This is a genomic window from Rhodococcus xishaensis (assembly GCF_004011825.1).
GTDB lineage: Bacteria > Actinomycetota > Actinomycetes > Mycobacteriales > Mycobacteriaceae > Prescottella > Prescottella xishaensis.
Map to the genome: position 1 here is coordinate 57672 of NZ_RKLO01000004.1, position 115343 is coordinate 173014.

The 115343-nt window shown below is 66.3% G+C and carries 110 protein-coding genes and 1 tRNA gene (2 of these 111 cut by a window edge); 45 read left to right on the forward strand and 66 right to left on the reverse strand.

Annotation, left to right across the window (positions count from 1 at the left end; all coding sequences use genetic code 11):
• Window positions 1–1286, forward strand: the 3' portion of a protein-coding gene (locus EGT50_RS10355; RefSeq protein WP_127954059.1) for an MFS transporter. The gene continues 202 nt to the left of window position 1, outside the view; the window shows 1286 of its 1488 coding nt (coding positions 203–1488); its start codon lies off the left edge, out of view; it ends in the stop codon at window positions 1284–1286.
• 32 nt (window positions 1287–1318) lie between these two features.
• Here EGT50_RS10355 and EGT50_RS10360 read toward each other — a convergent pair whose 3' ends face one another.
• Window positions 1319–2014 (reverse strand): type 1 glutamine amidotransferase domain-containing protein, encoded by a 696-nt coding sequence (locus EGT50_RS10360; RefSeq protein WP_127954062.1) that lies wholly within the window; start codon window positions 2012–2014, stop codon window positions 1319–1321.
• Between the two features lie 306 nt (window positions 2015–2320).
• On the opposite strand from EGT50_RS10360, the gene ilvD reads away from it, so the two are divergent.
• On the forward strand, window positions 2321–4027 hold the full coding sequence (gene ilvD, locus EGT50_RS10365) for a dihydroxy-acid dehydratase (RefSeq protein ID WP_127954065.1): 1707 nt from the start codon (window positions 2321–2323) through the stop codon (window positions 4025–4027).
• 34 nt (window positions 4028–4061) lie between these two features.
• On the opposite strand, the gene EGT50_RS10370 is transcribed toward ilvD, so the two are convergent.
• The 4 genes from EGT50_RS10370 to EGT50_RS10385 form a co-directional block, all read right to left on the reverse strand.
• A complete protein-coding gene (locus EGT50_RS10370) occupies window positions 4062–4718 on the reverse strand; it encodes a chymotrypsin family serine protease (RefSeq protein WP_127954069.1) in 657 nt (218 codons plus the stop codon).
• A gap of 186 nt (window positions 4719–4904) precedes the next feature.
• The gene (locus tag EGT50_RS10375; protein ID WP_127954072.1) at window positions 4905–5690 is read right to left on the reverse strand and encodes a translation initiation factor; all 786 of its coding nucleotides are present in this window, start codon (window positions 5688–5690) and stop codon (window positions 4905–4907) included.
• 161 nt (window positions 5691–5851) lie between these two features.
• Window positions 5852–6613 (reverse strand): SDR family NAD(P)-dependent oxidoreductase, encoded by a 762-nt coding sequence (locus EGT50_RS10380; RefSeq protein ID WP_127954075.1) that lies wholly within the window; start codon window positions 6611–6613, stop codon window positions 5852–5854.
• A gap of 138 nt (window positions 6614–6751) precedes the next feature.
• Complete coding sequence (locus EGT50_RS10385; RefSeq protein WP_127954078.1) at window positions 6752–7669, reverse strand: mechanosensitive ion channel family protein; 918 nt, start codon at window positions 7667–7669, stop codon at window positions 6752–6754.
• A gap of 242 nt (window positions 7670–7911) precedes the next feature.
• On the opposite strand from EGT50_RS10385, the gene EGT50_RS10390 reads away from it, so the two are divergent.
• Window positions 7912–8268, forward strand: coding sequence for a hypothetical protein (locus EGT50_RS10390; protein WP_127954080.1), 357 nt, complete (start codon window positions 7912–7914; stop codon window positions 8266–8268).
• Between the two features lie 110 nt (window positions 8269–8378).
• On the opposite strand, the gene EGT50_RS10395 is transcribed toward EGT50_RS10390, so the two are convergent.
• The 3 genes from EGT50_RS10395 to lpqS form a co-directional block, all read right to left on the reverse strand.
• On the reverse strand, window positions 8379–9689 hold the full coding sequence (locus EGT50_RS10395) for an MFS transporter (RefSeq protein ID WP_127954083.1): 1311 nt from the start codon (window positions 9687–9689) through the stop codon (window positions 8379–8381).
• The gene (locus tag EGT50_RS10400) at window positions 9686–10798 is read right to left on the reverse strand and encodes a PLP-dependent cysteine synthase family protein (RefSeq protein ID WP_127954086.1); all 1113 of its coding nucleotides are present in this window, start codon (window positions 10796–10798) and stop codon (window positions 9686–9688) included. Before EGT50_RS10400 ends, EGT50_RS10395 begins: the two co-directional genes overlap by 4 nt.
• Before the next feature lie 104 nt (window positions 10799–10902).
• The gene (gene lpqS, locus EGT50_RS10405) at window positions 10903–11322 is read right to left on the reverse strand and encodes a putative copper homeostasis (lipo)protein LpqS (protein WP_235870686.1); all 420 of its coding nucleotides are present in this window, start codon (window positions 11320–11322) and stop codon (window positions 10903–10905) included.
• Window positions 11323–11392: 70 nt separating this feature from the next.
• Here lpqS and EGT50_RS10410 point away from each other — a divergent pair, with 70 nt between their 5' ends.
• The gene (locus tag EGT50_RS10410) at window positions 11393–12193 is read left to right on the forward strand and encodes a helix-turn-helix domain-containing protein (RefSeq protein ID WP_235870687.1); all 801 of its coding nucleotides are present in this window, start codon (window positions 11393–11395) and stop codon (window positions 12191–12193) included.
• On the opposite strand, the gene EGT50_RS10415 is transcribed toward EGT50_RS10410, so the two are convergent.
• The 4 genes from EGT50_RS10415 to EGT50_RS10430 all read right to left on the reverse strand — a co-directional run bounded on the left by EGT50_RS10415 (window position 12130) and on the right by EGT50_RS10430 (window position 15783).
• Complete coding sequence (locus EGT50_RS10415) at window positions 12130–12519, reverse strand: VOC family protein (protein ID WP_127954089.1); 390 nt, start codon at window positions 12517–12519, stop codon at window positions 12130–12132. The genes EGT50_RS10410 and EGT50_RS10415 overlap by 64 nt on opposite strands.
• Window positions 12520–12605: 86 nt before the next feature.
• On the reverse strand, window positions 12606–13814 hold the full coding sequence (locus EGT50_RS10420; RefSeq protein WP_127954092.1) for a lipid-transfer protein: 1209 nt from the start codon (window positions 13812–13814) through the stop codon (window positions 12606–12608).
• Window positions 13815–13963: 149 nt separating this feature from the next.
• Window positions 13964–14800 (reverse strand): DUF72 domain-containing protein, encoded by an 837-nt coding sequence (locus EGT50_RS10425; protein WP_127954095.1) that lies wholly within the window; start codon window positions 14798–14800, stop codon window positions 13964–13966.
• 77 nt (window positions 14801–14877) lie between these two features.
• Window positions 14878–15783: a VOC family protein gene (locus EGT50_RS10430; RefSeq protein ID WP_127954099.1), complete on the reverse strand. Its 906-nt coding sequence runs from the start codon at window positions 15781–15783 to the stop codon at window positions 14878–14880.
• 746 nt (window positions 15784–16529) lie between these two features.
• Here EGT50_RS10430 and EGT50_RS10435 point away from each other — a divergent pair.
• Together EGT50_RS10435 and EGT50_RS10440 are read left to right on the forward strand one after the other, a co-directional pair.
• Complete coding sequence (locus EGT50_RS10435; RefSeq protein WP_127954102.1) at window positions 16530–16982, forward strand: Hsp20/alpha crystallin family protein; 453 nt, start codon at window positions 16530–16532, stop codon at window positions 16980–16982.
• A 106-nt stretch (window positions 16983–17088) separates the two neighbouring features.
• Window positions 17089–17520 carry a CBS domain-containing protein gene (locus tag EGT50_RS10440; protein WP_127954105.1) on the forward strand — a complete coding sequence of 144 codons (432 nt, stop codon included), beginning with the start codon at window positions 17089–17091 and terminating at the stop codon, window positions 17518–17520.
• 108 nt (window positions 17521–17628) lie between these two features.
• On the opposite strand, the gene EGT50_RS10445 is transcribed toward EGT50_RS10440, so the two are convergent.
• Window positions 17629–18801 (reverse strand): acyl-CoA dehydrogenase family protein, encoded by a 1173-nt coding sequence (locus EGT50_RS10445; protein WP_127954108.1) that lies wholly within the window; start codon window positions 18799–18801, stop codon window positions 17629–17631.
• Window positions 18802–19156: 355 nt separating this feature from the next.
• Between EGT50_RS10445 and EGT50_RS10450 the strand changes: the two genes are divergently transcribed.
• The 3 genes from EGT50_RS10450 to EGT50_RS10460 all read left to right on the forward strand — a co-directional run bounded on the left by EGT50_RS10450 (window position 19157) and on the right by EGT50_RS10460 (window position 22217).
• Window positions 19157–20710, forward strand: coding sequence for a GMC oxidoreductase (locus tag EGT50_RS10450; RefSeq protein WP_456238950.1), 1554 nt, complete (start codon window positions 19157–19159; stop codon window positions 20708–20710).
• Between the two features lie 206 nt (window positions 20711–20916).
• Window positions 20917–21696 (forward strand): VOC family protein, encoded by a 780-nt coding sequence (locus tag EGT50_RS10455; protein ID WP_127954114.1) that lies wholly within the window; start codon window positions 20917–20919, stop codon window positions 21694–21696.
• Between the two features lie 59 nt (window positions 21697–21755).
• Entirely contained in the window at window positions 21756–22217 is a 462-nt protein-coding gene (locus EGT50_RS10460; protein WP_127954117.1) for an SRPBCC family protein, read from the forward strand.
• A gap of 35 nt (window positions 22218–22252) precedes the next feature.
• Here the strand turns inward: EGT50_RS10460 and EGT50_RS10465 are convergent, their stop codons facing one another.
• Entirely contained in the window at window positions 22253–22780 is a 528-nt protein-coding gene (locus tag EGT50_RS10465; RefSeq protein WP_127954120.1) for a ribonuclease H family protein, read from the reverse strand.
• Window positions 22781–22843: 63 nt separating this feature from the next.
• Here EGT50_RS10465 and EGT50_RS10470 point away from each other — a divergent pair, with 63 nt between their 5' ends.
• A complete protein-coding gene (locus EGT50_RS10470) occupies window positions 22844–23776 on the forward strand; it encodes a DNA-3-methyladenine glycosylase family protein (protein WP_127954123.1) in 933 nt (310 codons plus the stop codon).
• A 5-nt stretch (window positions 23777–23781) separates the two neighbouring features.
• Here EGT50_RS10470 and fabG read toward each other — a convergent pair whose 3' ends face one another.
• Complete coding sequence (gene fabG / locus EGT50_RS10475; protein WP_127954126.1) at window positions 23782–24543, reverse strand: 3-oxoacyl-ACP reductase FabG; 762 nt, start codon at window positions 24541–24543, stop codon at window positions 23782–23784.
• A gap of 66 nt (window positions 24544–24609) precedes the next feature.
• Window positions 24610–25077, reverse strand: coding sequence for a hypothetical protein (locus EGT50_RS10480; RefSeq protein WP_127954129.1), 468 nt, complete (start codon window positions 25075–25077; stop codon window positions 24610–24612).
• A 393-nt stretch (window positions 25078–25470) separates the two neighbouring features.
• Between EGT50_RS10480 and EGT50_RS10485 the strand changes: the two genes are divergently transcribed.
• On the forward strand, window positions 25471–26082 hold the full coding sequence (locus tag EGT50_RS10485; RefSeq protein ID WP_127954131.1) for a TetR/AcrR family transcriptional regulator: 612 nt from the start codon (window positions 25471–25473) through the stop codon (window positions 26080–26082).
• A 17-nt stretch (window positions 26083–26099) separates the two neighbouring features.
• Here the strand turns inward: EGT50_RS10485 and fahA are convergent, their stop codons facing one another.
• The 4 genes from fahA to EGT50_RS10505 form a co-directional block, all read right to left on the reverse strand.
• Window positions 26100–27344 carry a fumarylacetoacetase gene (gene fahA, locus EGT50_RS10490; RefSeq protein WP_127954877.1) on the reverse strand — a complete coding sequence of 415 codons (1245 nt, stop codon included), beginning with the start codon at window positions 27342–27344 and terminating at the stop codon, window positions 26100–26102.
• Window positions 27341–28540, reverse strand: a complete 1200-nt coding sequence (locus EGT50_RS10495; RefSeq protein ID WP_127954134.1) for a homogentisate 1,2-dioxygenase — start codon at window positions 28538–28540, stop codon at window positions 27341–27343. Before EGT50_RS10495 ends, fahA begins: the two co-directional genes overlap by 4 nt.
• A gap of 179 nt (window positions 28541–28719) precedes the next feature.
• The gene (locus EGT50_RS10500) at window positions 28720–29295 is read right to left on the reverse strand and encodes a MarR family winged helix-turn-helix transcriptional regulator (RefSeq protein WP_127954137.1); all 576 of its coding nucleotides are present in this window, start codon (window positions 29293–29295) and stop codon (window positions 28720–28722) included.
• Between the two features lie 82 nt (window positions 29296–29377).
• Complete coding sequence (locus EGT50_RS10505; RefSeq protein WP_127954140.1) at window positions 29378–30691, reverse strand: hemolysin family protein; 1314 nt, start codon at window positions 30689–30691, stop codon at window positions 29378–29380.
• A gap of 205 nt (window positions 30692–30896) precedes the next feature.
• Here EGT50_RS10505 and EGT50_RS10510 point away from each other — a divergent pair, with 205 nt between their 5' ends.
• Together EGT50_RS10510 and EGT50_RS10515 are read left to right on the forward strand one after the other, a co-directional pair.
• On the forward strand, window positions 30897–33137 hold the full coding sequence (locus EGT50_RS10510) for an MMPL family transporter (RefSeq protein WP_127954143.1): 2241 nt from the start codon (window positions 30897–30899) through the stop codon (window positions 33135–33137).
• Window positions 33138–33411: 274 nt separating this feature from the next.
• A complete protein-coding gene (locus EGT50_RS10515; RefSeq protein WP_127954146.1) occupies window positions 33412–34863 on the forward strand; it encodes a catalase in 1452 nt (483 codons plus the stop codon).
• Window positions 34864–34933: 70 nt separating this feature from the next.
• On the opposite strand, the gene EGT50_RS10520 is transcribed toward EGT50_RS10515, so the two are convergent.
• Genes EGT50_RS10520 through EGT50_RS10550 form a run of 7 tightly spaced genes read right to left on the reverse strand, consistent with a single transcriptional unit; the run spans window position 34934 to window position 39360 of the window.
• Entirely contained in the window at window positions 34934–35617 is a 684-nt protein-coding gene (locus EGT50_RS10520) for an alpha-ketoglutarate-dependent dioxygenase AlkB family protein (RefSeq protein ID WP_235870688.1), read from the reverse strand.
• Entirely contained in the window at window positions 35607–36320 is a 714-nt protein-coding gene (locus EGT50_RS10525; RefSeq protein ID WP_127954148.1) for a 2OG-Fe(II) oxygenase, read from the reverse strand. Before EGT50_RS10525 ends, EGT50_RS10520 begins: the two co-directional genes overlap by 11 nt.
• Window positions 36317–36904, reverse strand: coding sequence for a methylated-DNA--[protein]-cysteine S-methyltransferase (locus EGT50_RS10530; protein WP_127954152.1), 588 nt, complete (start codon window positions 36902–36904; stop codon window positions 36317–36319). Before EGT50_RS10530 ends, EGT50_RS10525 begins: the two co-directional genes overlap by 4 nt.
• A complete protein-coding gene (locus tag EGT50_RS10535; protein WP_235870689.1) occupies window positions 36901–37407 on the reverse strand; it encodes an RNA polymerase sigma factor in 507 nt (168 codons plus the stop codon). The genes EGT50_RS10530 and EGT50_RS10535 overlap by 4 nt, the downstream gene beginning before the upstream one ends.
• Window positions 37408–37459: 52 nt before the next feature.
• Entirely contained in the window at window positions 37460–37963 is a 504-nt protein-coding gene (locus EGT50_RS10540) for a methylated-DNA--[protein]-cysteine S-methyltransferase (protein WP_127954881.1), read from the reverse strand.
• Between the two features lie 45 nt (window positions 37964–38008).
• Entirely contained in the window at window positions 38009–38491 is a 483-nt protein-coding gene (locus tag EGT50_RS10545) for an Lrp/AsnC family transcriptional regulator (protein ID WP_127954158.1), read from the reverse strand.
• A 17-nt stretch (window positions 38492–38508) separates the two neighbouring features.
• On the reverse strand, window positions 38509–39360 hold the full coding sequence (locus EGT50_RS10550; protein WP_127954161.1) for a universal stress protein: 852 nt from the start codon (window positions 39358–39360) through the stop codon (window positions 38509–38511).
• 246 nt (window positions 39361–39606) lie between these two features.
• Here EGT50_RS10550 and hppD point away from each other — a divergent pair, with 246 nt between their 5' ends.
• Window positions 39607–40782 (forward strand): 4-hydroxyphenylpyruvate dioxygenase, encoded by a 1176-nt coding sequence (gene hppD, locus EGT50_RS10555; RefSeq protein ID WP_127954164.1) that lies wholly within the window; start codon window positions 39607–39609, stop codon window positions 40780–40782.
• A gap of 19 nt (window positions 40783–40801) precedes the next feature.
• Here the strand turns inward: hppD and EGT50_RS10560 are convergent, their stop codons facing one another.
• Entirely contained in the window at window positions 40802–41614 is an 813-nt protein-coding gene (locus EGT50_RS10560) for a mycofactocin-coupled SDR family oxidoreductase (RefSeq protein WP_127954168.1), read from the reverse strand.
• A 61-nt stretch (window positions 41615–41675) separates the two neighbouring features.
• Here EGT50_RS10560 and EGT50_RS10565 point away from each other — a divergent pair.
• Window positions 41676–41752: transfer RNA gene (locus EGT50_RS10565), tRNA-Met, on the forward strand.
• A 119-nt stretch (window positions 41753–41871) separates the two neighbouring features.
• Here EGT50_RS10565 and EGT50_RS10570 read toward each other — a convergent pair.
• Entirely contained in the window at window positions 41872–42507 is a 636-nt protein-coding gene (locus tag EGT50_RS10570; RefSeq protein WP_127954171.1) for a hypothetical protein, read from the reverse strand.
• A gap of 178 nt (window positions 42508–42685) precedes the next feature.
• Between EGT50_RS10570 and EGT50_RS10575 the strand changes: the two genes are divergently transcribed.
• The 3 genes from EGT50_RS10575 (at window position 42686) to EGT50_RS10585 (ending at window position 44579) form a co-directional block, all read left to right on the forward strand.
• Window positions 42686–43159: a DUF309 domain-containing protein gene (locus tag EGT50_RS10575; RefSeq protein ID WP_127954174.1), complete on the forward strand. Its 474-nt coding sequence runs from the start codon at window positions 42686–42688 to the stop codon at window positions 43157–43159.
• A 17-nt stretch (window positions 43160–43176) separates the two neighbouring features.
• A complete protein-coding gene (locus tag EGT50_RS10580) occupies window positions 43177–43821 on the forward strand; it encodes an LON peptidase substrate-binding domain-containing protein (protein ID WP_127954883.1) in 645 nt (214 codons plus the stop codon).
• A gap of 326 nt (window positions 43822–44147) precedes the next feature.
• Window positions 44148–44579: a hypothetical protein gene (locus tag EGT50_RS10585; RefSeq protein ID WP_127954177.1), complete on the forward strand. Its 432-nt coding sequence runs from the start codon at window positions 44148–44150 to the stop codon at window positions 44577–44579.
• Window positions 44580–44711: 132 nt separating this feature from the next.
• Here the strand turns inward: EGT50_RS10585 and EGT50_RS10590 are convergent, their stop codons facing one another.
• The 3 genes from EGT50_RS10590 to EGT50_RS10600 all read right to left on the reverse strand — a co-directional run bounded on the left by EGT50_RS10590 (window position 44712) and on the right by EGT50_RS10600 (window position 48247).
• Window positions 44712–45686: an alpha/beta hydrolase fold domain-containing protein gene (locus EGT50_RS10590; RefSeq protein ID WP_127954179.1), complete on the reverse strand. Its 975-nt coding sequence runs from the start codon at window positions 45684–45686 to the stop codon at window positions 44712–44714.
• Window positions 45687–45793: 107 nt separating this feature from the next.
• Window positions 45794–46939 carry an alkaline phosphatase family protein gene (locus EGT50_RS10595; RefSeq protein ID WP_408014637.1) on the reverse strand — a complete coding sequence of 382 codons (1146 nt, stop codon included), beginning with the start codon at window positions 46937–46939 and terminating at the stop codon, window positions 45794–45796.
• Between the two features lie 108 nt (window positions 46940–47047).
• Window positions 47048–48247, reverse strand: a complete 1200-nt coding sequence (locus tag EGT50_RS10600; protein WP_235870690.1) for a cytochrome P450 — start codon at window positions 48245–48247, stop codon at window positions 47048–47050.
• A gap of 125 nt (window positions 48248–48372) precedes the next feature.
• Here EGT50_RS10600 and EGT50_RS10605 point away from each other — a divergent pair, with 125 nt between their 5' ends.
• The 3 genes from EGT50_RS10605 to EGT50_RS10615 all read left to right on the forward strand — a co-directional run bounded on the left by EGT50_RS10605 (window position 48373) and on the right by EGT50_RS10615 (window position 50771).
• A complete protein-coding gene (locus EGT50_RS10605) occupies window positions 48373–49380 on the forward strand; it encodes an NAD(P)H-dependent glycerol-3-phosphate dehydrogenase (RefSeq protein WP_127954185.1) in 1008 nt (335 codons plus the stop codon).
• A gap of 232 nt (window positions 49381–49612) precedes the next feature.
• Window positions 49613–50020 carry an alpha-isopropylmalate synthase regulatory domain-containing protein gene (locus EGT50_RS10610; RefSeq protein ID WP_235870691.1) on the forward strand — a complete coding sequence of 136 codons (408 nt, stop codon included), beginning with the start codon at window positions 49613–49615 and terminating at the stop codon, window positions 50018–50020.
• 94 nt (window positions 50021–50114) lie between these two features.
• Window positions 50115–50771, forward strand: coding sequence for a lipocalin family protein (locus EGT50_RS10615; RefSeq protein ID WP_408014632.1), 657 nt, complete (start codon window positions 50115–50117; stop codon window positions 50769–50771).
• A gap of 3 nt (window positions 50772–50774) precedes the next feature.
• On the opposite strand, the gene EGT50_RS10620 is transcribed toward EGT50_RS10615, so the two are convergent.
• Complete coding sequence (locus tag EGT50_RS10620) at window positions 50775–52256, reverse strand: SDR family oxidoreductase (protein WP_127954191.1); 1482 nt, start codon at window positions 52254–52256, stop codon at window positions 50775–50777.
• Window positions 52257–52280: 24 nt separating this feature from the next.
• On the opposite strand from EGT50_RS10620, the gene EGT50_RS10625 reads away from it, so the two are divergent.
• Window positions 52281–52934: an alpha/beta hydrolase family protein gene (locus EGT50_RS10625; RefSeq protein ID WP_127954194.1), complete on the forward strand. Its 654-nt coding sequence runs from the start codon at window positions 52281–52283 to the stop codon at window positions 52932–52934.
• Here EGT50_RS10625 and EGT50_RS10630 read toward each other — a convergent pair.
• The gene (locus EGT50_RS10630; RefSeq protein WP_127954197.1) at window positions 52924–54396 is read right to left on the reverse strand and encodes a DUF4185 domain-containing protein; all 1473 of its coding nucleotides are present in this window, start codon (window positions 54394–54396) and stop codon (window positions 52924–52926) included. The genes EGT50_RS10625 and EGT50_RS10630 overlap by 11 nt on opposite strands.
• Window positions 54397–54781: 385 nt before the next feature.
• Here EGT50_RS10630 and EGT50_RS10635 point away from each other — a divergent pair, with 385 nt between their 5' ends.
• A complete protein-coding gene (locus tag EGT50_RS10635) occupies window positions 54782–55900 on the forward strand; it encodes a baeRF11 domain-containing protein (protein WP_127954200.1) in 1119 nt (372 codons plus the stop codon).
• Between the two features lie 30 nt (window positions 55901–55930).
• On the opposite strand, the gene EGT50_RS10640 is transcribed toward EGT50_RS10635, so the two are convergent.
• Window positions 55931–56896 (reverse strand): NADP-dependent oxidoreductase, encoded by a 966-nt coding sequence (locus EGT50_RS10640; RefSeq protein ID WP_127954203.1) that lies wholly within the window; start codon window positions 56894–56896, stop codon window positions 55931–55933.
• A gap of 209 nt (window positions 56897–57105) precedes the next feature.
• Here EGT50_RS10640 and EGT50_RS10645 point away from each other — a divergent pair, with 209 nt between their 5' ends.
• Window positions 57106–57957, forward strand: a complete 852-nt coding sequence (locus EGT50_RS10645) for an alpha/beta hydrolase (RefSeq protein ID WP_127954206.1) — start codon at window positions 57106–57108, stop codon at window positions 57955–57957.
• Window positions 57958–57986: 29 nt separating this feature from the next.
• Here the strand turns inward: EGT50_RS10645 and EGT50_RS10650 are convergent, their stop codons facing one another.
• The gene (locus tag EGT50_RS10650; RefSeq protein WP_127954209.1) at window positions 57987–58388 is read right to left on the reverse strand and encodes a hypothetical protein; all 402 of its coding nucleotides are present in this window, start codon (window positions 58386–58388) and stop codon (window positions 57987–57989) included.
• 124 nt (window positions 58389–58512) lie between these two features.
• Here EGT50_RS10650 and EGT50_RS10655 point away from each other — a divergent pair, with 124 nt between their 5' ends.
• Complete coding sequence (locus EGT50_RS10655) at window positions 58513–60126, forward strand: MFS transporter (protein ID WP_127954212.1); 1614 nt, start codon at window positions 58513–58515, stop codon at window positions 60124–60126.
• 22 nt (window positions 60127–60148) lie between these two features.
• Here EGT50_RS10655 and EGT50_RS10660 read toward each other — a convergent pair whose 3' ends face one another.
• From EGT50_RS10660 to EGT50_RS10670, 3 genes are all read right to left on the reverse strand, one after another.
• On the reverse strand, window positions 60149–60475 hold the full coding sequence (locus EGT50_RS10660) for a branched-chain amino acid transporter permease (protein ID WP_127947620.1): 327 nt from the start codon (window positions 60473–60475) through the stop codon (window positions 60149–60151).
• Complete coding sequence (locus EGT50_RS10665; protein WP_127954216.1) at window positions 60468–61205, reverse strand: AzlC family ABC transporter permease; 738 nt, start codon at window positions 61203–61205, stop codon at window positions 60468–60470. Before EGT50_RS10665 ends, EGT50_RS10660 begins: the two co-directional genes overlap by 8 nt.
• Window positions 61206–61460: 255 nt before the next feature.
• Window positions 61461–62435, reverse strand: coding sequence for a beta-propeller fold lactonase family protein (locus tag EGT50_RS10670; RefSeq protein WP_127954219.1), 975 nt, complete (start codon window positions 62433–62435; stop codon window positions 61461–61463).
• Between the two features lie 521 nt (window positions 62436–62956).
• On the opposite strand from EGT50_RS10670, the gene EGT50_RS17045 reads away from it, so the two are divergent.
• Window positions 62957–63130 carry a hypothetical protein gene (locus EGT50_RS17045; protein WP_164873389.1) on the forward strand — a complete coding sequence of 58 codons (174 nt, stop codon included), beginning with the start codon at window positions 62957–62959 and terminating at the stop codon, window positions 63128–63130.
• Here the strand turns inward: EGT50_RS17045 and EGT50_RS10675 are convergent.
• A complete protein-coding gene (locus EGT50_RS10675) occupies window positions 63115–63795 on the reverse strand; it encodes a class I SAM-dependent methyltransferase (RefSeq protein WP_235870692.1) in 681 nt (226 codons plus the stop codon). The genes EGT50_RS17045 and EGT50_RS10675 overlap by 16 nt on opposite strands.
• A gap of 78 nt (window positions 63796–63873) precedes the next feature.
• Between EGT50_RS10675 and EGT50_RS10680 the strand changes: the two genes are divergently transcribed.
• The 3 genes from EGT50_RS10680 to EGT50_RS10690 are packed head-to-tail and all read left to right on the forward strand — an operon-like array spanning window position 63874 to window position 66178.
• The gene (locus tag EGT50_RS10680; RefSeq protein WP_127954226.1) at window positions 63874–64431 is read left to right on the forward strand and encodes an RNA polymerase sigma factor; all 558 of its coding nucleotides are present in this window, start codon (window positions 63874–63876) and stop codon (window positions 64429–64431) included.
• Window positions 64428–64706, forward strand: a complete 279-nt coding sequence (locus tag EGT50_RS10685) for an anti-sigma factor family protein (protein WP_127954230.1) — start codon at window positions 64428–64430, stop codon at window positions 64704–64706. The genes EGT50_RS10680 and EGT50_RS10685 overlap by 4 nt, the downstream gene beginning before the upstream one ends.
• Complete coding sequence (locus EGT50_RS10690) at window positions 64703–66178, forward strand: dihydrolipoyl dehydrogenase family protein (protein WP_235870693.1); 1476 nt, start codon at window positions 64703–64705, stop codon at window positions 66176–66178. Before EGT50_RS10685 ends, EGT50_RS10690 begins: the two co-directional genes overlap by 4 nt.
• A 91-nt stretch (window positions 66179–66269) precedes the next feature.
• On the opposite strand, the gene EGT50_RS17245 is transcribed toward EGT50_RS10690, so the two are convergent.
• The 10 genes from EGT50_RS17245 to EGT50_RS10740 form a co-directional block, all read right to left on the reverse strand.
• Window positions 66270–66803 carry a YncE family protein gene (locus EGT50_RS17245; RefSeq protein WP_235870694.1) on the reverse strand — a complete coding sequence of 178 codons (534 nt, stop codon included), beginning with the start codon at window positions 66801–66803 and terminating at the stop codon, window positions 66270–66272.
• A gap of 58 nt (window positions 66804–66861) precedes the next feature.
• Entirely contained in the window at window positions 66862–67998 is a 1137-nt protein-coding gene (locus tag EGT50_RS10700) for a YVTN family beta-propeller repeat protein (RefSeq protein ID WP_235870695.1), read from the reverse strand.
• 217 nt (window positions 67999–68215) lie between these two features.
• Window positions 68216–69307, reverse strand: a complete 1092-nt coding sequence (locus EGT50_RS10705) for a beta-propeller fold lactonase family protein (protein WP_127954233.1) — start codon at window positions 69305–69307, stop codon at window positions 68216–68218.
• A 2973-nt stretch (window positions 69308–72280) separates the two neighbouring features.
• Window positions 72281–73429, reverse strand: coding sequence for a YncE family protein (locus EGT50_RS10710; protein WP_235870696.1), 1149 nt, complete (start codon window positions 73427–73429; stop codon window positions 72281–72283).
• A 286-nt stretch (window positions 73430–73715) separates the two neighbouring features.
• Window positions 73716–74870, reverse strand: a complete 1155-nt coding sequence (locus EGT50_RS10715; protein ID WP_235870697.1) for a beta-propeller fold lactonase family protein — start codon at window positions 74868–74870, stop codon at window positions 73716–73718.
• A 222-nt stretch (window positions 74871–75092) separates the two neighbouring features.
• Window positions 75093–76241: a beta-propeller fold lactonase family protein gene (locus EGT50_RS10720; protein ID WP_235870698.1), complete on the reverse strand. Its 1149-nt coding sequence runs from the start codon at window positions 76239–76241 to the stop codon at window positions 75093–75095.
• Between the two features lie 213 nt (window positions 76242–76454).
• The gene (locus EGT50_RS10725; RefSeq protein WP_235870699.1) at window positions 76455–77549 is read right to left on the reverse strand and encodes a YVTN family beta-propeller repeat protein; all 1095 of its coding nucleotides are present in this window, start codon (window positions 77547–77549) and stop codon (window positions 76455–76457) included.
• Between the two features lie 272 nt (window positions 77550–77821).
• A complete protein-coding gene (locus EGT50_RS10730; RefSeq protein WP_268960678.1) occupies window positions 77822–78991 on the reverse strand; it encodes a YncE family protein in 1170 nt (389 codons plus the stop codon).
• Window positions 78992–79202: 211 nt separating this feature from the next.
• On the reverse strand, window positions 79203–79832 hold the full coding sequence (locus EGT50_RS10735) for a CDP-alcohol phosphatidyltransferase family protein (RefSeq protein ID WP_127954237.1): 630 nt from the start codon (window positions 79830–79832) through the stop codon (window positions 79203–79205).
• 22 nt (window positions 79833–79854) lie between these two features.
• A complete protein-coding gene (locus EGT50_RS10740) occupies window positions 79855–80559 on the reverse strand; it encodes a TVP38/TMEM64 family protein (protein ID WP_235870700.1) in 705 nt (234 codons plus the stop codon).
• A gap of 238 nt (window positions 80560–80797) precedes the next feature.
• Here EGT50_RS10740 and EGT50_RS10745 point away from each other — a divergent pair, with 238 nt between their 5' ends.
• From EGT50_RS10745 to EGT50_RS10760, 4 genes are read left to right on the forward strand one after another with little or no spacing between them, the layout of a single operon-like run.
• Complete coding sequence (locus EGT50_RS10745; protein ID WP_127954240.1) at window positions 80798–82021, forward strand: ABC transporter substrate-binding protein; 1224 nt, start codon at window positions 80798–80800, stop codon at window positions 82019–82021.
• A gap of 21 nt (window positions 82022–82042) precedes the next feature.
• Entirely contained in the window at window positions 82043–82912 is an 870-nt protein-coding gene (locus EGT50_RS10750) for an ABC transporter permease (protein ID WP_127954244.1), read from the forward strand.
• On the forward strand, window positions 82903–83694 hold the full coding sequence (locus tag EGT50_RS10755) for an ABC transporter permease (protein ID WP_127954247.1): 792 nt from the start codon (window positions 82903–82905) through the stop codon (window positions 83692–83694). Before EGT50_RS10750 ends, EGT50_RS10755 begins: the two co-directional genes overlap by 10 nt.
• Entirely contained in the window at window positions 83691–84734 is a 1044-nt protein-coding gene (locus EGT50_RS10760) for an ABC transporter ATP-binding protein (protein ID WP_127954250.1), read from the forward strand. Before EGT50_RS10755 ends, EGT50_RS10760 begins: the two co-directional genes overlap by 4 nt.
• A 91-nt stretch (window positions 84735–84825) precedes the next feature.
• Here EGT50_RS10760 and EGT50_RS10765 read toward each other — a convergent pair whose 3' ends face one another.
• Window positions 84826–85197: an SgcJ/EcaC family oxidoreductase gene (locus EGT50_RS10765; protein WP_127954253.1), complete on the reverse strand. Its 372-nt coding sequence runs from the start codon at window positions 85195–85197 to the stop codon at window positions 84826–84828.
• Complete coding sequence (locus EGT50_RS10770; protein ID WP_127954256.1) at window positions 85194–86090, reverse strand: helix-turn-helix domain-containing protein; 897 nt, start codon at window positions 86088–86090, stop codon at window positions 85194–85196. The genes EGT50_RS10765 and EGT50_RS10770 overlap by 4 nt, the downstream gene beginning before the upstream one ends.
• An 85-nt stretch (window positions 86091–86175) precedes the next feature.
• Between EGT50_RS10770 and EGT50_RS10775 the strand changes: the two genes are divergently transcribed.
• The 7 genes from EGT50_RS10775 (at window position 86176) to EGT50_RS10805 (ending at window position 92993) form a co-directional block, all read left to right on the forward strand.
• The gene (locus EGT50_RS10775) at window positions 86176–87387 is read left to right on the forward strand and encodes a cytochrome P450 (RefSeq protein WP_127954259.1); all 1212 of its coding nucleotides are present in this window, start codon (window positions 86176–86178) and stop codon (window positions 87385–87387) included.
• Window positions 87388–87523: 136 nt separating this feature from the next.
• Window positions 87524–88711 carry a phosphotransferase family protein gene (locus tag EGT50_RS10780; RefSeq protein WP_127954262.1) on the forward strand — a complete coding sequence of 396 codons (1188 nt, stop codon included), beginning with the start codon at window positions 87524–87526 and terminating at the stop codon, window positions 88709–88711.
• Window positions 88711–89871, forward strand: a complete 1161-nt coding sequence (locus EGT50_RS10785; protein WP_127954265.1) for a hypothetical protein — start codon at window positions 88711–88713, stop codon at window positions 89869–89871. The genes EGT50_RS10780 and EGT50_RS10785 overlap by 1 nt, the downstream gene beginning before the upstream one ends.
• Before the next feature lie 148 nt (window positions 89872–90019).
• A complete protein-coding gene (locus EGT50_RS10790) occupies window positions 90020–90418 on the forward strand; it encodes a VOC family protein (RefSeq protein ID WP_127954268.1) in 399 nt (132 codons plus the stop codon).
• Window positions 90419–90521: 103 nt separating this feature from the next.
• Window positions 90522–91256, forward strand: coding sequence for a polyprenol monophosphomannose synthase (locus tag EGT50_RS10795; protein ID WP_127954272.1), 735 nt, complete (start codon window positions 90522–90524; stop codon window positions 91254–91256).
• A 3-nt stretch (window positions 91257–91259) separates the two neighbouring features.
• The gene (locus EGT50_RS10800; protein WP_127954275.1) at window positions 91260–92420 is read left to right on the forward strand and encodes a threonine synthase; all 1161 of its coding nucleotides are present in this window, start codon (window positions 91260–91262) and stop codon (window positions 92418–92420) included.
• Window positions 92421–92585: 165 nt separating this feature from the next.
• Window positions 92586–92993, forward strand: coding sequence for a hypothetical protein (locus tag EGT50_RS10805; RefSeq protein ID WP_127954277.1), 408 nt, complete (start codon window positions 92586–92588; stop codon window positions 92991–92993).
• 47 nt (window positions 92994–93040) lie between these two features.
• Here the strand turns inward: EGT50_RS10805 and EGT50_RS10810 are convergent, their stop codons facing one another.
• Both EGT50_RS10810 and EGT50_RS10815 read right to left on the reverse strand, forming a co-directional pair.
• The gene (locus EGT50_RS10810; RefSeq protein WP_127954280.1) at window positions 93041–94663 is read right to left on the reverse strand and encodes a long-chain fatty acid--CoA ligase; all 1623 of its coding nucleotides are present in this window, start codon (window positions 94661–94663) and stop codon (window positions 93041–93043) included.
• Window positions 94664–94780: 117 nt separating this feature from the next.
• Window positions 94781–95956, reverse strand: coding sequence for an amidohydrolase family protein (locus EGT50_RS10815; protein WP_235870701.1), 1176 nt, complete (start codon window positions 95954–95956; stop codon window positions 94781–94783).
• Window positions 95957–96001: 45 nt separating this feature from the next.
• Here EGT50_RS10815 and EGT50_RS10820 point away from each other — a divergent pair, with 45 nt between their 5' ends.
• Window positions 96002–97375 (forward strand): type I glutamate--ammonia ligase, encoded by a 1374-nt coding sequence (locus EGT50_RS10820; RefSeq protein WP_127954286.1) that lies wholly within the window; start codon window positions 96002–96004, stop codon window positions 97373–97375.
• 33 nt (window positions 97376–97408) lie between these two features.
• Here the strand turns inward: EGT50_RS10820 and EGT50_RS10825 are convergent, their stop codons facing one another.
• Both EGT50_RS10825 and EGT50_RS10830 read right to left on the reverse strand, forming a co-directional pair.
• Window positions 97409–98005, reverse strand: coding sequence for a CHAP domain-containing protein (locus EGT50_RS10825; RefSeq protein ID WP_127954289.1), 597 nt, complete (start codon window positions 98003–98005; stop codon window positions 97409–97411).
• 132 nt (window positions 98006–98137) lie between these two features.
• A complete protein-coding gene (locus tag EGT50_RS10830; RefSeq protein ID WP_127954292.1) occupies window positions 98138–98494 on the reverse strand; it encodes an Rv2640c family ArsR-like transcriptional regulator in 357 nt (118 codons plus the stop codon).
• 93 nt (window positions 98495–98587) lie between these two features.
• Here EGT50_RS10830 and EGT50_RS10835 point away from each other — a divergent pair, with 93 nt between their 5' ends.
• On the forward strand, window positions 98588–99067 hold the full coding sequence (locus EGT50_RS10835; RefSeq protein WP_127954295.1) for an ArsI/CadI family heavy metal resistance metalloenzyme: 480 nt from the start codon (window positions 98588–98590) through the stop codon (window positions 99065–99067).
• 17 nt (window positions 99068–99084) lie between these two features.
• On the opposite strand, the gene EGT50_RS10840 is transcribed toward EGT50_RS10835, so the two are convergent.
• The 7 genes from EGT50_RS10840 to pepN form a co-directional block, all read right to left on the reverse strand.
• Window positions 99085–99501 carry an arsenate reductase ArsC gene (locus tag EGT50_RS10840; RefSeq protein ID WP_127954298.1) on the reverse strand — a complete coding sequence of 139 codons (417 nt, stop codon included), beginning with the start codon at window positions 99499–99501 and terminating at the stop codon, window positions 99085–99087.
• 45 nt (window positions 99502–99546) lie between these two features.
• Window positions 99547–100632: an ACR3 family arsenite efflux transporter gene (arsB, locus tag EGT50_RS10845; RefSeq protein ID WP_127954301.1), complete on the reverse strand. Its 1086-nt coding sequence runs from the start codon at window positions 100630–100632 to the stop codon at window positions 99547–99549.
• Window positions 100629–101015 (reverse strand): ArsR/SmtB family transcription factor, encoded by a 387-nt coding sequence (locus EGT50_RS10850; protein ID WP_127954303.1) that lies wholly within the window; start codon window positions 101013–101015, stop codon window positions 100629–100631. Before EGT50_RS10850 ends, arsB begins: the two co-directional genes overlap by 4 nt.
• 82 nt (window positions 101016–101097) lie before the next feature.
• Window positions 101098–102387 (reverse strand): alkaline phosphatase family protein, encoded by a 1290-nt coding sequence (locus tag EGT50_RS10855; protein WP_127954306.1) that lies wholly within the window; start codon window positions 102385–102387, stop codon window positions 101098–101100.
• Window positions 102384–104033 carry an alkaline phosphatase D family protein gene (locus tag EGT50_RS10860; RefSeq protein ID WP_235870723.1) on the reverse strand — a complete coding sequence of 550 codons (1650 nt, stop codon included), beginning with the start codon at window positions 104031–104033 and terminating at the stop codon, window positions 102384–102386. The genes EGT50_RS10855 and EGT50_RS10860 overlap by 4 nt, the downstream gene beginning before the upstream one ends.
• Before the next feature lie 147 nt (window positions 104034–104180).
• Window positions 104181–104942, reverse strand: coding sequence for an ABC transporter permease (locus tag EGT50_RS10865; RefSeq protein WP_127954311.1), 762 nt, complete (start codon window positions 104940–104942; stop codon window positions 104181–104183).
• Window positions 104943–105419: 477 nt separating this feature from the next.
• Window positions 105420–107903: an aminopeptidase N gene (gene pepN / locus EGT50_RS10870; RefSeq protein WP_127954315.1), complete on the reverse strand. Its 2484-nt coding sequence runs from the start codon at window positions 107901–107903 to the stop codon at window positions 105420–105422.
• Between the two features lie 69 nt (window positions 107904–107972).
• On the opposite strand from pepN, the gene EGT50_RS10875 reads away from it, so the two are divergent.
• Entirely contained in the window at window positions 107973–108413 is a 441-nt protein-coding gene (locus EGT50_RS10875) for an SRPBCC family protein (RefSeq protein ID WP_127954318.1), read from the forward strand.
• A 49-nt stretch (window positions 108414–108462) separates the two neighbouring features.
• Here the strand turns inward: EGT50_RS10875 and EGT50_RS10880 are convergent, their stop codons facing one another.
• The gene (locus EGT50_RS10880; RefSeq protein ID WP_127954321.1) at window positions 108463–109332 is read right to left on the reverse strand and encodes a 3-hydroxyacyl-CoA dehydrogenase family protein; all 870 of its coding nucleotides are present in this window, start codon (window positions 109330–109332) and stop codon (window positions 108463–108465) included.
• Window positions 109329–110066 (reverse strand): enoyl-CoA hydratase/isomerase family protein, encoded by a 738-nt coding sequence (locus EGT50_RS10885; protein WP_127954325.1) that lies wholly within the window; start codon window positions 110064–110066, stop codon window positions 109329–109331. Before EGT50_RS10885 ends, EGT50_RS10880 begins: the two co-directional genes overlap by 4 nt.
• A gap of 189 nt (window positions 110067–110255) precedes the next feature.
• On the opposite strand from EGT50_RS10885, the gene EGT50_RS10890 reads away from it, so the two are divergent.
• Both EGT50_RS10890 and EGT50_RS10895 read left to right on the forward strand, forming a co-directional pair.
• Window positions 110256–111800 (forward strand): flavin-containing monooxygenase, encoded by a 1545-nt coding sequence (locus tag EGT50_RS10890; RefSeq protein WP_127954328.1) that lies wholly within the window; start codon window positions 110256–110258, stop codon window positions 111798–111800.
• 66 nt (window positions 111801–111866) lie between these two features.
• The gene (locus tag EGT50_RS10895; protein WP_127954903.1) at window positions 111867–114200 is read left to right on the forward strand and encodes a heavy metal translocating P-type ATPase; all 2334 of its coding nucleotides are present in this window, start codon (window positions 111867–111869) and stop codon (window positions 114198–114200) included.
• A 102-nt stretch (window positions 114201–114302) separates the two neighbouring features.
• Here the strand turns inward: EGT50_RS10895 and EGT50_RS10900 are convergent, their stop codons facing one another.
• Window positions 114303–115343, reverse strand: partial view of an MFS transporter gene (locus EGT50_RS10900; RefSeq protein WP_127954905.1) — the 3' portion only. The gene runs 168 nt beyond the window's last position; 1041 of the gene's 1209 nt are visible here — the last part of the coding sequence; its start codon lies beyond the right edge, outside the window; the stop codon is at window positions 114303–114305.

Genomic DNA, 115343 nt, shown 5'->3' on the forward strand with positions numbered 1-115343 from the left:
TCCTCGGCGGTGCGCTCGGTGACCGGTTGGGCCGACGACGCGTATTCGTCTGGGGAACGGTGTGGTTCGCGATCGCGTCCGCCTTGTGCGCATTCGCACCGACCGTGAACGTCCTCATCGCCGCGCGCGTGTTGCAGGGCGTCGGTGCAGCCCTGCTCACACCCGGGAGCCTCGCGATCATCTCCGCGTCGTTCGACGAAGACGATCGGGGTGCGGCCATCGGGCTGTGGTCCGGTCTCGGCGGAGTTGCGGCGGCCGTTGGACCCATGCTTGGTGGTTGGCTCGTGGACTTCGCGGGGTGGCGCTCGGTGTTCTTCATCAACCTGCCACTCGCTGTCGCGGTCGTGTGGGTGGCGGCCCGGCACGTGCCCGAGACGCGCGATCCACACCCGCCGGAGCGACTCGATATTCCCGGGTCAGCGCTCGCCGCTGTTGGCCTGGGTGCACTCACCTACGGGCTGATCGAGAAGGTCACGTGGACGGCGATCGCCGGTGCCGTGCTGATGCTTGCGTTCGTGCTGGTCGAGCGGAGATCTCCGTATGCCCTGGTACCGAGTTCGCTTTTCGCGTCACGGGTCTTCGTCGCGGCAAACCTCGTCACCCTCGCCGTGTACGCAGCCCTTGGCGGTGTGTTCTTCCTGCTCATGCTGCAGCTACAGATCGTGTCCGGCTACTCTCCGCTCGCCGCGGGGATGTCGTCGCTGCCGATCACGATCTTGATGCTGCTGCTGTCGTCGCGAGCAGGACGGTGGGCCCAAGTCCACGGACCGCTTGTACCGATGTCCGTCGGGCCACTCTTGGCTGCCGCCGGTCTGCTGCTCATGCTGCGGATCGGCCCCGACGCTCCCTACCTGACGGAGGTCCTGCCTGCCGTTCTGGTATTCGGGCTCGGACTCTCCACGCTCGTCGCGCCCCTGACGGTTGCCGTGCTCGGGTCGGTGTCCACCGACCAGGCCGGCATCGCGTCCGGCGTCAACAACGCCGTGGCCCGGACGAGCCAGTTGCTCGCCGTGGCCGCGCTGCCGGCACTGGCCGGAATCGGGACGGGCGCGCTCGCGGACCCCACCTCGTTCGCATCCGGTTTCCGGATCGCGATGGGCATCTGTGCGGGACTGCTCGTGGCCGGCGCGGCGATCTCCCTCGTCATGATTCCCCGGACCGCGAAGCCCCGGCCCGGGGAACCCCAACCCGAGAAGGCGCTGGAGGAAACGCTCGGTGAGACCGTCGCGTGCAAACCGCGCTGCGACGTCACCGCGCCCGCCGTGCAGCCGCCTCCACAGCGGTGACAGCCACCTCCGGAGTGATGACGAACTAGCGTCTACAGGTCGGCGACAATGCGTTCGGCCAGCGGCCGCGACGACGCCGGATTCTGGCCGGTGTACAGCTTGCGGTCTACGACCACGTGCGGAGCCCAGGCAGCAGCCGCATCGAAGGCCGCCCCCTGCTCACGCAAACGGTCTTCGAGAAGCCAAGCGGCCTTGTCGGCGAGACCGGCCTGCGTCTCTTCCTCGTTCGTGAACCCGGTGAGCTCGTAGCCGTCGAAGATCCAAGAACCGTCGGCCTTCTTGGCCGGCAAGAGTGCGGCGGACGCGTGACAGACGGCGGAGATCACTTTCCCCGCGGTGTAGAACTCGACGAGCAGTTCACCGAACGACTCGGAGACCGCCAGATCCTCCATCGGACCGTGGCCGCCGGGCACGAAAACCAAGTCGAAGTCCTTGACGTCGGCGTCCTCGAGGACCGCGGGGGAATCGAGACCCGGCTTCAGCCGGGCGAGGTACTCCCTCAACTCCTCGGCACGCTCCTCACTCCCATTCACTTCCGCTGCCAGACTCGTCTGATCGACCACCGGCGCCTTGCCTCCAGGAGTCGTGATCACCACGTCATACCCCGCCTCCTCGAATACACGGTGGGATTCGACGAGCTCCTCCGCCCAGTACCCGGTCGGATGGGCCGTTCCGTCGGCCAACGTCCAGTGGTCGGCTGCGGTGACAACGAACAACACTCGCGTCATGGAAGATCCTTAAATTCGGCAATGCAGACTCGTGGTGCAACGCAAGAGAGCCAACGGTATTCCCACGGCGCGGTGCGCCATATCGGCCCAGCGCGGTGCGCCATATCGGCCCAGCGCGGTGCGCCAGATCAGCCCGGCCAAGCTACCTGGCAGGACCCGGCTGGTGCCTCCCGATCAGGGAACAGCACAACCATGCAGAGCGCGCTGAGCGCATCAGTTGACAATCCACACTCCCCCTGACCCCCGCGCAGTGGTTACATGGACCACGGCACCCATCCGTGACCGTCAATCGTTGGGAGCATCGCTGTGACCACCGCGCAGGACAAACCGGACATCAAGCCCCGCAGCCGAGACGTCACCGACGGGCTCGAGAAAACCGCCGCCCGCGGCATGCTGCGGGCGGTCGGCATGAGCGACGACGACTGGGACAAGCCGCAGATCGGAATCGGCTCGTCGTGGAACGAGATCACCCCGTGCAATCTGTCGCTGGACCGACTCGCGGAGGCATGCAAGGACGGGGTCTTCGCGGCGGGCGGCTATCCGCTCGAGTTCGGCACCATCTCGGTGTCCGACGGGATATCGATGGGCCACGAGGGCATGCACTTCTCGCTGGTGTCCAGGGAGGTCATCGCCGACAGCGTCGAGACGGTCATGCAGGCCGAACGCCTCGACGGATCGATCCTGCTCGCCGGCTGCGACAAGTCACTGCCGGGCATGCTCATGGCGGCCGCTCGCCTGAACCTCGCCAACGTGTTCCTCTACGCCGGATCAATCCTGCCGGGCATCGCGAAACTGTCCGACGGCACCGAGAAGGAAGTCACGATCATCGACGCGTTCGAGGCCGTCGGAGCCTGCTCGCGGGGGCTCATGAGCCGCGAGGACGTCGATGCGATCGAGCGCGCCATCTGCCCAGGTGAGGGTGCGTGCGGCGGCATGTACACCGCGAACACCATGGCGTGCGCCGCCGAGGCACTTGGCATGTCCCTGCCCGGCAGCGCCGCTCCCCCCGCCACCGACCGACGCCGCGACGCATTCGCCCGACGCAGCGGCGAGGCCGTCGTGGAGTTGCTCAGGCGGGGCATCACCACCGCCGATATCCTCACCAAGGAAGCGTTCGACAACGCGATCGCCGTCGTCATGGCGTTCGGTGGTTCCACCAACGCGGTACTGCACCTGCTCGCGATCGCCCGTGAGGCGGGGGTCCCGCTCTCGCTCGACGACTTCTCGCGCATCGGCGCCCGCGTCCCCCATCTGGCGGACGTCAAACCGTTCGGCCAACACGTCATGATCGACGTCGATCGGATCGGTGGCGTACCGGTGATCATGAGGGCACTGTTGGACGCCGGCCTGCTGCACGGCGATTGCCTCACTGTCACCGGGCGGACCCTCGCCGAGAACCTCGCCGACATCGCGCCACCAGACCCGGACGGCAAGGTGCTACGCGCGCTCTCATCACCGATCCACCCGACCGGCGGCATCACGATTCTGAAGGGATCCCTGGCGCCGGAAGGCGCGGTCGTGAAATCCGCCGGCTTCGATTCGTCCGTGTTCGAGGGCACGGCGAGGGTCTTCGATCGTGAACGAGCCGCCATGGACGCGCTCGAGGACGGCACGATCACCGCCGGTGACGTCGTCGTGATCCGCTACGAGGGTCCCAAGGGCGGTCCGGGCATGCGCGAGATGCTGGCGATCACTGCCGCCATCAAGGGCGCCGGCCTCGGCAAGGACGTGCTGCTACTCACCGACGGCCGGTTCTCCGGCGGTACCACCGGCCTGTGTGTGGGGCACGTGGCGCCGGAGGCGGTGGACGCCGGACCGATCGCGTTCGTTCGCGACGGCGACAGGATCCGCCTCGACGTCGCGAACGGCGTCCTCGACCTCCTCGTCGACGAGAAAGAACTCGCCTCCCGCGGCAGCAATTGGGAGCCCTTGCCTCCCCGCTACACCCGCGGTGTGCTGGCCAAGTACACCAAACTCGTAGGGTCCGCGTCCGACGGTGCCGTGTGCGGATGAACCTGCACACGGCACCGTCGGAGCGTCGATCAGGTCAGATCGGCGTGAAGCCTGCCCCCACTCCACCAGCTGCATCGAGGTCGTTGAGAATCGGGAGAATGTTCGTCCCCAACTCAGGTCCGAAGCACGCGATGGCCAGGTAGGCGTTCACCATCGCAACCAGCGTGTCGCCGACGACGACCGGCGATCCCGAGTCGCCCTCGACCACGCACATCTGAGTCCAGGTCTCCTGGGTTTGCAGCAGATCGCCATAGACGACGCCACATGTGTAGCCGGTGGTGCGGCCCTGCTTGCAAGCGACCGTCGGGAACTGGGCAGGCGACCCGATGCGGTCGATGGTGACCCGTCCGATGGTGTCGACCGGAGCGACCTTCGACTGGTCGAACTCGATGACCCCGTAATCGTAGTCGGAATTGGACACCACGAACTCGCCGACGACACCGGCGCCAGGATCGGACTCGGACATCACCGGCCACCCGACCTCGCCGCAGTGCCCGGCCGTAATGCCGACGAGCCTGCCGGCGTTGTCATGTCCAATCGTGGTGAGTGTGCACTCGAACTTTTCGTCGATCACGATCCCGGATCCGCCGCCCATTGGGGTCTTGGGCGGTGCAGCGGTCGCAGTGCCGATCCCGACAGTGGCGACAATCAGCGCCAAAATTGCGGAGATCAAGGAAAGTCGCTTGAGCATGTCGCCCCTCCCGGTTGGCGATGCGAATGTGCCGTTCGGTCGATCACCGCCACATGCCTGCTGTCACCTTTGCCTGCACGCCCTCGACGCCAACAGCGTCGAGTAGGCGGGACACTCTATCCGCAACTTTCCCACCGGACGGTCAGTCGCTGGGCGCCCTTGATCCGATCGTCACCGAATCGCCTACTAGGACGTCGCTCCGAGCGCCTCGAGCGCCCGGCGCGCCTCGTCGAGTTCCTTCGACAACGTCGCAATTCGCTGCTCCGCAGCCTCTCGGGCCGCCGAGATGACCGATTGGACTGCCTCGATAACAGTCGGCTCCCCGAGTTCGCGAACGGCCCGGTCGACCGCTTCCGCGGTAACGGGAACGCCCTTGCCCGGCCGCTTCGCGCCGTTTACGACGGTGACCGTCCAATCGTTGTCAGATCCCGCGTGGATGGTGACGCTCACTCCGTTCGGTGCTTTCTTCCCGCGCCGCGAGTTCGGCGTCGCCGTCGAGATCGCAGCTTGCGTCGACGCGGCAGGCTTCGGCGGAGACTTCGGAGCCGAGGTGGACGCGGCAGGCTTCGATGGAGACTTCGGAGCCGAGGTGGACGCGGCAGGCTTCGATGGAGACTTCGGAGCCGAGGTTGGCGCCGACGCCCCGGCGTCCGGCCCAGGTGTGGGCTTGCGTTGCGCCGCTGGGCGTGCGGCGGACTTGGGCGACGCGACCGGCTCCGGGGCTATGCGGGTCATGCGCAATTCCTCGGCCTCGAAGGGCAGTTCGTCATTGACTCCCTTGGGGCGGATGACGACCGTCTTCCCTTCGACCGAAACGACCTTGGCCGAGCATCCGGCCTCGATACCGAGGCTGGGGGTGGCCTCACGCAGATAAACGGTGGCGCGCTTGCCTTCAGCCACGGCCGCGGCCAGCGTCTCGAGGTTCTCCGCGGTTAGGTGTTCCGGCGTCCCGGAACGGCTGCGGGGCGGCATGATGGTGTTCCTCCTGATACCTACCGAAAATTCTGATACCTACCGAAAGTTCAAGCATCGGACACTCTTCCACAGTCCTCCGACAGCCGTTGCGGGGCTGGTGTCGACGTCTCGTCACCACCACTCGCCGGCGGGCAGTCCCGTGATGCGACGGCGGGCCGTCACCCCCAGCGGGACTGCCCGCCGTCAAGCGGAATCGTCGCGCCGGTGAGGTACCCGGCGTCGTCGCCGACGAGGAAGAGGACGGCGCGCCCGATGTCGGACTCTGCGTCACCGATGCGACGCAGGGGTATACCGGCCCGGAACTCCTCGGCCTCCTCCGGGAACTTGTTGATCCACCATTCGAGGGCCGGCGACAAGGCATGCGGGGCGATGGCATTGACGCGGATCCCGTCGACGCCCCATTCGCAGGCGGCGGCTCGCGTCAATGCCCGCATGCTCTCCTTGGTCGCGGCGTACGCGCCGTAGTTGCTCGCGTCCCAGCGCACCGCGGCCGAGGTCACCAGGTTGATGATCGATCCGCCGCCACGCTCCTTCATCGTGGGGTAACACGCGCGCATCAGACGCAGCGTCGCGAGGGGGCCGGTAGCGAACCCACGCTCGAAGTCCTCGTCCTTGACCGACAGCAACGGGCCCGGGCCAATGTCGTTGGCATTGTTGACGAGAATGTCGATACCGCCGAAGTGCTCGAGGGTGCGTTCGACCGCTGCGGTGATGTCGTCGGCGTTGCTCACGTCGCACCGGATTGCTGTCGCCCTGCCGCCGTATGACTCGATCTGTTCAACCGTCTTGACGAGCTTGGACTCGGTGCGGCCGACGACAGCTATCTCGACGCCCTCCTTGGCCAGCGCGTGCGCGATGCCCTGACCGATACCCTGTCCAGCGCCCGTGATCAGCGCGATCTTGCCGTCGAGCTTGCCCATGTGTGTACGCCCTCAAAGTCTCGTGAACTGGGAAGATGTGGTGAAAGACCTCTATTCTCAACCAAGCATTTGCTTGACGAAGCACTTTGGGGAAATTCGACGCGGCAACTCCTGAGTCGACCATCACGGCCGTTGCGGTCAGTCCTGCAAGCTCGCCTGTAGAGAGGACAGCAACGCAAACGGGGCCGCGATGTCGTGCTCGTCGAACGCGGTGAGCACCGCCTGGGTGATATGCCGTCGGACAGCCCACTGGCGGCCTGGCTTGACCCGGACGGTAAGTCTCAGCATCACCGCTTCCGCCGTCACACCGTTGACGCCCAGCATCTCCGGCGGTTCGAGCACCGAATCGGCGATCGCGTCGTCCTCGGCTGCGGCGAGTGCAGCGGTGAGCGCGATTTCGGTCGCATTCGGGACGGAGGCGCTGTGCGCGATCGGCACGTCGATCACCGCGACAGCATGGCCCTGGCTCATGTTGCCTACCCGTGCGATCTCGCCGTTCCGGCAGTACCACAAGGTTCCACTCAGATCGCGGATCGTCGTGACACGCAGCCCGACGGTCTCGACCGTGCCGACCGCGTCACCGACGTCGACGATGTCGCCCACCCCGTACTGATCCTCGAGGAGCATGAACATGCCGGTCAGGAAGTCTCGCACCAGATTCTGCGCGCCGAAACCGAGAGCCACCCCCACGACACCAGCGGACGCAACGAGCGGTGCGACATTGACGTCGAAGACGGTGAGAATCTGCAGCACGCCCCAGGCGAGCGTGACTATCGAGATGCCCGACTTCAGCACCGACCCGATGGTCCGAGCTCGCTGGGACCGCCGCTGCCCGATGACGGTGTCTCGAGCGCCTGCAGGGATCCGTTCCTTGAACGGGCGGAGCAGCCGAGGCTCTCGGTCGGGTACATCCCGCGTGGCACGATCGATAACGCGGTGGAGCACGAAACGCAGCACCAAGGCAAGCACGGCGTAGACCGCGACTTGGATGGGTCGCTCGATCAACCACATTCGTGTGGTGTCAGTCCATTCAAGTGCAGCCGTTTCGTACGTCATCCCCGTCAACCCTACGGAAGGATTCCGTCGCCGCAACGCGGCGTAGGCCGCCGCGGGCGGCTGTGAGGGAAGACTCACTCCCCCCGATGAAGATCCATCCGCGTTGACACCTGCGGATACCTCCGGGGCTAACACGAAGGTGAATGTGTCCCGTTTTGCCCACCGAGGTCGCCGTTGTCGTATTTCATACTTCTGAGGTCCGTAATTGATACTTTCCACGTCCACAGAGGGGAGCCCGAACGATGGCAGTGGAGAACAACTCGATGACCCGCCGATCGCGGATGCGGCCGGCGGTTGCGGCAGCCGCTGTGGCCGCGGGAGCGGCGGCAATGATGGCAGTCGCTCCAGCCACAGCGACAGCGTCGTCGTCCGCGGAGCCCAGCCTCCCGGTCCTCGACTCGCCCTTCCCCCTCCCTGACATCGTGGCCACGCTCATCGAACTGTTCGATTTCCCCGTCATGGATCCTGGCGCCACGGGAAGCCTGGGCAGCGCGGGCGGTGTGGGCAGCGTGGGCAGCGTGATCATCACACCCGGCAGCTCCGGGGGCGGCAGCGCGGGCAGCAACTACGGCAGCGTGGTCGACGGCCCGGAGAGCTGATCACCCGGGCATTCGAGCACGGAACCAGAGGGGCCCTTCCCGCGATCGCGGGAAGGGCCCCTCCCTCTGTCGAATCGGTCCAGCCGAGTGGGCGGCCGGTCGGTCGGCTTCTACCGAGGACGTGACGCCACCGCGTCGCCAGCGGCTGTGACCTCTTCCGCGTCCTGATTGTCGAGAGCCCCGTCCGGGTTCGGGCGCAGCCCTCCGGACCGCTCGAGGAAGAACAGAACGGTCACGCAGGCGACGCCGACACCGGCAAGGGCCACCCAGATCAGAGACCCCAGCTGAGCACCGCTGAGGAACCCGAAGACCGCACCTGTGCCGAGGTTGCCGAGCAAGATCCCGATCCCGACGATGGTGTTGTAGAACCCGTAGTGGGTGGCCACCAACCGACCCCCTGACAGAGCTACGACGGTGTCCATCTCGAACGGGAACACCGCCGCCGTGCCGACGGCGAGCAAGGCCGCGGTCAGGATCAGGGCACCCGCGGCGGCTGGACCGCCGGCCGGCCCCGGAACCAGGATCAGCGGCACGAACGCCGCCGCCATGATCATCATGCCGATCACCAGGGACCGCCCCGACCCCCAGCGGCGGGAGAACCAGGCGGTGATTCGCAACTGGCCGACGATTGCCACGATGCCGGAGACCACGAACAGCGAGGTCACCAGCGCCGTGTCCGAGCGGCCGTCGCCGACCACCACCGCTGCCTGCAGTGGCAACGCCAGATAGACCTGGAAGGTCAACACGTAGGACCCGATCATCGCAACCGCAAAGAGCACGAAGGACCGGTTCTTTGCCACCACCCGCCAGTCGTCGAGCACCGAGGACTTCTCGGTGACCGGTTCAGCCCGGTGGGCCGGCAGCGCCCAGATTTGCACCACGGTCAAGACACCGAAGACCGCGGCCGCCGCCAACGCGGTGATCCGGAAGTCGAGGACGGTCAGTGCGAGGCCGATCAGCGGTCCGAGCAGAATCCCGGCCTGGTAGAAGACGTTGAAAACAGCGAACGCTTCCACCCTGCGCGGACCAGCGTCAGCGGCGAGGTAGGCGCGCACCGCAGGGTTGAACAGGGCGCCGGCGAATCCGGTGGCCGCCGACGCGATCAGGATCGCGGGCAACGACTCGACCGCGGCGAGAAGCGCGAACCCGCCTACCCGCAGCACGCAGCCGGCGACGATGAGCGGCTTGTACCCGAGCCGGTCGGCGAGGGTGCCGCCCACCAGGAACATGCCCTGCTGGGAGAAGTTGCGCACTCCGAGCACCAACCCGACCGCCCACGCAGCGAGCCCGAGTGGGCCCGCCAGGTATCCGGCCAGATAGGGCATCAGCATGTAGAAGCCGACGTTGATGGAGAACTGGTTCACCATCAGTACTTGGGCGGGCCGGTCGAAGCTCCGGAACTGAGCGACGAGGTTGGTCATGCAGCGGCCTCGGTGGGGTTGATGACGTTGGCGCACCGAGTCCAGGACTGGACGACCTGTTCGGCCGGGTGGTCGATGGTGGCCGGCTCGGTGGGCGGGTCGTCATCGAGCAGGCCATGCTCGGCGCAGTAGTCGTCGTTGTAGACGGTGTCGAAGTAGCGCTGGGGGCCGTCTGGGAAGATGGCCGCGACCCGGGTCTCCGGTGCGCTTGTACGGGCGATCCACCCGGCCGTGAGCGCCACCGCCCCCACACTCCAGCCCCCACTGGCGTAGTGGGTGGACGCCAGGGTGCGGCAAGACCAAACCGCCTCGTGGGGAGCCACCCAATGCACCTCGTCGAAGGCGGCGTAATCGATGTTGTCGGGGTAGATGCTCGAGCCCAGCCCGCGCATGAGGCGGTTGCGAGAGGGTTGCCCGAAGATCGTCGACCCGACGGTGTCCACCCCGACCAGCTTCAGATCCGGGCAGAACTGCCGCAGCTTCCTCGCCACGCCTGCGGAGTGTCCTCCGGTGCCCACGGAGCAGACCAGCACGTCGACCCGGCCGAGTTGGGCGATGAGTTCGACAGCAAGCGAGTGGTAGGCGTCGACGTTGTCGGGGTTGGTGTATTGATCCGGGCACCACGATCCCGGATGGGTGTCCAAGAGTTCGGCGACTTTGTCGCGCCGGGCCTGTTGCCAGCCGCCGGTGGGGTGCGGGTCGGTGACCAGTTCCACGTTGGCGCCGTAGGCGGACAGCATCCGGTGCAGGATCGGTTCGAGTCCCGGGTCGGTGACGAGGGTGACCGGGTGGTGGTGGACGACCCCAGCCAGCGCCAGGCCCAGACCCAGCGTGCCGCTGGTGGATTCGATGATCATGGCGCCGGGGGCGAGGTCTCCGCGGGCCTTGGCCTGTTCGACCATGTGCAGGGCGGGGCGGTCCTTCATGCCGCCGGGATTGGCGCCTTCGAGTTTCGCCCAGAAGCCGCGACCGGCGTCGGCGAAGGGTTGATCGATCCACAGGACCGGGGTGTTGCCGACCATGGTGCTCGGTTGGGGACAGCGGTTCGCGGTCGTCAGCAGGTGGGCGGGGGAGGGCGGAACCAGTGTGGTGGAAAGGGAATTGCTCATGGGAATGATCTCTGTATCCGACTGCATCAGTTGCAGTGCATGGGTGAAATGGGCAGCACGGTCAGGCCCTGCGGAGAAGTTCTCCCCGGGCCTCCGGCTGCCGATCAGCACCTGTTGATACAGAGGTCGTTCAAGATGGTCCGGCCGGGCCGGGCGGGCGACGGTGGGCCACGCGGGGCCAGGGGTGTCCAGGCGGTGAGCACAAACACGACGGCCGCAGCGAGCGCGACCGCGCCGACTAAGGCGAGGGTCAGCGTCCGCAGCTGATTGTCCGAGCGAGGCATGGCCACGACCGTGAGAGCCTCGTGCGAGAGGGGAGCCGAGCCGTCGTCGATGTGCGCGTGCCCAGGTGCTACTTCCTGGGCGAGCAGCGCGGACGAGGACGAGGCGACGTGATCGTTGTCACCGGCGTAGTCATCGCCGAAGAAGATTCCACACTGGGCGATCGTGTGAGCTAGCAGATAGAGAGCAGCGGCGACAGCGACGACCATCCGCATACCCGCGGGGCGTATCGCAAGTGCCATTTCCGCGACTGTAGCAGCGCCGGCGGCCAGGTCCCGGGGTGTGTGACCGACGCAATCAGATAACACGTTTGTGGTTTACAAGCAGTCGGATCAGGTGTCGCTCGCGTGTCAGCTCGTCAGCCCCGCGTGCTCCAATTTGGCGGTGTACAACGAGTACCCGTCATCGGTGGTCCCCGGGGCCACCGTCTGGCACAGCGCGCGGACGAGCTTCGGTGAGGTTCTTCCCGACGGTTGCATGGACCTCGTGTGGCGCGACGGCGACGTCATGGTCGCCGGACCCGACACCCGCCCGTTCACGGTCACCGCGTCGTCTGCTCCCCAGGTCGGGCTGCGGTTCCCGCCCGGTCTGCTGCCCCATCTGCTGGGTCTCCCGGCGGCGCACTTGCGCAATCTCCGGGTTCCGCTCGCCGACGTCATCGGCGGACGCGAGGCAGCGCGCGTCGTCGGCCTGGACCAGGCCGACGTTGCAGACGCCTTCGAGACGTTCGGCCGATCTCGACTGACCGCGATGGGGCCTCCGGACCCGGTCGTGGGGGCAGCGGCGCACCTTCTCCGGACAGGGTCGGTGGTCGCGGACGTCGCCATCGCCACGAGACTGTCCGTGCGCTCCCTGCACCGGCTGTCGACCCGCAGTTTCGGTTACGGGCCCAAGACCCTCGCCGGGATCCTGCGCCTGCAGCGGGCGCAGGATCTCGCGTCGCGCGGCGTCGCGTCTGCCGTCGTAGCCGCCGAGTGCGGCTACGCCGACCAGGCTCATCTCATCCGTGAGTCCCGCCGCATCACGGGCCGCCCATTCGGCGCGTTGCGTCAAGCCGGCAGCGACGCGAACAGATCCACACCGTTGCCGTCCGGATCGGCGACCGTCGCGTAGCGCTGCCCCCACGGGGCGTCGAACGGCTCGACCCTGCCGTGCCCGGCCTGGGCGAGCCGCGCCCACACTTCGTTCACCTGATCGGGACTGCCGCACTCGAACGCGAGCGAGACGCGGGAGTCACCGGTCGGCGCGGTGTACGGGCCGCCGAACGATTCCACCACCGCAACGGTGTCCCACATCAGGTGCATACCGCCGGCGACCACTTCGACGTGCGGCTGTGTCTCGGCGTCGGCAGGGATGCCGAGGCCGAGCAAGCGATAGAACCGCAGGGACGCGGCGAGATCCGTCGTGACGAGGCCGATCGCCTTCAGCTGAGGAGTCATGTCGCCGATACTATGGAGCCGGTGGACGGCCCCTATTGGATCTTTCGGACAGTTGGATCTCGACGAGCTTCCTGTGCGACGGGCCGTTACGACCCCTTGGAAATGGTCCCGGCCCGATACAGCGTGACGACACACGCGCCACCGAGGCCGAGGTTGTGCTGCAGACCCACGCGGGCGCCGTCGACCTGGCGGGCGTCGGCCTCACCTCGCAGCTGCCACGTCAGCTCGGCGCATTGCGCCAGGCCCGTTGCCCCGAGTGGATGACCCTTCGAGATCAGGCCGCCCGACGGGTTCACCACGACCCTGCCGCCGTAGGTGGTGGCACCCGACTCGGCGAGCTTGCCGCCCTCGCCAGGCTCGCATAATCCGAGGCCTTCGTAGGTGATGATCTCGTTGATCGCGAAACAGTCGTGCAGCTCGATCACATCGACGTCGTCGATCGTCAGCCCCGATTCGGTGAAGACCTGGTTGGCGGCTGCACGCGTCATAGGGGCACCGACCACGTCGACCATCGACCTGTCGGCGAACGCCTTCGCGGTGTCGGTGGTGAGGGCCTGCGCGACGATCTCGACGGCCTGGGCCTCGAGCCCGTGCTCCCGCACGAACCGCTCGCTGACGACGACCGCGGCACCCGCCCCGTCCGAGGTGGGCGAGCACTGCGATCGAGTGAGCGGCGGGTGGATCATCTTGTCGTCCAACACCTGCTGCAGCGTGTACTCGTCGCGGAACTGCGCATAGGGGTTGTTCACCGAGTGCCTGTGGTTCTTGACCGCGACGGAAGCGATCTGCGCGGTGGTGGTGCCGTAACGCTCCATGTGTTCGAGAGCTGCGTTCCCGAACAGTTGCGCCGTCATGGGGCCACGACCCCACTCGTACTTCGCGGTCATCACCTTCAGGTGGTCGTCGAGGGTGGTGACCTTCGGTAACTCCCCGGTGCCGGCGAGCGCGGTCTTGGTCATCTTCTCGAATCCCACCGCGAGCGCGACATCGACGACGCCGGCCTGCACCCACTCACGAGCCAGCATCAGCGCCGAAGAACCGGTGGCACAGTTGTTGTTGACGTTGACGATGGGGATCCCGGTCAGACCGATCTCGTACAGTGCGCGTTGCCCGGCCGCCGACGGCTGGAAGACGTAGCCGACCGCCGCGCGCTGCACCCGCGCGTACGAGATCCCGGCATCGACGAGCGCCGAGCCCACCGCCTCGGTCACCATGTCCGGGTACTCCCAGTCCCGAGACTCGATCTTCTCGAACTTGGTCATGCCCACGCCGATGACGAACGTGCGATTGCTCATGCGTCGAACTCACTTTCGGGACTCAGGCGCGGCGGACTAAAGGATCCGCTCGCCGGCGAAGTCGAACAACCCAGATGTTGAACAACCCATTGGTCGTACCACCTGTGGTCGCCACACATTGCGGATTCAAGAAGTTCACCGCATCAAGTTCACCGCATCGAACGGCGGTCCTCGCCGAGTCGGTGCAGGAGCGCCATGGCGTCGAACGGTGCCCGCCCCTTCATGTCGTTGTCGAAGTAGACGAAGACGTCCTGCCCTTCGGTGGACCATCCCCGGACCCGCGCGGCCCAGTCGTCGAGCGCCGCGTCGGTGTAGCCGCTCGCATACAGTTCGGCGTCGCCGTGCAGCCGCGCGTAGCGGAAGTCCGTCGTCTGCTCGTCGATGCGCGGGTAGCGCCCCGCTGTGTCGGCGAGGACAAGGGCGACACCGTGATTGCGGGCGATCGACATGGTCTCGGGAACCGCGAAGCTCGCGTGCCGCACCTCCAGCGCGTGCCGGATCGGACGTTCGGCGTCGGTGACGGCGAGAACCCGGTCGTCGGGAAGCTTGTCGTCGCGACGCGCGGCGAGGGCGCACGCGGCCGCCGTCGTTTCCGGCAGCAGATCCAGGAACTCATCCAGACGCTCGGCGTCGAAGTGCATGTTCGGCGGCAGCTGCCACAGGATCGGGCCGAGCTTGCCGCGCAACGCCAGCACCCCCGACGCGAAGAAGTTCGCAAGTGGCGTCTCGACGTCCAGGAGCCTGCGTACATGGGTGATGTAGCGTCCGCCCTTCACGGCGAACACGAAGTCGTCGGGGGTCTCGTCACGCCACTTCGCGTAGCTCGATGGCTTCTGCAGCGCGTAGAACGACCCGTTGATCTCGATCGACGTCACGTGCTCGGCGGCGTACCGCAGCTCCTCGCGGTGGACGAGTCCCTCCGGGAAGAAGTCGCCGCGCCACCCCGGATACGTCCACCCGGAGATGCCCACACGGACGTCCGCCATGCGCCGGAGTGTAGCCCCGGTCAGTGGCAGGTAAGGCCCGGTTTCCTGGGCCCGGGGCACATGTCGTCTTCCGACGATCAGTCCTTCGGGACGAATGCCTCCAACGGCTCCGATGCAGACCAGTCGTGGCCCCAGTAGCTGTCAGCGGTGATTTCCTCGGCCGTGTAGTAGGTCTCGTCGACCAACATGCCGTCGGTACCGAACTCGAGATCCCAGCCTCCTGGAGCGCGCACGTAGAACGACACCATCTTGTCGTTCGTGTGGCGTCCGAGGGTCGAGGAGATCGTGAAGCCGAGCTTGGTGACACGGTCGAGCGCCTGACCGACGGTGTCGAGGGTGTCGACCTCCGTCATCAGATGGATCAAGCCGGGCTGCTCGGTCGGCGGCGCCGGACACAGCGCAAGGCTGTGGTGACGCCGGTTGACGCCGAGGAAGCGGACGCGCGAGACCCCGTCCGGCAACCGCAAGGCACCCCGGGGCATGAAGCCGAGCACCTCGGTGTAGAAGGAGTAAGACTCCGCGAACTTCGCGGTCGGCAGCACGAGGTGACCGAGGCCCTGCTCGGCGGTGACCCAGCGGCCGCCGTACGGCGTGACGAGCGGGCTGTGGTCGAGAACGGCGCCGGAGAAGACCTCGAGGCGGGTGCCCACCGGATCGTCGAACGCGATGACCTTCTCGGCCCCGCGGTAGTCGGCCCCCTCCACGGACAACTCGTCGACCGTGATACCGGCGCCCTCGACGGCCTCGCGAACGCGGCGTAGAGCGAACTCGTCCCGCACCTCCCAGCCGACCGCCACTGCCCTGTCCGAATCGCCCGGCAGGACGATGAGGCGGGCAGGCCGCTCGTCGATTCGCAGATAGAGCCCGTCCGGATCGGGTCCCGAACCGATCGCCATGCCCAGGCCGTCGACGACGAGCTCACGCCAGCGAGCCACGTGCCGACTCTGAATCCTGAGGTATCCGAGGCCCCGGATCTCCGTCATGTCTTCAATCCTCCCCTGCGCGGGCGATGCCGTGGGGTGGAACGAGTATCGCGTCTTCGGAAGTGATCAGCGGAGGGACTGAGACAGCAGGTCGCCGCGACGACAGGGAGTGGGGCAACAGCGCATTGCCTTTCGGACGGCGGGCCCCGAAGAGACTCGGTGTCACGCAGTAGGGACTCGGTGTCACACAGAAGGGACTCGGTGTCACACAATGGAGTTCGTAGCTACCGAACAACATTCTTGGGGCCGGCTTCTCGGTTCCGACTGTGGCCGAAGCGTGATCCGATAGGTGTGCAGCCGTGGTGTGGGCAGACATTCGACTACACCACCGACCCGAGTCTGGCTCTCAACCGTGATGTACGAAATAGGCTATGCCTCAGCATGACTCGTTGATTACGTCATGGATAGCGATCAATCCGAAGCCCACCACCCCACGGGGAACCGTGATGTTGTGTCGTTGACACCCCACGCACGGTGAGTAGCATTGGCAATTGCGAATTCCACCCACTCCGATACCAAGTTTCGCGTGATCGGAGCCTGTTTGCGGCCTCGCTGACCGCGGGGACGATAGGTAGTGGGTGCCGCATGACGGGCAAGCTCTGCGGTGTCGCCAAGCTCGGCGGTGTCGCCTCTTGCGCTGTCCGCCCTCCCATGACGCGGGATCGCCGAATCGATGCGCAGCTCGCGGTAGGCCAGGGGAGGCGAGGAATCGAGACCTATTCTCCCTCGAAAGGAGATCGACAGACATGAGTGTTCACTCACCGCACCGACCGACGCAGGCTCTCATGCCGAATTGGCCGATGATGCCCGACTGGTCAGACCTGGTGGCCCGGTTCGAATCGATGCCGCCCTGGACATCGGTGGAAGGGCACATGATTCGCGTCGAGGAACATCTCGATGCCGACCGCTACACCGTCCGGGCGGAACTGCCAGGAGTGGATCCAGCCAAGGACGTGGACATCAGTGTCCGGGAAGGCCAGTTGACGATCAAGGCCGAGCGTGCGGAGAAGAAGGAAGAGGGCACGCGATCGGAATTCCGGTACGGGAACTTCTACCGCTCGATGTTGCTGCCGACGGGGGCGGACGAGGACGCCATCGACGCCACCTATGGCGACGGGATCTTGACGGTCTCGATCCCACTCGCCGCGTCGAGCTCCCAGGAAAGGCACGTCGAGGTCAAGAAGATGAGCCGAAAGTAGGTGCCGCAAGTCGAATAGCCAGCGTCGATATCAGTCCGCATGCGCTACCGCCGGGACCCGAATGCTCGGCGAACCGCACAACCCGCTCACATACAAAGGAGAGACCATGGCTACCGCTAGGGACATCATGCACACCGGCGCAACCTGCGTGGGCGAGCACGAAACTCTGACTACTGCCGCGCAGCGCATGCGGGATCTCGACGTCGGTGCGCTCCCGATCTGCGGCGACGACGACCGTCTGCAGGGAATCGTGACCGATCGCGACATCGTCCTCAAATGCATTGCTGTGAATGCAGATCCCGCGGAAGTGACCGTGGGTGATCTCGCGCAGGGCCGGATCTACCACGTCGATGCCGACGCAAAGATCGACGACGTCCTCACAGTGATGCAGGATCATCAGGTCCGTCGTCTACCGGTAATCGACGAGCACCGACTGGTGGGGATGATCAGCGAGGCCGACCTTGCTCGTCACCTCCCCGACCGCACCGTCGGCCGGTTCGTGGAATCGGTCTGCGCACCCGCCGGCCAAGCCCGGTAGGTGACCGTACGAGGCACAGAGGACAGTCAAGCGGTGAGGTAAGGAAGGTGAGAAAAAGAAGTCGACCCCCATCCGCGAGACGCATGGGGGTCGATCACTAGATCATCGCTAGATCATTGCTCGATGGACGCCCTGCGGTTCGCCACCGAGCTGAGTCAGGGCCGAGGACGCGAAGATCGAGCCTGGCACGTGGATGGCGTGCGTCAGGCCGACGTGGGCGTCACGCCAGAACCGCTGCATCGGGAACTTGAGGTGCATGGCACCGCCGCCGGCGCGCGCGAAGACCTCGTCGACGGCGCGCACTGCGCGCCATGCCGCGGAGACCTGGATACGGCGACCGATGGCACGCTCCTCGAAGGAGACCTCCTGGCCCTTCTCCGTTTTGTCCCAGAAACGGTCGACTGTCTCGAGGATCGACACGCGAGACGCATTGATCTCGGCCGCTGCGTCACCGATCGCGTACAGGACATGCGGATCCTGCATGATCGGGATTCCGGTGACCGCGACGCGTTCCTTCTGAGCCGCCATGTAGCAGGCGAGCGCCCCCTCGGAGATTCCGATCAACGAGGACGTGATGCCGAGCGGGAAGATGCACGAGAACGGGAACTTGTACAGAGTCTCGTCGCGGCCGGCGTGACGCCAGCCGTTGCCACTCATCACGATGTCGGCGTCGAGCGTACGGTGCGCGGGCACGAATGCGTCCTTGACGATGAAATCCTTGGAGCCCGTCCCGCGCAGACCCACGACATTCCAACTGTCCTGGTCGATCTCGTAGTCCGAGCGCGGCAACAGCACGTGCATGATCCTGTTGGTGCGGTTGCCGTCCTCGTCGCCGACGGCAGCGCCGATCATGACCCAACCGCAGTGGTCGGTACCGGACGAGAAGGACCACCGGCCGTTGAGGATGTAGCCGCCGTCGACGGGAACTGCAACGCCCATGGGGGCGTACGGTGACGCCATCCACATATCCGGGTTCTCGCCCCAGATCTCCTCCTGCGCCTTGGTGTCGAAGAACGTCAGCTCCCACGGATGGACACCGACGACGCCGGCGACCCAGCCGGTCGCGCCGTCCATCGCCCCGATCCCCATCACGGTCTCGGCGAACTCTCGCGGGTGGCATTCGAGGCCGCCGAACTCCTTCGGCTGCAGCATGCGGATGACCCCGGCGTCGCGCAGGCGCTTGGCACTGCTGTCCGTCAGGCGCATGAGTTTGTCGCCCTCGGCGCCCTCGGCGCGGATCTCGTCCGCGAACTGCGCGATGTTTTCCAGAACCTGACCCATAGTTTCCAGCTTTCTGTGCTCCGACGACCCTGTTTCTGTGCTCCGGCGACGCTGTAGTGCCGCCTGTCCATTCTTGCGGCCCGACCGCCTGCGACTCACGGCATTCGGTGCGGCAACCCAGACCACACCAGCCCTGTCCGAGATGCGCCAATTTTCCGGAACTGACCCGTAGCGACCACCGTCGACGGTATAACCCTGGCCAGCTAGCCGTGGCAGCAACACGCTGCCTCCCATACTGCGACAGGGGAGATCCATGACCAATAGACGGACGAACCGAGGTGGCGCAACTCGGGGAGTTACACACGTATCACGCCGCCGATTCCTCGCGGGAACGGGCCTGACCGCGGGAGCACTCATGCTCTCGTCGATGTCGACCGCGGCCTCCGCATCCCCCCGCCGTGCCCTCTCCGACGGAGACCGGGTCCCGGCCCTTGTGATCGGCAGCGGCTACGGCGGTGCCGTGGCCGCCCTGCGCCTGACGCAGGCCGGTATTCCCACTCAGATCGTCGAGATGGGGCGCAGCTGGGACACACCCGGCTCGGACGGCCAGATCTTCTGCGGGATGCTCAATCCCGACGAGCGCTCGTTCTGGTTGGCCGACAGGACCGATGCGCCGGTCTCCAACTTCATAGGCTTCAACATCAACCGAGACATCGACAGGTACGTCGGCGTCCTCGACTCCGAGCGGTTCTCCGGCATCAGGGTCTACCAGGGCCGCGGCGTGGGCGGCGGCTCCCTTGTGAACGGCGGGATGGCGGTCACCCCGAAGCGCGACTACTTCGAGGAGATCCTGCCGTCGGTCGACCCGAACGCGATGTACAACACGTACTTCCCGCGTGCGAACGCGGGTCTGGGTGTCAACCACATCGACCAGGACTGGTTCGAGTCGACGCCGTGGTACAAGTTCGCGCGTACCGGCCGCACAACTGCTGAAAGATCAGGATTCACAACAACTTTCGTGCCCAACGTGTACGACTTCGAGTACATGAAGAAGGAGGAAGCGGGCGAGGTCCAGGCGTCCGGACTCGGCGGCGAAGTCATCTACGGCAACAACGCCGGCAAGAAGTCACTCGACAAGACCTATCTCGCGCAGGCCGCGGCCACGGGCAAGCTGACGATCACCGCGCTGCACCAGGTCACCGGGGTCGCGCCTGCCTCCGGCGCCGGCTACGACGTGACGATGGAGCAGATCGACGAACGGGGCAACGTCATTGCCACCAAGGTTGTCACCGCGGACCAGGTGTTCTTCGCCGCAGGTAGCGTCGGCACCAGCAAGCTACTCGTCTCGATGAAGGCGCAGGGGCATCTGCCGAACCTGTCGTCGCAGGTCGGCGAGGGCTGGGGCAACAACGGCAACATCATGTTCGGCCGCGCGAACCATATGTGGCACCCCACCGGGTCCAAGCAGGCCACCATCCCCTCGATGGGTATCGACAACTGGTCCGACCCGGCCGCGCCGGTCTTCGCCGAGATCGCTCCCCTGCCCGCCGGCCTGGAAACGTACGTCAGCCTGTACCTGGCCATCACGAAGAATCCCGAACGTGCTCGTTTCCAGTTCGATTCGGGCACCGGCAAGGTCGATCTCTCGTGGGCCGTGTCCCAGAATCAGGTGGGCATCGACATGACCAAGAAGGTCTTCGACAAGATCAACCGGAGGGAGGCCACGATCTACCGGACGGACCTGTTCGGCGTGTACAAGAGGTGGGGCGACGACTTCACGTACCACCCACTGGGTGGCTGCGTGCTGAACGAGGCGACCGACAACTACGGTCGCCTCTCCGAATACCCCGGCCTGTACGTCGTCGACGGATCTCTCGTTCCCGGCAACGTCGGTGTCAACCCATTCGTGACGATCACCGCGCTCGCCGAGCGCAACATGGACCAGATCATCTCCACCGATCTCGCCTAGCCAGGGCCGACTGCCCCCGTTCCCGTCGATACCGGCGTCTGTCGACGGGAACGCGGCCGTCGACGTTCTGCGATAGTCTCAACCCATGCTCGACCGCGTGTCGCAGTGATCTCCCGGACGGGTCCCGTCCGCCCCCTCTCACCACATCGGGCGACGAGCAGTCGAGTCGACTGGGACGAGTCGACGATGAAGGAGAGGTCATCGCAATGTCTGAACGCTCGAGCTATCCAGCGGGGACGCCCAGTTGGGTGGATCTGCAAACCTCGGACCAATTGGGGGCCAAGGACTTCTACGCGGACGTGTTCGGTTGGTCCTACGACGATCTGACGAACCCTGACGGATCGGTGTATTCGATCGCGATGCTGCACGGCGAGCGGGTCGCCGCGATCGCCCCGCTACCTGCCGGTTCCTCACCGGTCGACACTCCGGCCACGTGGAACACCTTCATCACCGTCGACGACGTCGACGCGGCCGCGGCAAGAGTGGCGCCGGCAGGAGGAAAGCTGATCCTCCAGGCGTTCGACATCGGCGACGCCGGGCGGATGGCTTTCCTCGCCGACCCGACGGGTGCCGAAGTGGGCTTGTGGCAGGCCCGCGAACACGTCGGCGCGACGCTCGTCAACGAGACGGGCACCCTGATCTGGAACGAACTCATCACCGACCACCCCGAGACCGCACTCCCCTTCTATCAGGCGGTCGTCGGGTTGGGCTCGGCCCCGATGCCCGGACGGAGCCGCTACACCGTCCTGCAAGTGAACGGCGACGGAGTGGGTGGATGCACCACACCACCACGGCCGGAGGTACCCAACCACTGGCATGTCTACTTCAGCGTCGACGAGACGGACGCCACCGTCGCGAACGTCGTCGATAAGGGTGGAGCGTTGATGGCGGACCCCTACGACCTACCCATGCTGGGCCGGATGGCCGTACTGTCGGATCCTCAGGGGGCGGTGTTCAGCGTGATGCAGTCCGAACCTGCTCCGTGACCCGGGGTGCGGGTTCCGTGAGTTCTTCACCCACCACAGTGAGAAGTTAGGAGTGTGCGATGCCCGATTTCACGATAAATCGTCAGATTCAGGCTCCGGTGGAAAAGGTGTGGAGCGTACTCAACGACTTCGGGAACATCGCCCGATGGAACCCCGGGGTCAAGCGATCCGAGCTGACATCCGACGGGCCGGTGAGTGAGGGATCGACCCGGCACTGCGATCTCGCACCCCTCGGCGGTGTCGAGGAACGGATCGACACGTACGTTCCGAACGAACGTATGACGGTGAATCTCTACGAGACGTTCAAGCTGCCGATCTCCGGCGGTGTAGCCGATTTCAACATCGCGCCGCATGACGGCGGCACGGAGTTGACGCTGCACTACAGCTACACGCCGAACCTGCTGGGCCGTGTGGCGAAGGGTTCCACCGACAAACAGCTCCGCAAGGGCATCGGCGGCATGGCCGACGCCCTCAAGCAGGAGAGCGAAGAACAAGAGAGCGAACGGGACAGCGCCACCTGACCGGCCGGTGCCAGAACTGATCGAACGGCCTTGCTCTAGAAGAGGGTCAAGTCTGGTTCGGGCTCGAGACCTTTCGGGCGGGTCTGCGGCGACGGCGACTCGGAACCACGCCACGGGGCGGCGGGTTCCGGCGCCGCGGCGACGGCCCGTGCGGCTTCACCGGCCAGCTTGTCCGCCATCTCGTTGAAGTAGTTGCCGACGTGGCCGCGCACCCAGCGAAACCGCACCGGACCGGAGCGTTCGGTGATCGCGCGGTCGATGCCCTGTACCAGCTCGAGGTTCTGCACCGCCCCTCCCGACGCGGTCTTCCACCCCCTGCGCTTCCACCCCGGTAGCCACTCGGACGCGCACTTGATGGCGTACTGGGAATCGGACTCGATGAGCAGCGCCTCCGAGCCGGGGTGTGCGATGACCGCCTCGAGCAGCGCCCTCAGTTCCGCGATCTGGTTGGTGCCGGAGATCTCACCGCCGGACATGCTCGGGCCTGCGTGATTGACCCATGCCCACCCGATGGCTCCACCTGGGTTCTTCAGACACGATCCATCGGTGCTCACGGTGATCATGACTTCGGACAATACGTGCCCGCCACGGCCCTTGCCGGGCAGGTCGGGGATAGGCTGCCCGAGATGACCGGTACCGTTCCGACAGTGCAGCTCGAGCTAGTCACGAAGAGTCCAGTGGACCTTTCGACGACCTTGTCGCCGCTACGCCGCGGACGCTTCGACCCGTGTCACCGTCACGAGCCCGACGGAACCATCTGGCGTACTTCGCTGCTGCCCTCGGGGGCAGTCACCTATCGGCTGCGTCAACTCGGCCCCAGCGTCGTCGACGCCCGGGCATGGGGCCCGGGTGCCCAGGAGTTCGACGAGTTCCTGCCCGGCCTGCTCGGCGAGTACGACGCGGACGGTGCCGCGGCCTTCGCGCCCGAACATCCCAAGCTCGTCGATGCCCACCGCCGGTTTCCGAACCTGCGGATAGTGCGCACCGCGCGGGTCATGGAGTCGTTGGTGCCGGCGATCCTCGAACAGCGTGTGCACACGGTCGCCGCACACGCGTCGTGGCGGCGGCTGGTCACGAAGTTCGGCTCGCCCGCGCCGGGACCCGCCCCGGACGGAATGCGTAGCCCCCCGACCGCGGACGTGTGGCGACGCGTCCCGTCGTGGGAGTTCCACCGTGCCAACGTCGACCCAGGGCGGGCCCAGACCGTCGTCGCCAGCGCCCGGGTCGCCGACCGACTCGAGGAGGTCGTCGGCATGGACCGGCAGTCGGCTCATCGCCGGCTGCGCGCGATACCCGGTTTCGGGGCATGGACCGCCGCCGAGGTCGCCCAGCGGGCACTCGGCGACGCCGACGCGCTGTCGGTCGGCGACTTCCACCTCGCCTCGATCGTCGGGTGGACCCTCCTCGGACGGCCCCTCGACGATGCTGCGATGGTCGAGTACCTCGCCGACCTACGCCCGCACCGGTATCGCGCGATCCGTCTGCTCGAGGTGAGCGGACAGGCCCGGAAACCCCGATTCGGGCCCCGAACGCCGCTCGTCGATCATCGCTGGCACTAGCTGCATCAGGCCTTCGGGCCGCCCGCCACGTAGATCACCTGTCCCGAGACGAAGCCGGCACCCTCACTGACCAGGAACGACGCGGTGTGGGCGATGTCCTCGGGGACACCGATCCGGCGAACCGGGGTCTCGGCTGCCGCGGCTGCCTTGAAGTCCTCGAACGAGACCCCGACGCGCTCGGCGGTCGCTGCGGTCATCTCGGTCACGATGAAGCCGGGCGCGATCGCGTTCGCAGTGACCCCGAACGGGCCGAGCTCGAGCGCGAGCGTCTTGGTCAGTCCCTGCATGCCCGCCTTGGCTGCGGAGTAGTTGGTCTGACCGCGGTTTCCGAGCGCAGAGGTGCTGGACAGATTGACGATCCGTCCCCACTTCTGCTCCACCATGTACTTCTGCGTGGCCCGCGAGAGCAAAAAGGCGCCGCGCAGGTGGACGGACATCACCGCGTCCCAATCGTCGACGCTCATCTTGAACAGCAGATTGTCCCTGGTGATCCCGGCGTTGTTGACGAGGACAGTGGGCGCACCCAACTCGTCGACGATCCGAGCGACGGCGGCCTCGACCCCGGCTTCGTCGGACACGTCCGCACCGACCGCGAGCGCACGGCCACCGGCTTCACGGATCGTGTCGACCGTATCGGCGCACGCCGATTCCTCGAGGTCGAGCACCGCGACCCCCAGGCCGTCGGAGGCGAGACGCTTCGCGACCGCCGCGCCGATCCCCCGCGCCGCGCCCGAGACCACAGCCACCCGTTGATTGCCGTCCGTCATTGCCACTCCTCCGCCGTCCGCACCATCCGTTACGCCTACGGCGAGGCTACGCGGGCCCGACCACGATCAGGACAGGGAGACGGACGAGACGGAAGAGACGGGGGAGATCGTGGCGACGATGTGGTCGATCGCGCCGTCCTCCATCTCGAAGGTCTCCTCGATCTCGACGGTCATCAGCGTCATCGAGCCGATCCCCGCGTCGAGCAGGTACGTGGTGTGGACGGTGTCGCCGGACTCGGTCATCTCCAGGTCCCGAACCCCCTGGATCACCCTGTACTGGATGCCGTTGTTCAGATCGTTCGTCAACTGTTCCCCGCTGAATCCCGTCTGGATGCCGGCTTCGATTCGTGTGGCGTCCGGTGTGAATACAACATCGCTTGCGTCGTGGCTGACGAGAGCGTCGATGTACGCCCGGGCCATCGCTTCGTTAGGGGTGTCTGCCGGGTTCGGGGCCGCCGAGGCTGCAGCGGGGACTGCGACGGCCACCGCCGTTGCAGCGAGCAGGGACAGAGTCGACATCTTGGCGATACGCATGCCGCATCGTAACTGAAACGTGTTCTTGTTCGCCTGGATGCCGCCGAACGTCTCGCGCTCTGCAGAGTCCGTGAAATTCAGGTAGGAAGACCGGGTAGACAGAAGTCATCGGATGATGGGACGATTCGAACGTCGCGACCGCCCGAGTCCTGATCGGTGCGACAACAGGGTTTGGTCGTGGCCTTGGCCTCACGAACGCCTGCAGTGGAGGACAGACCACCTCGACTTTTCGACATCTAGAGTGCCGCAAGCCTGATTGCGGCCCGCCCTGCCCCGACGAAACCGACGGTGAGCAGGGTCGGAATCCCCTCCGGAATCTACGCATCACCCCGGCGGTACATCTGCGTCCGGTCATCGACCTCGGGTGATGGGTACGAATGGGAGCTGGAGAAGATGGATAAGCACACGATGCTCGACCGTCGCGAACGGAACAAACTCCAAACCCGCTCACGACTGCTGGCTGTCGCTCGCGGGCTCTTCGCCGCACAAGGGGTCGACGGTACGACCGTCGAGGACATCGCGGACGGGGCCCACGTCTCACGCGCGACGTTCTTCAACTATTTCCCCAGCAAGGACGAGCTGCTCGCAGCCCTGCACACCAACCACATGGACGCGCTGGCGGGCGTGATCGACGACCTTCTCACCCAGGACCTGACGACGCGTGACCGGATCATCCGCCTCTTCGATGACTTCGTCCAGACCGCGAAGGATCTGCCCGGGTACCTGCGCGTGGTGACCGGTGAACAAGTGCGCGACCTCGCCTCGCCGGAGGTCAGCGTCGAGCGCACCGAACACTTCAACGAACAGATTCAGCGCATCCTCGAGCCTGGCATCGAAGGCGGCGAGGTCCGTACCGACTACTCGCCGAAGTTTCTCGCGGAGATGGTCTCTGCGATCTACATTTCGACGATCCGCAGCTGGCGTCAGGACCGGGACTACGACCTCGAAGACGGTTTCGGGAAGGCGGCTCGCTACGCCGCCGAATCCGTGTCGTCTCGAGCCTGATGGCGGACTGGCGAACCTCACGCTCGGCCGTGGCGGCGTCGCTGCACACCCGGCCGATTGCTCTTCGCTTGCCGCGTCTCACCCGCGGCGGGTAAGACGCGGGCGCGGACCTCACCGAAGCCGATGCGTCCGCCGCTCGGGCCGGGGGCGGTCGCCGAGATCGAGATCTCGTCGCCGTCCTCGAGGAAGGTGCGCTGCTCGCCGGCAACGGTGACGGGTTCGGTGCCGTTCCAGGTCAGCTCGATGAATGCGCCCCGCTGGTCCTTCTCGGGGCCGGAGACGGTGCCGGAGCCGATCAGATCGCCGGTGCTCGCCGCCGCACCGTTGACGGTGATGTGTGCGAGCATCTGTGCCGGCGACCAGTACATCTGGCGGTAGGGCGGACGGGAGACGTAGTCGCCGTTCCACTCGACCGCGAGATCGATTTCCAGGCCCCACTTCTCTTCGCCCCGCAGGTAAGGCAGTGGAGTCGGATCCTGTACCGGGGTGTCGATACGCGCTGCCTCGAGTGCTTGCAGCGGAACCACCCACGGGGAGATGGAGGTAGCGAAACTCTTGCCGAGATTCGGGCCCAGTGGAACGTACTCCCAGGCCTGGATATCGCGTGCCGACCAGTCGTTGAGTACCACCGCGCCGAAGCAGTGCTCGGCGAACTGGTCCGGGGTGATCGAGCTACCCATAGGTGAGCCGACACCGACGATGAAGCCTATCTCGGCTTCGATGTCCAAGCGCACCGACGGACCGAACGTGGGGGCGCCGTCGGTCGGTGCCTTGCGCTGACCGCAGGGGCGAACGATGTCGGTGCCCGACACCACGACTGTGCTCGACCGACCGTGGTAGCCGACCGGGAGATGCTTCCAGTTCGGAAACAGCGCAGCCGAGTCCGGGCGAAACAGCTTGCCGAGGTTGGTCGCATGGTTCTCCGACGCGTAGAAGTCGACGTAGTCGGCCACCGCGATCGGCATGTGCATCGTGACGTCGTCGATGGCGAATACTGCCTCGTCGGCGATCTCGCCGGACACTAGTTCGGTGACCTGCGCGCGCACCTCGACCCAACGGTCGCGGCCCTGGGCCATGAACGCGTTGAGCGTCGGATGGGCGAAGAGGGCAGCCGCAGGGTCGCTCAGCGCCTTCGAGAGATCGACGACGCTGCCTCCGACGCGCACACCGACCCGCCGGCCGGTGTCGGCGGTCGAGAACACGCCGTAGGGCAGATTGTCGACGCCGAACAGCGAACCGGCGGGAATCGAGATGACGGTCACGTGCTCGGCCCCCGCCCGGACCACGACCAGGCGTAGGCCTCGTCCTCGCACGAGAGCGCACCCTCACCGAGCTCTAGGGGATGGAACGTGTCGACCATGACTGCGAGCTCGTCGAAGAACTCGACACCTATGCTGCGCTCGTACGCTCCCGGCTGCGAACCGTGCGCGTGACCGCCTGGGTGGACCGAGATCGAGCCGGGGCCGATGCCCGAACCCTTTCGTGCCTCGTAGTCGCCACCGCAGTAGAACAGGATCTCGTCGGAGTCCACGTTCGAGTGGTAGTAGGGCACCGGGATCGCCAGCGGGTGGTAGTCGACCTTGCGAGGCACGAAATTGCAGACGACGAAGTTGTTGCCCTCGAACACCTGGTGTGCCGGCGGCGGCTGGTGCAAGCGGCCCGTGATGGGCTCGAAGTCGTAGATGTTGAACGTGTAGGGGTACAGGCAACCGCCCCAGCCGACGACGTCGAACGGGTGGTTCGGGTACACCATGCGAGTGCCGACGATCCGACCGCCGGCGCGGTGCTTGACCAGCACCTCGACATCGGTGCCCTCGGCGACGAACACCTCGCTGGGGCCGTGCAGGTCCCGCTCGCAGTACGGCGCGTGCTCGAGGAACTGGCCGAAGCGGGACAAATAGCGCTTCGGCGGAGCGATGTGGCCGCTTGCCTCGATTACATACGCGCGCAACGGTTCCGGCCCATGTGGCACCCAACGATGGGTAGCCGACATCGGGAGCAGAACATAGTCACCCTGGTGTGCGCGCAATGCACCGAACACGGTCTCGACGATCGCCTCACCGGACTCGACGTAGACCACCTCGTCACCGACCGCGTTGCGGTACAGCGGCGAGCCCCTCGCGGCGACCACGTACGAGATGCGTACGTCGGCGTTGCCGAGGATCAGCCGGCGACCAGTGACCACGTCCGTCTCGGCCCAGGTCTCCTCGAAGAACAATTTGTGGAGCTCGAGGTGTCGCGGCTTGAGCGGGTAGTTCGGGGTGGTGGTCTGGTCACGCAGTTCCCACACGGTCGAATCGACGATGGCCGACGGGATGTGGCGGTGGTACAGCAGCGAAGAGTCGGACGTGAAACCCTCCTCGCCCATCAACTCCTCGAAGTACAGCTGACCGTTCTCGTCCCGGTGCTGGGTGTGACGCTTCGGCGGGACATCGCCGAGCTGTCGGTAGAACGCCATGACCGGCCCTCCTGACCTGGTCGCGCCCCGGGCTGTGGTCGTCACCGTCGGTGGAACCGCGGCGCGACCGCGGCCTCACAGCCACCGACGCGCTCTCCTATTAGTAAATAGGTTAATTAGTTTCGGCCGATGGGCGCAACCACTCGATGCGAACCACCGGAGAGGGCGAAACGCGGGGGTCAGTTGCGCCCGCGGACGTCGAACTGACTGCGGTTGGTGATCAACTTGTCGAGCAACATCACGAGAATGCGCTGTTCAGGCTCGGTGAGGACGCTCGTCCACGCGTACTCGCGCTCATTGTGTTCTCGGTACGTGTCGGCGATCTCGGCCCGCCCCTTCTCCGTGAGGGACAGCTGAACCGATCGCCCGTCGTGCTCGTCCGGCGTCCGCTCGAGCAGACCAACCGCTTCGAGCGTATTCGTCAGGTTCGATACGGCGGCGCGGCTCATACCGGTGAGCTTGGCCGCGCTCTTCGGTTCGATCGGCCCGGCGAGCCAGGTGACGAACAACAGCCGGAACGCCGACCACGAGAGCCCCCGCGGCCGATGCACCGAGGACTCCAGATCGTAGGTGACGACGTTCGCAGCGCGGTTGAGGGTCAGCAGCACCTGGGTCGCCAGTTGGTGGGTAGATCCGAACTCGGTGCTCAGCCGACGATTCGCCAGGTCGATGAACGACCAGAAGTCGAGCGAGCCGGGCCCGGCCTCCGCCGGCTCCTGCGCCACCGGCGCATCGCGCCTGTCGTCGCCGCTCATCGGCCCACCCTATCGCGGCAGGTGGCAGATGCAGGCCGCGTCGGAGCCTGGACAACCCACCCGAAATTAGTACATTTGTAAACTATATCGGCCAGTGGGCCTGGGGTCGCTCCCCGGGACCGTCTTTCGACAGGTGCAGGGCCGCGATACGGCGTCCGTCCATCTCGCTGACGGTGAGCCGGTGGCCGTCGACGTCGACCACGTCCCCGAGTCGGGGAATCCGTTGCAGGCGGTGCAGCACGTAGCCGGCGATGGTCTCGTACGGCCCGTCGGGAACCGTTGTCCCGGTGTCTTTCTCGAAGTCCTCGACGAGGAGCAACCCGTCGATCTCCTGTTCCTGCCCGTCTTCGTCCACAGCATCGGGTTCGTGCAACGGGGCAAACTCGTCACCGATCTCGCCGACGACCTCCTCGACGATGTCCTCCAGGGTCGCGATGCCGGCCGTCCCGCCGTACTCGTCGACGACGAGGAGAATCTGCGCGCTGTCACGGCGCATCAGTGCCAGCGCCGCCAGTGCTGGTTTGGATCCGGGCAACGCGAGGATCGGCCGACACAGCTCCCCGACGGTGGCGACCCGGGCCGGATCGGCGAGTTGGAGATCACGAACATGGACAAAGCCGACGACATCGTCGCGAGAGGTGCCGACGACCGGGAATCGGCTGTGTCCCATCGCGAGGGTCTCGTCCTGTGCCTTGCGGACCGGGGTGTCCTCGGCGAGGAAGTCCACCTCGGTCCGTGGCCGCATCACCTCGTTCAGAGTCCGCTGGCCGACGTCGAAGACTTCGGCGAGGACGCGACGCTCCTCGTCCTCGATGCCTCGTTGACCGAGGACCAGTTCCCGCAACTCAGCGGGCGTCATCTCCTCCCGCTTGCGGGACGGGTCCACGCCGAGAAGACGAACCAGACCGTTGGTCGAGACCGACAGCAGCCAGATCACCGGACGAACGAGCGTCGCGAAGCGGTCCAGCGACGGCGCCGTCACCAACGCCACCCCGGTGGCGTTCTGAAGAGCAATGCGCTTGGGGACAAGCTCACCGAGTACCAACGACAGATACGAGATCACGAGAGTGGTAGAGACCAGGGCCACTACGTCCGCAGCGCCCACAGACATCCCCCATCCCCGCAACGTCGGGGCGATGCTCGGGGCGAGCGACGCGGCGCCGTACGCCGCCGAGAAGAAGCCGGCGACGGTGACGCCGATCTGGACCGAGGAAAGGAAGCGGTTCGGATTCCGAGCCAGACTGGCCGCTCGCGCACCCCGGCGACTGCGATGCGCGAGGGTGTGGATCTGGCCTTCCCGCAGAGATACGAGGGCGATTTCGGTGGCCGCGAAAACCCCACCGGCCAGGATGAACGCCACGACGAGAACGAAGTCCAGGAGCGTGTCGCCAGTCACGGCCAACACCGCCGATTCATGCGTCGGTGGCGGTTCATGTCCCTTTCACCTCGCTGAACGCAGCTGCGTCCACACCTCGAGACTATCGCGCAGGGCGCGTCCCGTTCGCCGTCACCGGTCGAACCGATCTTCCCACCCGTGCCGTTCTTCCGTGCTGTACTGGTTTGCGTTGGCTGCCGGCCGCGATCGCGTACGAGGAGCACCGATGACACGTGTGCAGTCCACTGGCGGGACCTCGCCGGGCACCGCCGGCTCCAGCCGCCGCGGCTGGCCGGTGTTCACAGCCGTCGCGTTCGCGATCGCGGCGCTGATCTTCGGCGGGCTCGGCGGATCCTTCCAGGGCAAGCTCGCCGAGGTCCAGAAGAACGACAATGCGTCCTACCTGCCCAGTTCCTCGGAATCGACGATCGTTGCGAACGAGAGTGCGAAGTTCCTCGAGGTGGAGACGATTCCCGGTGTGGTGGTGTTCCATCGCGACGGCGGGCTCACGGACGCAGACAAGGACGCGATCGAGCAGGCTCGGATCTCGATGGCATCGATCGAGGGTGTCGACACGGACGGCGTCACCCCCACCCAGTTCTCCTCCGACGACACCACCGCATCTGTGTTCGTGCCGCTGATCGCCGAGGAAAACGGGACCACCGTGGTCGGCCCCGATCTTGTCAGTGTCGAGCAGGAAGTGCTCGATGCCGCGAGGAACGCCGTGGCCACCGACCTCGAGGTGCTTCCGGCCGGGCCCGGCGGTCTGCTGGCCGCGCTCATCGACGCGTTCGAGGGACTCGACAGCACCCTGCTTGTGGTCGCCCTGTCGGTGGTGATCCTGATCCTGCTCGTGGTGTACCGGTCGCCGGTGCTGTGGTTCTTTCCGCTGTTCTCGGCGCTGTTGGCGCTCGGGGTGGCGTCGATGCTGGTCTACTTGCTCGCCGATAACGAAATCCTCACGCTCACCGGGCAGTCCCAGGGCATCATGTTCGTCCTCGTGATCGGCGCCGGAACCGACTATGCGCTGCTGCTGATCTCCCGCTACCGCGAGGAACTGCACTTCTACGAGAATCGGTTCGACGCGATGATCAAAGCCTGGCGGGAGTCCGCGCCCGCCATCACCGCGTCCGCTGCCACCGTGATCCTCGGCCTGCTCTGTCTGAGCTTCTCGGAATTGAATTCGAACAAGAGCATGGGCCCGGTCGCGGCGATCGGAATTGCGTGCACGTACCTCGTGATGATGTCGTTCCTGCCCGTGGCACTGTCGGCGGCCGGCCGCTGGGTGTTCTGGCCACGCAAGCCCAAGGCCAATCATGCGGAAGACAGCGCGACAGACATGGTGACCCACCGCCTGTGGAGCCGGATCGCTGAGGTCGTCGGCCGTCGTGACCGACCCGCGTGGATCGGGGCTACAGCGCTCTTGGCTGTCCTGTTCGCGGTCGGCATCGGCAGCCTGCAAACCGACGGGCTGACCTCGACCGAGTTCTTCACCACCAAGCCAGACGCCGTTCGCGGGCAGGAACTCTACGACGCCAAGTTCGACCGGGGCGCCGGCGCACCCGCCGTGATCACCGCGAACGCGTCGAGCGTGGACGCGGTGATCGAGGCGGCGAGCGGGGTAGAGGGCGTCAACCAGAGTCCGGGATCGGTGTGCGTTCAGGTCGACGAGGCGAAGGTCCGGGCGCTGCTGCAGGGCCTCGGCCCCGGCGCCCCGCAGCAGTTGCCTCCGGGCTGCCCACCGGCCGCGTTGAACGTCGATCCGATCGACGGACGGACGATGATCAACGCAGACCTCGCCGATTCGTACGACTCACCCGAGGCACTGCAAACGGTCCAGCGACTCCGGGACACCCTGCACGCATTGCCCGGCGCAGACGCGCTCGTCGGCGGCACTTCTGCCGCGACCCTCGATGTGCAGATCGCCTCGGTGCACGACCGGAACTTGATCATCCCGATCGTGCTCGTCGTGATCTTCGTGGTGCTGGCGCTGCTGCTGCGCGCCCTGCTGATCCCGGTGATTCTGATCGCGACCGTGGTGCTCAGCTTCGCCGCCGCCCTGGGGGTGAGCGGGCTCTTCTTCACGTACGTGTTCAATTTCCCGGGAGCGGACCAGTCGTTCCCGTTGTACGCGTTCGTGTTCCTCGTCGCGCTGGGAATCGACTACAACATCTTCCTCATGACCCGGGTCCGCGAAGAGACGCAGACCCACGGCACCCGCGCCGGGGTTCTGCGCGGGCTCACGGTGACCGGTGGGGTGATCACGTCCGCGGGCATCGTGCTGGCCGCCACGTTCGGGGTGCTCGGCGTGCTGCCACTGGTGTTCCTCGCCCAAATCGGGTTCGCTGTCGCGTTCGGCGTCCTGCTCGACACGATCGTCGTCCGCAGCGTGCTGGTTCCGGCGCTCTCCCACGACATCGGGAAACCGATCTGGTGGCCGTCGAGACTGGCGCGTGCTCGAGATTGAGGCGCCCGAAAGAAAGCACGGCGGCCGTCATAGCGTCCGGACCCGCCAGATCGGTTGACGGATCAGCGCGGAAGTGGTCGGGTGGTAGGTGATGGATGGCGCGCTCGGTACGCGCCGCATCAAAATGCGGTGACTGCAACAGCGGCACCTTCCGTGGAAGGTTGCGCGCGTCACGTCCCGGGTGAGCACTCCACCGATGATGCCCTGCAGCCCAATAACTTTCGGGGCGTCGTCTCTACTGCACGGACACGTGACTTCGCAGGGAAGGTGTGCGATGTCGAACTACACCACAGACGACTCCGGAATCCCGGTCCCCAGCGACGAGCATTCGCTGACCGCCGGTCCTGACGGGCCGATCCTGCTCCAGGATTACTACCTGATCGAGAAGATGGCCCAGTTCAACCGCGAGCGCGTTCCGGAACGGCAACCACATGCCAAAGGCGGAGGCGCGTTCGGCACCTTCGAGGTGACGAACGACGTGAGCGCCTACACGAAGGCCGACCTGTTCCAGCCCGGCAAGAAGACCGAGATGCTCGCCCGATTCTCCTCCGTCGCGGGTGAACGTGGCAGCCCGGACACGTGGCGCGATCCGCGCGGGTTCGCTCTGAAGTTCTACACCGAGCAGGGCAACTTCGACATGGTCGGCAACAACACCCCGATCTTCTTCGTGCGCGACCCGATGAAGTTCCAGGACTTCATCCGTTCGCAGAAGCGGCGGGCCGACAACAACCTGCGAGACCACGACATGCAGTGGGACTTCTGGACGCTCTCGCCCGAGTCCGCACACCAGGTGACGTGGCTGATGGGTGACCGTGGGATTCCCCGAACCTGGCGCCACATGAACGGCTACTCGAGCCACACCTACATGTGGGTGAACGCGAAGGACGAGCGCTTCTGGGTGAAGTACCACTTCAAGACCGACCAGGGCATCGAGTTCCTCACCCAGGAAGAGGCCGACAGGATCGCCGCCACGGACACCGACTTCCACATGCGGGACCTGTGGCAGGCGATCGAGCGGGGCGAATACCCCACCTGGACGCTGAAGATGCAGATCATGCCGTACGAGGAGGCCAAGACCTACCGATTCAACCCATTCGACCTCACCAAGGTGTGGCCGCACGGGGACTACCCGCTGATCGACGTCGGCACCATGAAGCTCGATCGCAATCCGACCGACTATCACTGCGAGATCGAGCAGGCCGCGTTCGAGCCGAGCAATTCCGTACCCGGCACCGGGCCCAGCCCGGACAAGATGCTGCTCGGCCGGTGGTTCTCCTACCCGGACGCGCATCGCTACCGCATCGGCTCCAATTACAAGGAGCTGCCCGTCAATTCGCCGCACGCGGCACCGCTGGGCTCCTACACCAAGGATGGACGGATGCGACACCACAATGCGGGCGATCCGGTGTATGTGCCGAATTCGAAGGGCGGGCCGCACGCCGATGTCGCGGTGTCCGGCGAGTCCCCCGGCTGGTACACGGACGGCGAGATGGTGCGGCAGGCCTACACGCTCCGCAAGGACGACGACGATTGGGGTCAGGCGGGCACAATGGTCCGCCGGGTGCTCGACGACGCCGCACGCGACCGATTGGTATCCAACATCGTCGGGCATCTGCTCGACGGCGTGACCGAACCGGTGCTGGCTCGGGCATTCGACTACTGGCGCAACGTCGACAAGGATCTGGGCGACCGTATCGAAGAGGGGGTGCGCGCCGGACAGAAGTGACGGTCGAGACCCGCGTCGCGCGAGCGTGCGCGCTGCGCGGCCGCCGCCAGACGGCGCGCGGATCGGTCGCTCAGGGCTGATCCTCGAATCCGGTCACCCGTAGGGTGATGTTCAGTCGCCCCGACGGCAGTCCGCATTCGGGGTTAGCCGTCCGCGGAAACACCTTCGGCACACCGTGGTACGCGAACCGGGACGGTCCCCCGAACACGAACAGATCACCGGAGCACAACTCGACATCGGAGTACGGCCTGCCCCGGGTCTCGGGGTTGCCGAACCGGAACGTGCACTTGTCCCCGATGCTGAGCGACACCACCGGTGCCGCGGAGCGCTCCTCCTGATCTCGGTGCATTCCCATGCGGGCGGCGTCGTCGTAGAAGTTGATCAGCGCCGCGTCGGGTTGGTAGGCATTGCCCGCCTGGAGGTCGTCGTAGGCATCGGCGACGGCACGTTTCCCCAACTGTGCCAACCACTGCGGCACGGGAAGGACCCGGCCTCCGCCGGCGTCGAAGGCGACGCGGCTGTAGCGGTACGGCTGCCAATGCCAGCCCAGGCACACGGTCTTGACCGACATCGAGTGTCCCGTCGGCAACCGAGCGGCTCGCATCGGTACCGGACCGCGGGCCCACTCACGACACGCGGCGACCAGCATGCGCTGCCGGTCCGGATCGAGCCAGTTCGGAACGAGCACCGCGCCGGGGGCGACGGTGCGGCGGGGTCTCGGGATGAGCGCCATCGCCTCCCCGTCACTCGGCATCGTGCAGCACCAACCCGAGCGTGCGGCGCTCACCCGAGCGCACCGTGCTGACGCCGTGCCGCATCGGGGCCGCCGACCACCCCCGCGCCGACTCCACCGGCCGGTCACTGGTGGTGAACACGAACGCATGACCCTGGCGCAGCATCGTCGCCGTGCCGCGGGACTGCATCCGCGCCCGCTGTTCGACGAGAAGGAACTCCCCGCCCTCGTAGTCGGCGGCCGGTTCGTCCAGCCCGATCACCACCTGCAACGGAAACACCAACTCGCCGTACAGGTCCCGGTGCAAGGCGTTCCAGTCGCCGGGTCCGTACCGCAGGAGCAGCGGGGTGGGCCGCAGCTGCCCGGCGCTGTGGCACATCGTCAGCCACTCGTCGAGGGTGTCCGGCCACGGCGCCGGCCGGCCGAGGCGCTCCGCCCATTCCCGAGCGACCGGAACAAGTTTCACGTAGAACATCGACCGCAGCTGCGCGATCGGACCCGGCAACGGGTACTCGAAGTAGCGGTACTGGCCGGAGCCGTAGTGGCGCGGCGCCATGTCGACAGTGGCCCGGAACAGGGTCTCGTGCTCGTAGAGGTCGGCGAGCGCTCGGCACTCGGACGGGTGCAGGATCGGATGAGTGCTCTGCGACCCGCCGACCTCGTCGAGTTCGTCGAGCAGCGAGGTCCAGTCGAGCGACTCGACGCGGTCCTCCAACCCCTTCATACCGCCTCCATGGTCAACAGCGCCCGCTTCGCCTCGGCGCCTCCGGCGTACTGCCCGATGCTGCCGTCGCTGCGAACCACCCGGTGGCACGGAACGAACAACGGCAGCGGGTTGGTGGCACACGCGGTGCCGACGGCCCGGACCGCGCGGGGGCTGCCGACGGCCTCGGCGACCTCCGCGTAGCTCGCCGTCGTCCCGTATGCGATGCCCGGCAGCCGGGTCAGCACCTCACGGCGGAAGCCACGCGAGAGCCGCAGGTCCAGAGGGACTTCGAAGCGGCTGCGCCGCCGGGCGAAGTACTCGTCGAGCTGGCGGGCGGCGTCGTCCAGGCGGGCCGGCGCTTCCAGGATGCGCGGGCTCACCCGTTCGGCAAGCATCTCGAGTACGGCATCGTGGTCCTCCCGCGGATACGCGACCCGGACGAGTCCAACGTCGGTGGCCGCGAGCAGCAACCGTCCGACGGGGGTGTCCGCGACGCGGTACGCGATGTCGAGCAGGCGGTCTCGGTCCGCTGTGGCTGCCAGGCGAGCATGCAAGCGGCTCAGGTCGGACGGACGAACGGTCGGTGTCGGGATCACGCTCATCTGACAGCTCCCTCCTGCGCGAGCGATTCGGATCGCGGCGGGTAGGTGCGCCGAAGCCGGGCTATACCGTCGGCGGCGGCGCGGCGGGCGGCATCGGTGCTGTTGCCGAGGATCCTCGCGATCTCTGCATACGGCAAACCCGCCAGGTGGTGGTAGACGACCGCAGCCCGCTGCGTGAACGGCAGCTCGGCGAGCGCGTCCCACAGTTCGTGGTTCCACTCCCCGGGCAGGTCGCGCCGCGACTCCTGCTCGGGCACGTCGTCCGTCGGGATCGCCGTTCGCTGCCGGACTCGGTGGACATCGACCGCCTTGCGGTGCGCAATGGTCACCAACCACGCCTCGACGTTGGCACCCGGATCGAGGTCGGGGTAGCCGCGCAGGGCCGCCAGGAACGTTTCCGACCAGGCGTCCTCCGAGTCGACGGGACCGAGCAGGGCGCGGCACACCCGCAGCACCACCGGCCCGTGCTCGGTGACGATCTTCTCGAACGGTTTCAGTCCCACTCTTGGTAGACGCTCTGGAGCACCGGAACGTGAGGTTCGGGGCGTGCCCGATTCAGAACAGCCCATCCTGGGTCCCGGGCGGGTATGGATTCTCCAGGTCGAGCAGGTACCGCTTGCGTTCGAGTCCGCCCGCGTACCCGGTCAGGGAACCATCGCTGCCGACGACGCGATGGCAGGGGACGATGATCCCGATGGGGTTGCGCCCGTTCGCCGCGGCGACGGCGCGGATCGCGGCCGGGTGGCCGAGATGCTCGGCGAGCTGCCTGTACGTCCAGCGCGCGCCGTACGGGATGGTTCGCAGCGCCGCCCACACCCGCCGCTGGAACTCGGTCCCGTCCGGCGCGATCGGCACCGTGAACGCGGTTCGCTCGCCGCGGAAGTACTCGGCGAGCTGCGACGTCACGCCATCGAAGCCTGCGTCGACCCGGGCTCCGAAGCGGGTGCTGTCGGGCAGGTGGCGCTGCTGGTCCATGTAGAGCCCGCTCACCGCATCGGCGGTGCGGACCAGGGTCAGCGGCCCGAGAGGCGAGTCGACGACGGTGTGCACTGTCTCCACGTTTTCGAGCTCCACGTTTTCGAGTCTCCCGGCACCCACCGACAGCTAGCTCTCGACGGACTTCGTGAGCAAGGCCTGGGTGCGATACGGCACCACCTGCGAGAGCACGACCACCGAGACGGATCGGGCAACGGTCGACGAGTGGTGCAGATCGATCAAGAGTGCCTGGAGGTCGTCGTGCGACGCGGTGGCCACCCGGCACAGGACATCACCGTCGCCGGTCGTCGCCCATGCCTCGACCACTTCCGGGAACTCCTCGAGTTCCAACGTGAGCTGGTTCAGTGAGCCCTGGGCGATCTCCAGGGTCACGAACGCCTGGACCGGGTATCCCGCTGTCCGTAAATCGATCTCGGGCCCGTAGCCGGTGATGACGCCGGCTTCTTCGAGCCGTCGCAGCCGCGCCTGCGCTGTCGCTCGCGCGACACCGACCCGACGCGACAGCTCGAGCATCCCCATCTTGGGCTCGTCACGCAGGCGCGCGATCAACTCGACGTCGAGCGCGTCGAGTTGGTGCCCACCCCGGTCCACGACTACTCACCCGACCGTCACGGCGCCACGCGGGAACGAGCGACGATGACGGGGCACTCCGCGTGAAACAGCAGTGACTGCACGGTGGAACCGAGCAACGCGCTCTCGAAGCCGCCACGTCCACGGCTGCCGACGACGATCGAGCGGGCGGAGGAGCTGAGCGCAACGAGATGCTTGGTTGGGCCGGCCTCTGCGATTACGGTCTCGACCTCCACGGCGGGGAATTTCGCACCCCATGTCGCGACGAGCCGGTCGATGCGGCCCCGGGCCTCCTCGTCGGCCTCGTGACTGCCACGCCGGCGTCGCGCGTGGACGGCGATCATGTTGGTCTGCCGAATCGACGCCTCCTGCATCGCCGTCCCAACGACGATGTCGGCACTGTCGGTATGGTCCACGCCCGCGATTACCGGGCCCGACGTCCGTGGCACCGGGTGGCCCTCGGCGCCACGAATCACCGCAATCGTGCACTTGGCGTGGTGCGCCAGCGACAACGCTGTCGAGCCGAGGACCATGCGGGTGAAGAATCCGGCGCCGACCGACCCGAGTACCAGCAGGCTCGCCTGCTCCGACAGGTCCACGAATGCCCGGTTCACCCGCCCCCGCAGCAGCTCCCGCTCGACTTCGAGGGAGTCATCCTCGCTGGTGGCGATCTCTCGCGCAGCCTTGAGCTCCTCCCGGCCCAACGCCTCTTCCTCCTCGAGGTCGTCTGCGACGAACGGGAAGTCGTTCTCGGTGTCGATGACGTGTACCAGCTTCAGCGGCACCTTCCGCGCGTGCGCCTCCGCAGCAGCCCACCTCACCGCGTGGAGGGAAGCGTCGGATCCGTCGACCCCCACGACGACCGGCCTGCTCTCGTGCGCTGATGACATCGTCCACTCCGATCGGCTCATGTTGCACGGCCCGGCCCTGCGCCGCCCGCTGGTTACAGACTAGATTCGATCGCTCGTCGGCACGCGCCGTCCACCCGGTTGCAGCAGTACCGCTGCACAAATTGCCCACCGTGACGCCGGTTCCGACCACCCCGGATGATCAATCCGGCCAGCGATTCGGGTCGAGGTTGCGAACACGCCGACACGGGAGTGCGATGGAAACGGATCCGAAACTGGAGGTCTGCCATGACGATCGACCAGTCGCGGGGTCACCTCGACGACGAAGTGCAGCGTCAACTCCTCGGGCTCGTGGAACACGATCCGTCGACCGACCAATTTCCGGTGGTGGGATGGGACGCGATCGTCTGGATTGTCGGCAACGCGACGCAGGCAGCGTCCTACTACCGCACGGTGTACGGGATGGAACTCGAGGCATATTCCGGTCCCGAAACGGGTAATCGGGACCATCGTGCGTTCGTATTGCGCAGCGGTGGAGTCCGGTTCGTCCTCTGCGGCGGCGTCGACAGTGGCAGCCCCCTGCTCGACCACCACCGCCGGCACGGCGACGGGGTGTCCGACATCTCGCTCGAGGTAATTGACGTCGACCGTTGTGTGGCGCACGCCCGCCGCCATGGCGCGACGATCCTCGAAGAACCGCACGATCTGACCGACGAGCACGGAACCGTCCGCATCGCGTCCATCGCGACTTACGGCGACACCCGGCACACCCTCGTCGACCGATCCGACTATGCAGGTCCGTACCTGCCCGGATACGTCTCCCGCACAATGCCGTCCGGAACCGGACCACAAGTGTTTCAGGCACTGGATCACGTCGTCGGCAACGTCGAACTGGGCCGCATGGACGAGTGGGTGGACTTCTACCACCGCGTCATGGGCTTCACCGATCTGGCCGAGTTCGTCGGCTCGGACATCGCCACCGAGTACTCGGCACTCATGAGCAAGGTGGTCTCGAACGGCGACCACCGGATCAAGATTCCACTCAACGAGCCCGCGCGAGGGCGCAAGCGGTCGCAGATCGACGAGTTCCTCGACTTCTACTGCGGGCCAGGATCACAGCACCTGGCACTCGCGACCTCGGACATCCTCACGGCGGTGGACCGCCTCACGGCGGCGGGCGTCGAGTTCCTGCCGACGCCGGCGTCGTACTACGAGGATCCGGAACTACGGGCCCGCATCGGCGAGGTACGGGTACCGATCGCGGACCTCCAGCGTCGCGGCGTCCTCGTCGACCGCGACGAGGACGGCTACCTGCTGCAGATCTTCACCAAACCGATCGGCGATCGTCCGACGGTGTTCTTCGAGCTCATCGAGCGACACGGCTCGCTCGGGTTCGGCAAGGGAAACTTCCAGGCCCTCTTCCTCGCGATCGAGCGGGAACAGGCACGGCGCGGCAACCTGTGACGCGCCGTTCCCGGCATACTCAGATCGCGGTGAGGCCCAGATCCAGCACCATCTGCGAACCGGTGACGGCGCGGGAACGGTCGCTGGCGAGATGGAGCACCGCCTCGGAGACGTCATCGACACTGCACCGGTTCAGCCCGGCGAGCGGCCACCTGTAGCTGTCGGCGTAACGCGGGTACTGAGACAGGATCTCCGCAGCACGCGAACTCCGGCTCATAGGGGTGTCCACCACGCCCGGGTGGATCGAGTTGACGCGAATGCCGTACTCGCCCAATTCGATCGCGGCGGTCTTCGTCAGGCCGGCCAGCCCGTGTTTGGCCGCGGCGTAGCCGGCCGCGCCGGGGCTGGCCTTGATGCCGTGCACCGAGCTGACCACGATGACCGAGCCGCCGCGGCCGCCTGCGATGATCGCGGGAACAGCGGCGGTGAGGGTGCGCCATACACCGTTGAGATTGATGTCGATGGTCGTCGTCCACTCTTCCTCGGGCATCTCCCAAAAGCGGTTCCAAATCGAGACGGCCGCATTGGCGACGACAATGTCGAGTCGGCCGAAGCGTTCCACACCGGCATCGACCGCGGCCTGCAGCGCGGATTGGTCGCGCACGTCGCCGATCGCAGTGATGATCTCGCGTCCCTCGGCGCGCACGAGGCGAGCCGTCTCCTCGAGATCTGCGGGCGTCGGCGCCGGGTATCCGATGTCGTCGAAGACGGGGGCGCAAATGTCGAACGCGATGATGTCGGCGCCCTCCCGGGCGAGGCGCACCGCGTGGTTGCGCCCCTGGCTGCGTGCTGCACCCGTGATGAAGGCGACCCGGTTGTCGAGCAATGCCATATGAATCCGTCCGATCCCGGTGAGGACCACGTCCCGATGTCGTGTAGTCTAAGTGCACCGACGCGGGGTGGAGCAGCTCGGTAGCTCGCTGGGCTCATAACCCAGAGGTCGCAGGTTCAAATCCTGTCCCCGCTACCAAATGTTGGAACCACGGCCCTTTCAAGGGCCGTGGTTCTTTCTTTTTCCATCTGACCAGACTCGGTTCATGACCGTCCACTGCTCCTCAGACGCGGATCTCCCCAGGCAGGGCATCCACGTCACCGCTGTGAGCGCGACTGCTTCCGCAAATCCCGCGCGATAGCTACCAGGGGAGCTGCGACGGCGATCGCTACGACAGCCCACAGGAGTAGCGCATTACGTTTGATCCAGATTCCGGCTGTGGACCATGCATCCATCGCGAAACTTGCCGCCCCCGGATTCGGTGGCCCGGGCTCGCCGTACACAGTCACCGCCGCCTCGCGGGTTCGGTCGTTCGACGATTCCGTTGTTGCCGAACAGCTGTTGACCGACCACCGGGCACCATGAGTCTGGTAGGTGGAGGTGAATACCAGATACTCGGTGCCGACCTCGAAGCTGCGCCCGCAAGCAGGGCCTTGCACGCTGGAGGACACCGTTGTCGTCGTCCCGATGTCACCTTTGAACACCTCGCGGACCTCGAACTCGTAGAAGGCGGTCTGATCGTAGATGCGCTCGGCGGTGGCGGTACCGGTGAACACCGAGGCAGCACGCGAGACGTGCTCGATGATCTGCGGCCCGTCGGGCGCATACGCGCATGAGCAGGCGTACGCCGGGGCGGGCGTGGACAGCGGAAGTACGCCCGCCAGCCCGACCACCGCGAGTATCGAGATCAGCCAGCGCATCATCCCCCCGTTCCAGTCGGCGCCGATCGCCAACTCGAATCGATACTGTCCTACCGTCGGCTCGGCCCCGCGGGCACCTTGTATCTCACCTTGTATCTATCGAGGCGAGCTCCTGTGTGAGGGTCAAGTATCGCGGCAGAAGTATCGGGACCGTACCGGCGGCGCATGTCTCCCGGTTTCCGCGAGACCGCGTCGGGACTACATTTCGTGTATGACCGACCGCGATCGGGACACCCTCGGCAAGCCGCGCAATGCCCGGCCTCGAGATCGCCTGGGCAGGCCACTCGAGTGGGGCGAGGAAGGGTTTCCGACGGTGCCGGACGACCTGGACCTCGACCCCGACGAGGCGATCACCGAGGCGCAGCGCCTGCTCGACCATGAGCTACCGTTCCACGCGCACGAGGTCCTCGAATCCGCCTGGAAGAAGGCGCCGAACGAGGAACGCGGCTTGTGGCAGGGCCTGGCGCAGTTGGCGGTCGGCGTCACCCATCAGATGCGCGGCAACCCCGCCGGCGCGGTGTCGGTACTACGTCAGGGCCGGCACCGGATCGTTCCGTACGAGCTGGATCCGCCGCACGCCCTAGATATCACCGGTCTGGTCGCGTGGGCCGACCACTTGATCATGGAACTGGACCGCGACAACCCGCCGGATGCGGTGCCTGTCCCCCGCCTTCGGATGCCCTGATGACGAACCCTGAGCAGATGACTGTCATGCCGATGTTCCCCCTCGGCTCGACACTGCTGCCCGGGGAACGACTACCGCTGCACGTGTTCGAGCCCCGGTATCAGGCGCTCGTGCGCGACTGCCTGACCGCGACCGGAGGCCCGCTGTTCGGCACCGTCCTCATCGCACGCGGCCACGAGGTCGGTGGCGGCGACGTACGTAACGACATCGGCACCACCGTGCGCATCGTCTCGCACGTCGACATCGGCGACGGACGGTACGCGCTGGACTGCATCGGCGAGGAACGGATCCGGGTGCGGCACTGGCTCGGTGACGATCCGTACCCCCGCGCGGAGGTCGAGGTCTGGCCGGTGAGCCCGGCCGGGCGGGTCTCCGACCGCCAGCTCCAGCAGCTCATCGAGAAGATCACCGGGTTGTACGTTGTGCTCAACCGCATCCGCGAACAGCGGGAAGATCCCCCGCCCGCGCCGCCCAGCCTGCTCGACGTGCTCGAACGACCCGGCGACCATCTGTACGCGATCGCATCGTGGGTCCCGATGGGTGCCGCGGACCGCTACGCGGTGCTGGCGGCAGCGCTGGCGGACGAGCGCTACCAGGCCTTTGCCGACGCGATCGACAACGCCCGAGAGATCGCCGAGTTCCGGCTCTCGGAGCGTCAGTGACGGGTGCGACTCGGTAGCGGGCCCACGGATTCCGCAACGATGAAAGTTGATGCCGCGTTTGAATTGGCTCGACAGAATACGCTCTCGAGATCGAGCCGATGCTTTGCGGAGGAACTGGCGAAGGTCAACGCTCGCAAAGTGACTGCGTCGTAGCCGGATTGTCATTCGTCTCCGTGGATGCGAAAGTGGGCTACCGTGCCGGCACGACAGGGCACTGGTTAGTACCTGGGGGAAATTCGATCGGGCTGTACGACTCTGCGACTAGCCAGCACTAATACCCGCACGCCGCTCGCGTGCAGGGAACACCGGAACGAGAGAGGAATTCCTTGAGCAAGTCAGTTCGCACTGCCCTGGCCGCGGCCCTCGCGGCCCTGGGCGCCGCCCTGTTCGCGGCACCTGCCAACGCCGCACCCGAGGGCATCACCGTCTCGGCAGACGTCCGCGGCAACACCGTCGTGATCACGATCGTCAACGACAGCGACGGAATGGTGGCGTGTGAGTGGTACGCACCGCGGGCCACTGATCCTTTCGACGCCGATGTGGCTGGCCGCTCGGTGTTTGGCCTCCGCTCCGGGGGTGTGAGTAGCACCGCGGCGGTCGTCGGCGACGGGCCTCACCGTGTCGAGTGGAGGTGCATGGACGGCAGAGACTGGATGTGGGGGACGCTCCTAGAGCCCCCAACGGCCGAGCCGATCTTGTTCACCACGCCCAGCTCGACCAATGCGGGGGGATTTGGAAGCTTGAGCTTCGGCAGCTGATCCAGACCGCGAAGGCCTCGTCTGCCGGCGAGGCCTTCGCCCATTCAAGAACGTGTGCCGCCCCTAGGGTGGCGATGGTGGAGCCCGGGAGCGGGTCCCTCGAGGACCCGCTCCCGAGGCCCGACATGGAGTTCAGGCCGAGTGCCGCCCCCGGTACCCGAGAGCGCGCCGGACGAAGTCGAGGCTGAAGGCAATCGTCATCTTGGCCTCGTTCAAGACCGTGCCGAACACCGGGTAGGCGTGGATCTGCCCGCTCCACACGTGGGTTTCGACGGACTGTCCGACATCCTCGAGCTTGCAGGTCATCGCTTCGACGTCGGGGCGCATCAATTCGTACTGCGCGACGCTGAAGAACACCGGCGGGAACAGGCGCGGGTCTGCCTCGATGGGCGAGTCGGCACCGACGATCGGTTCCGGTCCGCCCGCCCACCGGTCCTTCAACGAGTCGACCTTGTCTATCGGCAGGTAGGCATCGCGGCGCATGTAATCGGGGTCGTGCTTCTCGAGCGCCAGGTTGAGCAGCGGCGAGTACCCGATCACCGCGGCTGGTGTCACCATGCCCCGGGACGCGGCGAGTTCGGCGACCTTCATCGCGAGATAGCCGCCGGCGGAGTCACCGGCCAGGATGATCTTCGTCGGGTCCTCGCACTTGCCCAGCAGGTCTTCGTAGGCGGCCATCGCGTCATGGATCGACGTGCCGATGCCTCCAACGGGAAGCTGCCGGTATTCGACGGAGATCACAGGGACCGCGGCCCGCGCGGCCAGCAACGCGCACAGGTTGCGGTGAGTGGCCAAGCCGCAGAACACGAATCCACCACCGTGGAAGTACAGGACGGTCGCGCCTGCGAGGGAGTCCGCGGCCTTGCGGTGGTGGGTGATCAGTTCGCTGGGCACACCGCCGAGCGCCGTCTGCTCGATGGTGACGCCGTTCGGTCTCGGGAGCCGGTCCACGAACCTCTCGAGATGCGCGAGCGTCTCGAGGCCACGGTCCGTCGCCGGCCACACCCTGAACAGTGGTTTGACGAAGATGCGGGCGATCCAGAACACCAACCACGCCCGCCAGCTGACCTTCCAATGCCTGATGATCGTCGTTTCTCGTGTTCGCATCCCGTCCCCAGTCGTCATCCGCTCACGAGGCGGCTCGACCCGCCTTGTTGGCCACCCTAGAGTCCGACGCCCGGCCTCGCAGCCACCGGCACGTCACGCCTGCAATGTCACACCTGCAGAAGCGGAATGAGCACTTCGTCGTCGGTGAGCGCGCCGTGTTGGCCCACGAGCATCGACATCCGCGGCTCGGCCTCGCCGCGAACCACAGCCACTCCATCGCGGGCGACCATCACGACGTCACCGATGCGGCGCAGCGCGGCCGGCGTTGGGTCGGCACCCAGTAGCCCGGACGCCACGACGTCGTCGCGGGTCCCCACCCAGGCCCGCGTCCCGAGCACCTCGCGCCACCGCCGCAGCACATCCTCGGCGCGGCCGGGCTCGGCGTGCACATATCGGCAACGCGCCTCACCGGTGAGTGCCACGACGCCCTCCGACAGTTCAGCCGTCGTGTCGAAGTCGATTCGGTCAGGCGCGCCGACGGAAACCATCCCGTGATCGGCGGTCACGAGCACCCGGACGTCGGGGCCGAGATGGGTCACCAGGTCCTCAACGAGTCGGTCGACGATGGTCAGCTGCGTAAGCCAAGCGTCGCTTCCGGGCCCGTAGACGTGCCCGAGTGTGTCGATCTCACCCAGATAGCTGTAGACAAGCGTCCGATCACCGGCCGACGCGGCGTGCACCGTGGAATGCAGCAGGTCACCGTAGGCGGTGGTGCCGACGAATCGCGCCCCCCGCAGCGTGGCACGGGTGAGCCCGGTGCCCGCGAAGTCCCGCGGCAACACCGTCGTCGCGGCGATGCCGGAGGCCGTCGCTCGCTCGAACGCGGTGGGGAGCGGCTGGATCCGCTCCGGCTCCACCCTGCTCAGCGCGTCCCTGCGATCACCGACGCGCTGCCAACGCAGCCAGTTGAACGCTCCGCCCGCCTCGGCGACATCGGAAACGTAGCCGGTGACGCCGTGCCGGGCCGGCGGCAGACCGGTGCCGAATGACGCGAGCGATGTCGCGGTGGTCGTAGGGAACCCCGCCCGTATCTGACGCGCCTCCACGCTGTTGAGGAAGGGGGCTGCATCGACGTTGCCGCGCAGCAGGTTCCAACCGAGGCCGTCGATCAACAGCACGACCGTGCGATCGGCCTCGGTCAGCTGCAGTTGGTTGGCCTCGCCGGGCACCCCTGATGCGGCGAGCACCGATGGCAGCACGTCGGCGAGCGTGGGCTCGGTGTACACGTCACGCAGCGGAAGGTCATCCGACACTGCTGGCACTCGCAATCGTTGCTCGATGTACTGGCCTCGTACCTGACTGTAGGCGCGATCCGGGCTCGAGTTCGAGGTTTCCCTGTTCGTGCCGGTGAGCAACTCGGATCATCCCGCCACGGGCACCGAGCGGTAGCCGCGAAGCACGAATGTGCCCCTCGATATGGGGTCGCCCGACAGTGCGATCCGGGGGAACCGGTCGAACAGCGCCGACAGCGACTCCGCCAACTCCATCCTCGCCAGCGGTGCCCCGAGGCAGAAGTGCACCCCGACACCGAAGGCAAGGTGCGGGTTGGGGTCACGATCGGCCAGGAATCGGTCGGGGCACTCGAAGACCGCCGGGTCACGGTTGGCCGCCCCCAGCATGGCGGCGACTTTCTCACCGACCTCGATCCGGATGCCACCCAACTTGACCGGCTCGGTTGCCGTGCGCTCGAAGAGCTGGAGTGCGGGGTCGAAACGAAGCATCTCCTCGACCGTCAGGGAGACCGCCGTTGCTGGGACTTGCCCTGCCCCGAGCATCGCGACAAGCCCGTTGCCGAAGGCGTTCACGGACGCCTCATGCCCGGCGTTCAGCAGCAGCACCACCGAGGCGACGATCTCGTCTTCGGTGAGTTCGCTCGTGGTGAGGTCGGAGATCAGGTCCTGCCTGGGGTTACCGCGCCGGTCCGCGGCCAACGCCCGCACGTAGTCCGCGAACTCCTGTGCTGCCAGGACCGCTGCGTCGACGACCGGCGCGTCCGGCGCCGGTTCGTACATGCGCACGATGGCCTGCGACCACGACCGCAGCGAGGACACCATCGACGCCGGGACACCGAGCAGCGCGGCGATGACGAGGACCGGCAGCGGCTCCGCGTACTCACCGACGACGTCGAAACCGTGCGGGTCCACCTCGTCCAACATGGACGCTGCCAGTTCGCTCACCCGCGGTCGCAGCCGCTCGACGTGACCCCGGCCGAATGCCGCCGCAACCGGGCGCCGAAGCCGCGTGTGTGCCGGCGGCTCGTTATCCATCATCCGGTTGCGGTGGAGCAGATTGAACGGCTCGAGGTACGACGCCGGCTCGAAGTCGCGCCACAGTCGGCCGAGTCGCCGGTCACGCTGCACCACCGACGCGCTCGCGTGGTCGAACGTCAACCACATGCCCGACTCCTCGTGCCACGCCACCGGGTGTCGGGCGCGCTCCTGCGAGAAGTACGGGTAGGGGTCAGTGACGACTGCCGGATCGGTGAGGTCAATTGTCGTCGTCGGACGCACCGGATCGAACCTCGGCTCCTGATCGTGAACGGGTCCCCTGACCAGTTTCACGCGGGAAACTTCAACACCGCCACCCAATTCGCACACTCATCCAACGGAATCGGCACCGTGGAGTGGCCCGGAGTGCCAACCTGAATCCATCAGCACAAAAACGTCCGAGTGCGAGGTGATCGCTGATGGCCCGACCAGTCCGCGTCGTGGTGCTCGGCTCCGGATCGTGGGGCACCACAGTGGCCGGACTCGCGGCCCGCAACACGCCCACCCTGCTGTGGGCGCGTCGGCCCGAGACGGCTGACGAGATCAACACCGAGCACCGCAATTCCCGCTACCTCGGCGACCACGTGCTACCGGACAACCTGCGGGCGACGTCCGACATCGTCGAGGCCGCGAACGAGGCCGACGTCCTGGTGGTCGGGGTGCCGTCGCACGCGGTGCGCACCACTCTCAGTCAGATCTCCAATGAGGTCCGCGCGTGGGTGCCGGTGCTCTCGCTCGCGAAAGGCCTCGAACCGGGCACCCGGCAGCGTCCCACCGAGATCATCTCGGAGTGCCTGCCGGGCCATCCCGTCGGGCTGCTCGCCGGGCCCAACATCGCCCGTGAGATCGCCGACGGTCTCGCTGCCGCGTCAGTCGTCGCTACACAGGACGAGGCCGTGGCGGCGGCGCTACAACCGTTGTTCGCCTCTAGGGTCTTTCGCGTCTACCGCAACACCGACGTCCTCGGCTGCGAACTCGGGGGGGTGCTCAAGAACATCGTCGCCATCGCGTCGGGGATGGCCGACGGCCTCGGCGTCGGCGACAACACCCGCGCGATGGTGCTCGCCCGCGGTCTCGCGGAGATGACTCGGCTCGGCGAGGCGATGGGCGCGAACCCACGCACCTTCGCCGGGCTCACAGGCATCGGCGACTTGATCGCGACTTGTATGAGCCCGGCATCACGCAATCGGCGCGTCGGCGAGGCCATCGCCCGCGGGCTCACCGTCGACGAGGCCGTCAAGGAGCTCGGGCAGGTCGCCGAGGGTGTCAAGACGGCACCGACGGTGATGGAACTGGCCCGCGACTACAACGTCGAGATGCCGATCGCCGCCGAGGTGGAGGCGGTCGTGGCGGGTCGTCGCACACCGGCAGACGCCTACCGGGGCCTGCGGAAGGTCCAGCCGGGAGGCGAGGACGAGGTCGCGTGAAGACGTGGCCGAGGGTTGCGCATGCCGAGAGGTCGCGCTTAAACTCCTCGGTCATGCAGCGCATCGAGGTAGTAGTTCACCGCCGTAGCGGGGTCTGATTCGGACCGACCCCTCGCTGCGGGTCGTTGAGCTAGCTACCGTCGGTCCTTCCTCCACTTCAGGAAGACCTCGCAAAATGCGCGCCTCGCAAGCCACCACTTTCTCCGACGATCCCTTCTTTCACCGTTTCGCTATGCACCTGCCCCGCGAGATGCGAGCTCAGGCTCAGGGCTTGAGCTGGGCCGAGTTCGCCCAGCGTTTCAGTCCCACCGGCGGCCCCGTCCGCCTCGGCAGCTGGGAGTCGACCGACCTCGGCGCCGGTCGCAGCGCCTACACCGCGACACTCGCGCTCGGCGACTCGATCACCTCGGCATCGGCGACGGCGACGGGACCGATCGCGGCACTCACGTCGATGCTGTACGACGCGGGTTTCCAGCTCGAGATCCTCTCGTTCCACCAGCAGCGCACGTCGGGAGGAATCGCCACGTTCGTCCTGTGCGACCACGACGGAGACCGTCGTTGGGCGATGGCCATCGGTGACGACTGCATCTTGTCGTCGCTCTCCGCAATCATTGCCGGTGCCAACCTCCTGCACAGCTGATCTACTACAAGGAAGCTGATTCGCCCATCCTCTGACGTGGGCGGCTCCGAATACAAAGCGATGGCTCCTGTCACCAGCTACCAGGAGGACCGCCATGTCTATCAAGAGAAGGCTGTCTGTCACCAGCAGGCTGCCTGGTACGAGAAGGCTCCTCACCGGGCTGTTCGCCGCGATGGTCGCCGCAGGTGTCGCCACGGCCGCCCCCGTGTCGGCTCAGCCGACCGATTCCCCAGGTCCCTGGCAGCCACTTGCCCCAGTCCCGTCACTGGATATCGCCCGGTATGTCGGAACCTGGCATCAGCTCGCGGCGATTCCGCAGCCGTTCAACGTCAACTGCGCCCGCGACACCCGCGCGGTGTACGAGCTGATTGACGCATCGAACATCAGCGTGAACAACACGTGCACCACCTGGTCGGGCGAGACCATGGGCGTCACCGGCAATGCCCGCGTCACCGATCCGGTGACCAATGCCCAACTACGCGTGAGCTTCCCGTCGGTTCCCACCCAGGGATCCCCCGACGGCCCGACGAACTACGTCGTCACCTACATCGCCGACGACTACTCGTGGGCCCTGGTCGGTGATCCGGCCCGTGCCTCTGGGTTCGTGCTCTCCCGCACTCCAGCGGTCAGCGATGCGCAGTGGCAGCAGATCCGCGGCGTCGTCGAGTCCCGCGGCTACGACTCGTGCCTGCTGCTCACCTCCCCCACCACCGGCGGCCGCGACGACATCACACCGCTGTGCACCGTGTAGGACTCACTCGGCGGCCGTGTACTCGCGTGCCGCGGCCCCTGCAATGTTCGTGAGCATGCCTTTGAAGACGATCCCGTGGAACGGGAGGATCGAGTACCAGTAGAGCTGTCCGGCAAGACCTTTCGGGAAGAAGATTGCCCGCTGGTCCAGGCGTGAACGGTGTGGTCCGTCCGGGCTCACGCGCCATTCGAGCCATGCTCCGCCGGGGGTGCGCATCTCGGCCCGCAGCCGAAGCAAGGATCCGCGGTCGATCCGTTCGACCCGCCAGAAGTCCAGTGGGTCACCGGTGTTGAGATGACGGGCGTCGCGCCGGCCCCGGCGGAGGCCGACACCGCCGAAGAGGCGATCGAGCCACCCCCGGATCACCCAAGCGAGAGGAAGGGAATACCAACCGTTCTCGCCACCGATGCTCTCCACGACCCGCCACAGAGTCTCGGCGTCGGCGTCGCATCCGACGCTGCGCTCGTCGATGTAGGCGGCCGCTCCCGACCAGTCGGGGTCGGACGGCAACGGATCTGACGGTGCCCCCTCCAGTGACGCGCTGGCCCAGTTCGTCTCCACCTCGCCATCGCCGATCTGACGCAGCGCCAGGCGGACAGCCTGCCGGTACGGCGTCGCGCCGTCCTTCGGCGGCGGGATGACGGCGTCGATGTCATGGTCAGCGGCGACCGCATCGTTGTGCAGGGATTCGATCAGTGCCCGCCCGAGTTGAACCGGGATGGGCGTGACCAGCCCGATCCACAGCCCCGCGAGGCGCGGGGTGAGCACCGGGAGCACCAGCACGCGCCGGCGCCGAAGGCCCGCGACCTCGGCGTAGACCTTCATCATGTCCCCGTACGTGAGGACGTCGGGCCCACCGATATCGAAGCCACGACTGCGCTCCAACGGCGCGTCGGCCGCCCGCACGAGGTAGTAGAGGACGTCACGCACGGCGATCGGCTGGATCCGATTGTTCACCCACTTCGGGGTCGTCATAACCGGCAGTCGGTTGGTGAGGTGGCGGATCATCTCGAACGACGCCGAACCGGAGCCGATCACCACCCCGGCCTGCAGCACCAGGGTCGGTACACCGGAGTCCATCAGGATCCGGCCGACCTGCGCACGCGAACGCATGTGCGGCGACAGTTCGACGTTCTCCGGATGCAGGCCGCCGAGATAGACGAATCGCCCCACACCGTTCGCCTGGGCCGCGGCCGCCATGTTCGACGCCTCGATCCGCTCGGTCTCGATGAACTCGGACGCATTACCCATCGAGTGCACGAGGTAGTAGACGACGTCCATGCCGGCGGTTGCGGCGCGAAGCGAATCCGGGTCGCCGAGATCACCCCGCACGACCTCGACTCTCCGGGCCCAGGGAACATCGAGCAGCTTCTCGGGCGAACGGGCCAGAACGCGCACATCGTGGCCGGCCGACAGCAGGCGCGGCACCAAGCGGCCACCGATGTAGCCGGTGGCCCCGGTGACCAGCACCCGCAGCCCCTGCACAACCCCACGGTAACGTCTGTGATCATGACCGCGCAGGACGAAACGTTCGACATCGATACCGGCGGCGTGCAGGGCTACCTGCACCGGCCGGCCGGCGAGGCGGTGGGAAAACTAGTCCTCACGCACGGCGCCGGGGGAGATCTCAACGGAAAGCTGTTGCATGCCATGGCCTCCGGCTTTGCGAGGCAAGGCTTTCTGGTGTTGCGTTACAACCTGCCGTTCCGTCAGCAACGGGCTGCCGGGCCACCCAACCGGGCTCGCGCCGGTGAGGACCGGGACGGCATCGTCGCTGCGGCCGACGCGATCCGCGACCTCGCCGGCGGCCCGACGATCCTCGCCGGAACCTCGTACGGCGGGCGCCAGTCAACGATGCTGGCTGCCGAGCGGCCGGACGTCGCGGACGGCCTTGTACTGCTGTCATATCCGCTGCACGCACCGGGCAAACCGGAGAAGCAGCGCACCGAGCACCTGCCGCAGCTGCGGACGCCCTCACTGTTCGTCCACGGCGACCGGGACCCGTTCGGCACGCCCGACGAGATCCGTGCCGCCCTCGACCTGATACCGGCCGAGCACCGATTGATACTCGTCGAGGGCGGACGTCACGGACTCGAACCCGAGCGCGGCGACGTCGTCGACCGCACGGTCGCCACTGCTCTGGACCTTTTCGCTATTCGTTGACGCGGGCGTGCATCAGGAAGACGTTGTAGTCCGACCATGTGGAGATCGTGAAGTACAGGTCGCTGCCCCGTGACCACGGATGGATGAAGCCACCGTAGAGTTCCGGATAGTCCAGCACCGACACGGTGGGCGCGCCGTCGGACCACTCACCCTGCGGCGAATTCGCCTCGCGTAGAACGATCGCCAACTTCGCGGTATCGAGGTACGACATCTGCCACTTGCCGGTCGACTCGTCGTAACGCACCGACAACTCCGCGACCGGCCCGTGCACGATCGGCGTCGCGGCGGTGTACCCGCCGACCGGCGTCCAATACCCGTCCTGCCAGTACTGGTACGCGGTCTTGTTGAGTACTTCGTCCTTGGGAACCCGGGCGAGTCCGACGGCCCCGAGCCGGGTGTTGGGCGTACCGAACATGTACACGAAGTCACCAGCCGGCACCATCGCGGCGACTTGAAAATTGGTGACACCGAAGATGTTGTCCCATCGGGCATACGGATCTTTCACCCACGTCGATCCGCCATCGTCGGAGTAGGCGATCCCGCCGTAGTTGGTGTACCACGTACCGGGAATACTGTTCCACGTCCGGATCGACATGTAGGACATGTACTGCCGGTTCCCGATCGCAAACCCGGACGTCGGGATGGTGGTGATCTCGACGTTGTCCATCTTCCGGCTGCTGAGCAGTTCCGCGGCATGACACCGGCTGTCCTGCACCATCGAGTCGAAACTCATTCCGTCGGAAAGATTCTGGTCGGTGCTGAACGCGAGGACGTTGCTGCGCCAGTCGCCACCCTGACCGCCGGGCGGGTGGAACCCCTTCCCGATGGTGTCCCCGAACGCGATCGCGACCTGACCGGGCGCGCTTTCCCACATGATGCCGAGGTCGGTGCCCTCCACCTGCCAGCGCTTGTCGGTCCGGTTGATCGACCCGGCGCCGGTCAGCTTGGCAACCCGCTCGACCTTGCCGATCCGCGGCGTCGGCGGCGCCGGGGTGCGCGGGGCCGGTTCGACGGCGGGGTCGGCCGGGGACGGTGGTGGAGGCAGCGGTCCGGGGTCGGGTCCGGGAACCGGAATTCCGAAGTAGAACGGCACTGGCTTCACCCCGATCTGCGGTATCCGCAGATCGGTCGACAACGACGGCGGAGGTGACGGCGGCGGCACGTCCGTCAGGTCCGGGCACGGGTCCATGCAAGGGTCTGCCGGCAGCGGCTCGGACTCGATCCGGGTGGTCGAGGGCTCCGGAGCCGGGTAGGGCACGGTGGTGATCATCGGAGACGGAACAGGGATCTCGAGGCGCTCGGGAATGATCGGCTCGAGCTCGTGCGACAGATCGGACACACAGGACCCGCTGCCCGGCACACCGTTCGGAAGCGGGGCGGCCGAGGCGACAGCGGTGGTACCCGGCATCACTGCAGACCCGAGTAGAGCGACTGCAGCCAGCGCCGTACTTCTGATCGACATGGATCCCCCTGATCCGTCAATACACGCGTACTCCGTCCAACGTCTGCGTCGGGGGGAACATAGCATCAAGATCAGCAAGAGCTGGGTGGATCGGGCGGAAGGAATGCGGGAGTCGGCGGTCTCCCGCGTCAAGCTTCTCCCGACATCCGGAATGAACAGTTCTCAGAAGGGCCGCCGGTCTTCGATGTGCTGCCCTCCTCGCCTCCAAGTCTCAACTGCCCCAAATCATTACCACTCGAGCTTGTGCGTGGATCCAAGATCGCTTCGGGGCAGAGGGGAGACATTTCAGCGTCTCCAGCTGGGCAAAGGAGCCCGATTTGATCCCTCCCCGGACGACACCCTCGTAGGTACGCTGAGAGGCGACCAACTACCGGGAGGTCGAGGAATGCTCTACAGCGATATTCCGAGTCACGCCGAGATCCGACGGCTCGCGGGGGTGGAGGGCCAGACCTGCATCTCGATCTACACACCCACCGAAGACGACATCCAGGATCCGGGCAAGAGTCGCATCGAATTCAGCAACCAGGTCAAGTCCGGACTCGAACAGATGGACGACCCGAAGGAACGGGTGACATTCGAGCAAGCGTTTGACGACCTGATCGAGGACGAGGCCTTCTGGCGCTACCAGGCACGCAGCCTCGTCGTACTTGCCACCGCGGACCGTGTCCGCCGCTATCGACTACCCAACCGACTCGGATCGTGTGTCATCGCAAGCGACCGCTTCTACATAAAACCCTTGCTTCGGGCGGTGACCTTCCCGCAAACCGCGTTCGTGCTGGCCCTCGCCGAGGGATCCGTCCGGTTGATCGAGGTCACGGCTGACCAGGCTCCGTCCCAGGTCGAGGTTCCGGGGCTGCCCAAGGACGCCGCGAGCTACGCGGGCGTTCCGTCGCTCGGCCGTACCCCGCCGGGACCGAAGCGTGGGCGGGTGCAGGGCGACGAGGGACGCAAGCTCCGCGTCCACGAATACGTCCGGGCTATCGATCACACACTGCGGAGTGTCCTGGCCGGACGGGAGACCCCGCTGATACTCGCGGCCGCGGAACCGACCGCATCGCTGTACCGCATGGTGAACAACTATCACAATCTCCTCGAAGACGGCATTCACGGCAATCCGGAGGAAATGAGCGACGATCTGATCGCGCAGGCTACCCGCGGCGTGCTCGACGGCTACTACGCCCAGCAGCTTGCCCAGACTCGGAAACAGTTCGACGACCTTCGGTCGAAGGGTCGAGCGCAGGTGGAGATCTCCGACGTGGCCCGGTCGGCGACGTTCGGCCGGATCGAGACGCTGCTGGTCGACATCGAAGGTGTCGTGCCGGGCACGATCGACCCGGACAGCGGGACGGTAACGCTGTCCGAGTTCAACGACAACCACCAGTACGGCGTGGTCGACGAGATCGCCCGGCGCGCCCTGCTGACCGGCGCGAAGGTGCTCGCAGTACGTTCCGGCGACGTGCCGGACGCGGTTCCGGCAGCAGCCATCCTGAGGTTCGCCGAATAGGGTCGGCAGAGAACCACGCAGTCACCGATCTCAGGGGACGAGCACGAACTTTCCACGCGGATGCGGCTGCTGGAGCGCCCGGTGCGCTTCCGCTGCCTCGGTGAGCGGGAATCTCCTGCCCACGAATACGTCGAGGCCGCCACGACCGGCCAGGTCGACGAGGATCGGGCGGGTCTCTCGCCGGCTCCAGTCACTGGGCTTGGTTCCCACACCGACTGCGACAAACCCGTCGCGCTTGGCTTGCTCGAACGCAACGACGGTGACAACCCGCTCGAGATCGGCGCCGAGGGCGATGGCGGTATCGACGATCTCCTCCGTGCCGATGGTATCGATCACGGCGTCCACGCCGCGCGGTGCGATCCTTCGGACGCGATCCAAGATCCCTTCGCCAGGCGCCACCGGTACCGCACCAAGTGTCCGCAGGAAGTCGTGGTGCTTCTCCCGCGCCACCCCGATCACACGCGCTCCCCATGCCGCCGCGAGCTGAACTGCTACCTCTCCGACACCACCTGCAGCACCGAAAATGACGACCACGTCGCCTTCCCCGACCTTCGCCGCTCTCACGGCATCGACCGCGGTGCCACCCGCCGTCAACAAACATGCCGCGGAATCCCACGCCACCGATTGAGGTTTGAGCAGAACGTCCTTCGCGGACACCAGCACCCGTTCGGCATACGCACCGGTGCCGGTGTAGACGATCACCTCGTCCCCGACCTGGACGCCACCTTCCTCGGAAGCGCTCTCCTCGGAACCGTCCTCCTCAGAATCCGGGCCGACCTCGACGACGACACCGGACCCCTCCATCCCCGGACGAACGGGGAGCAGCGTCGGATCTGCTCCGAACTCCCCGCTGTAGAGCCTGTAGTCGACGGGGTTGACGCCGATCGCCCGCATCTGCACGACGACCTGTCCCGGCCCGGGGGCCGGTAGGTCTTCGTCGATCACCTCGAGAACCTCCGGCCCGCCGAAAGCGCTCGCCACGACAGTCTTCACCACGACCCAAAACTACCGAATGCTTCCCGTTTATTCCCCGGAGACCATGGCCGAGGTGCGCATACGGCAACGTAGAGCTGCTCCTGTCCGTGGTCACGGCCGGTATCGATCTCGGTCGGTATCGAAATGACGACAACTGGCCGGCGCGACCGGGCAGGAGCGCATGGTGGAGAACAGCACTGGGTACGAACTGCGCCCGGAAGGACCCGACGATGCCAGATTTCCCCGCTGCTGAGCCTCCGACTCCCTCGACATCGAACGTGCCGCCGGTCATGTTCATCCACGGACTGTGGCTGGCCGCTTCCTCGTGGGACGCATGGCGAGCAAAGTTCGGCGAGGCCGGGTATCGAACGCTTGCTCCCACCTGGCCCGGCGAGTCGGTGAACGTCGCCGACACCCGCGGGCACGCCGAGGACCAGGCAGGCAACGGCATCGACGAAATCACCGCACACTTCGCGGCGGCCATCGCGCCGCTCGCGCAAAAACCGATCGTCATCGGGCACTCGTTCGGCGGACTGATCGCGCAGAAACTCCTGGCCGCGGACGTCGTCGCCGCCGCCGTGGCCATCGACTCCCCACAGATCCAGGGTGTCAAGGCGCTGCCGTTCGCCCAACTGAGGTCCTCGTTCCCCGTCCTCGGCAACCCCGCGAACGCCAAGAGGTGCGTCACCTTGACCCCGGACGCGTTCGCGTACCGGCTCGGCAACACGCTCGAACGCACCGAGTCCGACGAGCTGTACGAGCACTGGTCGATTCCGTCGCCGGGTCGGCCGCTGTTCCAGGCGGCCTTTGCGAACTTGCAGCCCGACTCACCGGCACACGTCGACACGGATGTCGAACGCGGTCCCCTGCTGATCCTCGGTGGCGGCAGGGACCACACTGTGCCCGAATCGGTGAGCCGCTCCACGCATCACCGGTACCGCAAGGCGCGCACCGACAACGACTACGTCGTGTTCGACGATCGGGGGCACTCGCTGACCGTGGACCACGGATGGCCGGAGGTCGCCGACACAGTGCTCGAGTGGTTGACCGAGAAGGGCTTCGGTGCCGTCGTCGGACGCTGAGCGGGCCCCGCCCGCGACACCCGTCTCGGTCAGCTACCGACGAACCAAGAGCCCAGCGAACCCAGGTCCAGCCCGACCACCGAACCGGCGCACGCAGACCCGAAGGTCGCGGACGACACCGGGGAGGACACCGCCGAACCCGGCCCCGACCCGACAGACCCGGACGATCCGAAGCCCGCCGCGCTGCAGTCGTCCCCGGATTCGTCTTCGGTGGATTCCTCTTCGGTCGTGTCGACTACCGGCGCACCCTGCTCGACGTCAGAGGGCTCAACGTTGGAGACCGCGGTGGACGTCGGCTCGTCCACCTCGTTGGGTGCCGCCGCTACCGGAACGGCGAGCGCCACCAGTCCAGCGACGACGATCGGCGACGCTGCCAACACACGCGCGACCGGGCCGCCGATCCCGCGCCGGCGTCGTATCTCCATGGCCATCCGCGATTCCTTCCGACGGATCATAAATATCAAGGAACGGTAAAGGCAGTCGCCCCTGGGACACAAGAGCGGCCTTCTGGATCGATCGGTCGCGGCCCGCGTCTCGCCCCTGCTTGAATCAGGTATGCCGGCAAGCACCGGGTCGCGGGCTGGGACGGGCGGAGCGCTCGTCCTGGTGACGCTGTCGGCGGGACAGTTCCTGATGACCCTCGACAGCTCCGTGATGAACGTGTCGATGGCGATGGTCGCCTCCGATCTGGGCACTACGATCACCGGGATCCAGACCGCCATCACGCTGTACACCCTCGTCATGGCGACGCTCATGATCACCGGCGGCAAGATCGGCAGCATCGTCGGACGGCGGCGGGCATTTGCCATCGGGCTCGTCATCTATGGTTCGGGGTCGCTCACTACCGCGCTGGCGCCGAACCTCACCGTCCTGCTCGTCGGCTGGTCCCTGCTCGAGGGGGTGGGGGCCGCGCTGATCATGCCGGCCATCGTCGCGCTGGTCGCATCCAACTTCGCTCCCGAACAACGTCCGGGCGCGTACGGGTTGATCGCAGCGTCGGGCGCTGTCGCGGTGGCCGCGGGGCCGCTGGTCGGCGGGGCCGTCACGACGTTCGCATCCTGGAGGTACGTCTTCGCCGGGGAGGTCGTCCTGGTCCTGCTGATCCTGCTGGTACTCCGGCGGATCGAGGATGCACCACCGTCGCGGGTGCAACTCGACATCGTCGGATCGGTGCTGTCGGTGATCGGGCTCGGGCTGGTGGTCTTCGGCGTGCTCCGGTCCGGGGAATGGGGGTGGCTGCGCAGCCGGCCCGGCGCACCCGAACTACTGGGACTCTCGCCGGTGCCCTGGCTGATCCTGGGCGGACTCGTGGTCGTCTACGGCTTCACGAGGTGGGAAAGTTACCTCTCGAGCCGAGGACGAGAACCGCTGCTCGACACGAGCCTGCTCAGCAACCGGCAGCTATCCGGCGGACTCTCGATGTTCTTCGCGCAGTTCATGATCCAGGCCGGGGTCTTCTTCACGGTGCCGCTTTTCCTGTCGGTCGTGCTCGAGCTCAGCGCACTCCAGACAGGCGCACGGCTGCTGCCGCTGTCGGTCGCGTTGTTGATCGCCGCAGTCGGCATCCCGAAGGTGTGGCCCCGAGCGAACCCCCAGCGCGTCGTCCGGCTGGGTCTGGCGTCGATGACGGTCGGCATCTTCATCCTGGCAGCCGGAATGGAACCCGGCGCCAACGCCGGCATCGTCGCGCTCCCGATGCTGCTGATGGGACTCGGGCTCGGCGCCCTCGCGTCGCAGCTCGGCGCGGTCACCGTGTCCGCGGTCCCCGATTCGCGCAGCGCCGAGGTGGGCGGGTTGCAGAACACCGCGACCAATCTCGGCGCCTCCCTCGGCACCGCACTGATCGGTTCGGTGCTGATCGCGACGCTGAGCGCATCCATCGTCGCCGGCATCCAGGACGACCCCCGCGTCCCTCCGTCCGTCCAGGAACAGGCCACCGTCGACCTTGCCAGCGGAGTCCCGTTCCTCAGCGACACCCAACTACGCACGGCACTGGAAGACGCTTCTGTGGACCCGGCGGTCACGGACGCGGTAGTCGAGGCGAATTCCAGCGCCCGCCTGACAGCCCTGCAGGGCGCGTTCTCGGTGGCGGCGCTTCTGGCCGTCGGAGCCCTGTTCTTCGCCGGTCGTATTCCGCGCACGCCGGTCGGCGATTCCGGTGCCGACTGACGGCCCCGGTCACCGCCGGAGTTCAGCCCGACACCCAGCTCTGGAGCACCATGTACACCGCGGTGCCACCGACGATGCTGAGTAAGGCGTGCGATCGCCAGAGGTGCAGACCGATCGTCACGGCAAGCGCAACGCCCGCCGCCACCATCGCCGCGGGCTCGATCGGCACGTCACGCAGGGTGTAGACGACGAGGATGAGCATGATGCCCACCGGCATGTGGGCGCCGATGTAGTGGACGAAAGCGGACGCACGCAGCGGTGCGATCACGGCAAAGGGCACCGCACGCAGCGCGAACGTTACTACCAGGATCACGCCCAGAGCAGCGAGAACATAGGAGACGTCAGGCATCCGCCGGCCTCCTGCGGCGCCGCCACAGATAGCGAACGAGGAGCGCGACGACGAACAGGCTCATCGCTACTGCGAGCATCTGATCGCGTGCGACCACGAGGGCGACGAGTGCACTCAGCAGCGCCAGGACCGGGCCCGGGACGTCCCGCCGGGCGCGGAACGCGTCAACCGCCAACACCGCGAACAGTGCGGTGAGCGCGAAGTCCAGCCCGGTCAGCTGCATGGGGAAAAAGCGGCCGACGAGCGCGCCGGTCACGCCGCCGAGCACCCAGTACAGCTGACACAGCACCTGGATGAGCAGGACGCGACGACCGCTGAGCGATTCGGGAGGCCTGCTCGCTGCGACCGCGTACGCCTCGTCGATGAGCGCATACATGCTGTAGATCCGGCCAACCTTCCCCCGCACCCGGTGCAGCGGGAACGACAACGCGTAGAAGACGTGCCGGAAGTTGACGAGCAGCGTTGTCATCGCAACCGACGCAAGCGGAGTCACCGCCAGGACGAGCCCGATCGCGAGGAACTCGAGCGAGCCCGCGTAGATCATCATCGAGAAGATCGGGGCCCACCACCAGTCGAAGCCCGACGTGACCAGCAGCAGGCCGAAGGCCATACCGAGCGGGAACAATCCGAACCCAACCGAGACGGTGTCACGGGCGGCGGCCCGTACATCCGACCAGCGCGACGCGGCAGCCGAGGCGTCGAGATCCTGACCGGGGAAAGCACTGGTCACGGTGACAACGATAGCGCTCAGGAGTCGCGCCGGTCATCGCCCGAAGACCACCTCGGGGTGCCGTGATCTCCGGTGGTCAGTCCTTCGACGAGTCGGTGCTTCCCGGTCGGGCGCTACACGTGTGGATCTCAGCTGCCAGCGCTGCCCGCCGAACCAGCGCCAGCGAACGGCCCGGTTCCAGCCAACGACCCGGTCCCCCACTGCCCGTCGAACCGCCGCCCACCAGCTAGCCGAAATCGGTGCACAGCGATCCATTCACTGGTCGATCGCGATCACCGACGCCGTGCCGTCACCCAAGTTGGCGACATAGGCGCGGTTTCCGGTCGGGGTGATCGCCACCCCTAGCGGGTCATTCCCTACCGGGACGGTGTCCACCACCACGTTGGGGCCAGTGTCGACCACCGACACCGTGCCGTCACCAAAGTTGGTTGCGTAGGTGCGTTTGCCGTTCGGGGTGATCGCCACCCCCCGCGGATCGTCGCCGACCGTGACAGTGCCGACCACCATATTGGTGCCGGTGTCGATCACCGACACCGAATTGTCCACGGTATTCGTGATGTAGGCGCGGGTTCCGGTCGGGGTGATCGCCACGGCCTGCGGGCCGTTCCCGACCATGACGGTGTCGACCACCATGTTGGTGCCCGTGTCGATCACCGACACCGAATCATCGAAGTTGTTGGTCACGTATGCGAAGGATCCGCCCGGGCTGATCGCCACCCCCTCCGGAGTGTCCCCGACTGTGACGGTGTCAACCACCATGTTGGTGCCCGTGTCGACCACCGACACCGAATCATCCAAGGCGTTGGCGACGTAGATGAAGGACCCGTCCGGGCTGATCGCCACCGCCTGCGGGGTGTCCCCGACCGTGACGGTGTCGACCACCACGTTGGTGCCGGTGTCGATCACCGACACCGTCTCATCCAAGGCGTTGGCGACGTAGACGAAGGACCCGTCCGGGCTGATCGCCACCCCCTCGGGGGCGTCCCGCACCGTGACGGTGTCGACCACCACGTTGGTGCCGGTGTCGATCACCGACACCGAATCGTCTTCGTTGTTGGCGACGTAGGCACGTTTCCCGTCCGGGGCGACGGCGATCCCGATCGGGCCGTTCCCGACCGGAACCGTGTCCATGACGACGTCCGCAGCCACGGTCGCAGAGCCCGCTGCGGCCATGCCGAGCACCATTGCGAACGTGGCAAACGCTCGGAGTAGCAGACGATGCGTACGCATCCGGGCGGAGTGAGGAGAACTGCAGTGGTGATTCACATCCTTCTCCTGCCGTGCGAGGAACAAAGCGGATCAACCGTGCCGCGGGCGAGTCGACGGTCGGGTACGAACATCGACAACCCAAGGGAGGCTACCGACCGGATACCCGATCTGGACCCCGAGTATGCCCAATATCGAGAACCGACAAGACCACGGACTCTGGGTAAAACTCGCACGTCACAGTCGTTTTCGTAACACTGGTCACGACTACACACGTCACTGAAAGACGATTCCGTGGACTCAGCGGTTACGGACGCGATCGATGCCCTGTTCTTCACGATCCGAACTCCAGGAACGCCCGTCGGCGATTCCGGCGCCGTCCGTCGTCAGTGAGATCGCTTGGCCCACAAGGACTCCAGCAGTGTTGCCACCGCAGCAGTGGCGCCTCGTTGATCGCGGTGCATCCTGGCCACCCTAAACGCGCCGCCCGTGCGAATTGACATCGAAGCGAGTACCCACGTCGGGTCCACGCCAGTGTGTTCCCGGTGGCCACCCTGACCTTCGACGGCTCATCACGGCTGTTCCGGCTGCCCCAATGGCTGCTCCAGCTCCTCATAGCCGTCCTCGCTCTGCTGGGTTCAGCGTTGGTCGTTGCTCGATCGGCAGGACGGTGGATGGTCGCGATCGAACGTGTTCGTAGTGGTCAGCCGTCCGGATGACCAACCCCGATCGCCGGGTCACCACTGCGCCGGGACGTCCCGCCGACGGAGCCGACTCGAATCTGGATGTGCCCGCCGCGGACGGAGGCAGCGTGAACGTCGGTCAGCACGGAGTCGAGCATCTTCCAGGGGTGCGCCTCGATGTCCGACCCCCCCAGCAGGCATGCCAACCGGGCGAGCGGAGTCCATGCGGCGGCGCGCCCGATCGGCCTCTGCATGTCCACGACCGCCACTCGACCACCAGGACGTGTCAACTCGATCATCGTCGCGAGCGCTCGCGGCCAATTCGGCATGAGCGACAACACGTAGGTGCTGATGACAGCGTCGAAACGTCTGCCCGTCCGGAGGTTTGCCGGGTCGAGGTCGGTGCCGTCGGCTTCGATGAGTCTCACGTTGTCCCATCCCGCCGAACGGGTACGTCTGCGTGCCTGTTCGAGCATCTGCGCGCTGGTGTCGATCCCCGTGATCGACCCGGACGGACCGATCTGACGCTGTAGGTGGGAGAAGTTCAGGCCGGTGCCGCAGCCGACGTCGAGGACATGTTCGCCCGGTTGGAGCGCCAGCAGATCGATCGCCGCAACACGGCCAGAGCGGTACACCGGCCATTCCGCCGAGATGAGGTCATAGAAACGAGCCGAGGTGCGGTAACTTGCAGTTCGTTTCACGGGCGGTCCATTTCGTCGGCGGTCTGACAACTTGTTCGAGACGGGAACACCCGAACATCCTCGCCGGGTTACCCCAGTGTGCACCCACCCCAGCGAAGCGACGACGAGCGGGCCCATGCGTTCCGCCAGTATGTCGAACCCGAGGTCGAGGTCCTGTTGCGGGTCGCGAGGACGCTGACCGGTCCAGCTGACACGGAGGATCTCGTCCAGGAAACCCTGGTACGGGCGTGGCGCAGTGTCGATCGTTTCGACGGGCGTCACCCGCGGGCGTGGTTATTGACCATCCTGAGGAACACGAACATGAACATGCACCGGCGCCGGCGGCCCGACACGGTCGAGGACTTCGCTGTCCACCCCGACGCCAGACCTGCCTTCGGGGTCGACCCACCGGGTACCGAGGACCAGGTGATGGCATCGATCCTGCCCGACGACCTGGAACGGGCAGTAAACGCGTTGCCCTCGAAGTTCCGGACGGTACTGCTCCTGATCGATGTCGATCAATTGACCTACAGCGAGGCCGGCGACGCCCTCGGCATTCCGGTGGGGACGGTGATGTCGAGACTCAGTCGCGCACGTGACCGTGTGCGTAAACACCTGCGACCAGGCTTCGCCACCAGCGTGAAGGAGGAACGGTGATCCAATCCGTGCGCACCATGCTGACGTGCCATTGGGCGGCGCGACGAATCCAGCGCTACCTGGATTCGGACCCGGCAGCGTTGCTCGATCAGAACGAGATCCACCGTTTGGAGGCACATCTGGCCGAATGCGAGAAGTGCAGCGCCGCGGCGGCCGAGTACCGCCAGATCAACACGGCCCTCTCGCGGTGGGCAGCTCGGCGGATGCCTCAGAAAGACAGCGTCGCTCACATGCGTCAAGTTGTCGACCGCCTCGTTCGCGGTGACATCCAGTGACCGAGGTGGAGACCGCCACCGCGGCACCGCAGAGAGGACCGTCCGTTCCCCGATCTGTCGATCTCGTCGTGATCGGAGGAGGATCCGCGGGGATCGTCGCTGCCAAGACAGCGGCGGGATTCGGCACGAAAGTTGTTTTGGTCGAACGTGATCGCACCGGAGGTGACTGCCTCTGGACCGGATGCGTCCCGTCGAAAGCATTGCTCGCGGCGGCATCCGTGGCCGCGGCGATGCGGCGTGGACAGGCATTCGGAATCGACGCCTCGAACGTCACCGTCGACTTCTCCCGGGTGATGAGTCATGTCCAAGGCGCGATCGAGACCATCGCACCCGTCGATTCGCCGGACACACTCCGTACCGCGAACGTGGACGTCGTCAGCGGCACAGCCCGCTTCACTGGTCCCCGATCCCTGGCTCTCGGGACACACACCATCACCTTCGGCCAGGCAGTGATCGCCACGGGGGCCGCCCCGGCGGTGCCGAAGCTGCCCGGACTCGACCAGGTCGACTACCTCACCAGCGAGACGGTTTGGGGGCTCACCGAACTTCCGCCACGGTTGACGGTGCTCGGCGGTGGAAGCGTCGGGTGCGAACTCGCCCAAGCCTTTGCCAGACTCGGATCGGCTGTCACGATCGTCGAAGCCGCGGAATCGCTCCTTCCGTCGGAAGACCGCGATGCCGCCGCACTAGTCACCCAGAGCCTGATCGACGATGGAGTCGACGTTCTGACGCGAACGACGGCAGAGTCCGTCACTGGTCAGGCACTGGTTCTCGCGGACGGTCGCCGCCTCGAATTCGACAGTCTGCTCATCGCTGTCGGGCGCAAGCCGCGGACGACGTCGATCGGGCTGGAGGTCGCCGGCGTTACTGTCGATCCGCGCGGCTTCGTTACCGTCGATGACCACCTTCGCACCACCAACCCGAGGATCTGGGCCGCAGGCGATCTCACCGGTCACCCCCAGTTCACCCATACGGCAGGAATGCACGGCAGCATCGCCGCCACCAACGCAATCCTGGGGCTTCGTCGTACCGTCGACCGGACCGGAACCCCGCGCGTGACCTTCACCGACCCCGAGATCGCGGTCGCCGGAATCGATACCGAGGCCGCGCGACGCATTCCCGGTCTGCGCGTGCACACCCTCGGCCACGAGCACGTCGACCGCGCTGTCGCCGAGCGCGAGACAACAGGATTCACCAGGCTCGTCGTCGACGGCAAGCATCGGATAGTGGGAGCGACCGTCGTCGGCCCCCGCGCGGGGGAGACGATCGGCGAAATGGTGCTGGCAGTCAAACAGGGTCTGCGCACGCGCGATCTAGCCGGAACCACTCACCCCTACCCGACCTACAACGACGCACCGTGGAACGCCTCCATCGCCGACGTGCGCTCGCAGCTGGCCCGTCCAATCGTGTCCGGAACCATCACTACTCTGGCTCGCGTGCGCCGGATGTGGCAGCGGCGCTTGACCAATTGATTTCTGAGATCCTCACCATTACCCAACCGACCGGCGCCACCACCCTCGCGGACGAGGCGGAGGCACCGGTCGGAACTACAGGGTGCGGGCGTCAGCTGCCAGCGCTGCCCGCCGAACCACCGCCGGCCAGCGACCCAGCGCCGGCCAATGAACCGGTGCCTCCACTGCCCGTCGAACCGCCGCCCACCAGCGAACCACCGCCCACCAGCGAGCCGAGGTTGATGCACAGCGAACCGATGCATTGGTCGATCGCGATAACCGACACGGTGTTGTCACCAAAGTTGGTGACGTAGGCGCGGGTTCCGTTCGGGGTGATCGCCACCACGTTCGGTCCCTGCCCGACTGCGATGGTTTCGACCACGGTGTTGGTGCCGGTGTCGATCACCGACACCGATTCGTCGGAAAACTCAACGACGTAGGCGCTGGATCCGTCCGGGGTGATCGCCACCCCCAGCGGGGTGTTCCCAACCTGGATGGTGTCGATGACGGTGTCTGCAGCCGCAGTCGCCACCCCACCCCCCGCCATACCGAGCACCGTCATCGCGGTGGCCGCCGTCCCGACGATTAGTCGTCGGGCGCGACCTCGTCCCGCACCATAAGAGCGAAAACTGCTGTGGTAATTCACATTCTCCTCCTCTTCGATGTACGGGACGAATATTCGCCGGGGTTACGCGGTGCGGGTGTCAGCTGCCAGCACTACCCGCCGAACCACCGCCGGCCACCGACCCGGCGCCCGTCCCCGCTCCGCTGCCCGTCGAACCGCCACCAGCAAACGAGCCGAAGCCGATGCACAGCGACCCGAGACACTGGTCGATCGCGATCACCGACACCGTGTCGTCGTCCCGGTTGGTGACGTAGGCACGGGTTCCGAACGGGGTGATCGCCACCCCCAGCGGGGCGTCCCCGACTGCGATGGTGTCGAACACGGTGTTGGTGAGGGTGTCGATCACCGACACCGAGTCACCGTCCCGGTTGGCGACGTAGGCACGGGTTCCACTCGGGGTGATCGCCACCCCGAACGGAAGGCTCCCGACTGGGACGGTGTCGACGACGGTGTTGGCGAGGGTGTCGATCACCGACACCGAATCGTCGAAGCCGTTGGCGACGTAGGCACGGGTTCCGAACGGGGTGATCGCCACCCCGAACGGGCGGTTCCCGACTGGGATGGTGTCGACCACCATGTTGGTCGCGGTGTCGATCACCGACACCGAATCGTCCCCGGCGTTGGTGGCGTAGGCGCGGGTCCCGAACGGGGTGATCGCTATCCCGGAGGGCTCATCCCCGACCGTGATCGTGTCGACCACCATGTTGGTCGCGGTGTCTATCACCGACACGGTGTCCTCCACAAGATTCGGGACGTAGGCGCGGGTCCCATCCGGGGTGATCGCGACCTCCCGGGGCGCGTCCCCGACCGTGACGGTGTCGACCACCATGTTGGTGCCGGTGTCGATCACCGACACCGTGTCGTCGAACTGGTTGGTGACGTAGGCGCTGGTGCCGCTCGGGGTGATCGCAACCCAGAACGGAAAGTCCCCAACCGCGACGGTCGTGATTTCTGTGTTGGTGACGGTATCGACCACCGACACCGTGTCGTCAAAGCTGTTGGCGACGTATGCGCGGTTTCCTTTCGCGGTAATCGCCAACCCTCCCGGGCCGTCCCCGACCGGGATGGTATCGATCACTGTGTCCGCGGCCGCGGTCGCCGCCCCTCCCCCGGCCGTGCCCAGCACCATCAGGGCTGTAGTCGCCATCCCGAAGAACAGGCGGCGAGCGCGGGGCTTGATCATGGAGTAGTTGCGAAGACTGCTGCGGTGATTCACATCTTTCTCCCGTCTTACTAGGAGTGGAAATCTCTCAGCAACAACGCTGTTCGAGGAATGATCGACCACCTCGGGAGCGTGATTCGGCGAAGGTCTGGCCCGATCCGCCGACGACAGCACGCAATACCCTCGTCGATGTGGACGGACGCCGCCAGAACGAAGGTTCCGAATCCTCGGCTCGTTTGGCGGCGCCGGCCGACGCTACGCGACGCGGGTGTCAGCTGCCGGCACTACCCGCCGAACCAGCGCCGACCAACGACCCGGTGCCGGCCAATGAACCGGTGCCTCCACTGCCCGTCGAACCGCCGCCAACCAGAGACCCGGCGCCCGCCAATGAGCCGAAGCATAGCGACCCGAGGCATCGGTCGATCGCGATCACCGACACGGAATCGTCACCAAAATTGGCGACGTAGGCACGGCTTCCATTCGGGGTGATCGCCACCCCGAACGGCCTGTTTTCGACCGTGACAGTCTCGACCACCGTATTGGTGCCGGTGTCGATCACCGACACCGTACTGTTCCCCTCGTTGGTGACGTAGGCGCGGGTTCCGTCCGGGGTGATCGCCACCCGGCGCGGGTCGGTCCCGACGATGATGGGCCCGCCCACGACCGTGTTGGTGCCGGTGTCGATCACCGACACCGTATTGGCACCGAAATTGGTGACGTAGGAGCGGGTTCCGTCCGGGGTGATCGCCACCCCTTGCGGGCCGTTTCCGACATTAACGGTGGCGACTACCATGTTGGTGCCGGTGTCGATCACCGACATCGTGCTGCCGACATTGTTGGCGACGTAGGCGCGGGTTCCGTCCGGGGTGATCGCTACCCCTTGCGGTTGGATTCCGACGGGGACGGTCGTGATCTCGGTGTTGGTGCCGGTGTCGATCACCGACACCGTATTGGCACCGAAATTGGTGACGTAGGCGCGGGTTCCGTCCGGGGTGATCGCCACCCCGACCGGATTGGCTCCGACCATGATGGTCGTGATCTCGGTGTTGGTGCCGGTGTCGATCACCGACACGGTGCTACCGAAGGTGTTGGCGACGTAGGCGCGGGTTCCGTTCGGGGTGATCGCCACCCCGAGCGGACCGGGCCCGACGGGGACGGTCATGATCTCGGTGTTGGTGCCGGTGTCGATCACCGACACCGTGCTGCCGAAGGTGTTGGCGACGTACGCGCGGGTTCCGTCCGGGGTGATCGCCACCCCCGTAGGGCTGGTCCCGACCGGAATGGTGTCGATGACGGTGTCCGCTGCCGCGGTAGCCGCCCCCCCGCCGAAATTGCCGAGCACCATCGCGAACGTGGCCATCATCCCGACAAGTAGGCGTCGGGTGCGAACTCGCTCCGTGCGACGAGAGCTAAAACTGCTGTGGTGATTCACATTTTTCTCCTACCTACGAGGAACAAAACGGATCAACCGTGCGTAACGAACCGGCTATCGAATGCGGACACCGGCAGCCCACCGGAGGCTAACCGCCGGATAGCGATCTTGATCCCTAACACGCCGAAACCGAATAGGCCACTAGATCTGGATCAAATCCGATCTAGTGGTCTGCGCGCGCAGAACGCGCTACAGCGCCGCTGGAGCGGTCATCGCAAGGCGGGGTGCACTCGTTCTCGCGGAGGTCGCCGCCTCGAGCTCGAAGTCTGCTCTCCGCTCTCGAACACATCTGAAGTCCTCACAAGGCACCGAACCGACCGGCGCCGCCCCTGATCGGGTGACGACGCCGGCCGGCGCTACACGATGACGCCGCCATCATCTCGATCGCCGCTGTGCTGTGCGCCGCCGGGTTCACCTCGAAATCGAGATCGACGACACCTACCGGTCGGCGGCCGAGTAGAGGCCGACAAGATCGCCCGCCAGCAGGACGTGGTCGACGTGCTTGATGCGAAGGCTGACCGCAAGTCTGGAGCAGCTGAGGCCGCATGGGCTGGCCTAATGGCCCGCGTCCGCCGCTTTCCGAGGGCGTCCAATAGTTGAGTATTGTTGTTGTGGTTCATGTTTGGACGTATTTACCATGTGAGCGTTGGAAGGTATCATGGCGGCATGTTTTCGGGACGGGTTGAGGGCAGTGTGACGGGCCGTGGTGCGGCGCATGCAAGCGCGCCCCCGCCTCTGTCTCCCCTCGGTTGGCTTCGACGAAGCTGGCGGTGAATACCGTGCCCCAATCTTAGTCGTGTACTAGGTGTTGTGTTGGAGGAGTGCTCCTTTCGGCCCTCTAACTGGTGAGCTGTGGTCTCCTATTTCGAGCGGAGCGCAGCGACGTCACCGGTCCAAGACAGAGTGGTAGGCCGTGATGCCGTGGGCGTAAGCACGCCCCCGCCTCTCGCCCCGGTTGGCGTCTAGGAAGTTGGCGGTGAATACCGTGCCCCAATCTTAGTCGTGTGCTAAGTGTTGTGTTGGGGGAGTGTATGTTTCGGCTCTCTTGCCGGTGAGCTGCGGTCTCGCATTTCGAGTGGAGCGCAGCGACACCGAGTGAGGCCAATGTGACAGGCCGCGGAGCCGCGCGCGCAAGCGCGCCCCCGCCTCTCACTCCCCTCGGTTGGCGTCGAGGAAGTTGGCGGTGAATACCATGCCATATTTCGGTTCTCTTGCTCTCTTTCAACCGTGTGCTCGGTGTTGTGAAGGAGTGCAGGTTTCGGTTCTGTTGCTGGCGAGCTGCGGTCTCACGCTTCGAGCGGGGCGCAGCCACACCGAGTGAGGGCGGCGTGACAGGCCGCGGTACGGCGCGTGCAAGCGCGCCCCCGGCCTCGCGCTCCCCCAGTTGATCCGAGAAGGAGGTGGACTGTGAATCACATATTCATTGATCGTGTGCTGGACGTTGCATTGCTATGCACGGTTGGTCCGTTTTTTTGTTCCGGATAGGAGAAAGGGCGAATCGCCGCAGCAGCTTTGACACACGACCTACGGTTCCCGTGTGTGCGCGACGCCTGTTGAGCGGCGCGGCGGCCACGTTCGCGATGTGAGGGCAGCGTGACAGGCGGTGGCACGGCGCGTGCAAGCGCGCCCCCCGCCTCACGCTCCCCCCGGTTGACTCGAGAAGGAGGTGGACTGTGAATCACATTATTTTCCTCAATGGTGTGCTGGACGTTGGAGTGGAGGAGTGGATCCAGGTCTCCGGACCTTACCTTTCCCCCTACAGCGACCGCGTTATCGTTCCCCAACGTTGACTCGACACGGAAGTGGACTATGAAGTCCACACATATCAACCGTGTTCTGGGTGTTCTGTTGGAGGAGTGGATCTTTGGACAGGACCAACACTGTAATCCCAATGTCGGTCTCCCCTGTCAGTGAGCTGCGGTCCCGCGCTTCGAGCGGAGCGCACCAACACCGATTGAGGGTAGCGTGACACGCCGCGGAGCGGCGCGCGCAGGCGCGCCCCCCGCCCCTCGCTCCCCTCGCAAAAGAAGGCGGACTATGAACTACATATTCGTCAATCGTGTGCTAGATGATCTGTTGGAGGAGTGGACGTTTGCACAAGCACCCCATTGTCCCAATGTCGGGCTCCCATGTGCTTGAGGGCAAGTGCGACAGGCCGCGGAGCGGCGCGCAAGCCCGTCCCCGTCTCGCGCTCCACCCGGTTGACTCGAGGAGGTTGAAGGTGGAGATCTTTGTTGGTCGTGTGCTAGGTGATGTGTTGCAGGAGTGGATGTTCAGTCGGGCCTCACACACGTGCGCTATCGATGACAATGGGCTCTCCTGTTGGTGAGCTGCGGTCTCGCGTTTCAAGCGGACCGCAGCGATCGAGGGCAACGCGGCAGGCGGTGACGCGACGCGCGTAAGCGCGCCCCCGCCTCTCGCTCCCCTCAGTTTGACTATTGGAAGGAGGTGGACGGTGATACCTCTTCATCGTGTGCTAGGCGTTGTGTTGGAGGAGTGCATGTTTGGGCTCCCCTGCCGATGAGCTGCGGTCTCGCGTTTCGAACAGACCGCCGCAACACCAATTGAGGCAGCACAACGCTTCCCCGGGAGCCACGCAACGGCTCCCGGGTGCGCAGCGGGTCCCGCCCCGGACTCGGAGCGTGGAGCGCCGTGGAAGGAACGTGGCCATTCGGAAGTTTGGGTCGCACGTCAGGGTCCAGGTTCGAATTGACGCCCGACGGCAAGGAGCTCCCGTATCCACCGGCCGTACTCTCCGGACCGCGACGGAAACGTCTCTTCGTGCACGACTGCCGCCTCATGCCCCGCGTAACTTCCGCCACCGCGAGCTCGACCACGTCGAACGCAGTCTCGGGATCGAACCCGATCCGCATTCCCTGCATGTCCGGCAGCGCCATGCGGGTGTCAACTGGAAGCGTTGCCCGACGAACCACCGCCGACCAACGAACCACCGCCAGCCAACGAACCGGTGCCTCCACTGCCCGTCGAACCGCCGCCCACCAGCGAGCCGAAGCCGATGCACAGCGACCCGAGGCATCGGTCGATCGCGATCACCGACACGGTGTCGTCCACTGTGTTGGTGACGTAGGCGCGAGTTCCGTTGGGGGTGATCGCCACCCCGGTCGGGCCGCCCCCAACCGTGACGGTCGTGGTCACCATGTTCGTGCCGGTGTCGATCACCGACACCAAATCACCAATGTCGTGGGCAACGTATGCGCGGGTTCCGTCCGGGGTGATCGCCACCCCCCGCGGGTTTTCGCCGACCGTGACGGTCGTGGCCACCGTGTTGGTGCCGGTGTCGATCACTGACACCGTATTGTCGAATAAGTTGGTGACGTAGGCGCGGGTTCCGTTGGGGGTGATCGCCACCTCGGTCGGGCCGCCCCCAACCGTGACGGTTGTGGTCACCATGTTCGTGCCGGTATCGATCACCGACACCGACCCGTCCAAGAAGTTGGTGACGTAGGCGCGGGTTCCATCCGGGGTGATCGCGACCCCCCGCGGGAAGTCCCCGACCGTCACGGTCGTGGTCACCATGTTGGTGCCGGTATCGATCACCGACACCGAATCATCAACACCGTTGGCGACGTAGGCGCGGGTTCCATCCGGGGTGATCGCCACCCCCCGCGGGTCTTCCCCGACCGTGATAGTCGTGACCACCATATTGGTGCCGGTGTCGATCACCGACACCGAACCATCAAAGAAGTTGGCGACGTACCCACGGGTTCCGTCCGGGGTGATCGCCACCCCGAACGGACCGTCCCCGACCGGGATGGTTTCGATGGCGGCGTTGGCAGCGTTGTCGATCACCGACACCGTGTCTTCACCAAAGTTGCTGACGTAGGTGCGGGCTCCGTCCGGGGTGATCGCCACCCCCAACGGGAATTCCCCGACGCCGATGGTGTCGATGACGGTGTCCGCGGCCGCGGTCGGCAACCCGACCCCGGCAATGCCGAGCACCATCGCGAACGTGGCCGCCACGCGGCTCGAGCCAAGGCGTCGCGCACGCGCGGGAACCGTGGGTGGTGTGTCAAAGCTGCTGTGGCGATTCACATTTTCTCCTACCCTACGAGGAACAAAACGGATCAACCGTGCGTAGCGGAACCGGCGGCCAGAACGCGGACACCGACAGCCCACCGGAGGCTAGCCGCCGGATAGCCATCCCGATCCCCAACACGCCGAAGACCGACAAAGCCACTGGATCTGAGCCAGATCCCATCTGAAGGTTCGACAGCCTGCTCTCTGCTCTCGAATGCCTCTGAAATCCTCACGGCGCGAATCGACCGGCGTCGCTCCCCGATCGGGTGACGGCGCCGGTCGGCGCTACACGGTGCTGGTGTCAGCTGGCAGCACTGCCCGCCGACCCACCGCCGGCCAACGATCCACCGCCGGCTACCGACCCAGCGCCCGTTCCCGCTCCGCTGCCCGTCGAACCGCCGCCCACCAGCGAGCCGAAGCCGATGCACAGGGACCCGAGGCATTGGTCGATCGCGATGACCGACACGGTGTCGTCGAAGTTGTTGGTGACGTAGGCGCGTGTGCCGTTCGGCGTGATCGCTACCCTCTCCGGGCCGCCCCCGACGGGGATGGTCTCTATGACGGTTCTGCGGAGGGTGTCGATGACCGACACCGTGTTGTCATCGTTGTTGGTGACGTAGGCGCGCTTCCCGTTCGGGGTGACCGCCACCCCGGTCGGGGCGCCCCCCACCGGGATGGTGTCGACCTGAGTGTTGGTACCGGTGTCGATCACCGACACCGAAGCGTCAAAGAGGTTGGTGACGTAGGCGCGTTTCCCGTTCGGGGCGATCGCCACCACGCGCGGGCCGGCGCCGACCGTGACCTCATCGACCACCATGTTGGTGCCGGTGTCGATCACCGACACCGAAGCGTCCGTAGAGTTGGCGACGTACGCGAAGTTACCGTTGGGGGTGATCGCTACTCCGAGCGGGAAGGCGCCGACTGTGATGGTACTGACCACCATGTTGGTGCCGGTGTCGATCACCGACACCGAATCGTCCGCAAAGTTCGTGACGTACGCGAAGTTACCGTTGGGCGTGATCGCCACCTCGCGCGGGTTGTCGCCGACCGGGATGGGCAGGCCCACGACTGTGTTGGTGCCGGTGTCGATCACCGACACCGAATCATCACCAACGTTGGTGACGTAGACGCGAGTTCCGTCCGGGGTGACCGCGACCCCGGCCGGGCCGTCGCCGACCGCGACAGTCGTGATCTCGGTGTTGGTGGCGATATCGATCACAGACACCGAATCGTCGAGTTGGTTGCCGACATAGGCTGAAGAACCGTCCGGGGTAATCGCCACCCTGGACGGGCCGCCCCCGACCGGGATGGTGTCGATGACGGTGTCCGCTGCCGCGGTCGTCGCCCCGACTCCGGCGATGCCGAGCACCATCGCGAACGTGGCCAACACTCCGAGCAAACGTGGAGCACGCGCCTGGACCGTGGTGTGGGCGTGAGAACTACTGTGGTGATTCACATTTTTCTCCTGCCGTACGAGGACCAAAACGGATCAACCATGCTGCGGGAGGCCGACGGTCGGATGCGAGTACCGGCAGCCCATCGGAGGCTAACCATCGGACGACTATCTCGATCCCCAACACGCCGCAGGCCGCGAACCCGAAGGGCGGCTGATCCGGGTCGGCCGACGCCGCCCCCACGATCGGGTGACGGCGCCGACCGGCGCTACACGGTGCGAGTGTCAGCTGCCCGCGCTGCCCGCCGAACCGCCGCCGGCCAACGAACCACCGCCGACCAATGAACCAGTGCCTCCACTGCCCGTCGAACCACCGCCCACCAGCGAGCCGAAGCCGATGCACAGCGACCCGAGGCATTGGTCGATCGCGATCACCGACACGCTGTCGTCATTGCGGTTGGCGACGTAGGCACGGGTTCCGAACGGTGTTATCGCCACCCCCTCCGGGCTGTCCCCCACCGTGATCGTGTCCACCACCATGTTGGTGGCGGTGTCGATCACCGACACCGTGTCGTCCAAGCTGTTAGTGACGTAGGCGCGGGATCCGAACGGGGTGATGGCCACCCCGTGCGGGCCGTCCCCAACCGAGATGGGCAGGCCCACGGCCACGTTGGTTCCGGTGTCGATCACAGACACCGAGTCACCGAGTCGGTTGGTCACGTAGGCGCGGGTTCCGTCGGGGGTGATGGCCACCCCTTGCGGACCGTTTCCGACCGCAACGGTGGCGACCACCATGTTGGTGCTGGTGTTGATCACCGACACCGTGTTGTCATCGACGTTGGTGACGTAGACGAAGGACCCGTTCGGGGTGATCGCCACCCCGAACGCGTCGTCCCCAACCGGGATGGGCAGGCCCACGACCATGTTGGTGGCGGTGTCGATCACCGAGACCGAGGTGGAGTTGGTGACGTAGGCGCGGGTTCCGTCGGGGGTGATCGCCACCCCCCTTGGGCTGTTTCCGACCGCAACGGTGGCGACCACCATGTTGGTGCCCGTGTTGATCACCGACACTGAGTCGTCAAAACGATTGGCGACGTAGGCGAACTTCCCATTCGGGGTGATCGCCACCCCGACTGGGGAATCTCCAACCGGGATGGGCGCGCCCACGACCGTGTTGGTGGCGGTGTTGATCACCGACACCGAGTCGTCCAAGTTGTTAGTGACGTAGGCGCGGATACCGAGGGGCGTGATTGCAACCCCCTGTGGGCTGTCGCCAACCTGGATGGTGTCGATGACGGTGTCCGCTGCCGCGGTCGTCGCCCCGACTCCGGCGATGCCGAGCACCATCGCGAACGTGGCCAACACTGCGAGCAACAGACGTAGAGTGCGCGCCTGGACCGGGGTGTGGGCGTGAGAACTACTGCGGTGATTCACATTTTTCTCCTGCCGTACGAGGACCAAAACGGATCGACCGTGCTGCGAGAGAGCCGGCGGTGAGATGCGAATGCCAGCAGCCCACCGGAGGCTAACCATCGGAAAGCCATCTCGATCCCCAACACGCCGGGAAACGCGAACCCGGAAGACCTCTGGATCGGGTCGAATCCGAGCCGAAGGTCCGCACACGCGGAACGCGCTACAGCGCTTGACTCAACTGCCCGTCGAACCGCCGCCCACCACCGACCCAGCACCCCCCAGCGAGCCGAAGCCGTTGCACAGCGACCCGAGGCATCGGTCGATCGCGATCACCGACACTGTGTCGTCGCTAAGGTTGGCAACGTAGGCGAAAGCCCCGTTCGGTGTGATCGCCAGCTTGTACGGGTCGTTCCCGACTGTGATTGTCTCGACCACCGTGCTGGTGTACGTGTCGATCACCGAAACCGTGCCGTCGTTTTGGTTGGTGACGTAGGCGAAAGCCCCGTCCGGTGTGATCTCCACCCCGAACGGTGCATCTCCAACGGTGGTGGTAATGATTTCGGTGTTGGTGCCGGTGTCGATCACCGACACCTTGTCGTCCACGACACTGGTGACGTAGACGCGGGACCCATTCGGGGTGACCGCCACCCCGACCGGGACCTCCCCAACCGGGATGGGTGCGCCCACGACCATGTTGGTGCCCGTGTCGATCACCGACACCGTGTCGTCATCGGAGTTGCTGACGTAGGCGCGGGACCCGTCGGGGGTGATCGCCAACCCTTCCGGGTTGTTCCCGACCGTGACGGTCGCGATCTCGATGTTGGTGCCGGTGTCGATCACTGACACCAAATCACTGAAGAGGTTGGCGACGTAGGCACGGGACCCGTCGGGAGTGATCTCCACCGCGACCGGGCCGTTCCCGACCGGGATGGGCGCGCCCACAACCGTGTTGGTGCCGGTGTCGATCACTGACACCGTGTCGTCGGCGATGTTGGTGACGTAGGCGCGGGTCCCTTCGGGGGTGATCGCCACCGCGATCGGTTGATTTCCGACGGTGACGGTAGTGGTTTCGGTGTTCGTGCCGGTGTCGATCACTGACACCGTGCCGTCTATCTGGTTGGGGACGTAGGCGCGGCTTCCGTCCGGGGTGATGGCCACGACGCGCGGGCTGTTCCCGACCGGGATGGTGTCGACGACGGTGGCCGCGGCCGCCGTCCCCGCCCCGGCGATACCGAGCATCATCGCGAACGTGGCCAACACTCCGAGCAACAGACGTGGGGTACGCACCTGGACCGCGGAGGGGGCGTGAGAACTACTGTGGTGATTCACATTCTTCTCCTGCCGTACGAGGACCAAAACAGGTCAACCATGCTGCGGGAGAGCTGCCGGTCGGATGCGGACACCGGCAGCCCATCGGAGGCTAACCGTCAGATAGCTATATCGACCCCAACACGCCGAGAAACCAACTCACCGCGACCCAGACCACCGCGATTTGCCCTGCCGTCAAACGTATCTGGAATCCTGACCACCACCGAACCGACCGGCGCCGCCATCCTCACAGTCGAGGTCGCGGTGCCGGTCGGCCCTACACCATGCGGATGTCAGCTGCCGGCGCTACCAGCCGAACCGGCGCCCGCCAACGAACCACCACCGGCCACCGAGCCGGTGCCTCCGCTGCCCGTCGAACCACCGCCGACCAACGATCCGGCGCCCGCAAGGGAGCCGAAGCACAACGATCCGAGGCACTTCTTGATGGCGATCACCGACACCGTGTCGTCATCACGGTTGGTGACGTAGGCGCGGGTTCCATCCGGTGTGATCGCCACCCCGAAGGGCTCGTTCCCGACCGAGACGGTCTCGACCACCGCGTTGGCACCGGTGTCGATCACCGACACCGTGGTGCTCCCGAGGTTGGTGACGTAGGCGCGTTTCCCATCGGGGGTGATCGCCAACCCCTGCGGGTTGCTTCCGACCGGGATGGGTACGCCCACGACCGTGTTGGTGCCGGTGTCGATCACCGACACCGTGTTGTCGCCGAAATTGGTGACGTAGGCGCGGGTGCCGTCGGGAGTGATCGCCACCCCGTTCGGGAAGCCTCCGACCGGGAGGGGGGCGCCCACGACCGTGTCGGTGTCGGTGTCGATCACCGACACCGTGCCGCTGAAGTTGTTGGTGACGTAGGCGAGGGCCCCGTCCGGGGTGATCGCCACCCCGACCGGGCCGTTGCCGACCGGGATGGGTACGCCCAGGATCATGTTGGTGCCGGTGTCGATCACCGACACCGTGTTGTCACCGAAGTTGGCGACGTAGGCGAGGGCCCCGTCCGGGGTGATGGCCACCCCGGCCGGGAAGTTTCCGACTGTGACGGTCGTGATCGGGATGTTGGTGCCGGTGTCGATCACCGACACTGAGTTGCTGAAGTTGTTGGTGACGTAGGCGCGGGTCCCGTTCGGGGTGATTGCCACCCCGAACGGGCTGGGCCCGACGGGGATGGGGGCGCCCACGACCATGTTCGTGCCGGTGTCGACCACCGACACGGAATTGGCTTGGGCGTTGGCGACGTAGGCGAAGGTTCCGTCCGGGGTGATCGCCACCCCCTGTGGAGCGTTCCCGACGGGGATAGTGTCGATGACGGTGTCCGCCGCCGCGGTCGCCGCCCCTGCCCCAGCGATGCCGAGCATCATCGCGAACGTGGCCAACGCTCCGAGCAAGAGACGTGGGGCACGCGCCTGGACCGTGGACTGGGCGCGAGAACTACTGCGGTGATTCACATTTTTCTCCTGCCGTACGAGGACCAAAACGGATCAACCATGCTGCGGGAGAACTGGCGGTCGGATGCGAATGCCGACAGCCCATCGGAGGCTAACCGTCTAATAGCGCTCGCGATCCCCAACACGCCGAGAAAACAAGACCGCTGGATCTGGGTCGAATCCGGGCTGAAAGTCTGTACCCGCGGCAGGCGCTACAGTCCGGTCGGGGCGGTCAGCGTAGGGCCCGGTACCCGGCGATGATCCGCTGGACCGAGCTCACCGCGACCACTACGGCCCAGACCACCGCGATCTGCCAGGCGAACGCCGAGAACACCAACCACAGTGCGTGCACCACAACGGTTTCCGCCCCCTCGGCCAGGCCGCCGAGGAACGACAGCGACCGACCGTCGTCCAGGGTCCGGCCGCTGCGTTCGGCAATCGAGGAGAAGGCGAGAAAAACGGTGCCGTTGATGTAGTAGGCGAGGAGGACGAGAAGGAAGGGCCACCAGGGCGCACCGTATGCGGAGGTGGCCCCGACAGCAACGCCGACCACCGTGCTTCCGTAGACAATGAAGTCCGCAGTGATGTCGAAGAATCCTCCCGCTCCCGCATCGCCGGCCGTGGGTGTGCGGGCGCGGCGGCGGCGCGCGAGGGGGCCGTCGAGCCCGTCGGCGAGACGGGAGAGCAGCCACAGGACCAGCGCCACCCACCACCATTGGAGCCCGGCGCTGACGGCGCTTCCGAGCCCGAGCACCAGACCCACGCCGGTGATCCGATCCGGGGTGATCGCGGGAATGTCGATCAACGCGGCGCAGCGGGCAAGTGGCTGGTCGAGTTTCCTACGCAGATACTGGTCGATCATCCTGGCCCCCCGCCATCGTGCTCTAGGCGCCCGCGCCGCTCACGTTGTTGGCGACTCGGGTGAATCCCATCCGCCGCGCGAGGTAACCGGTGCCGACGCTCAGGAGGATGATCGCGAGTACTGCAAGAGCGAAGGGCCACGACAGCGGTGACGTGCCGTACGCCCCGAGCGCCGTGTATCCGATGGTGGCCGGAACGATCCCTATCGCGGTGCCGATGACGTAGTCGCGTTGCTTCACGGCGCTCAGCCCCGCGGCGTAGTTGACCAGGCCGAAGGGGAACAGGGGAACGAGTCGCACGATCAGCACCGAGGTCAATCCGCGGCGCTCGAGTAATGAGTCGATCGCGCGGACCTTGGACCATTCGATCCGCGCGACCCCGCCGCGGCCGAGCGACCGCGACACCCAGTAGGCCATCCAGGCACCGAGGGTCGCGGCGACGATCACGACGAGGACCCCTGCCACGAGGCCGAACAGCAGACCGCTGGCCACGGTCAGCGCGCTCGCTGGGAAGGGAGTGAGAGTCGTGACGGCGTAGAGGAGGACGAACAGAACCATCCCCCACGCACCTGCCGCGGCCACCTGGTCGCGCAGCGACTCCGGATGCGGCACGTCGATACTGAGGGCCACGAGGGCACCGCCGAGGATGATGACGGCGAGGATTCCCAGTTTGAGCCGGTAGTCCCAGCCCGCTCGTCCGCCCGCCGGGACCTTCTCTTCGATGTCCACCGCATACCCTCGTTCTTGTCTTCTGTTCTAACCTTCGCTGTGAAGCACCCTGAGACACCACGATGCCCTGGATCCGTTTCAACGGGAAGGCATCGGCGGTGTCGTTGTGTTCCCGAACCGAAGAATTCGTCCGATCCATCCTTAGCGGTGGACCGCCCGGAGGGTGTCTGTGAAGCATTTCGTTCGACCAAGAGGCCTATCGATCTCACGACCGCGACCCGCAGGATCACGCGTTGCTGTGCGCGCGTTGGTCACAGCAGGGCTCAGTGTCGGGTTGCTGCTCGCCGGGTGCGCCGCGCCTGGCCCCGAAGCCCCGGTCGCGGAGAACCTGCCGTGGAGTGAGATCGAGGAGCAGGCCCAGGGGCAGACGGTCTCGGTGTGGATGTACGGCGGCGACGAACAGGGCAACAGCTACGTCGACGAGTATCTCATCCCGGCGGCGCGGGCTGCAGGGGTGACGCTACGTCGGGTGCCCGTCGCGTCCACGTCCGATGCCGTCAACCGGATTCTGTCGGAAAGGCAGGCCGGTCTCACGGACGGCGATGTAGACCTGGTCTGGGTCAACGGCGACAACTTCAGTACGGGCAAGCAGGCCGGTGCCTGGCTGTGTGGGTGGACCTCGACCCTTCCGAACATGAAATTCACGGATCCGGATGATCCCCTGCTCAACGACGATTTCGGGACCCCGGTCGAGGGCTGCGAGGCGCCGTGGCACAAGGCGCAGTTCACCCTCGTCTACAACGCCGCGGCGGTCCCCGACCCGCCGACGACCCTTGCCGGTGTCCTCGACTGGGCGCAGGCGAACCCGGGCAGATTCACCTATCCGGCGCCGCCGGACTTCACCGGATCGGTGTTCGTCCGCGAGGTGCTGGCCAGTGTGTCGGGCGGCGCGGAGAACGTGCCGGCCCAGTTCAGCGAGGCGGACTACGACCGTCTGACGCCGGCCCTGTTCGACCGGCTGCGCGAGATCGCCCCGTCCCTGTGGCGCGGGGGGACCACATATCCGCAGACCTCGTCCGAGCTCGACGCCCTGTACGCGGGCGGTCAGGTGGACATGACGATGACCTACGGACCGGCGACACTGACTGATCTGGTGGCGCAGGGAACATACCCACCGCAGACGAAGGTGCTGCAGCTCGACGAGGGCACCGTGGGCAACGCCAGCTTCCTGGCCATCCCCTCGACGTCTGGGCAGTCGGCCGCCGCCCGCGTGGTGGCCAACCTCGCGCTCTCACCCGAACAGCAACTCGCGTCGGCCCGCCCCGATGTCTGGGGGCAGTTCACGGTTCTCGACCTGGAGAGATTGTCACCGGCGGACCGTGAGGCGTTCGCTGCGCTACCGTCGTCGCCTGTGGTCCCGACCTACGATGTTCTCTCCCGCAACGCGCACCCCGAATTGTCGGCGCAGTGGGTCGCCCCGCTCGACGATGGTTGGCGGCGAAACGTCCTCGCGGGTCGATGAAGGCCGGCCGATGATGAACCTATGCCGGTGAAGGCGGACGGCGCCCAGGCCCGCGTGCCAGGTCGAAGCAGTTGGCGCTACACCGTGTGGGTGCTGCCCGCCGTGATTCCGGTGCTCGCGGTCGTCGGTGCGGGTCTGGGCACCGCACTGTTGCAGAGTCTCGGCCTGATGCCGCTGGTCGGCAATCCGGAGTTGACCCTCGAGGCGTACACCGCCAACTCCGAGGATCTGCTCACCTCTGCCCTGCTCACGCTCGCTATCGCGGTCGTCTCGACCGCTCTCGCCGCCGCGATCGGATTGTGCGCGGCATTGTCGGTCCTGTCCGGCCGGCGAACGGCGATGTTCGCCGCCAGCCTCACCATTCCGGTGCCGCACCTGATCGGTGCCGCCACCATTGGGCTGCTGCTGGCCGATTCCGGACTGCTCCCCCGACTGCTGGGGCTCGACGGGGGCGAATGGCCGGCCCTCGTCGGAGGTCGATGGTGGATCGCCGTCATCGCGGAGTACGCATGGAAGGAATCGGCATTCATCGCATTGGTGGTTGCCGGGACGCTCGCCACCCGGGTGGCCCGGTACGACGAGACCGCCGCGACGCTGGGGGCGGGACGGCGCGCGCGGTTGCGGCTGGTCACTTTGCCGCTGGTCCTGCCCGCCCTGATCGCGGCGTCGGCGATCGCGTTCGCCTACACGGTCGGCTCCTACGAGGTGGCGAAGATTCTGGGCCGCGCGTATCCCGAACCACTGCCGGTGATGGCGGTTCGCTTGTTCACCTCGATCGACCTCGCCACGCGACCCGAGGCGGCCGCGGTCGCGATCGTCACCACAGGTTTGGCGCTGGCAACCGCGGCGGTGGCCCTGAGGGCGTTGCGCCGTTCGGCGGTGTGGCAGTGATACGCCTGGGTAGACGGGCGGCCGCGGCGTCGGTCCGCGCACTCTTGGTGCTCTGGTTCGTAGTGCCGCTCGTCCCGCTCGTGCTGTGGGTCTTCGCGAACCGGTGGACCTTTCCCGACGTCCTCCCGCAGGAGTGGGGATTGGACGGTATGCGTAGCGCCGCCGACGCAGGTGCGGCACGCGCGTTCGCGACGTCGACAGCCCTGGCACTGTCGGTGTCTGCCATTGCGACTCCACTCGGCGCGCTCGCTGCGCGGGCACTGTTCTCCGGTCGGGTGCACCTACCCGGAGTCGTCGCCGCGATACTGTTCGCGCCGGTGTGTTTGCCGCCCTTTGCCGTCGCTCTAGGTCTGGATGTGTTGGTCCTTCGATCCGGCGTTGCCAGCAGTGTCGCGGTGGTTGCGATCCTCACCGTCGCCGCCCTGCCGTATACGACATACGTGATGCGGGTGGCGTTTGGCGCCTACGACCGCGGGTACGAGGAGGAGGCGCGCACCCTCGGTGCGTCCCGGGCAACAGTGCTGCGGCGTGTCCAGATACCGTTGCTCGCGCCTGCACTCTCTGGTGCCGCCTTCCTGGCGTTCCTGGTCGGATGGAGTGATTACATCGTGACCTTGCTGATCGGGGGCGGACGGTTGATCACCGTCCCGATCCTCGTGGCCTCGTTCGCCTCGGGAACCGGCAACGACTCCGTGGTGGCCGCCCTGTCGATGCTTGCGCTGATCCCACCCCTGGTTCTGCTGATAACCCTGTCCCGCACCGTACGGGGGTCGGCCTCGTGAGCGCGACGCTGTCATTGACTCGCCTTGCGCGTCATCACCCAGGTGAGCAGCATCCTGCGCTCGCCGGAATCGACCTCGAGGTGCCGGCGGGTGCGTGCACCGCGATTCTCGGTCCGTCGGGGTCGGGGAAGAGCACCGCGCTGCGCCTGATCGCCGGACTCGATGCCCCGACAGGCGGATCGGTGGCCCTCGATGGCGTCGACGTCACCGCGCTGCCGCCGGAACGACGGGGCGTCGGGATGGTATTCCAACGACCACTGCTCTTCCCTCACCTGTCTGTCATCGACAACGTGGGGTTTGCGGCCCGCGCGTCCGGGCAGTCACGTTCGGCTTCGCGTTCGAGTGCCCGTCGATACCTCGAACTGGTACACCTGGAGGACTTGGCCGATCGCCCCGTCGGCGCGATCTCCGGTGGGCAGGCTCAACGTGTGGCGCTTGCACGCTCCCTGGCCAACGCCCCGCGCGTGCTGTTGCTCGACGAGCCGTTCAGTGCGCTCGATTCCGTGCTGCGCGAGGACATGTACGAACTGGTCCGGGAGATCCGGAAAGAGCTGTCGCCGACCATCGTTCTCGTCACCCACGATCGGCACGAGGCTGCCGTGTTGGCAGACTCCGTGGCCGTGTTGATCGACGGCGTTCTCGAACATCACTCGGAGGTGAGCTCCGCCTACACCCAACCGTCGACGAGGGCGGTCAACCGGTTGATGGGCGGCATCAACGAGATTCACGGGCACCTCGAGAGAGGTGTTCATCATTCCGACCTCGGGGCGCTGCACCTTCCTCCGGATGGCCCGGTGCCCGACGACGGACCCGCGGTTCTGCTGATCCGACACGAGATGATCCGGATAGTCGACGGCTCGCCGGACCTTCCGCGCGGAGTGATCTGCGGTGCCCGCCCGGCGGGGTTGCGCTCGATCGCCGACGTGCGGATCGGGTCGGTGATGGTGCACGTCGAACTACCCACCGGAACCACAGCCCCCGTCGGCACCGAGGTCGGCCTCGAGATACCCGCCGCGGCGTGCACCGCCGTCACTCGCTGACGGAGGCCGCCGCGACACCGCGCCGACCGAAATCCGCCGGCGCGACATCGACCAGGCCATCTTGCGATTCGCGGGGGACGAGCGCGGGTCCTCAGCTTCCGAACGCGGCCGTGATCGCACCCATGTCGAAGTAGTCGCGCCACGCCACGATCTTGCCGTCGACGACCTCGAACACCCCCATGACCGGCAGTGGGGTCTCCTTCCCGAGCCCGCGGAGCACGTCGGTGCGTTCATTCATCACGATGCCGCCCTGCTCGACCTGCTTGTGGATCTGGAAGTCGATTCCCTCGAACGTGGCCAGGAAGCCCTCGAGGAACTCCCGAATCGCTTCGCGACCCTTCACCGGTTCCATCGGGATGTTGTGGTACACGGCATCTTCGGTGAAGTAGCTTGCGATCACGGCGGGATCCGGCTTGGCCCACAGCGCACAGAACTCCGTGACCAGGTCCGCAGCAGCACTCATGTGTTCGCTCCTTGTCTCATCTCCAGTTCCCGAGCGGTTCGGGTGAGGTGTTTTATGTAGTGTGTCCGTTCCGCGCGCGTTACGGCGGATTTCAAGGGCCCGATTTGCAACTCCCACACCGCCCGGCCGTCGGTGTCGAACACCGGCGCCACGAGGTAGCTGACCGGAAGAGACGCGTCTTTGCCGAGATCGGCGGCGGCGTAGGGACGCCCACTGATCCCACCGAGCAGTGCGAGCACCCGCGCACGCAGGTTGTGCCGGGTGGGATCCTCCGCGAGGTGCTCGACCACCTCAGCGAGGACGTCGAGCATGCCGGGGTCGGCCGCTCCGATGCCCCACACACCGACGCCTTTGGATCTGATGCACCCGAGCGCTGCAGACAACCCGGCGCGCTCTTCGGGCGGTGCACTCTCGAGCCACGCCCGTTGCCGCGATTGGTCGGCGAACGCGATCACCGCGGCACCCGCGGGTGCGCGCAGCGGCAGCGCGGTGCCGGCCGTGATGCCTGCCGGCAGTCGGCCCCGGCCCGCGTCCACCGCGAGGAACGTGAGGTCGGTGGCGCCGACGGTCCCCAATGCCGCACCGCAGTCGACCTCCTCGGCTAGGGCGGCGAGTGCCTCGTCCAAGCCGGTCGGGATGCCTAGTGCTTCGCGTGCGGCATCCCCCATGCCGACGAGGGCTGGACCGAGACGGTACGTCAGATCGGGCTCACGACGCACCCAACGGCGGGCGTCGAGTGCAGCGAGGATGGATGCGACGGTCGACCGGCTCAGCTCCAGGGAGTCCGCAACGTGCGCGATGCTGCACGAGGTCTCGCTCCGGGCCAGCATCTCGATCACCGACACCACGCGATCGGTCGGCGGTGACGCCGCAGCGCCCTTGTCACGGTTCACGTCTCCTCCTACACTCGCCACAGTAACCGATATTCGACTCATGTGACACGAATATTCGTATCACAGATTGAGAGGCTTCACCCCGATGACCGCACCGACACTGCTCGACACCGTCGACATCGAGGGCGTCGACTTTGCGTTCCAGGACGCTCCCGAAATCCACGCGATCCTCGAACGTCTTCGCGCCGAAAAGCCTTACGCAGTAGTTCCGTTCGCCGGGGTGAAGGCCGTCCTCCTGCTCACGAATGACCTGGTATCGGCAGCGTTCAAGGACGAGGACACCTTCCCCGCGTCCGCCATCTACTCGATGACGACCGGCCCCGTGCTCGGAAAGACGTTGCAGTGCATGGCTGGTCGCGAACATCGGATCAACCGTGCGATCGTCTCGCCACCGTTCCGGCGCAGCAGAATCGCGGCGTACATCGAACCGATCCTCAAACCCCTCGCACACGAACTGATCGACCGGTTCGTCGACCGCGGCAGCGTCGACCTCGTCGCCGAGTTCACTACCCGCTACCCGGTCCTGATCATCAGTCGACTGCTCGGACTGCCGGTCGAGGACGAGGCAACGGTGCATCGGTGGGCGCACGACCTGTTCTACTTCCCGCTCGATCCCGAGGCGGCGAAGCGCGCCTCCCAGGAGTTCACCGACTTCGTCACCCCGATTCTCGCGGAGCGACGGGCGAACCCGGGCGACGACCTCATCTCCATGCTCGTCACCGAATCGTCCGAGGGCGAGACGCTCGACGATGAACAGATCCTGTCCTTCCTGCGTCTGCTGTTCCCGGCAGGCGCCGACACGACGATGCTCGCACTCGGAAACACCCTGTCCGCGTTGCTGACCCATCCCGATCAGATGGAGTTGCTGCGCTCGGATCCGGCCGAACACGTGCAGTGGGCCATCTGGGAGGGCCTGCGCTGGGAGCCGCCGGTCGGTCTGCTCCCGCGCGCCTGCCCCGAGGCCACCACCTGGAACGGGATCGAGATCCCCGCACTGACCCCGATGATCTTCTCGATCAACGCGGCCCTGCGTGACCCCGCCGTCTACGAGGACCCCCACCGCTTCGACATAACCCGTCGCGCGACGTCGATGCTCGCGTTCGGGCAGGGTCCTCACAGCTGCGCCGGCAGCTGGCTCGCGTTGGCCGAGCTGAACACGGCCCTCACGATCCTGCTCGACCGGTTGCCCGGTCTACGCCTACAGGACGGTGCCGCCGAGCAGGCACGCGTCACCAGCCAGGTCGGCGTCGCCCTGCGCGGCCCCAATTCACTTCTCGTGGAGTGGGATCGCGACTAGCTCGCCCGCCAAGACCCTCGGGGGCGGCCGTGACACCGGTCGCGGCCGTCCCCGAGATCCAGTCCAAAACGCCAGATCGGTCCCCTTGGTGGCATGTCGTAGCCGATACTCGATGAACCACCATGGAAGGGGAGCCATGAGTTTCGACCACACGACCAACAACCGGCACTATTCCGAGATGGCCAGGCCGGGAGAATCCCGCACCGACCCCGCCCAGATCGCCAATCGTCTGCAGCGCTGGCTCCGAAACAAACTGCCTGCCGACGCGGAGCCCGCGGTCACCGATGTGCAGGTCCCGGACGCGAACGGCATGTCGAGCGAGACCATCCTGTTCGACGCGTTGTGGCGCGAGAACGGCGAGATTCGTCACCACGGCCTGGTCGCGCGCATCGCTCCCGCCCCGTCTGCGGTACCAGTCTTCCCTTCCTACGACATGGACCAGCAATACCAGGTCATCAAGACCGTCGGCATCCTCTCGTCGGTCCCGGTGCCGCGTGTCTACTGGTCCGAGACCTCGGCGGAGGCGCTCGGTGGCGAGTTCTTCGTGATGGAGCGAGTCGACGGACAGATCCCACCGGACGTGATGCCGTACACCTTCGGCTCATGGCTGTCCGAGGCCTCCCCCGGGGACCGACGCCGACTGCAGGACTCGTCGGTTCGCGTGCTCGCCGAACTGCACTCGATACCCGAACCCGCACAGCTGTTTCCGGCGCTCTCACCCGAACCAGGATCCGACGACGTCACCGCGGACGTGGCACTGTGCGCGCACGTGAACGGCCTGCACCGCTACTACGATTGGGTCGTCGAGACCGGCCCGCGCTCGCCGTTGATCGACCGCGGGCTCGAGTGGCTCGACGAGCACTGGCCCACCGTCACCGGACCAGCCGTGTTGTGCTGGGGCGACGCGCGCGTCGGCAACATCATTTACCGCGACTTCGAACCGGTAGCGGTCCTCGACTGGGAGATGGCCACTCTCGGTCCCCGCGAGCTGGATCTGGGCTGGATGGTCTTCCTCCACCGCTTCTTCGAGGATCTCGCCGGCGTCGCGGGACTGCCTGGGGTGCCCGACTTCCTGCGACGCGGCGACGTCGCCGAGACGTACCGCAACCTCAGCGGTTACTCCCCAACCGACCTCGACTTCTTCACCCTGTACGCCGCACTGCGCCACGCGATCATCATGTTCCGTGTGCAGAGTCGAGCCGTGGCGTTCGGCCAGGCCGAAGCCCCGGAGGACCCGGACGACATGATCCTGCACCGAACGACCCTCGAACGAATGCTCGACGGCACCTACTGGAACGGCTTGGACGAGAAGGGAGTCGCGTGATGCTCTCCCCCATGGACGACTTCCCGATCCACCAGATCGCCGAGCCGATTCGTCGCGTCGGTACCTCGGACCGGAACTTCTACGACCGCTACTACTTCAACTGCCACCCTGGCCTCGACGCCGACGGCGAACCGCTGTTCCTCATCATCGGCCTCGGCCAGTACCCCAACCTCGGTGTAGCGGACGCATTCGCGGTGCTCCGCCACGGTGACGATCACATCGTGGCTCGCGCGTCGAGGGCACTCGGATCGGACCGCATGGACCTCACAGTGGGGCCGCTGCGCATCGAGGTCCTCGAGGGGCTGCACCGACTGCGCGTGGTGCTCGAGCCGGCTGCTGAGACGCCGGACCTGTCCTTCGACCTGGTCTTCGAATCGGATGTTCCGGCTTCGCTCGAGGCGCGGCACTTCCACCGTCAGCTCGAGAGGGTCACGTTCGACACGCAGCGCTTCGTCCAGACCGGCAGGTGGAGCGGAACGCTGACCGTGGACGGCGAGGCGATCCCCGTCACCGACGACACGTGGCGCGGCAACCGTGACCGCTCATGGGGTGTGCGACCGGTGGGCGAGGCGGAGCCGCCCGGTCGGCGCGCCGATTCGGCGCTCGCCGGGGAACAGAGCTTCTTCTGGATCTATACGGTCATGCAGTTCGAGGAGTTCTCGATCATCGTGATGATGCAGGAGGATCGTCGGGGCCGCCGGATCGTCGAGGACGCCACCAAGGTGTGGGCCGATCGCAACCGCGAGCCGGAGTGGCTGGGCCGACCCGAACACGATCTGACGTTCGTCTCCGGCACACGTGAGGTCGCCCGAGGAACCCTCGAGTTCCACCGCCCCGGCGGGTACGGCAAGCCCGACACGATTCTCACCGTCACTTGCGAACCCCTGCTACCCCACTACCTCGGAGTGGGCACCGGCTACGGGCTCGAGCAGGACTGGCGGCACGGCATGTGGCAGGGCGACCTGGTCGTGCAGGGTCTGCGCGAGAAGGTCCCCGCCATCGAGCCGTGGAAGAAGATGCTGTGCCCCGTCGACAACCTCACCCGTTTCACCCTCACCGAAGACGGCGACACCCATGTCGGCTCCGGACTGTTCGAGATCGCGATCATCGGCCCGTGCGATCGGTACGGCTTCGCCAGTGTCGGCGACGTCGCCCCCTGATGGGCGATCGGGGTCCGACAGGATTCCCGCGCCTCGGCGGTCTCGTCGAACCGCCTCGGCAGGCGGTGATCAGCGGTAACGTGAGATCGCGAAGAGCAGTATTCGTGTCATCGATCGGCACGTACCGCGACGAGCCCAGGAGCGTCCCATGGCCTCTCTGCTCAACCCGTACATCCTGTTCGCCGGCAACACCCGCGAGGCGATGGAGTTCTACCAGAGTGTGTTCGGCGGCAACCTGAACATGATCACTTACGGTGACTTCGGTTCGCCCGTGGACGGCGACAAGATCATGCACGCGATGCTCGAGACGGACAGCGGCTACACGATCATGGCTGCGGACACCCCGCCCGGCGCGGAACACAACGTCGGCTCCGACATGGCGGTGAGCCTCAGCGGCGACGACGCCGCAGAACTCCGTCGCTACTGGGACAAACTGTCGGAGTCCGGCGTCACCCAGATGCCCCTCGAGAAGCAGGTGTGGGGCGACACCTACGGGGCCTGCGCCGACCGCTTCGGCGTCTCGTGGATGGTGAACATCACCGGGTAGGCAGGTAAAGCACGAGAAAACCCCAGGTAAGTTGCCTTCGCTTGCATTCATGACCACACTCGCTCTTGCGCAGACGTAAGCGTGTGATCACCAGGAAGGCACCATGGACAGCAGTTCGCCGAAGACGACCGTCGTTGTACCTACGTACAACGAGCGCGACAATCTACCGAAACTCGTCGAGCAGCTGGCCGCGTTGGAGGTACCGAATCTGCACCTGTTGGTGGTTGACGACAACTCGCCCGACGGCACCGGCGAGGTCGCCGAGAAGCTCGCGATCGACTCCGCACTTCCGATCGGTGTGCTCCACCGCACCGCCAAGGACGGACTCGGACGCGCCTATGTCGCCGGTATGACTCGTGCGCTCCAAGGCGGCGCCGACATCGTCATCCAGATGGACGCCGATCTCTCGCACCCGTGCGAGGTCATCCCCACGATGCTCCGAATCCTCACCACGACCGACGCCGCCGTCGTCCTCGGCTCCCGGTATGTCCCCGGAGGTGCGGTTGCGAGCGACTGGCCGTGGCACCGCAAGGCTCTGTCGGCCTGGGCCAACTTCTACGTCAACGCGATCCTGCGACTCGGGGTAAAGGACGCGACCGCCGGGTTCAAGGCGTGGCATGCCCGCACGCTCGAGGCCATCGAAGTCGCCTCGATCGACAGCAACGGCTACTCGTTCCAGGTGGAGATGAACTACCGCACCACCAGCCGCGGGATGCGGATCGCGGAGGTCCCGATCCGGTTCGAGGAGCGCACCGAGGGTGTGTCGAAGATGAGCCTGGCGGTCCAACTCGAGTCGGCGCTGGTGCCGTGGAAGCTACGGTTCGGCAAGAAGCGCTGATCCGTGCCGCCCAGCACCCTCGTTGGCCGCGACGGCAGCCACTATCCGATCGACACTCCCCGATGGCGGGCAGCGGACGGGTCACCACTGCTGGTGTCGCCGCTCCCCGGGATCGCACGCGGTGACGTCGACACCTCGGTGCGCTCGCAGTGGCGATACTCCCGCGCGCTGCCGTTCGCGATGCGGCCGGTGAGTCTCGGCGAGGGCTGCACACCGATGCTCGATCTGACGGTCGAGGGCATCACTCTGCACGTCAAGCCCGAATGGTTCAATCCCACAGGGAGTTTCAAGGACCGGGGCTCATCCGTGATGGTGTCGGTCCTGGCTCATCAGGGCATCGAGGAGATCCTGGAGGACAGTAGCGGCAACGGAGGCGCTTCGGTGGCAGCGTACGCCGCCGCAGCAGGAATCGACGCCACCATCCTCGCTCCCGAGTCGACCTCGGATGCGAAGTTGCTCCAGAGCCGGTTCTACGGCGCCCGAGTGGATCTCGTTCCCGGCGACCGCCAGGCGACCGCCGTCGAGGCGGTCCGACGTTCCAGTGAGTTCTTCTACGCGAGCCACAACTGGCACCCCTTCTTCCTTCAGGGAACGAAGCTGCTCGCGTACGAGATCTGGGAGGATCTCGGCTTCGGCGTCCCGGACGCCGTCCTGTTGCCGGCCGGTGCCGGAAGTCTGGCCCTGGGGTGTTCGATCGGCTTCGGCGAACTCGTGCGCTCCGGTGCGATCGAGAAGCCGCCCCGCATCCTCGTCGTACAGCCCCAGAACTGCAGCCCGCTCGTGGAGGCCTTCACGGCGGGCCGCACCGAGGTCTCGCGGGAACCGGGTCGGTGGTCACCCACCATTGCTGAGGGAACGTCGATCCCGGTGCCCGTCCGTGACCGGGAGGTGCTCGACGCGGTTCGTGCCTCGGGGGGCGACATGGTCGCCGTCCCCGAGACAGCTATCGGGCCCGCCGTCCGATTCCTCGCCGCCCACGGCCTGTACGCGGAACCAACCAGTGCAACCGTCATCGCCGCCCTCCCCGACTTCCTGCGGCATGGCTCGATCTCCGAAAGCAGCATTGTGGTCGCGGTTCTGAGTGGCTCCGGCCTCAAGGCCGACCGGAGCATGGCACGGATCCTCGCGGAGCCCCACGGGGATGGCGACCACCGATCGGTCTGACGTACTCTGCGGGCAGAGTCCAACTCACCCGATTCGGGTGAAAACCGTCGCTCCGGCGCGAGTCCTCCTGAACGCGGCCGATCGCGTCGATAGCCTTGCGGTCTTCAACGAGTCACCGCCGTTAACGCGTCACCGCCGTTGGCGGCGCTAACGAAAGGGATTCGTATGAGCCTCAAATCCAGGTCCCTAGCCGTCGCCGCACTGGCCGGTGCCCTGTGTCTCGCGCTCGCTCCGACCGCCGCCGCCGCGACGACGTACCAGATCACCGCTTACCCGCCGATCGGCACGGTGTACTCGAACAACATCACCACCCTCGCGGTCAGTGTCATGCCCACCCCCACCGGCGAAGATGCCACCACCCCCGTCGTGCTCGAGGTCACCGAACCCGACGGCGAGCAGACGACGAGGACGGTTCCGTTGACGCTGGGCTTCGCCACGGTCGCCACCCCCATCAACGAACCGGGCCGATACACCGCTGTCTTCCGTTTCGCGCCGCCGCAGGGTGAGCCGGCGACGACCACCCTCCAGTTCGACGTCACCCCGTCCCCGATCCATTTCGGCAGCGCGTCATAGCCGCGCGGGCGGCGAAGTTCGAAGGCGTAGCGCGCCGACCCAGCGCGTCACAGCCGGGTGACGTCGAGATTCCCGTCGTGGAAGTCGGCGCGCAACCGCTTCTTGTCGAACTTTCCGACGCTGGTCTTGGGCACCTCCTGGATCACCGCCCAGTTCTCCGGCAACTGCCACTTGGCGACCTTGTCGGCCAGGAAGTCCCGCAACTGGTCTAGTGTGGTCTCGCTGCCCTCGCGCAGCACCACGGCCACGAGCGGCCGCTCGTCCCACTTCTCGTCCGGGATACCGATCACCGCGGCTTCGGCGACAGCCGGATGCCCCATCACCGCGTTCTCGAGGTCGACCGATGAGATCCACTCGCCACCGGACTTGATGATGTCCTTGGTCCGGTCGGTCAGGGTCAGGTAGCCGTTGGCGGTGATCGAGCCGACGTCACCAGTCCGCAGCCAACCATCGCGGAACTTGTCCGGCGCGTCAGCCCCGTAGTAGGACGCGGTGATCCAGGGCCCCCGCACCTCGAGTTCGCCGACGCTGGTGCCGTCGTGCGGCACCCGGTTGCCGTCGTCGTCGATCAGCCGCGCCTCGACGGAGGCCGGGAACCGTCCCTGCGTGTAGCGGTACTTCCACCGCTCCTCTCCCGTGGCGGCAGCCGGCGGGTGCGCGACCGACCCGAGCGGCGACGTCTCGGTCATACCCCACGCGTGCAGGACGGACACCTGGTGGTCGTTCTCGAACGCATGCATCAGCGACGGCGGCACCGCCGACCCGCCGACGAGCGCTGCCCGGATCGACGAGATGTCCTGCGGATGCTCCTCGAGGTGAAGGTGCAGTGCCTGCCAGATCGTGGGGACGGCGGCTGCGTACGTCGGACGCTCGGCCGCGATCAACTCGGCCAGCGGCGCCGGTTGCAGGAACCGGTCCGGCATGACCAGCGACGCACCGGCCATGAACGCCCCGTACGGCAGCCCCCACGACATCGCGTGGAACTGCGGCACCACCGCGAGCACCCGGTCGCCCGCCGCCAGGCCCAACCCGTCGGACATGCACACCTGCATCGAGTGCAGGTAGATCGAACGGTGCGAGTAGGCGACCCCCTTGGGGTCGCCGGTGGTTCCCGACGTGTAACACATCGCTGCAGCCGACCGTTCGTCGAGCTCCGGCCAGTCGAACTCGGTCGGCTCGCCCGCGATGAGGGCCTCGTAGGTGTGCACCTGGACGCCCTCGGGCGCCTCGAGCCCGGCCGTCGAATCGCCGGTGACGATGACGTGCTCGACCGTCTTCATCTGCGACAACAGCGGACCCAGCAGCGGGACCAAGGTGGCATCGACGATGACCACCCGATCCTCCGCGTGGTTGGCGACGTAGGTCAGCTGCTCCGGGAAGAGACGGATGTTGAGTGTGTGCAGCACCGCGCCCATCGACGGAACCGCCAGATACGCCTCGAGGTGCTCGGCGTTGTTCCACATGAAGGTGGCCACCCGATCGTCGCCGTCGACGCCGAGCCCACGCAGCGCGTGCGCCAGCGCGGCACACCGGCGGCCGACCTCCGCGTACGTGCGTCGACGTGGACCCGACTCCGTCCAGGTGACCACCTCTGCGTCCGCATGGACGGTACTGCCATATCGCAACAGTTGCGCAATGGAAAGAGGTAAATCATTCATCGTACTCAACATTGACTACTCCTGGCTCGATGCGTGTCGGTGTGGCGGCGTGTCGACGTGAAAAATACGCCATGGAAGTGAAGTACGTCACCTACCCACCCTTTGGGCGTTTCAGACCGATCGGTCCTCTCACTGTTCGAGGCGATAGGCGCGGTTGGCGTTCCCGGACCCGATCATGCGGGCTATCCGCATGGCATCGCCTTCGGACCAATCTCCGAAAGCCACCTCCGCTTCCGCCACCGTCACGAGGGCCTCCCGGAACCGCACGGCGCTCACATGGAACAGTTCGGGCAGCCCGTAGGCGTCCGTGGAGAACAGCACCGAACCGAACGGTGCCAGTTCCAGTAGCTCGGCCAGGATGCGGGCCGCTCCCCCACGGCCGACGTTCTGTACAGCCAGTCCGACATCGACGAACACGTGGTCGAACACCTGCGCAAGGTAGCCGGCGTGCCGGTGGAACGGGTAGTTGTGCAGCAGCATGATCGGCACACCCAGATCGGCGGTAGCGCGCAGCAGCGGCGTGAGGAGCGACGGATCCGTCCGGGCGAGGTTGATGTCGGTATCCCCGTATCCCACGTGGAATTGGATCGGCAACCCGAGATCGATGGCGGTCCAGATCAGAAACCGGATCAGGGTCTCGTCGGCGAGACGTATCGGCCTTCCGGCGGCAACGCCCGACAGCCATCGCGCTGCAGCGGTGAAAACCGCTGCGTCGGAGGGTCGTTCCGGTGCCAGATCGAGCCCCACTCGGTAGGCGGCAATGGACTTGAAGGCGATCGCGGTGCGGGCCGCTTCACCGAGCCGAGCGCGGCACTCTTGCGCGAACGTGCCGGCACTGCACACGGCGATCGTCTCCTCGGCCACCCGTTCGAGGCGAACCACCTCGCGCGCGGTCGTGCCGGCGTACGCGGCCAACGCGTCCGGCGTGGTCAGCTGCTCGGGCTGAAACCCTGTGTCGACCAGGAATTCGGATATTCCGGCTGCGTGCAGCAAGCGTCGGGAGACCTCGTCGACGCCGAGTTCTGCACGCCGTTCAAGGTATTCGTCGGGTTCGGCGTGCGGATCCAGGTCGAGAACCGGTCCGCACAACCGGCGCACCGCAACTCCGACCTGCGTGTCGAAGAGGCTGCCGTGCCAGCGCCCGGGTGCAGCGGCCTCGCTCAACAGGGACTCGAAGGCCGTGCGCTCGAGTGGTGCGCGCGCTATCCCGTGGCAGTGATGGTCGACAAGCGGCAGAGCCTCGACCATCTCCGCAATCGAACCTGCACCGGGAGCCCGCGGCGTATCGTCTGAGAATGGTGCCACCCCTGCCATTCTGCCGCTGACCGACCGCGATGTGAGGGAGTTGCGATGGATCAGCGCGAACGCGACCATCGAGCACTCGAAGCAGCGCGCCTGTCCAGCGGCCTCGCTGAACAGGGCGTGACCCTGGTCGCGTTGCCGTGGGTCGACAACAGCGGCGTAGTGCGTTCCAAGGCCGTCCCGATCGGCCGTTTCGAGCGGGCCGCCACGTGGGGCGTGGGGGCGTCGCCGGTGTTCGACGCCTTCACCCCGGACGACACGATCGTCGCCGGACGGTACGCGGGCAGCCCGGTCGGCGATCTGCGCCTCGTCCCGGACCTCGACCGGTTGACGGTGCTCGCGGCGCAGCCAGGCTGGGCTTGGGTGCCCGTCGATCGCTACACCCAGGATGGGGACCTGCACCCTCAGGACGCGCGCGCCCTCGTCCGCCGCGCCGTTGCGCAGCTCGCTGACGAGGGCCTGACCGCGAAGGCGGCGTTCGAGATCGAGTGGGTGGTCGGGACCGACGGCGACGATTTCGTGCCCGCCACCCGCGGGCCCGCCTACGGGTTCACGCGGATGGTCGAGAAGTCCGACTATCTGGTCGATTTGGTCTCCGCGCTGCAGCAGCAGGGCGTTGGTGTCGAGCAGGTACACCCCGAGTACGCGCCGGGTCAGTTCGAGGTGTCGGTGGCCACCGAGGATCCGCTCGGGGCCGCCGACACTTCGTTGTTGGTACGGGAGACGATCCGGGCGGTGACGATCCGGCACGGGATGCGGGTGTCGTTCTCCCCCAGCGTGGATGGGAGCGGGGTCGGCAGCGGCGGGCACGTCCACCTGTCACTGTGGTGGGACGGCCGGAACCTGCACAGCGGCGGTGACGGCCCGTGCGGGCTGACCGCGACGGCCGAGGCGTTCGCAGCCGGTATCGTCGAGCACCTGCCCGGTCTGCTCGCGGTCGGAGCACCCTCGATGGCGAGCTATCTACGGCTGCTTCCGAACCTGTGGTCGGCGTCTTTCCAAGCGTGTGGTCACGAAAACCGTGAGACCGCAGTGCGTTTGGTGACCGGCAGCGGGGGAGAGGAGGATCGCGCCGCCAATCTCGAGGTCAAGGTGCTGGATCTGTCGGCCAACCCGTACCTGTGCATGGCGGGGCTACTGTTCGCAGGCATGGCCGGTATCCGCGAGGGCCTGGCTCTGCCGGAGCTGGTCGACGTCGACCCCGCCTCGTTGGCCGAAGACGAACGTCGCCGCCGCGGAATCTTGCGTCTGCCAAGGACGCTCGCCAAGGCCACCGACGCATTCGAATCCGACGCCGTGCTCACCGACGCGTTCGGGACGGAACTGTCGGCAACCATCGTCGACGTGCATCGCGCCGAGATCGCCCGGTTCGCCGGCGCGACGGACACGGAGATCGCCGCGGCGTTGCGTTGGGCGTTCTGACGACGCCCACCGCAACGTCGTCGTCTCGGGCGTTCAGTCCAGGCGCCCGAACCCGACTACCGCGTTGTCCGAGTTCCAGTCGAGGTTGTGCACCCGAATCTTGCCCAGTTCGTTGCCACCGACGGTGGTGGCGGTGTCGCCGTCGACGGCGACGACGAAATTTGTGTGCTGGCCGACCCGGAACTCGTTGTTGTACAGCACCACATCGCCAGTCGTGGGCCGGTAGCCGTTGCCGATCGGCTCGAACCTACCCTCGGATTCGTAGTACTCCTGCAGCGTGTAGACGCCGGGGATGCGCCACGACCCGGAGTTCGGGTTCGATAGCGGCCTACCGGCCTCGCGCATGATCCAGCTGACGAAGTTCGCGCACCACGGCTCCTTGACGCCGTCCGAATAGAAGGTGCCCGGCCGTTGCTCGCTGTGCTCGACCTCGAGCAGATCGACGATCCGGGCCTGCGTCGTCGTCAGCGCGGTCCGATCCAGATCGGGGAACGCCGCCGTATCCCAGGGCAGGTACCTCGACGGCACCCACAGAAGTACGGCGCCCGCAGCGACCACCAGCACCGCGACCACGGCGATCCAGGCGGCGTGTCGGCGACGGCGACGGCGGTCGACAGGTTGTGCGCTCATACATTCGAATGTAGTCGATCACGTTGCGGGTCAGCGCTTCTTACGGGACTCGGCTTCCGCTTCCTTCAACTCTTCATACGCCTCTTCGTCGGCACCGCGGCGACTTCATGAGCCGGGGCGACGGACGATTCATCAGCAGCAGTTCGGGTCGAGAACCACGCGGAGTGCATCGAGGGCATCGGTGCGGGCGCTGTAGTAGACGTTCATCCCGCGGCGGGTCGGTTCGACCATGCCGGCCTTCCTGAGTTGCCCGAGGTGGTGGCTGACGGTGGATTCGGCCAGACCGACGCCGGTAGCGAGGTCGCAGGTGCAGACCGCGCCGTCGTCGGCGGTCAGCAGGATCGATATCAGCTTGATCCGGACCGGGTCGGCCAGCGCCTTGAGCCGAAGGGCGACCTGCAGGGCCGCGTCGTCGGCCATCGGCGCGGCCGAGACGGGAGCGCAGCAGATCGGCTCGGAGACATCGACAATGGGTAGGGCCTTGGGCATGATCCAATCCTACCGGTTATTTGACATATGTGGAAAAGGTGGGAGACTGAGGGCGAAAGCGATTCGACATATGTCACATACGTGGAGGATGTCATGTCACGCGCTCAACTCGCACTCAACGTCGACGACCTGCAAGAAGCCGTCACGTTCTACTCCAAGCTGTTCGGCACCGTGCCCGCGAAGCTCAAGCCGGGGTACGCCAACTTCGCGATCGCGGAGCCGCCACTGAAGCTGGTGTTGCTCGAGAACCCCGGCAAGGGCGGCACGGTCAACCACCTCGGGGTCGAGGTGGAGTCCTCTGAGAAGGTGCATTCGGAGATTGCCCGGCTGACCGGCGAGGGCCTGTTCACCGACGAAGAGATCGGCACGACCTGCTGCTTCGCGACCCAGGACAAGGTGTGGGTCACCGGCCCGGCCGGGGAAAAGTGGGAGGTCTACACCGTGCTTGCCGACTCCGAAACGTTTGGATCCAGCCCCCAGCACCCCGAGGATTCAGCCGACGCCGAAGGTGGCGTGTGTTGCGGCACCGCCGCGGCGGGTGAGAAGGCGACCGCCGACGCGTCCTGTTGCTGAAGCCGTGAGGCGAGTGGTCAGCAAGTGGCGGGCTGCGAGATCAGCTCGGCGATCAGCGCCTCGACCTTGGTCTTGATCTCGTCGCGGATCGGACGGACGGCGTCGATGCCCTGACCGGCCGGATCGTCGAGGACCCAGTCGCGGTAGCTCTTGCCGGGGAAGACCGGGCAGGTGTCGCCGCAGCCCATGGTGATCACCACGTCGGAGGCCTGCACCGCGTCGACGGTGAGGATCTTCGGGTTCTCGGCGGAGATATCGATACCCACCTCGGCCATCGCTTCGACCGCGGCGGGGTTCACCTCGTCGGCCGGCGCGGAGCCGGCGGAGCGCACCTCGATCCGATCCCCGGCCAGCGTCGTGAGGAAGCCAGCGGCCATCTGGGAACGGCCCGCGTTGTGGACGCAGACGAACAGCACACTCGGTGTGGCGGACATGCACGGTCCTTTCAGAGGAGAGCGAAGCGGGGAAGTGAACGTCGGTCAGACGGTGGCGGTGTGGACGGGCGCGAAGCGTTTGCGCAGAGCAAGCGAGACGTAGACCAAGGCGACCAGGACCGGAACCTCGATCAGCGGACCGACGACCCCGGCAAGCGCCTGCCCGGACGAGGCGCCGTAGGTGGCGATCGCGACCGCGATGGCCAACTCGAAATTGTTGCCCGCGGCGGTGAACGCGAGGGTGGTGGTGCGCTCGTACCCCAGCCCCATGGAAGCGCCGAGCAGGTAGCCGCCACCCCACATGATCGCGAAGTACGCCAGCAGCGGGATCGCGATCTGAACAACGTCGAGAGGTCGCGCGGCGATCTGTTCGCCCTGCAGGGCAAAGAGGATCACGATCGTGAACAACAGGCCGTAGAGCGCCCACGGCCCGATGCGTGGCAGGAACCGCTCCTCATACCAGGCGCGTCCGCGGGCCTTCTCGCCGTAACGGCGAGTCAGGTAACCGGCGAGCAGCGGGATACCGAGGAAGATCAGCACCGATCTCCCGATCTGCCAGGGCGAGGCGTCAATCGTGGTCTGCTCGAGGCCGAGCCAGCCGGGCAGGACCGAGAGATAGAACCAACCGAGGGCGGCGAACATGATCACCTGGAACACCGAGTTGATCGCGACGAGGACGGCGGCGGCCTCACGGTCACCACAGGCAAGGTCGTTCCAGATGATCACCATCGCGATGCAGCGGGCCAGGCCGACGATGATCAGCCCGGTCCGGTACTCCGGCAGGTCCGGCAGGAAGATCCAGGCCAGGGCGAACATCAGCGCAGGGCCGAGCACCCAGTTCAACAGGAGCGACCCGACCAAGAGTTTGCGGTCGCCGGTGACGGTGTCGAGGCGGTCGTAGCGGACCTTCGCCAGCACCGGGTACATCATGATCAGCAGACCGAGCGCGATCGGCAGCGAGATCCCGTCGATCTCGACGGCGCTGAGCACGTCCCCGAGGCCGGGGATCAGCCTGCCGAGCAGCAGACCCGCGACCATCGCGACGCCGATCCACACCGGCAGGAACCGATCGAGGGTGGAGAGCCTGCCGACGACGGCCGGATGTTCGGCGGTGGTGGCGATGTCGCTCATACCGTCACCTCCGTGGACGCGGCGGACGGCACCGCCGGCACACCTTCGGGGAGCAGCACCGCCGACAGTTGCCGCAGCGCCGACGGGATCACCCAGTAGTAGACCCAGGTGCCGCGGCGCTCGCAGTCGAGCAGACCCGAATCGCGCAGGACCTTCAGGTGATGGGAGATGGTCGGCTGCGACAGGTCGAACGAGTCGGAGATGTCGCACACGCACGCTTCACCCCCGGCGTGGGAGGCCACCAGCGACAGCAGCCGCAGACGCACAGGATCCCCGAGCGCCTTGAACATCCGGGCCAGATCCCCGGCCCAGTCTTCTGTCAGCGGCTCCCGCACCAGCGGCGAGCAGCACGGTCCACCGTCCTTCTGGCCTTGATTCGACACATATCTATATTTACAGATATCGAATCAGGGTTCAACAGGCCGGAACGTCGGGCTGCGGCCGTGGGCGCCGGGGGCTGGGCCGTCAGGCGACGACCAGGCCCTCGATCCGGCTCGCGCCGTCCCACCCGCCCTGCGGCGCAGAAAGGCCGAACAGGCTGGCGACCGTCGGTGCGACATCCATGGTGCGGGCCTGCACGTCCGCTACCTCCCGGCCTCGGCCGACCATCGGATGACCGCCGGCGACGAAGAACGGGATCGGCATCGTCACGGTGTGACCGTGGTTGCCCGGGATCACGTTCGACAAGGGCGTCGGATCGCTGAACCGCCAACCCGGAGCACACAGCGCCACGACGTCGCCGGCGCGGTCACCGAGATCGAACTCCGCTGGGGAATGGACCGACTCGACACCGGGGACTCCGAGGGCGATGCGCTTGATCCGCTCGATGGCGTCGCCGCGCTCCGCGTCGTCGCCGACGAAGTAGACCAGGTCCGCGCCGCCGTTCTGGGCGATCCGGATCCGTCCGGCGAGAACGGGATCCGTGTTCAACGGGTGATCGAGACCGATCAGACCCAAGGGCGCCGACCAGTCCATCGAGTGGTCCGCGAGCACGATCAGCACGCTGCGCTCCCAGCGTCCCGACGCGCGCAGGAAGTCGACGAACTTCTGCACCGCGGCATCGGTGCTACGCAGGGCCGCGTGGCGCGCGATCCGGAGCGAGGTCCCCGAAATGTCCATGTGGCCGACCCGGTCGACATCGCCGAGGTTGGTGAACGTCATTCGCGGCGAATGCTCACCCACGATCTGGATGAGCGCCTCGGTGGTGAAGTAGTCGGGCGCATGATCGGTAATCGGTATCAGCGGGAACGGATCCCACTCCACCGACGCCTGGCCGCCGAACAGTCCGTGCAGGTAGTCCTTGGACAACACGCTCGCGGTGGTCAGCCCCATCTCGGTGCGGAGCCGGCCCAGCACCGTCGACGCCCGGAGGTCGCTCGCACGACCGAGTTCCCGCTCGTCGCCGACCTCCGGGTCGTAGATCTTGTTGGCGGGAACGCCGCTCCGATAGGGCAGCACTCCGGTCATCATCGCCGCGTGGTTGGGCAGCGTCTCCGCGACCATGATCGCGGACGCGTCCAGGTACCGCGTACCGTCCGCAGCGAGACCCGTGAGTGTCGGGGTGAGCGATGCGTTGAGTTCGTCCGGACGCATGCCGTCGACGACCAGCACGTGGACGTCGAGGTCCGTACGGGCCGTAGTGGTGGTGACCTCAGCACCGGCCGGTCCCGACCTGGCCAATCCGGCGAGTCCGATGCCGCCGGCGAGCGCAGTGCCGCCGATCAGCACGTTCCGGCGGCTCAGCGCGCCGCTCATGCGCCCGCCCCCGGATGGTAGCCCGCGGGATCGAGCGGGGCAGCGACCGGGTGGACCTGCTGGGTGCCGTCAGCGACCCGGTAGCTGATCGCGTGCCGGGACGTGGCATTCGGATCCGCCGGATCGCTGATGTAGAACCAGTCCATCTGCGCCCCTTGCTTGTTCACCTCGAACACGGTGTATCCGTGGGAGTCGAGTTCGACGTACCGCACGTGACGGTTGGTCGTCTTGATCGCTTCCTCGGCAAGGACGGTGGCGGTGCGTGGCGGGACGCCCAGCATCTCGTCGATGTTCGTGGAGTTCACCGACGGCACCACCAACTCGGTGCCGACCGTGCCCGAGCCCGGGTAGTTGGCCGCATCCACCGGCAGGTCGGACGCCCACGAGGTGTGGATGTCACCGGTGAGGAAGACGGTGTTGCGGACCCCGTTCCCGGTGATCGAGTCGAAGAGTCTGCGCCTGTCGGCGCTGTAGCCGTCCCACTGGTCGGTGCTGAAGGGGACACCGTCGTCGGGCAGACCGACCAACTCGGTGACCGCCGCGGTGGTATTGCGGTCGAGCGGCGGGAACACGACGGGCGCGATCATCACCGGGTTGCCGACCAGCTTCCACTGCGTCGGCGAGGTGACGATACCGCCGGTCAGCCACTCCATCTGCTCACGACCGGTGATCGTCCGATCGGGGGAGTCGACCGTGCGCCACCCGGCGCCGGCGGAGGCCGGTTCGTCGCGGTAGGTGCGCAGGTCGAGCATGGAGAGTTCGACGAGATTGCCGAACCGGAAACGGCGGTAGAGTGCGGGCTCGCTGCCGGTGCCGTTGACGCGTACCGGCATCCACTCGAAGTAGGCCTGAGTCGACGCGGCCTTACGTGCGCCCCAGTCGCCCTCCGTGGCCGGGTCGTGGTTGGCGGCGCCGCCGAGGTAAGAGTTGTCGGCGCTCTCGTGGTCGTCCCACGTCACGATGAACGGCACCTTGGCGTGCAACGCCATCAGATCGGGGTCGGTCTTGTACTGCGCGTGCCGGATCCGGTAGTCAGCGAGGGAGACGATCGGGTGCGCCGGGTCGTGCAGTCGGGGGGAGCCATCCCTGCCGCCGTACTCGTGGGGACCGTACTCGTAGATGTAGTCGCCCAGGTGCACGATGGCGTCGAGATCGTCACGCTCGGCAAGGTGCCGGTAGGACGCGAAGTAGCCGGCCTCCCAGTTGGAGCACGAAACGACGCCGAACCTCAGGGCGGTGAGATCAGCGTCCTCTGCGGCGGCGGTGCGCGTGCGTCCGACCGGAGACGTCAGCCCGAGCGCCGTGAACCGGTAGAAGTACCCGGTGCCGGCGCGCAACCCGGTGACATCGACCTTGACGGTGTGGTCGGCGTCGGGGCCGGTGCTCGCGGTGCCGCTGCGCACGACGTTCGTGAACTCCGAATCGGTCGCGACCTGCCAGGACAGCGAAACCACCTGACCGACGCCCGAGCCCGGTAGCGCGTCACCGGACGGGGTGATCCGGGTCCAGATGATTACCCGGTCGGGGAGCGGATCGCCCGAGGCAACACCGTGGAAGAACCCTGGTGCCGAGCCCTCGGCCGGGGCCTGCGCCGAGGCTTGTCCCGTAGTCGTGGCGGCGACCAGTCCGGCTCCCGCTAGCACCATCGACCCACGCAACACGCCGCGTCGGCTCACGCCAGTGATCTCGTTGTTATCTAGCACCGGAGGATCACAGCACAACTCGCAACGTGGTTCAACTCTCATCCAGGTGAATTCTCGAGTGTTCACGCGATGTTCGATTTGAGAAGGTTCTCAGCGCAGCGCGCGAGTCCCGGGCCGGTGGACTACCCCGCGAGCGACGAGTTCGATCGCGACCGCCACCGAGCACGTCTGCGCGAGGAGCAAGCCCACGAGGACGAGGATCTGCACGGCGCCCGCCTGGACCGCGGACTCGGTCGCGAGCAGCACTCCGACGAATGCGCCGGGCAATGTCACCAGTCCGACCGTTCGGGTTTGGTCGACCCCGGGCAGCAGCGCATCCGACACGGCGGATCCGACCACCTCCATGCGTGCATCCCGCACGCTCAGGCCCAGGCTGAGGCCGGCCTCGACCTCACCGGTCCGTAGGTCGATCGCGTCCAGACCACGCTTGGCTGCCAGCGCCGTCGCGACCATCGCGTTGCCCAGCACGATGCCACCGATAGGCACGAGTGCGACGCCCGTCATCGGCACCACCCCGCTGACCAGCATCAGCGGGATCACCAACCCGATACCGCACACGAGCGCTATCGACAGCCACGCCGCAGACCGACCGGCCTTCGCTCGTCGGCCTGCCGTGAACGCTGCCGCAACGAACATCGCGGCTAGAACCAGCAACGACGACCAGAGATGGATGAGCGCTGCGGCCAAGATCAGTGACACCACAGTGAGCTGCACTGCACCGCGAGCTGCCGCCCAGGGCGCGGTCAGGGGGTTGCCGAGGCTCGCGAACTGGTAAACGACCGCAGTGAGCGCGACCATGACGACACACAACATGAACAAGGCGAGACCGGGAGTCGCCAGGGCGGTGCTCATGACGCGCCTCCCAGCGCTTGCACTCGAGCCCACTCGGGGGCGTGACCGGTGCCAGCCTACCGTTCAGGACGCGCGCAAGAATGCCGCCTCAGCAGGACTCACCACACCACATGCCGAACACGGCTCGGGCCCGAAGCCGACGAACGGCTTCGGGCCCGAGCTGATTGGCCGTTGCCGGCCACGCGTACTAGACGAAAAGTCCAGCGAGCAAACCGACAGCGGAAACGACTCCAGCCACCGCTGCCACCGCGTCCGCACCCGCGACGACCGTATCCATGTCGACCGAACCGGTTTCCATTTCATACCTCTTTCCAGCTGTGAAGCGAGTGCTTCCTCGTGTCGCCGTTCTTGGCGCCAATTCATGTGTAGCTGAGCGTCGGAGCGGATTACAAACCCGGAAAGCGCTGAAACACAAGCTATTACAGGAAGGAAACTCTCGTCTTATTCATGCAAAAGCGGCGTTATACGTTGTTAACCTCACGCGCTCCGAACCCGCAGATCCCGGCGGAGGTGATCGCGTTGTTCGATCACCAGACGGCGCAGAGCACCGGGCGCGTCCGAGTTCGCGTCGAGCCAGGCGTCGACCGGGTCGAGGGACTCCGAGGCCGGGAACAGCCCCAGGACGACCCGGCGTGCGAGCTCGATGCTGCGCTGCGCCCACACGTCGCGGATCGCCGCGAAGTAGGCGTCGTCGTAGCTGGCGATCAGGTCGCGTCGTTCCCCCGCCCGGAATCCGCCGATGACGGCGTCGAGGTGGTCGTTGCTGAGCGCCGTGTCCTCGAGCGCGGAGGTCCAGGCCCGCGCCTTCACCTCTGCGTCCGGGCGCGCCGCGAGAGCGCGGAGTTGTGCGGTTCGACCCGACGCGGTGTCGTCGCGCGTCAACTCGACGTCGAGATCACTTGGGTCGGCGTGCCCGGTCGCGGACAACGCCGTCCACAGCGCCCACCTCAGGTCGGGGTCCAGGGCCAGGCCATCCGGTGCCGGACGGTCACCGGTGAGAATTTCGCGGATGTCGGTAGCTCGGCCGTCGTCGAAGACAGCCGCTGCCGCTACCGCACGCGCCCATGCCAATTGGGCACCCGAACCGGGATCTGATTCGCCCATCACAATCCAACTGGTCTCGAGCCAGGCACTTCTCCACGACACCCGCTCGGCGAGGGGCAGATAGTGGCCAATCGCGAACGACGCATTCGTCAGGACAGTCGTCAACAACGCCGTGTTGGTCTCTGCCGACACGAACTCCTTTGCCATCGACAGGTACCGGGCGGGAGCGAGTTCACCATCGCGGGTGGCGTTCCACAGTGCAGACCAGATCAGGCCACGGGCGAGCGGATCGACGACCCGGCTCAACGAGCGCTCCACCGTATCGAGCGACTGCGCGTCGAGGCGCGCCTTCGCGTAGGTCAGATCGCCGTCGTTGAGCAGGCGCAGCGCCGCGTCCGGCAACGAGACCGGCGTGCGCTCGGCGTCCACGTCCAGTTCCACCCGCTCCCGGAGCATCAGGTCGCCGGTGTCATCGAAGTCGTAGAGGCCGACCGCGAGTCGGTGCGGCCGCGGATCGGTCTGCACGATCTCGTGCCCGTCGGCACCGTGCTCGAGTGTCAGGGTGGACACCCCCGTGGTCTGCAGCCACGCCCCAGCCCAGGACCCCAGATCCCTGCCCGAGCCCGCCGACAGTTCCGCCAGCAGGTCGGCAAGTGTCGTGTTGCCGAAGGCGTGGTCTCGGAAGTAGCGGCGCACTCCCTCGAAGAAGGCGTCCCGTCCCGTGTATGTGACCAACTGCTTGAGAACGCTGGCACCCTTCGCGTACGTGATGCCGTCGAAGTTCAGTTTCGCGGCCTCGAGGTCGACGATGTCGGCGACGATCGGATGTGTCGTCGGAAGTTGGTCCTGCGAATATGCCCATGCCTTACGGCGATTCGCGAAGGCCACCCATGCATCGCTCCACTCGGTGGCCTCTGCGCTCGCGAGTGTGCCCATGTAGTCGGCGAAGGATTCCTTCAGCCACAGGTCGTCCCACCACACCATCGTGACGAGGTCCCCGAACCACATGTGCGCCATCTCGTGCAGGATCGTGTTGGCGCGCGCCTCGTATTGGGCCGCAGTGGCAGCACCTCGGAAAACGTACGCCTCGGTGAACGTCACGCAGCCTGGGTTCTCCATCGCGCCGAGGTTGTACTCGGGCACGAACACCTGGTCGTACTTGCCCCACGGGTACGGATAGTCGAAGTGCTCGGCGAAGAAGTCGAGGCCCTGCTTCGTGACCTCGAAGATCGTGTCGTCGTCGAGGTACTTCGCGAGCGACGCTCGGCACAGTATCCCCAAGGGAACTTCGAGATCTCCATGACGCCAGTCGGATCCGACACGATGATAGGGACCGGCAACGACGGAGGTGATGTACGTGGAGATCGGCAGGGTGGGGGAGAACTCCACCGTCTGACCGTCCCCGTCGTCCTCGACGATCGCCGCCGACCGGTTCGACGTCACGTCCCATCCACTCGGTGCGGTGACCGCGAACGTGAACGGCGCCTTCATGTCCGGCTGCTCGAAGCACGCGAATACCCGTCGCGCGTCCGCCGGTTCGTACTGCGTGTAGAGATAGGTTTGCCCGTCGACCGGATCGTGGAATCGGTGCAGGCCTTCACCGGAACGGCTGTACTCGCCCACGGCGCTGACCACGACGGTGTTGGACCGCCGCAACCCGTGCAGCGTGATCCGGGTTCCGTCGTACTCGACATCCACGAACTGGCCGTTGACGATCACGGAACGGATCTCGAGGCCGATGAAGTCGAGCCAGCTCTCGGGTGCGGAGGAGTCGAACTCCACCGTCGTCGTGGTGAGGAATCCCGCTTCGGTACTGTCGGGTGCGCCCGTTACGTCCAGTTCCACCCGATAGGAGCGGACGGTCACCGCCGAGGATCGCGCTGCGGTTTCGGCACGGGTCAGATTCGCGATACTCACGCCCCTGATCCTGCCACCGCTAGTAGAGTCCGAACGGTCTCCGGTCAACCGCATCGAACGGGGCCCGACATGTCAGCACGTTTCGAAGGCACGACGGTCGTCGATCGGCCCATCGACAGGGTGTTCGAATTCCTCGCGGCCGGCATCAACGATCCGAAGTTCAGCCCCAGAGTTCAGACGATCGCCAAGAGAACGCCCGGACCGCCCGGCGTAGGGACCGTCTTCGCCAGCACGGTCAAGGACGCGGGCGTGACCACCGAGCGCGAGTTCGAGATCACGGAATTCGAAGCACCGCGACGCATTCGGTGGGCCGAGCGGTCGAAGAACGTCGTGACCGCGGTCGCGGGCGGCTACGACCTGGAACCATCCGGCGACGGGACACAGGTGACGATCTTCAACGAGCTCGAGGGTCACGGAATCGGCAAGATCATCGCACCGCTCGCGGTGCGTGCGGCCCGAAAGGACGCCCCTGCGTTCGCGTTACGGATCAAGGCGGCGATCGAAGGCTGACCGTCGCCTCGGGTCGGCTTGGTGGTGGCGGCTGCCGGAGACCCGGACGTCAGAGCCCCGGAGCAGTCCAGGCGAAGAAGCCCTGGCCGGACTTGCGTCCGAGTTCACCGCGCGCCACCTTCTCACGCAGCAGTCTCGGCGGCTCGAAGCGCGGACCCAGGGTGGCGGCCAGGTGTTCGGCGATCGCCAGACGCACATCGAGACCGACCAGGTCGGTGGAGCGCAGCGGCCCCATCGGGTGGCGGTAACCCAGCTCCATGGCGCGGTCGATCGCGTCGGCGTCGGCGACTCCCTCCTCCAGCATGCGGATCGCCTCCAGCCCCAGGCACACGCCCAGGCGGCTGGTGGCAAAGCCGGGTGAGTCGTTGATCACCACCTCCGTCTTGCCCAGCAGAGCCACCCATGCAACCGCCTTGTCGACCACCGCATCGGCGGTCGCGGGCGCGGTCACGATCTCCACCAACGCCGACGCGGGGACGGGGTTGAAGAAGTGCATCCCGAGGAACCGGCTCGGATCACCTAGGGCGGTGCCGAGTTCGGTGATGGACAAGGAGCTGGTGTTGCTGGCGATCACCGCGTCGGCGCGAACGGTCTTGTCGATCGCCGCCAACACCTCGATCTTCAGCCCCGGATTCTCCGGGACCGCTTCGACCACCAGGTCCACGTCACCGGGGAGATCCGACGGGGCGGCGACGGTGGAGATCCGCTCGAGGATCTCGTCGGGGGTGGAGCCGATCAGCTTGCCGCGCTCGTCGGCGCGGTGCAGGCCGGTGGCCACCCGGGCACGTGCGGCCGCCTGATCGCCGGTCTCGGCGATGACAACCTCGCTGCCGAGGGTGGCGAACACCTGCGCGATGCCCGCGCCCATGCGGCCGCCACCGGCCACTGCCACTCGAGCCGGGGCGGGGATCTCGGTCATCTCTTCCTCTCCAGGAATGCGGTCATGCGGTCTTGCTTGTCGTCGGTTTCGAACAGCACGGCCTGGGCGATGTCGTCGGCGAACGGGTGCGTGCCGGGGGCGTCGACGATCGTCTTGGTAAGGCGCAGCGCGAGCGGTGCGGAGCGGGCGATCCGGTCGAGCAGCCGGTGTGCCGCCTCCATGTGGGTTCCGGGATCGACGATCTCGAGGACCAAGCCGGTGCGCAGGGCGGCGTCGGCATCGAGCACATGCCCACCGAGCAGAACCTGCTTGGCTACCGACGTGCCCACCAGCTGCGGGAGGCGGTAGCTCGCCCCCGCCGCGGCCATGATGCCCAACCCCGGCTCGGGGTTGCCGAACTTCACGGTCGAGGTCGCGATGCGGATGTCACAGGCGTAGGCCAGTTCGGCCCCGCCCCCGAGGGCGAAGCCGCTCACGGCGGCGATGGTCGGCAGCGGCAGCCGTCCGATCCTGTCGAACAAGTTGCGGTTGATCCCGGCGAGCGCGTCGTCACGGCCGCGGGCCTGCAGCTCGGCGATGTCGGCGCCACCGGCGAAGTGGTCTCCGCGGCCGGTGAGCAGCAGCAGCCTCGGCTCCGCCTCGAGGCGCGCGCAGACCTCGTGCAGCTCACCGATCATCTCGGCGTTGATGGCGTTGCGCTGTGCGGGTCGGTCGAGAGTGACGACTACACGGTCGGGCTGCTCGGAAACGTCGAGGGTGGCGAAGGTGGTCACGGCACCTCTCCTGGTCCGGGTGGACAGTCCCGTTGTCCCTGGTGGGGATAGGAACGACAATGGGAATCATCGCTGGGAGCAAACGGTACCCCTCCGAAAGAATCTGTTCGCGTCGGTCTCACAAAGCGACCGATCGGGATATCGTGCAGAACAGACGAGGTTCACCAGCAAGCGCACCCGGAGGATTCGATGAGCCCCGAACGTCCCGCACGACGGACCAAGACCCGCGCGGTCGAAACCACCCACGTCGATGTCCTCATCGTCGGAGCCGGGCTGTCCGGGATCGGGGTCGCGGCACGACTGCGCCGGGAACACCCCGAGCGGACGTTGGCGATCCTCGAGTCCCGCGCGGCCTCCGGCGGCACCTGGGACCTGTTCCGGTACCCGGGCATCCGCTCCGACTCCGATGTGCAGACCTACGGGTACGACTTCAAGCCGTGGAAGGGCCGTAAGGCCCTCGCCCCGGCCGCCGACATCCTCGGCTACATCCGCGAGACGGCTCGTGAGTACGACATCGAAGGGTGTATTCGTTACCACCACAAGGTGATCCGCGCCGACTGGTCACCAGCGGACGCGCGCTGGACGATCACCGCCCGCGTCGGCGACGGCAACGAGACGGCGACGTTCACGGCGAGTTGGTTCTTCTGCGCCGCCGGCTACTACAACTACGACAAGGGCTACACCCCGCAGTTCCCGGGCGCGGACCGGTTCGCCGGACAGATCGTGCATCCCCAGCACTGGCCCGAGGACCTCGACTACGCCGGCAAGAAGGTCGTCGTCATCGGGTCCGGGTCGACCGCCGTCACGCTGATCCCGGCGATGGCCGACGCCACCGAACACGTCACGATGCTCCAGCGTTCGCCCACGTACATCATTCCGTTGCCCGCGGAGGATGCACTCTACGATTTGTTCCGGCGCATCCTCGGCGACGAACGCGGGTACCGGCTCACCCGCAAGAAGAACATCGCGCAGAACGTCTGGCTCTACAAGCTGTGCCGACGCTTCCCTCGGCAGATGCGGGCCATCATCCGGTGGCTCAACAAGCGAATGCTGCCGGCCGGCTTCGACGTCGACACCCACTTCAATCCCCGGTACGACCCGTGGGACCAGCGCCTGTGCGTCGTGCCGGGCGGCGACCTGTTCAAGACGATCCGCAAGGGGAAAGCATCGGTCGTCACCGACACGATCGAGACGTTCACCGAGACCGGCATCGCGCTCAGCTCCGGTGAGCACCTCGATGCCGACATCATCATCACCGCCACCGGGCTCGATCTGCTCGCGCTCGGCGGTGTCGAACTGAGTATCGACGGCGAGCTCATCGACATCACCAAACGGTTGGCATTCAAGGGAACGATGCTCTCCGATATCCCGAACTTCTCGTTCGCCGTCGGCTACGTCAACGCACCGTGGACACTCAAAGTCGACCTCGTCGCGGAGTTCCTGTGCCGGTTGCTGACCCAGATGGATCGCCGCGGCGCCACCGTAGCGGTCGCCGAGAACGACCGGCCCGACATGCAGACGCGGCCGCTGCTCGACTTCGCTGCCGGGTACATCCAGCGGTCTCTGGGCCTGTGGCCGCAGGCCGGCACCGAGGATCCGTGGAACCTGCAGATGGACTATTACAGGGACGTCGTCGTACTGCGAGACACCCCGGTCGACGACGGGACCTTGACGTTCGCGAAGGCGGAACCGGCGCCGACGCGGTCGCAACGCGACCTCGCCCGGCCGGACTGACGGATCGTGCGTGCACGACACCCTAGAGGTGTGGCCCGCTTTCCGTAGGGGAGTGGCATCGTGACTGTGGCGTCTTTCGACACTCGACCTCGGTGGATCGAGCGGCTGCGCCGCTCGAGGGAGCCGGCCTTTCTGGCGGTTACGGGCCTGGCGCTCGTCGCCGGCGGGGTCGCGTGGCTCGCCGGCGCGCGCGACGTCGCCGATGCCTGCTGGATAGCCGGCACGGTCGTCGCGATAGTCCCCGCCACCTGGTGGGTGGTCGACGCGTTGCGAAACGGACGCGTCGGAGTCGACGTCATCGCCCTCCTGTCCCTGATCGGCACGCTCCTGGTGGAGGAGTACCTTGCGGGGGCGCTGATCGCCATCATGTTGGCGACGGGCCAGGCCCTCGACGCCGCGGCGGGCCGGCGCGCTACCAAGGATCTGCGGTCGCTGCTCGACCGCGCTCCTCGCACGGCGCGCCGACGGATCGACGACGGCGTGGAAACCGTTCCCCTCGAAGACATCATCGTCGGCGATGCACTCGTCGTAGGCGCGGGCGAAGTGGTGCCGGTCGACGGCTGGGTCACTTCCGGGCTGGCCGTGCTCGACGAATCCGCCCTCACCGGTGAGCCACTTGCCGTCTCGCGGCGACGCGGTGAGGCGGTACGCAGCGGCATCGTCAATGCCGGTCCGGTCTTCGAGATGCAGGCCCGCGCCACCGCAGAGGAGAGCACGTACGCCGGTATCGTGCGGCTGGCACAGGACGCCGCGGCCGAGAGCGCTCCCGTCGTGCGGGTCGCCGACCGCATCGCCGGCTGGTTCCTGCCGCTCGCACTCGCGGTGTCCGGTGCTGCTTGGCTTCTCAGCGGTTCGGCGACCCGCGCAGTGGCCGTGCTCGTAGTCGCCACGCCGTGCCCACTGCTGCTGGCCGTCCCCGTTGCGATCGTGTCGGGGCTCTCCCGCGCGTCCCGCCTCGGCGTCGTGATCCGCGACGGTAGTGCTCTCGAGAATCTGGGGCACGCAACATCATTGGTGATGGACAAGACCGGCACCCTCACCACCGGCCGACCCACCGGGGCGGAGGTGCTCACCGCCCCCGACGGCGACCCCACCGAGGTGCTACGGCTGGCCGCGTCCGCCGATCAACTCTCCCCGCACGTGCTTGCCGACGCCATCGTGCAGGAGGCGAGGATCCGGGGACTCGAATTGTCGCTGCCTACCGAGGCGGACGAGGAAGTAGGAACCGGCGTCACCGCCATCGTCGACGAGCGACGGGTCACCGTCGGAACCCTGGACCTTCCTGCCGACGCACCCGGGTGGGCACGGTCCGCCAAGGGGCGGGCCGCACTCGACGGCGCCGCGATCGCCTGGGTCACCGTCGACGGTGTGCTCACCGGGGCGATCCTGTTGACCGACCCGATGCGCCGCGACGCATTCCGCACCATTCGACGCCTCCGCTCGGCCGGGCTGAACCGACTGGTCATGCTCACCGGCGACCGACGCGAGCCCGCCGAAGAGATCGGGTCCGCCCTCGGTCTCGACGCCGTCTACGCCGAGCAGTCCCCGGCCGACAAGGTTGCCGGAGTTCGTGCCGAGCGGGAGCGCGCGGTCACGGTGATGGTCGGCGACGGCGTCAACGACGCGCCCGCCCTCGCGGCCTCGACCGTCGGCGTCGCAATGGGCGCCCGGGGGTCCACGGCGACGTCCGAGGCGGCGGACGTCGTCCTGACGACCGACCGCCTCGACCACCTCGCAGATGCGATGGCGATCGCCCGTCGCGCGCGGCGCATCGCCGTGCAGAGCGCGACTGTCGGGATGGGACTGTCGTTGGTGGCCATGGGTTTTGCCGCATTCGGACTGCTGCCGCCCGCGGCCGGCGCACTGCTGCAGGAGGGGATCGACGTGGCGGTGATCCTCAACGCGCTGCGTGCCCTTCGTGGCAAGAAGGTTCACGTGCCGGTGGAAACTGCCGCGATGCTGCATCGGTTCTCCGCCGAACACGACGAACTGCGGGACCAGCTCTCGATCCTGCGCGACACCGCGGGGCTTCTCGCAACCGGTGACCTCGCTGCGACGCACGATGCTCTGCGCCGCGTCGACACCTTCCTCTTCGACACCCTCCTACCGCACGAAGAGGCCGAGGACCGCGAGCTCTATCCAGCGCTCGCGACGCCGCTCGGCAACTCGGAGGCCACCGCCACGATGAGCCGGATGCACACGGAGATCGACCGCCTCGCCCGGCGTCTGCGCACGCACCTCGTGCACGCCGACGCGGCCGGCGGTATCTCCGCCGACCAGGTCGACGACCTGCTGGCGTGCCTGTACGGTCTGCACGCGGTGCTGCGTCTGCACTTCGTGCAGGAGGAGGAGAACTACTTCACCCTCGCCCCCGTGCCGGACGCCACGTCGAACAGCTGACGCCGGTCGTGGGCCGCGCGATCGACGGCATCACGATGGCGTGCCGGACACCGCGCCGAGCCTGACCCGGTACGGCCGGCAAACCGGTTCCCAGGGCACGCGTCAGTGGGAAAGGGTTTTCTCCGACTCCGACCTCGAACCTGGGTCGGCCTTGTTTCCGCCGTTCTCGTTGACGAAATAGAGGATGACCGCCCCGGCGAGCGGTCCGACGGACAGAGCGCAGAACGCCGCCAGGAACGAATCGGTGGCGGCGAAGACTGCTCCGATCGCGAGTGGGACGAGGGTGCTGGCGACTTGCCAGAACGCATTCGTTGCGCCGGCAGCACGGCCGGTGATGTCGCTCGACACCAGGCGCGGGATCATCGCGACGAGCAAGGGTAGGTAGCCGTACCCGACCAGACCGAGCACAGGAGCGACGATCAGCAGGGTCGGGACGTGGTCCAGCGTGCCGAAGAAGACGAGAATGCCGGCGAACAGCACCAGGATCACGATGGCCGGCTTTCGGGCACTGTTGATCTTGTCGCCGAGCATCCCGATGAGGGGTTTGCCGACCACCGCCGTGCCCGCGAAGACCGCGACGATGAACCCCGCAGCGGTCCCGGATACCCCATGTCCCTCGATCAGCAGTGCGTTCGACCATATGACGAAGCCGTAGGTGCCCCAGAAGCCGCCGAAGCCCGCGAGGGAGACCAGCATCAGATCACGGTTGGTGATCAGTGTTTTCCAGGCGGACGGTCGCTTTTGGTCGTGGGTCCTGTGCGCCTGGTTGACCACTGGTCCCGGACGCAGGATCACGTAGCAGGTGATCGCGGTGACGATGGAGAGAGCGCCGAACAAGCGGTACGACGCATGCCAGCTGTAGTGGTTGATCATCCAGGGAACCACCGTATTGGCGATGACAGTGCCGAGGGAGGTTGCGGAGGTGAACAGTCCCATCGCCTTGCCGAGATCCTTGGGCTGGAACCAGCTTGCTATGAGTTTGATGCCCGCGGCGTAGTCCGCGCCGGCGAAGAAGCCGATGACGGCCTGCACGCTTACGCCGACCACCGCGGAGGTGGTGCTTCCGAAGACGATCATGAAGAGGCCCGCACCGGAGAGAGAGGCGGTGACTACTTCTCGGCCACCGAACCGATCGGAAAGCAC

Bases quoted from the DNA above. Each gene is read 5' to 3' on its own strand.
- EGT50_RS10360 (WP_127954062.1), bottom strand. From the start codon at position 2,014: ATGACGCGAGTGTTGTTCGTTGTCACCGCAGCCGACCACTGGACGTTG.
- EGT50_RS10370 (WP_127954069.1), bottom strand. From the start codon at position 4,718: ATGCTCAAGCGACTTTCCTTGATCTCCGCAATTTTGGCGCTGATTGTC.
- EGT50_RS10375 (WP_127954072.1), bottom strand. From the start codon at position 5,690: ATGCCGCCCCGCAGCCGTTCCGGGACGCCGGAACACCTAACCGCGGAG.
- EGT50_RS10380 (WP_127954075.1), bottom strand. From the start codon at position 6,613: ATGGGCAAGCTCGACGGCAAGATCGCGCTGATCACGGGCGCTGGACAG.
- EGT50_RS10385 (WP_127954078.1), bottom strand. From the start codon at position 7,669: ATGACGTACGAAACGGCTGCACTTGAATGGACTGACACCACACGAATG.
- EGT50_RS10390 (WP_127954080.1), top strand. From the start codon at position 7,912: ATGGCAGTGGAGAACAACTCGATGACCCGCCGATCGCGGATGCGGCCG.
- EGT50_RS10395 (WP_127954083.1), bottom strand. From the start codon at position 9,689: ATGACCAACCTCGTCGCTCAGTTCCGGAGCTTCGACCGGCCCGCCCAA.
- EGT50_RS10400 (WP_127954086.1), bottom strand. From the start codon at position 10,798: ATGAGCAATTCCCTTTCCACCACACTGGTTCCGCCCTCCCCCGCCCAC.
- lpqS (WP_235870686.1), bottom strand. From the start codon at position 11,322: ATGGCACTTGCGATACGCCCCGCGGGTATGCGGATGGTCGTCGCTGTC.
- EGT50_RS10415 (WP_127954089.1), bottom strand. From the start codon at position 12,519: ATGACTCCTCAGCTGAAGGCGATCGGCCTCGTCACGACGGATCTCGCC.
- EGT50_RS10420 (WP_127954092.1), bottom strand. From the start codon at position 13,814: ATGAGCAATCGCACGTTCGTCATCGGCGTGGGCATGACCAAGTTCGAG.
- EGT50_RS10425 (WP_127954095.1), bottom strand. From the start codon at position 14,800: ATGGCGGACGTCCGTGTGGGCATCTCCGGGTGGACGTATCCGGGGTGG.
- EGT50_RS10430 (WP_127954099.1), bottom strand. From the start codon at position 15,783: ATGACGGAGATCCGGGGCCTCGGATACCTCAGGATTCAGAGTCGGCAC.
- EGT50_RS10435 (WP_127954102.1), top strand. From the start codon at position 16,530: ATGAGTGTTCACTCACCGCACCGACCGACGCAGGCTCTCATGCCGAAT.
- EGT50_RS10440 (WP_127954105.1), top strand. From the start codon at position 17,089: ATGGCTACCGCTAGGGACATCATGCACACCGGCGCAACCTGCGTGGGC.
- EGT50_RS10445 (WP_127954108.1), bottom strand. From the start codon at position 18,801: ATGGGTCAGGTTCTGGAAAACATCGCGCAGTTCGCGGACGAGATCCGC.
- EGT50_RS10450 (WP_456238950.1), top strand. From the start codon at position 19,157: ATGCTCTCGTCGATGTCGACCGCGGCCTCCGCATCCCCCCGCCGTGCC.
- EGT50_RS10455 (WP_127954114.1), top strand. From the start codon at position 20,917: ATGTCTGAACGCTCGAGCTATCCAGCGGGGACGCCCAGTTGGGTGGAT.
- EGT50_RS10460 (WP_127954117.1), top strand. From the start codon at position 21,756: ATGCCCGATTTCACGATAAATCGTCAGATTCAGGCTCCGGTGGAAAAG.
- EGT50_RS10465 (WP_127954120.1), bottom strand. From the start codon at position 22,780: ATGATCACCGTGAGCACCGATGGATCGTGTCTGAAGAACCCAGGTGGA.
- EGT50_RS10470 (WP_127954123.1), top strand. From the start codon at position 22,844: ATGACCGGTACCGTTCCGACAGTGCAGCTCGAGCTAGTCACGAAGAGT.
- fabG (WP_127954126.1), bottom strand. From the start codon at position 24,543: ATGACGGACGGCAATCAACGGGTGGCTGTGGTCTCGGGCGCGGCGCGG.
- EGT50_RS10480 (WP_127954129.1), bottom strand. From the start codon at position 25,077: ATGCGTATCGCCAAGATGTCGACTCTGTCCCTGCTCGCTGCAACGGCG.
- EGT50_RS10485 (WP_127954131.1), top strand. From the start codon at position 25,471: ATGGATAAGCACACGATGCTCGACCGTCGCGAACGGAACAAACTCCAA.
- EGT50_RS10495 (WP_127954134.1), bottom strand. From the start codon at position 28,540: ATGGCGTTCTACCGACAGCTCGGCGATGTCCCGCCGAAGCGTCACACC.
- EGT50_RS10500 (WP_127954137.1), bottom strand. From the start codon at position 29,295: ATGAGCGGCGACGACAGGCGCGATGCGCCGGTGGCGCAGGAGCCGGCG.
- EGT50_RS10510 (WP_127954143.1), top strand. From the start codon at position 30,897: ATGACACGTGTGCAGTCCACTGGCGGGACCTCGCCGGGCACCGCCGGC.
- EGT50_RS10515 (WP_127954146.1), top strand. From the start codon at position 33,412: ATGTCGAACTACACCACAGACGACTCCGGAATCCCGGTCCCCAGCGAC.
- EGT50_RS10520 (WP_235870688.1), bottom strand. From the start codon at position 35,617: ATGCCGAGTGACGGGGAGGCGATGGCGCTCATCCCGAGACCCCGCCGC.
- EGT50_RS10525 (WP_127954148.1), bottom strand. From the start codon at position 36,320: ATGAAGGGGTTGGAGGACCGCGTCGAGTCGCTCGACTGGACCTCGCTG.
- EGT50_RS10530 (WP_127954152.1), bottom strand. From the start codon at position 36,904: ATGAGCGTGATCCCGACACCGACCGTTCGTCCGTCCGACCTGAGCCGC.
- EGT50_RS10550 (WP_127954161.1), bottom strand. From the start codon at position 39,360: ATGTCATCAGCGCACGAGAGCAGGCCGGTCGTCGTGGGGGTCGACGGA.
- hppD (WP_127954164.1), top strand. From the start codon at position 39,607: ATGACGATCGACCAGTCGCGGGGTCACCTCGACGACGAAGTGCAGCGT.
- EGT50_RS10560 (WP_127954168.1), bottom strand. From the start codon at position 41,614: ATGGCATTGCTCGACAACCGGGTCGCCTTCATCACGGGTGCAGCACGC.
- EGT50_RS10575 (WP_127954174.1), top strand. From the start codon at position 42,686: ATGACCGACCGCGATCGGGACACCCTCGGCAAGCCGCGCAATGCCCGG.
- EGT50_RS10580 (WP_127954883.1), top strand. From the start codon at position 43,177: ATGACTGTCATGCCGATGTTCCCCCTCGGCTCGACACTGCTGCCCGGG.
- EGT50_RS10590 (WP_127954179.1), bottom strand. From the start codon at position 45,686: ATGCGAACACGAGAAACGACGATCATCAGGCATTGGAAGGTCAGCTGG.
- EGT50_RS10605 (WP_127954185.1), top strand. From the start codon at position 48,373: ATGGCCCGACCAGTCCGCGTCGTGGTGCTCGGCTCCGGATCGTGGGGC.
- EGT50_RS10610 (WP_235870691.1), top strand. From the start codon at position 49,613: ATGCACCTGCCCCGCGAGATGCGAGCTCAGGCTCAGGGCTTGAGCTGG.
- EGT50_RS10615 (WP_408014632.1), top strand. From the start codon at position 50,115: ATGTCTATCAAGAGAAGGCTGTCTGTCACCAGCAGGCTGCCTGGTACG.
- EGT50_RS10625 (WP_127954194.1), top strand. From the start codon at position 52,281: ATGACCGCGCAGGACGAAACGTTCGACATCGATACCGGCGGCGTGCAG.
- EGT50_RS10630 (WP_127954197.1), bottom strand. From the start codon at position 54,396: ATGTCGATCAGAAGTACGGCGCTGGCTGCAGTCGCTCTACTCGGGTCT.
- EGT50_RS10635 (WP_127954200.1), top strand. From the start codon at position 54,782: ATGCTCTACAGCGATATTCCGAGTCACGCCGAGATCCGACGGCTCGCG.
- EGT50_RS10645 (WP_127954206.1), top strand. From the start codon at position 57,106: ATGCCAGATTTCCCCGCTGCTGAGCCTCCGACTCCCTCGACATCGAAC.
- EGT50_RS10650 (WP_127954209.1), bottom strand. From the start codon at position 58,388: ATGGCCATGGAGATACGACGCCGGCGCGGGATCGGCGGCCCGGTCGCG.
- EGT50_RS10655 (WP_127954212.1), top strand. From the start codon at position 58,513: ATGCCGGCAAGCACCGGGTCGCGGGCTGGGACGGGCGGAGCGCTCGTC.
- EGT50_RS10660 (WP_127947620.1), bottom strand. From the start codon at position 60,475: ATGCCTGACGTCTCCTATGTTCTCGCTGCTCTGGGCGTGATCCTGGTA.
- EGT50_RS10670 (WP_127954219.1), bottom strand. From the start codon at position 62,435: ATGCGTACGCATCGTCTGCTACTCCGAGCGTTTGCCACGTTCGCAATG.
- EGT50_RS10705 (WP_127954233.1), bottom strand. From the start codon at position 69,307: ATGATGGCCACGTTCGCGATGGTGCTCGGCAATTTCGGCGGGGGGGCG.
- EGT50_RS10735 (WP_127954237.1), bottom strand. From the start codon at position 79,832: ATGATCGACCAGTATCTGCGTAGGAAACTCGACCAGCCACTTGCCCGC.
- EGT50_RS10750 (WP_127954244.1), top strand. From the start codon at position 82,043: ATGCCGGTGAAGGCGGACGGCGCCCAGGCCCGCGTGCCAGGTCGAAGC.
- EGT50_RS10765 (WP_127954253.1), bottom strand. From the start codon at position 85,197: ATGAGTGCTGCTGCGGACCTGGTCACGGAGTTCTGTGCGCTGTGGGCC.
- EGT50_RS10775 (WP_127954259.1), top strand. From the start codon at position 86,176: ATGACCGCACCGACACTGCTCGACACCGTCGACATCGAGGGCGTCGAC.
- EGT50_RS10780 (WP_127954262.1), top strand. From the start codon at position 87,524: ATGAGTTTCGACCACACGACCAACAACCGGCACTATTCCGAGATGGCC.
- EGT50_RS10785 (WP_127954265.1), top strand. From the start codon at position 88,711: ATGCTCTCCCCCATGGACGACTTCCCGATCCACCAGATCGCCGAGCCG.
- EGT50_RS10790 (WP_127954268.1), top strand. From the start codon at position 90,020: ATGGCCTCTCTGCTCAACCCGTACATCCTGTTCGCCGGCAACACCCGC.
- EGT50_RS10795 (WP_127954272.1), top strand. From the start codon at position 90,522: ATGGACAGCAGTTCGCCGAAGACGACCGTCGTTGTACCTACGTACAAC.
- EGT50_RS10805 (WP_127954277.1), top strand. From the start codon at position 92,586: ATGAGCCTCAAATCCAGGTCCCTAGCCGTCGCCGCACTGGCCGGTGCC.
- EGT50_RS10810 (WP_127954280.1), bottom strand. From the start codon at position 94,663: ATGTTGAGTACGATGAATGATTTACCTCTTTCCATTGCGCAACTGTTG.
- EGT50_RS10820 (WP_127954286.1), top strand. From the start codon at position 96,002: ATGGATCAGCGCGAACGCGACCATCGAGCACTCGAAGCAGCGCGCCTG.
- EGT50_RS10825 (WP_127954289.1), bottom strand. From the start codon at position 98,005: ATGAGCGCACAACCTGTCGACCGCCGTCGCCGTCGCCGACACGCCGCC.
- EGT50_RS10830 (WP_127954292.1), bottom strand. From the start codon at position 98,494: ATGCCCAAGGCCCTACCCATTGTCGATGTCTCCGAGCCGATCTGCTGC.
- EGT50_RS10835 (WP_127954295.1), top strand. From the start codon at position 98,588: ATGTCACGCGCTCAACTCGCACTCAACGTCGACGACCTGCAAGAAGCC.
- EGT50_RS10840 (WP_127954298.1), bottom strand. From the start codon at position 99,501: ATGTCCGCCACACCGAGTGTGCTGTTCGTCTGCGTCCACAACGCGGGC.
- arsB (WP_127954301.1), bottom strand. From the start codon at position 100,632: ATGAGCGACATCGCCACCACCGCCGAACATCCGGCCGTCGTCGGCAGG.
- EGT50_RS10855 (WP_127954306.1), bottom strand. From the start codon at position 102,387: ATGAGCGGCGCGCTGAGCCGCCGGAACGTGCTGATCGGCGGCACTGCG.
- EGT50_RS10860 (WP_235870723.1), bottom strand. From the start codon at position 104,033: ATGGTGCTAGCGGGAGCCGGACTGGTCGCCGCCACGACTACGGGACAA.
- EGT50_RS10865 (WP_127954311.1), bottom strand. From the start codon at position 104,942: ATGAGCACCGCCCTGGCGACTCCCGGTCTCGCCTTGTTCATGTTGTGT.
- EGT50_RS10875 (WP_127954318.1), top strand. From the start codon at position 107,973: ATGTCAGCACGTTTCGAAGGCACGACGGTCGTCGATCGGCCCATCGAC.
- EGT50_RS10880 (WP_127954321.1), bottom strand. From the start codon at position 109,332: ATGACCGAGATCCCCGCCCCGGCTCGAGTGGCAGTGGCCGGTGGCGGC.
- EGT50_RS10890 (WP_127954328.1), top strand. From the start codon at position 110,256: ATGAGCCCCGAACGTCCCGCACGACGGACCAAGACCCGCGCGGTCGAA.